This is a genomic window from Pseudomonas sp. TNT2022 ID642 (assembly GCF_028656995.1).
Taxonomy (GTDB): Bacteria; Pseudomonadota; Gammaproteobacteria; order Pseudomonadales; family Pseudomonadaceae; genus Aquipseudomonas.
Genome location: NZ_JAMDGW010000007.1, coordinates 742,712 through 845,990, shown reverse-complemented (window position 1 = coordinate 845,990; position 103,279 = coordinate 742,712). Strand labels below are relative to the sequence as shown.

Genomic DNA, 103,279 nt, shown 5'->3' with positions numbered 1-103,279 from the left:
CCATGGGGTGCTCTCCTTGCGGAATAATTTAAGGTGCCCGGGAGGCGAAATCGCCCGGTGGGTGCCTGACTGTTATCAAGGAGCGTGCCAACAATTGTGGCGACCATGCGGGCCGGGGTGTTTGTCTGATTTTTCAGGCGCTTGTGCGAAAAAAAACGCTCGCTCAAGGCAAAAGTGCGCAAGAAGTTGCGCAGTACTGCGCAACTTCTTGCGCACTTGGCTGCAGGCCTTGTGCGACGTGGCTCTCAGCGCTTTTATCAGGCTTTTTTGCAAAACAAGTGCGCAACTTCTTGCGCACAGTGGCTAGATGCCTTCATTTGGCTGAGGCGGCTGCCTCAAGGCTTTTAGATCAAAAGATCGCAGCCTTCGGCAGCTCCTACATTTGGAATGCATTTCCACTGTAGGAGCTGCCGAAGGCTGCGATCTTTTGATTTTTCAACGCGCAAATTGGGTCAGACACTCATCGATCGAACGCTGCTGCGTCGCCGCATACAACCCCAACTCATCAATGGTCGCGCGCCCCAGCGCCTGCTCGAAAGCCTGCCGATTGGAATGCTCGCCGTAATGCGCCTGCGCCGCATCGCCAAGGTTCGACTGAAAAATCCCCGCCGCACTCACCGGCAGGAAATCTTCGTACACCAACGGTTCCGCTTTCACATAACCATCGCGCAACAAGTCCTCCAGTGACGACTGTCCAAGCCCTACAGCAGCGAGACCTTTTTCCGTGGCGAAATAGCGAAAGTACGCCAACTCTTGTTCACGCATGCCTTCGACACTGTCAGGAAATTCGCCAAAGTGCTGAGCCATCAGCGCGTTGTAGCGTGCGGCGTTGGCTTCGTTGGGGAAGTCACCGAGTTCATCGCGCGCGGCATTTAGCAAGCGGTCGTACAGCGCCCGGCCTTTGGGCGTAAGTGCCGCGCCGCGTTGTTCGATCTCGCCGAAGCGCGCGCTGTGACTGCCACGAATTTGGTTTTGATCGGTGAAGGCGATCGGCTCGTCCAACGCCTTGAAACTGGTCTGGCGCAGCAGGATCGGGCATTGCCGGCGCGGCGGGCCTTCGATGACCGCTTTCGGGGTGATGCCATGGGCTGGCATTTGCTCCTGCACGCGGTCGATGTCCAGCGTACGCGGCGTCAGGTGATTGATGTGCGGACCTTTGAACGCCACCACGTCGGCGATCAAACGGTGTTGGGCGCTCAACGTCTGATATTGCGTAGCGGTAACCGTCGCGCTGTGATGCCAGCGAAAGGTTTCCAGTGCCTGTAGGACGAATGCCTCGGCCTCGCTTTCATTCAATCCGCCCGCGGTTTCAGCCTGCGCGATCAGGCGTAATGCTTCAGCGGTAAAGATCGAACGCTGGGCCAGCACGGATTCGGCAAAGGCGCGTAGCTGCGGATCTTCAATCAACTCCAGGCGCAACAACGACGTAAACACTCGAAACGGGCTGACTTGCAGCGCGTCCTCATGCACTGCGCGAAACGCTGTGGAGTGCACCGGCACGCCCGCCGGGGTCAGGTCGTAATAACCCACCGGTTGCATGCCCATCACCGCAAACAGGCGGGCGAGGGTGGCCAGTTCCGTCGCGGTGCCGACGCGAATGGCGCCATGGCGCTCCATGTCCAGCCGTTCGATTTCACCGGTGCTGTCGAGCTGCCGGGCGATGTCCGGCTGACGTGCAAGCACTTCGCGGTTGGTTTGTTCCACCAACTCCATCAGCGCGCCGTACAGCGGCACTTCTTCTCGGTACATGTCGGACATCGCTTTGGAGAAGCGTTGGCGGATCAGGTCGGGGCTGACGAACGGCTGCACGGTCATGAAAAAAATTCCTGCCACGGTCACGGAATGGATGAGGGAAAAGATCGCAGCCTTCTCGCACGCGGGCAAACGAAGAATCCTACGAACTTCATTCTGCCAACGACTGATCCACCAGTTCGATCCAGTGCATCACCCGCGTGCGTCCGGCGCTGGCCAGATGGCTCTGGCAGCCGACGTTGGAGGTGACGATCAGCTCAGGCCGGCCGCTCTCCAGCGCGTTGAGGCGGTTGTCGCGCAGTTGCCGGGCCAGCACTGGTTGTGTCAGCGAATACGTACCTGCCGAGCCGCAGCACAAATGGCCGTCGGGCACGGCGGTAAGATTGAAACCCAGGCGTGTCAGCACAGCTTCCACCGCGCCGCCCAGTTTCAACGCGTGCTGCAAAGTGCACGGGCAATGCACGGCAATCCGTCGCTCGCTCGCCGCGCAGACTTTTTCCAGCGGTTCCCGATCGAGTATCTGCACCAGATCCAGCGTTCGCTCGCTGATTTCCCGGGCCTTGGCCGCATACAGCGGATCGTTTTCCAGCAAATGCCCGTAATCCTTGATGAATGCGCCGCAACCGCTGGCGGTCTGCACAATCGCTTCGGCGCCGTTTTGCAGGTGCGGCCACCAGGCATCGATGTTTTGCCGGGCGCGTTCGAGGCCTTTGGCTTGCGCGTCGAGGTGATAGTCCAGCGCGCCGCAACAACCGGCCTCGGCCACCGGGGTGACACTGATACCCAGGCGATCCAGCACCCGCGCCGTGGCGTCATTGGTATTTGGCGATAACCCCGGTTGCACACAGCCCTCCAGCAACAACACGCGACTGGCATGCCGAGGGGCAGGGCGCGAGCCGTTAACCGGCAAGTGCTGCGGAAGTTTGCTTTCAAGCAAGCGCGGCAACAGCGGCCGAAACGTCGTGCCCACGCGTAGCAAGCCTTTGAACAACCCTGGATTCGGTGCCAATGCGCGCAAACCCTCGCGCAACAGACGTTGCGCCGCCGGACGTGGCACCGCTTGATCGACCACCGCGCGGCCGATGTCGAGCAGGTTGTGATAGTCGACGCCGGACGGGCAGGTGGTTTCGCAGTTGCGGCACGACAGGCAGCGATCCAGATGCAGTTGCGTCTGCGCCGTCGCGGGTGCGCCTTCGAGCACTTGCTTGATCAGGTAGATGCGCCCGCGCGGGCCATCGAGTTCATCACCGAGCAATTGATAGGTCGGACAGGTCGCGTTGCAAAAACCACAGTGCACGCAGGTGCGCAGAATCTTCTCCGCCTCGGCGGCGCGGGGCAGTTGTCGCGATTGTTCGCTGAGGGTGGTTTGCATGGCTAGAACTCCGCGTACATGCGCCCGGGGTTGAACAGCCCTTGCGGGTCGAGTTGCGCCTTGAGTTGTCGGTGATAGCGCAGCAGTGTCCAGGCCAGCGGCTGAAATGGCGAAGAGCAGGCGCCGTGGGTAAAGCAGGTGGCATGGCCGCCGAGTTCCTGAGCGAGAATATGAATGTGCTCAGCGTCGGATTTCAGCCAGCGTTGTGCCCCGGCCCAGTCGATCAGTTGCTCGCCGGGCAGATCCAGTGGCCCGAGATTGTTCGGCAACGACAAGCGCCACAGCGGCAGGCCTTCGTCGAAAAACCCTAGACGCTGCTCATTCAGATCCCGCCAGAACCCTGAATCCTGCGGCTCACCACCGAGGCGTTGATGCGCCGCCGTCACCGAACCTTCGCCACCCTCAAGCCGCAAATACAGGCTCTGGCCATCGTGGCAGGCGGCACTGATTGGCAGCGGTTGCTGACCCCATTCGGCAAGCTTGGCCAGTGCCCGCGCGCATTCCATATCGAGGCGAATGCTCAGGCATTGCCGTGGTTTCGGCAGGACTTTCAGCGACACTTCGGTGAGCACGCCGAGGCAGCCATAACTGCCGGCCATCAGCCGTGACAGATCATAACCGGCGACGTTCTTCATCACTTCGCCACCGAAGCGCAGATGCTGACCGAGGCCGGTAATCACCCGCGTGCCGAGAACGAAGTCGCGCACCGAGCCAGACCACGGTCGTCGTGGCCCGGACAAACCCGTGGCGATCATGCCGCCGACGGTGGCGCCTTCACCGAATGCCGGCGGTTCGCAAGGCAACATCTGTCCGGCAGCATCCAGCGCCGCCAGCAGCTCGGACAGAGGCGTGCCGGCGCGCGCCGTGATCACCAGTTCGGTCGGCTCGTAACGGACGATGCCGCAGTGGGCGCGGGTGTCGAGCACTTCGCCGGCGACCTCGCGGCCGAGGAACGCTTTGCTGTTGCCACCCTGAATTTTCAGCGGCGTGGCGTTGGCCCGGGCCTCGTTGACCTGATCGAGCAGGGCGCTGGCGGCGTCGACATCGGCCATCAGAAGCGCTCCAGTTCGGGGAAGGGCAATTGCCCGGCGTGAATGTGCATCGCGCCGAATTCGGCGCAGCGGTGCAGGGTCGGAATGTTCTTGCCGGGATTCAGCAGGCCTTGTGGGTCGAACGCGGCTTTAACTGCATGGAACAGGCTCAGTTCGTCGTTGTTGAACTGCGCGCACATTTGATTGATTTTTTCGCGGCCGACGCCGTGTTCACCGGTGATGCTACCGCCGACCTGCACGCACAGTTCGAGGATCTTGCCACCCAAGGCTTCGGCGCGGTGCAGTTCGCCGGGTTGATTGGCGTCGAACAGAATCAGCGGGTGCATATTGCCGTCGCCGGCATGGAACACGTTGGCCACGCGTAAACCGTATTCTTCACTGAGGCGGGCGATGCCTTGCAGGACGCCGGGTAATTCGCGGCGCGGGATGGTGCCGTCCATGCAGTAATAGTCCGGCGACAAACGGCCGATGGCCGGGAAAGCATTTTTGCGCCCGGCCCAGAAGCGCACGCGCTCGGCTTCGTCGCGGGCCTGACGCACTTCGGTGGCGCCGGCCTCGGTCATGACCTCGCGCACCCGTTGGCAGTCGTCGTGGACATCGGCCTCGACGCCATCGAGTTCGCACAACAGAATCGCCTCGGCATCGACCGGGTAACCGGCGTGAATGAAATCTTCGGCGGCGCGAATGGCGAGGTTGTCCATCATCTCCAGCCCGCCGGGAATGATCCCCGCCGCGATGATTTCGGCGACCGCGCGACCAGCCTTTTCCACGGAATCGAAACTGGCCAGCAGGACTTTCGCGACCTGCGGTTTGGGCAGCAGTTTGACCGTGACTTCGGTGATGATCCCCAGCAATCCTTCGGAGCCGGTGAACAACGCGAGCAAATCGAAACCCGCTGAGTCGAGGGCATCCGAACCCAGGGTCAGGCGTTCGCCTTCGATGGTCAGTACTTCGATTTTCAGCAGGTTGTGCACGGTCAATCCGTACTTGAGGCAATGCACGCCGCCAGCGTTTTCGGCGACGTTGCCGCCAATCGAACAGGCGATCTGCGACGATGGATCCGGCGCGTAATACAGGCCGAACGGCGCCGCTGCCTGAGAGATCGCCAGATTGCGCACCCCCGGCTGAACCCGCGCGGTGCGGGCGGCGGGGTCGATGTGCAGAATATTATTGAAGCGCGCCATTACCAGCAGCAGGCCCTGTTCCAGCGGCAAGGCGCCGCCGGACAACCCGGTGCCGGCACCACGGGCGACCACCGGGACGTTCTTCTGATGGCAAAGTTTGAGCAGGGTTTGCACTTGCTCGAGTCGACGGGGCAGGGCGACCAGCATCGGCGTGGTTCGGTAGGCGGAGAGGCCATCGCATTCGTAGGGTTTGAGTTCGTCCTCGCGCCATAAAATGTCGAGGTCAGGCAGTGCTTGCTGCAATGCCTTGAGGAATTCGGCCTTGTTCACCTGCGGCAGCGGGCCGTCGAGGCGTTCGTCATAAAGAATGTTCATCTCAGGCTTACCCCTTGCTGATCGTTCCCACGCTCTGCGTGGGAATGCAGCCCGTGACGCTCCGCGTCACTGGACGCGGAGCGTCCCTTGAGGCATTACCACGCAGAGCGTGGGAACGATCAGGGGCTGGGTGCATTGTCATCTTTGGCTTCCCAGAAACTCGCGATAAAGCTCTGCAGTATTCCCCGGCTGTTCAACCATCGGCATGTGCCCGACGTGATCCCAGACATCCACGCGCAAATTGGCGATGCCCTTGCTCCACACCGGCACGCTGCTGACATCGATCAGCCGATCCTTGCGGCCCCAGAGCAACAGCGCCGGGCATTTGATGTCGGGCAGTTTCGGCTCCATCGGCGGGCTGGCGCGAAAATCGCGGAAGATCTCTTCCAGTTCATCGCGTTGTTGCTCGTAGCGCTGGGCGATGGCGTCCAGCACTAGATTCGGTACCCACGGCGGCGATTCCATGGTCATTGCATAAAACTGGCGAAACTCTTCCCGCGAGTTGATTAGAAACGGGTTATGCCCGCGCGCCAGATGCCGCTCCATGTCGCTGACCTCCGGTGCAGTGACGCCTGCCGGGTCGATCAGCGCCACCGAGGCGATGCGGTCCGGGTAAGTCGCCGCCAGCCACGCGGCGATGTAGCCGCCCATCGAGTTGCCGATCACATGGACTTTCTCCACGCCGCAGACGTCGAGCAACTGGATCATGCGTTTGGCCTGCAACGGAATGTCGTAGCCGCCGCCCGCCTTGAAGCCGGTTTCTCCATGGCCGGCCAGGTCCGGGATGATCACTCGATACTCGCGCACGAAGTGCCGGGAAAAGCGCAGCCACAGGTTCTTCTCGGCGCTGTAGCCATGCAGCATCAGAATCGCGCTGGCCGCTTCGTACGGCCCGCCCTGCCAGGTCGAGACAGTCATCTCGGCGATCGGCACCTCGATCTTGTGCAATTTGTACAACTTGGCCTCGATGGCCATGTTCAAGTCGTACAGCCAATGGCCGACCGCCGGATAACTCAACCAGCTCCAGGCTACGAAAACCGCGAGGGCGACAAACAGCAAAAGCATCGACGTCTTCCTTTTACGTGTTCAGGACAGAATGTGGTCGGCCGGTTTCAGCGCCCGGGTCAAGCGGTGATAGCTGAAACTGAAGCCGGGAAACATCGCGATCACATGACCGCTCTTGCTTTGATACCAACTGTGGCAGCCGCCGGACTTCCAGACCGTGCGCTGCATTTCCCGATGAATCATCTCAGTGTAGGTACGTTCCGCTTCGGGGCGCACTTCGATGCTGCGCAGGCCTTTGGCCTGCACGGTGCGAATGCAGTCGAGGATGTAGTTCATCTGCGACTCGATGATGAACAGCGCCGAGGTGTGGCCGATGCCAGTGTTGGGCCCGGTGACGATAAACAGGTTGGGGAAGTCCGGCAGGCTGGTGCCCAGATACGCGCGCGGGTATTGCGCCCAGACCTCTCTGAGTTGCACGGCGTTTTTTCCGCTGACCGGGTAGGAAATCACCCCGTCGGTGGCGTCGTAACCGGTCGACCAGACGATCAGATCAACATCGATGTGTTGGCCGTCCTCAGTGTTGATGCCGCTTTCGTCGATGGAAGCGATGCCTTGTTCGCGGGTATGCAAGGTGACATTGGGACGGTTCAGCGCCGGGTAATAGGTGCTGGAAACCAGCACCCGTTTGCAGCCAATGGTGAAGTCCGGGGTGAGTTTTTCTCGCAGCACCGGGTCCGGCACCTGGCGTTTGAGAAAACGCAGGGCGTGCTGCTGCACCATGTGAATCGCCGCTTTCGAGTATTTGAACGCGATGACCCGGGTTTCGAATTGCCAGTAAATCAGCCAGCGCAACAGTTTGTAGGCGGGTTTGCGGCCAAGCAGCCAGCGTTGCAACGGCCCGAACTGGCGATCGGCGCGGGGCAGCACCCAATGGGGCGTGCGCTGGAACACGTGCAGTTGCTCGACCTGCGGCGCAATCGCCGGAATCACCTGCACCGCACTGGCGCCGCTGCCGACGATGGCCACACGTTTACCGCGGTAGTCGTAGCTGTGATCCCAATTGTTTGTATGAAACGTCTTGCCTTGAAAGCGCTCCTGGCCGGGAAAGTGCGGAATGACCGGTTGGCTCAATGGCCCGGTGGCATTGATCAGGAACTGCGCATAAAAGGTGCCTTTGCTGGCGGTGTGCACAGCCCAGCGTTTTTCCGTGTCGTCCCATTCGACGCGCTCGACATTGGCCTCCAGCTCCACGCGGTCACGCAAACCGAACTGCTCGATGACATGCTCGGTGTAGCGCTGCAGTTCGGCCTGTCCGGCGAACATCTTCGACCAGCGGTACGGCGCAAACGACAGCGAATACAGCGGCGATGGCACGTCCACCGCCGCGCCGGGGTAGGTGTTCTGGCACCAGGTGCCGCCAAAGAAGTCCCGTCGCTCCAGCAGGCGAAAATCGTCGATTCCAGCCTTGAGCAGGTTGACCGCAGCACATTGACCGCCAAAACCGCTGCCGATGATCAACACTTTATAGGTGTGCATGGGCCTCCTTCTTATAGTTGTTTTTCCATTTTGCTCCTTTCATGTATAGCCAAATATTTGCACTGTGCGCGACCCTGATGTCGCGCTATTCAGCCCGCTGGCCGGTGATGGCTATTTAACGTCGCCCTGTTAGACTTCCAGCACATCCGTCCTGCGGTGTGCGTGGTCGAGGTCCTTATGGGAAATACCGGAGGAAAGGGACTTTCATTGGCCAGGAGGCTTTATACATCGCGCATCCTCGGGTTGATTCTGGGGCTCGTGTGCGTGAGCGTGGCGATGTACTCGCTCGATCCGCCGCTGTGGGTCTGGGCACTGATGTTCTTCAACGGCCTGGTCTGGCCGCATCTGGCGTTTCAATGGGCGCGCCGCGCCCGGGTTCCCTACCACGCTGAACACCGCAATCTGTTGATCGACGCCTTTTTCGGCGGCTTTTGGCTTGCCGCCATGCATTTCAATCCGCTGCCCACGGCGACGACCATTTCGATGATGGCGATGAACAACGTCGCTATCGGTGGTTCACGCTTTCTATTGGCAGGCTCTGCGGCGCAGTTGCTCGGGGTCGGCGTCGGGCTGGTGGTGTTTGCTCCGGCATTCGTTCCGCAGACCACGCCTGCGCAAATGTACGCCTGTTTTCCGTTGCTGCTGCTGTACCCATTGGCGCTGGGCTGGATCTGTTTTCGCCAGGCCTACACCCTCGGTCGGCATAAACGCGAATTGCTTGCCCTGAGCCGCACCGACAGCCTGACCGGGTTGCTCAACCACGGCGCCTGGAAGGATCAACTGGAGATCGCTTTTCAGCGCTGCAAGCGGCAGAAGCAGGGCGCGGCGATTGCGCTGATCGACATCGATCACTTCAAGGCGATCAACGACACCTACGGCCATGTCGCGGGCGACATCGTATTGCGGCAGTTGAGCAAGTTGCTCAAGCAAAACCTGCGGGCGACAGACGTTGCCGGGCGCTATGGCGGTGATGAGTTCTGCGTGATTTTGCCGGATCTGCCATTGTTCAATGCCGCGCAGGCCATGGAGGCGTTGCGCGAGCGCTTCGCGATTCTGGGTTATGAGCAGAACCCGGCGTTGAAGGTCAGTTTGAGCATCGGCCTGGCGGCGTACGATCCGGCGCATGCTGACGCGACACGCTGGCTCAATGATGCCGATCAGGCGTTGTATGAAGCCAAGGCAGGCGGGCGTAATCGGGTGATCTGCAATTGTGATGGCAAGCCCCGGCGGACGTTGCTGGATTCGGTTTGATCCGCATCACCACACATCCCCGGTAGAAGCTGCCGAAGGCTGCGATCTTTTGACTTTGTTTTTTCTAAATCAAAATCAAAAGATCGCAGCCTTCGGCAGCTCCTACACGTGTTCGGTGGTGGTCAGGGAGAGGTCGCATTCGGTGTAGAGCCTCGCGCCGATGTCGGGTACGGTTAAATCCCCCCGACGCGAAACAAGGATCGCTTCATGACGTTCTCATTTTCTCGCTCCCTGCTTGCCGCCAGCCTCGGCCTGTCTCTCGCTTTCTCCGCTGCCCACGCCTTTGCCGAACCGCACAAACAAGTGCTCGCCGATGCCGAGCAGTACCAGCCAGAAGCACTGAAACTGCTGGAGCGGCTGGTCAATATCGACTCCGGTTCCGGCTATGAGCCCGGCCTCAAGCAAGTCAGCGACATCGCCATCGATGAGCTGAAAAAACTCGGCGCCACCATCGAGCTGGTGCCCAATACGCCGGAAAAATCCAACCATGTACTCGCGACGTTCAAAGGCACCGGCAAAGCAAAAATCCTGCTGATGGCGCACATGGACACGGTGTTCAAGGAAGGTTCGGCGGCCGAGCGGCCGTTCCACATCAAGGACGGCCGTGCTTACGGGCCGGGGGTGATGGATGACAAGGGCGGCATCGTCGCCGGGATCTATGCGTTGAAAGTCCTGAAAAACCTCGACTTCAAGGACTACGCGCAAATCACATTCCTGCTCGACGCCAGTGAAGAAACCGGCTCGGACGTCGCCACCGACCTGATCAAAAAAACCGCCAAACAGCACGACGTGACCCTCAATCTGGAGCCGGGCCGCCCGGCCGATGGTCTGGTAATGTGGCGCAAGGGCAGCGCGACGGCGCTGGTCGAGGTCAAGGGCAAAGCCGCGCACGCTGGCGTCGCTCCGGAACTGGGGCGCAATGCCGCGATGGAAGCGGCGCACCAGATTCTTCAGTTGGGCAAACTGGGTGATGAAGCGAAGAAAACCACCATCAACTTCACTGTGCTCAAGGCCGGTGACCGCACCAACGTGATTCCCGATCAAGCCACGGCCAAGGCTGACGTGCGCGCGGCGGTGCCGGAGGAGTTCGACCGGATCGAGAAGGATCTGGCGCGGGTGTCGCAGGACAAGTTGATTGCTGAGACTGATGTGAAGACTTCATTGCAGCGGGGCTTGCCACCGATGCCGCAGACGCCCGAGTCGGATCGCCTGATGGCCATGGCCCAGGGGATTTACGGCGAGATTGGCCGCAAGTTGACGGAGGAGGGCAGTGGCGGTGCGGCGGATGCGAGTTTGTCGGCCGGGGTTGGCACGCCGACGCTGGATGGCTTCGGGATTGTTGGCGGCAATATTCACACGCCGGAGGAGTACGCCGAAGTGGCGAGTGTGGCGCCGCGGATTTATTTGTTGTCGCGGATGATTATGGAGTTGGCGAAGCCGCGGTGAGTGGTTTTGTGGTGTGACTGATGCGGGTGGGGTGTCAGGTGCATTTGCCCTCACCCTAACCCTCTCCCGGAGGGAGAGGGGACTGACCGTGTTGTTTGTGGTCCATGTGGCAACCGGCAGATCAAGTTGAATTCAGATTTGCATTCAACGCGATCTCTCACGTCGGCGTAGATCCAGAGCATCCCCCAATCGGTTCCCTCTCCCTCAGGGAGAGGGCTAGGGTGAGGGGCTTTTGTGGGAAAAGTGGAAGGCGCGGGCGGCGTACAACTTTCCAAGACGTTTCCTACAACGTACCCTGTTGCCGCGTTTCTGTATCGACCCCTATAGTTCGGGTTCGCGGAAAAACACCGCGAACGACCTTGGCCGGTCGATACAGAGACGTACAGTCTGCCCAACATATTCAGTCGATGTTTGTCTGTGATGTTGTGTTATGGCGGCTGTGCGTGGGACACCTTCGGGTGTGCCGGTTCCTGTATCCGGTCGGCCAACCCGCGTACGGCTGCCACCTTCCTCGTTTGGCCGCGACTGGTGGTAGCTCTCTCAATACAGGAGTTATACCAATGTGTGACCAAGTAATGCCCCGCTTCCTCCCCATCGACACCTACGACGCCGAATCCCCCGTGCTCTTCCTCAATACCCACTCAGAACTCAGCGACATGGCCGCCTGTGCGATGCACCGGTTTGTGGTTGTGCGCGATCTGGCCGACACCTTTGCCAGCCTCAACCTCAAAGGCATTTCCGATTGTGATCTGACGCGGGTGACCAGTGCGGTGCATCTGTTGATGCGCGAGGGCTGTGCGATTCTGAATGTGATTCAGGCGCGGGCGGTGCAGCGGGAGGAGGCTTACAAGACGCCGGTTTAGCGGTGTAGCGGCAGGCCTCATCGCTGGCAAGCCAGCTCCCACAGGGTTTGGTGCTGAACCATCAATTGATGTCGAACCGCATAACCTGTGGGAGCCTGGCTTGCCAGCGATGGCGTCAGCCCGGCCAACCCATCACTCCTTGACGCTCATGTATTCCTTGGCCCAGAGAATGTATTCCTCCGGCTGGGTATAGGTGTGCGTCAACTCGGTCGCGCTCAGGTCGGACGCCTGAGTGAAGATCTGCCGCTGTTCGCGCAGGCTGTCATACGTCGCTTTGATCGCCGCAAAGTAAGCACCATGGCCATCAATGGTCACGCGCACACCGAGTTCGGCCAGACGTTTGTCGTCGCGCAGCGCCGGGTTGCCGTAGGTCACCAGCATCAGCGGTACGGTCAGGTGTTCGGCGATTTGCTCGAGCTGATCGAAATCCTGAATCCCGACCATGCAGATGCCGTCAGCCCCGGCCGCCTGGTACTGGCGAGTGCGGCTGATGATTTCCTGATTTGGCAGGATGCCGGCGTTGGTACGGGCGATGATCGCCATTTCCGTATCAACCCGGGCTTCCAATGCCGCGCGGATCTTGCCGACGCCTTCGGCAACGGTGATCAAGTCGGTGGATTTGCGGCCGAATTGTGCCGGCAGCAAGGTGTCTTCGATGGTCAGGGCGGCGACGCCGGCGCGTTCCAGTTCAACGATGGTGCGCATCACGTTGAGGGCGTTGCCGTAGCCGTGGTCGGCGTCGGCGATCACTGGCAATTGGGCGACGCGGCCGATGCGGGTGGCCTGTTCGGCGAACTCGCTGAGGGTGATCAGGGCAAAGTCGGGGGCACCGAGCACCTGCAACGAGGCCACGGAACCGCCGAGGATCCCCACTTCAAAACCCAGGTCAGCGGCAATGCGCGCGGACATCGGATCGAACACCGACGCCGTGTGGTAGCAGGTGTCGGAAGCCAGCAGTTGACGGAAGTTACGGCGCAAATCTTGATGGGAAAGCCTGGTCATACGAGTTCCACCAATACAAAGGAATGGAAAGGCTTGAACAAAGGTGTCAACGCCGAAGAATGAAAAGGCTATCACGCGAATGGGTCAATGATCATGACGAATTTGCAAGGGACAGGTTGTCGCGGACCCTTTTGCTGAAAGGATTTACCTTTTTGCGGTGGTGACCGTCAGGCCGCCACCGCCTGTTGCTGTTGATTGGGCAGCATCGCCGCACGCACCGAATTGCCCGGTTGCAGTTGCAGGCGCTTGGCGGTGAGGCGGTCGATCACCAGGCTGCTGCCGACCCGGCGGGCGCGGGCCACGGTGATGCGGCAGTTTTCCAGACGACGGTTGTGAATCAGCCACAGCGGCGCCTGTTCGTCGGGGCTGCCGAGGCTCAGGGTCAGCTCAACGCTTTCGCGTACGGTGCGGATATTGCGCACCGGCGCTTCGATCACCGGGCCGCCGTCGAAGATGTCGATGTAGCCTTTGTGGGTAAACCCTTCGGCCTGAAGGATTTTCAGCGCCGGCTCGGTATTCGGGTGTGCCTGGCCGATCGCCGCCTGTGCTTGTTCGGTGAGCATGCAGGTGTACAGCGGCTGGCGCGGCATCAGTTCGGCGATGAACGATTTGTTGCCAAGTCCTGACAAGTGATCGGCATGGCTGAAGTCCATTTGAAAGAAATGCCGGCCCAGACTGTCCCAGAACGGCGAGCAACCGTGTTCATCGGCACTGCCGCGCAGCTCGGCAATCATCTTCTCGCCGAACAGATGCGGGAACTCGGCAACGAACAGCAACCGCCCCAGCGACAGCAGGCGGCCATTGCTGCCGTGGCGCTGATCATGGCCAAGAAACAGCGAGCACAGCTCCGATTGGCCGGTGAGTTCGTTGTTGAGAAACAGTGTCGGTATCTGCCGTTGAATGCCCAGATCCGGCGCCGAACTCACGGTCAACCCGACCCGATAGTTGTACCAGGGCTCGCGCAGGCCGACCGCCCCGGCCAGTGCGCTGACGCCGACCACGCGCATGTCGTCGTCTTCGAGCACAAACAGATAGTCCGCGTCGGCCCGTTCCACCTGTTCGGCGAACGCCCGTTGCGCCCAGCGGACCCGGTGGGACAGGCGATCTTCGTTGGCCGGCAGGGTGGTGAACCCCGGGCCGGCCTGTTGCACCAGCGCCATCAAGGCTGGCAGGTCGCTGACTTTGACCGGGCGGACAATCATGCTGGAACTCCTTCTGCGCGCCTGTTCGGGCACTGTCGTTGGCTGCGCAACCGCGCGGGTTTCACAGGGCAATCAGCCGGATCGGGCTGCCATCGGTCACGTTCAGCGCCGCACACATGGCAGGGGTGAGGGACAGCGGTTGATCGGGTTGGAAATCGAGTTCGGCCATGATCGCGCGAAAGCCGTGCAGCGCGTCATTGCTCAGCAGGTAACGGCCACGGGCATCGATCTGTGGCCGTTGCTGCACCGTTGCGGTCTGGCTGCGAGCAATCGAACGGATATTCGAGGTACGCGCATACAGGGTCGGGCCGGCGTCGAACAGGTCGATGTAGCTGTTGGTTTCGAAGCCTTCACGCTCAAGGATGTCGAACGCTTCCTGACCGTCCGGGTGGATACGACCGATACAGTCTTGCGCCGCTTGCGGCAGCATCGGCACGTAAATCGGGTATTGCGGCATCAGTTCGGCGAGAAAGGTGCGGCTCTGCAGCCCGCACAGGCGTTCGGCTTCAACGTAGGGCAGGTCGAAGAAGTGTTTGCCCAGTGCATCCCAGAACGGCGAATGACCTTCCTCATCGCTGTAGCCGACGATTTCGGTAATCACCGCCTCGGCAAAGCGCGGCGCGTGGGCGGCGATGAACAACAGGCGCGCCCGTGACAGCAATTCGGAGAACGGCGTGCGCACCAGCGCGGCGTCGATATGAAAGCCGCGCAGCAGCGTGTGATCGTTGAGATCGTGGCACAGCGACAGCGCCGGCACGCCGTGTTCAATGTTCAGCTCGCGGGACGCACTGGTGAAATGGCGATTACGCAGGCTGTAGAACGGCTCGTCGAAACCCGCTGTGGCGAGAATTTCCGAGCAGCCAACCAGACGCTGTTCGTCGAGGTCTTCCAGCACGAAGAAGTAGTTCTCCGGACCGTTAGCCTCTGCCGCGCTGGCGAACGAAGCGCAGGAACCGGCGATTTTCTCGCGAAGGCGCTCGCTGTCGTCCGGCAGGGAGGTCACGCCCACCAGACTGTCGCGGGCCAATTGTTGGAGCTGGGGCAGATCAGTCTGTTCGACTGGGCGTAAGACCAGCATGGATGTACTCCTGTATCAAAAGGTTCGGCAAAGTCGCCGAACCTGACTATCACTGTCGGTTTCCACGCGATAAATCGGCGGTCGCCTGATTTGTTGTCAGACGCCGCTCTTTTTCTTGTCAGCCGTTGCTCGGGTCAGGCAGCGCGGTACTGGCGCCGAGCTTGTTGAGGAAGAACAGGTACACCAGACCCAGAGCAATCCAGATCAGCCCGAGTTTCTGCGCATCGACGCCCATGTTGTACATGATGGCCGCGACGATGATGAAGCCGATCACCGGGCAGATCAGGTGACGCACGACCTGACCGGACTTTTGCCGACGCCAGTAGTAGTTGACCACTGTCAGGTGCAGCAGCATGAAGCCGCTGAGCGCGCCGAAGTTGACCAGCGAGGTCAGGGTGTCGACCGAGTTGATGAACAGGTAGCAGATCACCAGCGACAGCACCGCCACCAGATAAATGCTCAGGTACGGCGTGTTGTGTTTTGGGTGCACCTTGGCCAGCACTTTCGGCAGTTTGCCGTCGCGGGCCATGCCGAACAGCAGACGCGAGACGGCGGCTTGCGAGGTGATGGCCACGGCCACGCCCCAGGCCAATGCCGTGGCGACAGCGGTCAGGGTCGCCAGCCAGCTGCCGGCGGCGATTTCGGCGATTTCATAGAACGCGGTGTCGGCGGATTTGAAGCCCATGCCTGCCGCCAGATCGGTGGCGATCCAGGTTTGCGCGACGAAAATCACGCCCATCACTACCAGCGTGATCAGCGCCGCTTTGCCGACGCTCTTGCCCGGATCGCCCTTGATTTCTTCAGCGAGGGTGGAGATCGCATCGAAGCCGAGGAACGACAGCACCGCAATCGACACCGCTTGCATCAGCAGGGCGAAGTTGAAGGTTTCCGCGTGATACAGCGGCGCCAGGGTCAGCTCGCCGTTACCGCCACCGTTGTGCAGGGCATTCCAGGCGTAGAACAGGAAGATGCCGAGTACCACCAGTTGCGCCAGCAGGAAGATGATGTTCATCCGTGCGGTGAAGGTGATGCCGCGCAGGTTGACGAAGGTCGCGCTGACCAGAAACGCCAGAATGAAGCCGACTTTCGGAATGTCCGGGTACAAATGGTTGAGCGCCATCGCCGCGTAGACATAGAGCAGCGGCGGGATCAGCAGGTAATCGAGCAGCATCAGCCAACCGGCGATGAAACCGACATGCTGATTGAGGCCGCGTTGTGCGTAGGAATACACCGAACCTGCGATCGGAAAAGCCTTGGCCATGCTGCCGTAACTCAGCGCGGTGAACAGCATCGCCACCATGCCGATGATGTACGCCAGCGGCACCATCCCCGGGGCCTCGGCGTTGACGTAGCCATACACACCGAACGGGGCGATGGGGATCATGAAGATCATCCCGTACACCACCAGGTCGGTCAGCGTCAGGCTACGTTTCAACTCTTGCTTGTAGCCGAATTCTTCAATTTCCATGAAGCGCAACTCCTTGTCAGCCAGTCGGTCGTTTTAGTTGTTATCGGTCCATCGTTTACAGCGTCAGCAGTCTTTCATTCATTACAGCAATGGCGCGAGGTATCCGGCCCAGCGCGATACGGCTTCGGGGCTGCGCAGCAAGTCATTGCGCACCTCGACCAGCACCGCGTCGAGGCCACGGGCATCGCCGTGCACCGGCACGGTCATGTCGCCCAGCGGATCGATCTTGTACGGCTGATTACCGGCCACTTTCAGCGGATGTTCGCCGAGGCCATCGAGCAAACGTTGCGCGTAAGCCTTGGCCTGACCGAACAGCACGCCGACTTCCAGCGGTCGCGGCTGGCCGTAATACACCGGAGTGAAACTGTGAATCCCCACCACACGAACTGTTTGGCCCTGAGCAACACGCTCGTCGATCAATGTTTGCAAGCGCGCGTGAAACGGTTTGAACAAGGTCTGGCGGCGGTATTCGCGGGTGGCTTCGTCCAGTTCGCGGTTGCCCGGCACTTGGTAAATCTCGCTTTGCGCCGGAATGCTGTCCGGGGCGTGGCGTGGCCGGTTCAGATCGATCAGCAGCCGCGAATAATTGGCACTCAACAGGGTTGCGCCGAGCCTCTCCGATAGCTGTTCAGCCAGTTGCAGCGCACCAATGTCCCAGGCGATGTGTTCAGCGGCGGCGGCAGCGTCCAGGCCCAGATTGTTCAGGGCTTCGGGGATGTAGCGGCTGGCGTGTTCGCACACCAGAATCACCGGGTGCGTCGAGTCGGCGCGGCTCAGGTTGTAGGCCGGTCGGGTGTACAACCCCAACTCGGTGGATTCAGTACAGGCGTGCATAGTGCTCACACAAGTCAGCGGGCGAGAGCTGTTCCGTCAGCGCCAGTTCCTCGGTTTTAAGGGCGTAGTAGGTGTCGAGCAGCGGCTTGGGCAGCCATGCAGTGAAGGCGCCACTGTTGCGCAGGCAATCCAGCGCCTGGGCCAGCGAGGCGGGCAGGGCAACGATGCCCCGCGCCTGGCGTTGCTCGTCGTTGAGTGAATCGGGAATTTCGTCGGTGATCGCGTTCAGTGCCAAGCGTTGTTCAATGCCCAGACGCCCGGCGATCAGCAGCGCCGCCATGGCCAGATGCGGCGAGGCGGTGGCGTCCATGGCGCGGAATTCGAGGTTGAACTGCTGGGCCACGGATTTGCCACCGAGGGTCACGGTCGGGCAGATGCGCAGCGCCGCCTCGCGGTTCTGTTGACCCAGACAGGCGTAGGAGGCGCTCCAGTGATGCGGCTGCAAGCGCTCGTACGACACCGGCGTCGGTGCGGTAAACGCACACAGAGCCGGCAAGTAATGCAGGATCCCCGCTGCCCAATGCTGGCCGAGACTCGACAGACCGTTGCTGGTGCCGGCGTCGTAAAGCATCGGCTGACCGCCCAGATCGAGCAGGCTGACGTGCAGATGGACGCCGTTGCACACTGCGTCGGCGGCGGTCTTAGGCGCGAAGCTCAGGTCGAGGCCCATTTGCCGGGCGATCTCGCGGGTGATCTCGCGCACGTTGACGGCACGATCGGCCGCCGCCACGCCGAGCGTCGGGCGGCAGGTGATTTCGTATTGGTGTTTGCCATATTCCGGCAGAAACATTTCCGGCTCGACACCGCCGGCGCGCAGAGCACTGAGCAGCCAGCCGCCGAACTCGGCGCCCTGACGCTGGGCTTCGAGGGAAAATGCCAGATGCTCGGCAAAACCGGCGTGCAGGTTGAATTCGTGTTCGAACGCGGCGTTGACCTGCAAGCCCAGTTCATCGCGATAACGTTCGATTTCATCACGCAGCAGCGTGCGCGGACAGGCGCCCCACGGCCGGCCATCAGTTTCGCGGATATCGCCGTGGATGAAATCCAGCGCCGGCGCGTTTGCGTCCGGGCCGTTGCCGACGGTGACGCGGCTGCCCAGATCGGGAATCAGCCGCAGATCGCCATACGCGCCCCACGGATTGGTCGAGGCAATGATGTCCTGCGGCGTCAATGCGCTGTTGGCCGGCACCCAGCCGCAACCGGCGGCCTGATAATGCTCCAGCTCATCGGTGGGAAACGAGCGGCCACGGGTGATGCCGATCAAGTCAGTGGTGACCAGCGTGGTCATCGGCAGTGGTGTCAGACGGGCGCTCATGGCCGCATCTCCTGCAAGCGGGCGAGCACGGTGTCGGTGTCGGTGATCCAGCAGTAACCCTTGATCGCATTCAGGCAGGCGTGATGGCGTTCGGCGCTGTAGGTGGCGCAGGCATCTTCGACCAGCGTGACCAGATAGCCGCGATCGGCGGCGTCGCGCACGGCCATGTCCACGCATTGGTCAGTGACGATGCCGGCGATGATCAGGTGACGGGTTTGCAGGTTGCGCAGCACGTAGTCGATGTTGGTCGAGTTGAAGACGCCCGATGACGTCTTCGGCAGGACGATCTCGTTTTCCACCGGGCTCAGGTCTTCAATGATCCTGGCCTGCACGCTGCCCTTGGGCAGGTGCATGTCCGAGAGCTTGTGATCGAGCGAGCGGTCACGGCCATCCGCGGTAAGGCTTTCGATAATGGTGTGCAGCACGTTCTGCCGCGCTTCGCGAAAAGCGCTGAGCAAGCGACGTTGATTGGGTACTACCTGCATGTGCGCGCGGGTCAGGAAATACTCGGCGTCAGGCCCATTGAGGTGCGCGTCGAACTGCGGTTCGAGCCAGGCACGCTGCATGTCCACCAGCAACAGCGCGGTGTGATCGGTGACAAACGGCAAGTCCCGCGGCGAGCGGTGGGGAAGGCTGAACATCCTTATTTATCCTCCAGCAGGTGGGTGTTGAAGTCATTGCGCAGGGCATCGATGCCTTCCAGGCGATCGGCGAGGTTTTCGGTGCGCAGGGTCAGGCAGGCGATCAGTGCTTCGACCTGAGCCAGCGCCGGGACCATGGTGTCGAACGGCGAGGCCGATTCCACCGGGGCGCTGATGATCAGGTCGGCCAGTTCGCGCAGCGGCGAGGCATAGATGTCGGTGAACAACACCACACGGGCGTTGTTGTTCTTCGCCGCACTGGCGACCCGCAGGGCCTGAGTCTGGTAGCGGCGGTAATCGAACAGCAGCACGACGTCCTGGCGTTGCAGATCGAACAGGCGATCGGGCAGTTGCGCGTTGTCTTCCAAAGCGAAGCAACCGGGGCGCAGCAGACGCAGGTGATTGAGCAGGTAAGTGGCCATCAGGCTGCTAAAGCGCCCGCCGAAGCAGTACACCTGATGCCGCGCGTCGAGCAGCCAGTCGGTGAGAATGCGCACGTCTTCGGGTTGGGTCAGTGATTGGGTTTCGACCAGCAGGCGATGGCTGTCGCCCAGATAGTGGCTCCAGGCGTCGTCCTTGTGCTGATGGGCGCGCGGTTGCAACAGCGTGCGCGGCGAGCGCAAGCGGTGGTCCATGTCGCTGAGCAGGGCATCCTGGAATTCGGCATAACCGCCGAAGCCGAGTTTTTTCACCAGCCGCACAATGGTCGGATCGCTGACGCCGGCATGTTCGGCCAGACGCGCCATCGGCCCCAGACCGTTGCGTGGGTACTGATCAAGCAAGGCGCGAACGACTTTGCGCTCCGACGGCGTAAGATCCAGGCCGGGATCGGTGATCAGGTCTCTGAGAGGGGGCATCCGGGCTCCTGCTGGATGAGGGTGTTGAATTCGCTTCATAATCCGTTAAAACAGTATTTATGTAACTGACGTTACATGTCTAGTGAATTTTTCAGCGTGTTGAAACGGCGCCAAAATGGGGCGCGGTGCCCGTGTAACAAGGGCTACACGGATTTCGACCGGCCTTGTAGTCCATTGCCCACAACGCTGTCAGATATTGCCGTTTTCCTGCCGTCGTCGGTTTTTACCGGTGGCTATCCAGCAGCCCTGCGACCCTCGGTTTGCGGCACAATTGCCCAAAGAGCGGCTTTGTGCCGTTGATTTTTATCAGGGCCTATCGGAGCGATGCCTGTGCAAACCACTCGTTTGACATTGATTTGCCATGCTCGAACCGTCGCACAGAAATTGGCGTGTTTTCCTACGAATGAACCCGTTGAAAATATCGACCTGGCGTCAGGTGCACTGGTCGAGCGTTTCGACGCCGCGCGACGCTTGATTTGCGCGCCGGAATTGCGCACGCGGCAGACGGCGGCGTGGTTTGGCGCGGATGCGCAGATCGACGAGGCGCTGCGCGATTGTGACTGGGGACACTGGCACGGGAGGTCGATCAAATCCCTGCAAAACTCTGAAGGCGCGGCGCTGCACGCCTGGCTCGAAGATCCCCATGCGACACCTCACGGCGGTGAGTCGGTGACGCAGTTGTGCGAGCGCGTGGCGATTTGGCTGAGCAGTCTGCAAGCCATGCCGGGACAGGTGGTGGCGGTGACGCACCCGTTTGTCATCCGCGCTGCGCTGAGCCACGCGATGAGCGGTGCGGCGTTTCATGACATTGATGTCGAACCGCTGTCGATGGTCGAACTACGCTTCACCGGGCGCTGGCGTCTGCGCCTGCCAAGCCTGGACGTTAAAGGAGCACTTTGATGAAACAACTGCTGGTGATCGGCATCGGTGCCGGTAACCCCGACTACATCACGATGCAGGCCGTGAAGGCGCTGAATCGGGTCGACGTGTTTTTTTTGCTGGACAAAGGCCAGAGCAAGGACAAGCTGATCGACCTGCGCCGTGAGATTTGTGAACGCTACATCAGCGACCCTGACTATCGCTTCGTCGAAGCCCACAGCCCGGAGCGCGAACGCGGCGATGTCGACTACACGGCCAGTGTCGATGACCTGAACCGTGCCAAGCAGCAGACCTTCGAACGCCTGATCAATGACGAATTGTCTGATGGTCAGTGCGGCGGTTTCCTCGTCTGGGGCGACCCGGCGTTGTACGACAGCACCGTGCGCATCCTTCAGGCGATTCTTGCTTCGGGCACGTGTGCCTTCGAGTTTGACGTGATCCCCGGGATTACCAGTGTTCAGGCGTTGGCGGCGCAGCACAAGGTGCCGCTGAACACGATCGGCCATTCCATTGAAATCACCACCGGGCGGCGTTTGGCAGCGGGGCAGGTGAGTGATACGGACAGTCTGGTGGTGATGCTTGATGCTGAAGATTCGTATCACCGGGTCGCCGATCAGCAGACCGAGATTTACTGGGGGGCTTACCTGGGCACACCGGACGAGATTTTGATCAGTGGCAGACTTGCCGATGTCGCCGATGAGATCGAGCGGGTGCGCAAGGCGGCGCGAGCGGAGCATGGGTGGATCATGGATACGTACTTGCTGCGCAAATCCTAGATTTTCGCTGGCCGGGCGGGCCTCTTCGCGAGCAGGTCGAATCGTCGCACCGCCGCTCCCACATTTTGAAATGCATTCCCTGTGGGAGTGAGCCTGCTCGCGAAGGCGGCGGAACATTCAACGCATATTTCGAACAGGCAAAAAAACACCCGGTGCAACGCAAGTCGCACCGGGTTTTTGTTGCCAGCAAGCGGCGGATGTCGTGGATCCGCCATTCACTGTTGAACTCTGGTTATGCGCGTTCCAGGGCCAGCGCTACACCCTGGCCGCCGCCGATGCACAGGGTCGCCAGACCCTTCTTCGCATCACGCTTGATCATTTCATGCAGCAAGGTCACCAGCACACGGCAACCCGATGCACCGATCGGGTGACCCAAGGCGATGGCACCGCCGTTGACGTTGACCTTGTCCAGATCCCACTGCAGATCCTTGGCCACCGCCAGCGATTGCGCGGCAAACGCTTCGTTGGCTTCGATCAGGTCGAGCTGGTCGATGTTCCAGCCCGCCTTGTCGAGGCAGCGGCGGGTTGCCGACACCGGTCCAATGCCCATGATTGCCGGATCAACGCCGGCGTTGGCGTAGGCGGCGATTTTCGCCAGAACCGGCAGGCCGAGGGCTTTGGCTTTCTCGGCGCTCATCAGGATGACCGCAGCGGCGCCGTCATTCAGCGACGAAGCATTACCGGCGGTGACGCTGCCGTCCTTTTTGAACGCCGGACGCAGTTTTGCCAGGGATTCGGCGGTGGTGTCGCCACGCGGTTGTTCGTCAACCTTGAACGCCACTGGATCGCCTTTGCGCTGTGGAATCAGGATCGGGGTGATTTCATCGACAAAACGGCCGGCCTCAATCGCTGCGGCGGCTTTCTGCTGCGAGGCTGCGGCGAAGGCGTCCTGCTGCTCGCGGCTGATTTCGTACTTGTCGACCAGATTCTCGGCGGTGATGCCCATGTGGTAATCGTTGAACGCATCCCACAGACCGTCACTGATCATGGTGTCGACGATTTGCGCGTGGCCCATGCGCAGACCAGTGCGTGCGCCCGGCATGACGTAGTTGGACAGGCTCATGTTTTCCTGGCCGCCGGCGATGATCACATCAGCGTCTCCGCAACGGATCGCCTGCGCGCCGAGGTGCAGGGCCTTGAGACCCGAACCGCAGACCTTGTTCAGGGTCAGCGCCGGTACCGCGTGCGGCAGGCCAGCCTTGATCGCGGCCTGGCGTGCCGGGTTCTGGCCGGCGCCGGCGGTCAACACCTGGCCCATGATCACTTCATCGACCTGCGCACCGTCCAGACCGGTTTGTTCGAGCAACTGACGGATCACCGCCGCGCCCAGATCCACCGCGGACACGCTGGCCAGCGAACCCTGGAAACTGCCGATCGCGGTACGCGTGGCGGCAACAATTACGACGTCTTGCATTTTCGAATTCCTCACTCGGCAGCGAACTGCATTTCCGGTACGTGATCCGGGACGATCAGTTTACCAGCGGTTTTGGCGACGATTTCCTCGACGCTGACGCCAGGTGCGCGTTCCTTGAGGACAAAAGCGCCATTTTCGATTTCCAGGTAGGCGAGGTCGGTCAGCACGCGTTTGATGCAACCGGCGCCGGTCAGCGGCAGGCTGCATTTGGCGAGCAGCTTGGACTCACCGTCCTTCGATGCGTGGGTCATGATTACGATGATGTTGTCGGCGCCGGCCACCAGATCCATCGCGCCGCCCATGCCCTTGACCAGTTTGCCGGGGATCATCCACGAAGCGATGTTGCCTTCGACGTCCACTTCGAACGCGCCGAGTACGGTCAGGTCGACGTGGCCACCACGGATCATCGCGAAGGATTCGGCCGAGTTGAAAATCGACGCGCCGATGCGCGCGGTCACGGTCTGTTTGCCGGCGTTGATCATGTCGGCATCGATGGTGTCTTCGGTCGGGAACGGACCCATGCCGAGCAGGCCGTTTTCCGATTGCAGCATGACTTCCATGCCTTCGGGAATGTAGTTGGCGACCAGGGTCGGAATGCCGATGCCGAGGTTCACATAAAAGCCGTCCTGCATTTCGCGGGCGACACGCTGAGCCATTTGTTCGCGGGTAAGTGCCATGTTTTTATTCTCCGTCAGCCTGAATTATTTGCGGATGGTGCGCTGTTCGATGCGTTTTTCGAACGTGCCGCAAATGACCCGATCGACGTAGATGCCCGGGGTGTGGATCTGCGATGGATCGAGTTCGCCGGGTTCGACGATTTCTTCGACTTCAACCACGGTGATCTTGCCGGCGGTGGCGGCCAGCGGGTTGAAGTTCTGCGCGGTGTGACGGTAGACGACGTTGCCGAAGTGGTCGGCTTTCCAGCCTTTGACGATGGCGAAGTCGCCGGTGATGGATTCTTCCATCAGGTACTTGCGACCCTTGAATTCGCGCACTTCCTTGCCTTCGGCGACCGGGGTGCCGACGCCGGTGGCGGTGAAGAAGGCCGGAATGCCGGCGCCGCCTGCGCGCATCTTCTCGGCGAGGGTGCCTTGCGGGGTCAGGATGACTTCGATGTCGCCCTTGAGCAGTTGCTCTTCGAACAGCTTGTTCTCGCCGACATAAGAGGCAATGACTTTGCTGATCTGACGGTCGGTGAGCAGCACGCCGAGGCCAAAACCGTCGACGCCGCAGTTGTTGGAGACGACGGTGAGGTCGCGGGTGCCTTTGCGCTTGATCTCGGCGATCAGGTTTTCCGGAATGCCGCACAGACCGAAGCCGCCGGCGATGACGGTCATGCCGTCCTCAAGCCCGGCCAGGGCTTCTTCGTAGGAACTCACGCGCTTGTCGAAACCTGCCATATGCACCTCTTTTATTATTTGCGGGCGGCTGGCTAGCCGAATGGTTGGAGTGTCTCGCTGGAAGATATATTTGTTAAGTTGATTTTTAAGGTCGATTGATTGATAAAGCTCAACAAATGCATCTGCCCCCTGTAGGAGCTGCCGAAGGCTGCGATCTTTTGATCTGATAAAACCAAGATCAAAAGATCGCAGCCTCCGGCAGCTCCTACCTGACCGAGTTTCATGTTCAGAGGTTTGAGTATGACCATCAAACAGATCCGCGCCTTCCTCGCCGTGGCCCAGAGCCTCAGCTTCGCCGTGGCCTGCGAGCGCCTGCACCTGTCGCAATCGGCGTTGAGCCTGACCATCAAAGCGCTGGAGGAAGGCCTCGGCGGGCGCCTGTTCAGCCGCAACACCCGCAACGTGGCGCTGACTGCCGAAGGTGAATCCTTGCTGCCACTGGCCCGACGTCTGATCGCCGACTGGGACAACGCCGAAGACGAGATGCGCCAACGCTTCAGCTTGCAGCGCGGGCGAGTGACGCTGGCGGCGATGCCGTCGTTTGCCGGTAATCTGCTGCCGCCGATCCTCAAGACCTTTCGCGCGCGCTATCCGAACGTCAACGTCACGGTCAACGACGTGATCAACGAGCAAGTGCTGGAGATGGTTCGTGATCGTCAGGTGGAACTGGGGGTGGCGTTCGAGCCGATGCAAAACACTTCGATGACGTTTACGCCGTTGTACATGGATCGCTTCGTCGCAGTGGTGCCGAAGGATTCGCCGCTGGCGCAGCGCAGCGAGATCGATTGGCAGACGTTATTGCAGGAGCCGTTCATCACCTTGCAACGACCCTCAACGGTGCGGGTGATGCTCGAAGAGCACCTGCAGGCGCGCGGCATGAAGTTGCCGGTGGAGTTTGAAAGTCATCAATTGGCCACGGTTGGGCGCATGGTCGCCAGCGGTCTGGGCGTCAGCGCCGTCCCGGCGTTGTGCGCCGAGCAGATGCAGGAGCTGGGCGCCCACTGTCTGACGCTGGATGATTCGGTGGAGCGGGCCATCGGCGTGCTGACCGAGCCGGGCAATGAACTGTCGGCAGCGGCGCAGGCGTTGTTCGATATTCTCAAGGCTGAAGATCTTGGGCGACTGTGAGATCTACCCCCTCACCCCAACCCTCTCCCCCAGGGGGGCGAGGGGGCAGGGAGCTGATCAGGGGCATTTCAGAAAATGGGTTCGACTTGAAATTTTCAGGTCGATGTTTCGCTTCACAACAACTCGGTCAGTCCCCTCTCCCTTGGGAGAGGCCTGGTGCTAGCGGGAAGGGAGCTGGTCGGGGGTTATTCAGCTTGTGAGCTCGACTCAGCATTTTCAGGTCGCAGTATTCAGCCCAGACAACTCGGTCAGTTCCCTCTCCCTTGGGAGAGGGCTAGGGTGAGGGGCTGGGGTCCTGAGTCGAGCACAAAGTGCAGCAACTCACCGATCCAGCACTTCCACCAACAACGGCAAAAGCTGTTCACACGACGCTTCAATTTTCAAATCCAGCAAATCATCCGCGCGGGTCTTGCCCAGATTGATCGCAATCAACGGCTTGCCACGATCGGCAATCACCCGGCACAACCGAAACGCCGAATACGCCATCAACGAAGACCCCACCACCAACATCCCCGAAGCATTTTCTGCCGCCATCATCGCCCGAGCCGCCGTGTGCTGCGCGACGTTCTCGCCGAAAAACACCACGTCCGGTTTCATCCGCTCGCCAGCGCAATGCGGACACTGCGGCACTTGAAAACGCGCCTCGAACGCCGGATCAAGCAGGGTGTCGCCATCCGGCGCCTGTACCGCATCGACCCCGGCCAGATACGGATTTTGCCGTTCCATCAATTGCTGAATCGAATCACGCTCACTGCGCTGGCCACAGTCCAGGCAGAGGACCCGATGCAGGCTGCCGTGCAGTTCGATGACATCGTGGCTGCCGGCCTGATCGTGCAGGGTGTCGACGTTCTGGGTGATCAAGTCGTGGATCAATCCACGGTGCTGCAAATCGGCCAATGCTTGGTGGGCCGCATTCGGCCGCGCCTGACGCACCCTCGGCCAACCCAGCATCGCACGTGCCCAATAGCGGCGGCGCGACTCGGGGGCGGCGAGGAATTCCTGGTACATCATCGGCTGCCGGCCACGGCGTACACCGTCGCTGTCGCGGTAATCCGGAATGCCCGACGGCGTGCTGATGCCGGCTCCGGTCAGGACGAGGAAGTCGCCATCGGCCATCACCTCTTGCAAGGTGTCGAGGTGTTCGCGGGTCGGGCTGTCGAGCATGGTCAGCGCTCCGAAATGGGCAGTGCCAGCAGGTTAGCACGCGACCCGCGCGGGTTACTTGCGTGCCTCCAGAATCAGGTTGAACGGTGTTTGCGTGGCCCGACGGAAGTGCTTGAACCCGGCCTCGGAAAACACTTTGCGCAAACGCATTTCCCCTGCTTGCGCGCCCAGGCCGAGGCCGACTTCCTGCGACAGCGAGTTCGGTGTGCAGATAAACGTCGAGGCCGCATAGAACAGCCGCCCGACCGGGTTGATGTTGTCGTCCAGGGTATCGTTGGCGAACGGCTCGACCAGCAACACCGTGCCGTCGTCCTTCAACGAGTCATAAGCGTGACGCGCGGCGCCGACCGGGTCGCCCATGTCATGCAGGCAGTCGAAATAGCAGATCAGGTCATAGTCATCGCCGGGGTAGCTCTTCGCCGAACCCTGGAAAAACTTCGCCCGGCTGCTGACCCCACCTTCCTCGGCGCGTTGGGTGGCGACAGTGATCGACGGTGCGTGATAGTCATAGCCGACGAAACGCGAGTTGGGAAAGGCCTGGGCCATGATCACTGTTGAGGCGCCATGGCCGCAGCCGATGTCGGCGACTTTGGCGCCTTCTTCAAGCTTGGCCACCACACCGTCCAGCGCTGGTAGCCATTCGGCGATCAGGTGGCCTTTATAACCCGGCCGGAAGAACCGCTCGGTGCCGGTGAACATGCACGGATGGTGATCGCCCCAGGGCAGGGCGCCGTTGCCGCGCATGGCTTTGACCAGTTTGTCCTTGTCATGGAAAAACGACGCCACCACCCCGAGGCCGCCGGCGACGTAGACCGCAGAGTCCTCGACGGCCAGGGCCAGCGCCTGTTCTTCCGGCAAGCGGAACTGCCCGTCGTGGTGCTCCATGTAGCCGGAGGCCGCATGGGCGCTAAGCCATTCGCGCACCAGACGCGGATTGCAGGTGGTTTTGGCGGCGAGGGCATCGGCACTGATCGGCTGGCTGTCGGCCATGGCCCGGTACAGGCCGAGTTCTTCGCCGACGATGACATTGGCCAGCATCGCCGCGCCGCCCATGTCGTTGACCAGTTTGCCCATGAATTGGTTGAGCTTCGCCTCGTCCATCATGTGTGCTCCTGAAACAGGATCACGGTCCGGCGGCGTCGAAGGTCGAGGCGTGCGCCACCGGGCGGTGGTCACGGAGTTGGGCAGGGCACGGCTGACGTCCTGCGTCCCCCTCGACTGGGTAATGAATGAGTCTAGCCCCGGTCCGGGGCTGGCGCTGTCTTTGTGAACACTGAAAACCTCGGTGGGAGCGAGCCTGCTCGCGAAGAGGCCAGCCCAGTCGTCATCGTTGTCGACTGTCCGGCAGCCTTCGCGAGCATCCCACAGGTTTTTCGGTGTGTATCACTGTGTATCGCGGTGGTTGGAGGATACACAGCGCTGCAAATGCCCGGTCATGTGTACACAGCCGTGATACAGCCAGCGGTTCAACTCGGCAAAACCCACTGCTGAGGTACATCCCATGCACATTCCTCCGTTATTAGCGCAACCCAGCGTCGGCCTCGGTCTGCGCCGTGGCCTGCTCAAAGACCTACAAGCTGCCCGCAGCGGCGATTTCGACTTTCTCGAAGTCGCTCCGGAAAACTGGATCGGCGTCGGCGGTGCCCATGGTGCGGCGTTGCGTGAACTGGCCGAACGCTATCCGTTGTCCTGCCACGGGTTGTCGCTGTCACTTGGCGGGTCGGCGCCGCTGGATGTCGGTTTCTTGCAGGAAGTGCGGATATTTCTCGACCATTACAACGTGCCGCTGTACAGCGAACACCTGAGTTACTGCAGTGATGACGGGCATCTTTATGATCTGCTGCCGTTGCCGTTCACCGAAGAAGCAGTGCACCACGTTGCCGCGCGGATCCGTCAGGCTCAGGACATGCTCGGCCGGCGTCTGGCCGTGGAAAACGTCTCTTACTATGCCGCCCCGCGTCAGGACATGGATGAGGTGACCTTCACCAATGCGGTGCTGCGCGAAGCCGATTGCGATCTGCTGCTGGACGTCAACAATGTCTACGTCAACGCGATCAACCACGGATTCGATGCGCAAACCTTTCTCGCCGGTATCGAGCCGGGCCGGGTGGTCGGCATGCACGTGGCCGGGCATTTCGATGAGTCCGACACGCTGAAAATCGACACCCATGGCGCCTCGGTAAAACCGCAGGTCTGGTCGCTGCTGGCTGTGGCCTATGCCCGATTTGGCGCACAGCCAACGCTGCTCGAACGGGATTTCAATTTCCCGACATTTTCTGAACTGGTCGCTGAGTTGCAAACCATTCGCCACTTGCAGGCGGGGGGAGACCATCGTGGATAACCTGATACTGCAACAACAAGCGCTGACCCGGTATTTGCGCGATCCCGACCATCAATTGCCGCCGGCCGACATGAACGCGGCGCGGGTCAACGTCTATCGTGATCTGGTGTTCAACAACGTATCGCAATTGCTAAGCGGCACGTTCCCGGTATTGATCCGGATCATCGGTGAGCAACGCTGGGGTTTGCTGGTACGCGGCTTTTTGCGGGACTGGCGAGCGCAGACACCAAAGTTCGGCGAGATTGCCGAAACCTTTCTCGACTATCTGGCCACGCAACCGCAGGTATTGCACGAAGGCAAGTGGCCGGCGTTTTTGCTGGAGCTGGCGCATTACGAGTGGGTCGAGATGGCCCTGCAACAGTCCGATGCTCAGGCGCTGCCGTCGACCGATCCGGCGCTGTTGCTGGAACGCCCGCTGCTGATCTCGGCGCTGGCCTGGCCGTTGGCGTATGTGTGGCCGGTGCATGAACTTGATCCGAACCATCAGCCCGTCACGCCACCGGCTCAACCGACGCTGTTGCTGGTGCGGCGTGCGGCGGACTGGAGTGTGAAGTTTTCCGAACTGAGTCCGCTGGCCTGGCGCTTGATGCAGCGCATTGAAGAGTTTCCTGACCTTGATGGTCGTCAGCAGTTGCAAGGTTTGGCAGGGGAAGCGGGTGTGCCCGCGAGCGTGGCATTCATGGACAGCGGATCAGTGTTGTTGCGGCAATTGCATGAAGATGCGGTGCTCGGCAGCGTCGTCTGAGTCAATCAACAGACAGCCATGACGGCGGGCCAGGGTGCTGACGGTAGAAGACTTGCAGTTGCGCCATATCGTGTGCGAACCCGTCGCTCAGCCATTGCCGATACTGCATCTGCGCCGGCACTTGCAAGGCCGGCCGGTGCAGACAATCTGCCAGCACTTGCGCGGCCTGCATGCCGCTCATCAATGCTTTGAGTACGCCGTGGGAAGACGCCGGGTCGAGCCGGTTAGCGGCATCACCCACCAGAAAATAGCCGGCACCGGCGGCGGCCGGGGTGATGCGCCAGGTCACATCGGCGCCGCGTAGCGGACCCAAGGCTGGCAGCGCTTGCAGTGCCTCGGGAAGCGTCGTTGCCCGAGACATTGGCGCGTTTTGTTCGAACGTCAGGCGCGTCCAATGCAACAAACGCTCCTCTACCTGGGCGATCCATGTCCACCCGCCAGGATCGGCCTGCAAGTGCGCGGCCCTGGCAAAGGTCGCGCTACGACCCCGCAAGTAGCCGTAACGCACCAGCAGCGGCGGTGAACAGTGGCGGATCGGCAGCTCGAGTTGGTGACTCAACCAGCCGCGAGCGCCGCTGGCATCAATTACATAGGGCGCGTACACGCATCCACTGTCGGTGTCCACGCCGATGACGCGATTGGCCTTAGTGAGCACCCGCCGTGCCCCGCAGGGCTGTTGTACCTTTACGCCCAAAGCGGCGGCTCGTGACAGTAATGTCGCGTCCAATTGTGCCCGTTCCAGATGAAAACCCTGCCAGATGCCACGTTCATCGGCGCCGAAACCATTGAAACGGGGCGGGCCGTCCCAGTGCACCCATTGGCCGTCGAAACGCCGGGCCGCGCGACCACACAGCTGCTCGGCGACACCCAGTTGCTGCAGCAGCGGTTCGATGCCCGGATGCAGGCTTTCGCCGGGGCGAAACCGTGGGAACGTTTGCCGTTCGATCAGGGCCACGCGCAGGCCAAGCCGGGCACCGCTGATTGCCGTTGCGCAGCCCGCAGGCCCGGCGCCGACGACTACGACATCAAAATGCCTCATGGGCGACCTGCCACGGCAACGTGTCGGTTTTGATCAGGATCGCATCAGCGCTGAGCAACAGAATCACCAGCGCTTCGACTTCGACGTGGCGCAACCTGAAATCGCTTTCAGCGATCTGCACGGCGCCGCGCTTGTACAGCAAAAAGCGCTGCACCCAGCCGTCAAGGATCTGACCGGACTCCTCCTGCGCAATATCCAGCTCGGCATTCGGCCGCAGTACTTCAACGAACGACAACAGCGGCCAGGCATTGCGCAGCGGTTTGTCGCTGGCGGCGCCGAGCACGCGGTACACGCGATACATCGACCGCACGCGATGCTGATACTCGGTTTGCGAGGTGCGACCGGTCATGCCCAGGGAAAACCGGCCATCAAGGGCGACTTGTGTGTAGTCGGCATGGGCGTACGCGTGGTACTGAACGATCAGCCGATCGTCTTGAGTGATCAGTTGCGGGCCGCGCTGATCATCCCAGGCCACATCGCCGCCCATGCCGATTTCCTCATCGGTCAGGGGAATGATGCTGTGCAGTGTCGAGCGCGGCTCGAAGACCCGCGCCGAATCAGGGGATACGCCGGGCCAGAAAGAACCTAGCGCCGCGCAAATCTTCGCATCCTCGGGAAACGGGCTGGCCATCTGATAGCCGGCGAGGACGTTGATCCACTCAGCATCCGGAGTCCGCTGGCGCACCCAGCCGACCTCCCAGCCGGGCCCGAACACCCCGGCGGCGCCGTCGGGCAGCGCGGTCGGGCGCGATGGCGACGTTAGTGTGGTGGAGGTTTGCAGCATACCGGTTTGATCGGCGAGACCGACGATGGCGCTCACCCCTCGATCGGCGGGGGAGAACAACTGATCCTGCAAGTCCAGGTTGGCGCAGTAGCGGACATTGGAAAGCGCCTCCAGTCGTGCATGCCAGAGATCGGCGCCGGGTAACGTCGGCTCGTCGCTGATCCAGTGCAACAGCTTGCGTTGACTGCACAGCGGGTAGAAATCCGGAGGGCCGATCACCGAATAGGTCGCCACCGTCGGCAAACTGTTTTGCAGCACCGGGCAGCGTGGCCGCACCCAGCCATCGGCGGTACCGTCCTGATAATGCAAGGCGCGATAACCGCCCTGACGCACCAATTCCTCGACATCTTCGTGGTCGTTCAAGTCCTCGATGCTGCCATCGGCCTCGACCCGGTGACGTCCGTGAACCATGCCGCCGGTGTTGGCCGGCATCACAAAGGACAGCGGCTGCCCCTGATACTCGGCCGGCGCGACCAGCCGTGTTGTGGCCTCGGGCAACAGCACACCAGGGCCGAAATCCGCGACAGAGGCCCAATGCGCCAGATTGTCGGTAACGACGAAGGGCGGCTGGTTGATCTGCGGTTCCTGCCAACCGGTGCCGCTGTGGCGTAAATGGATATGTCGCAGCTTTTCGTTGATCTGGTGATTGTCCAGCGACACCGTCAGGTTCATGCCTTGCAGGCATTGCGAGCCATTGAACAACTTGTGCAGCGGCACCCAGAAATCCAGTTCGGCATCGATGTCCGCCTGGAAATCCATCGGCCCGAAGCGTTCGGCATCGCCCTTCAGTTGCACGGCAATGTAGGCGCTGTAGCGCACTGGCATCACCCGGATGCCGTGCGGGTCATCGTCGACGAAGGGCAGGAAACTGCGCAGCGTGGCGTCATAACGCGCGGAGGCGGTGCCGACGCGGGCAATGCCGGTGCGCGAGAAACACAAGTCGGCATGCCGGCCATGCACGGTGTCGGCGGCGCAGCGATATTCACTGGCAAACGCGACCATTGCCAACGGTGCGCCCAACACTTTGCTGCGCAGACTGTCGAGCGTGGGCGGGCTGACGCTGTAGACATAGTCGAGCACTGTCTCGATCTCAGCGGCGGTGGGAAACAGCTGCAATGTTTGCCCGTTCTCATCGCAGAGCACGTTGGGCGAGGCCAGTGCGTGGTAGAGCAGGCTGCGCGCCGGTGCGCCGGCTTCAATCGCGCGGCTCCCGGCCAGGGCGAAATCGGCAAACCCGGGCAATGAACGATCAATGTTCAGTGGCTTTTGCAATTCCGCCGCCAGCGGTTCGCCGAGCAGGTCCAGGCCATGGGCGAGCATCAGCGAATGCCAGCCGCCTGGCGCCAGTCGCCTGCACACGTGGGTGACCGATTCGAGCAGATTCATGTTGCGCCTCGACAGGTTGGGCCAATCGTCATGGAACCGCAGCCCGGCGCCGGCTCGCCACTGTCAGATCTGACAGTGGCGACCAATGGTGAACAGTGCGAAACGGGCAACACAACCATAAGCGCATCAGCCAAGGCGCACAGTCAGTGGATTCTGATGAAGTTGTAGGCATTGGCGCGGCGGTGTGCAGGCTACCGACCGGTACTGGTCGGTAGCGTTTAAACAGGCGCCGTTAAAGCGTTTATGGATGCAGCGGCAACTTCAACTCAGCGCACAATCCGCCACCCTCGCGGTTGCTCAAGGTCAGCGAACCACCCAGCGCCATGGCCAGTTGCTGGGCAATAGCCAGTCCCAGCCCTGTACCGCCGGTATCGCGATTTCGCGAGTTTTCTACGCGATAAAACGGTTGCAGCACCTGCGCCAGCTCGGCATCGGCGATGCCCGGGCCGCGGTCCATGACGGTGATTGCCAGGCTGCCCTTGTTGGCTTCGACCCAGACTTCGGCAGCGCCGGCGAACTTCAGTGCATTGTCGGTGAGGTTCACCAGCACTCGGCGCAACGCATGAGGACGGGTGTCGATGACCGCCGCACTCTTGCCGACCAGTTGCACCTGCTTGCCCATGTCTTGATAGTCGAACACCAGGCTTTCGAGGAAGGAATCCATGTTGGTGCGGCGGCTTTCCTCGGTCGAGCCATGGATGCTGCGCGCATAGGCCACGCCTTCGCGCACCAGATGTTCCATCTCGCTGAGGTCATTCCACAGTTTGTCTTTCTCGGTGCAATCGTCCATGAGCTCGGCGCGCAGTTTCATCCGCGTGATCGGCGTTTGCAGGTCATGGGAAATCGCCGCCAGCAGTTGCATGCGTTCCTTGAGGTAGGCGGCGATGCGCGCCTGCATGGTGTTGAATGCCCGTGCCGCGTAAACCACTTCGTTCGGGCCGCTTTCGTCGAGGTTGATCGGGTGGGCGTTGGGGTCGAGGGTTTCTACGGCGTCGGCCAGCCGGGTCAGGGGGCGGACCGCAATGCGCACCGCCAGCCAGGTGCAGGCGATCATCAGCGCCAGTTGGCCGAGCAAAACCACTGGCAACCAAGGCGATAACGGGACCATGGCGGGGCGCACGTCGATAGTCACCGGGCTACCGTCGCTCAGGCGCAGATGGCCCTGAAAGTGTTTCTTCGGCCCGGGAATGTCGGTGAAGGTCAGCGGATAGCGCTCACCAATGGCTTCGGTGATCGAGGTAACGGCCACCGGCACATCCCCGGCCTCGATCGGCGTGCCCGGTTCGCCTTCGCTCAACAGGTAGCCATAATTTTTTCGCGCCAGACGCTCGAGCCAGACAGGGCGCTCTTCGGCAGGCAGGCGATCAAGGATCGCAATCGAGGTCGAGACGTCGGTTTGCAGATTGCCGAGCATGGTGTTCTTGGCGCTTTGGTAACGTTCGTAATACTGCGCGCCGAACGACAGCGCCTGGGCGAGCAGCAAGCCGATCAGGAAAATCAGCGACAGGCGTGAGGCGAGGGTGCGTGGCCAGTGCAGATTGACGCTCATGCCGGGGCACCGAGGATTTCGACCGGCAGCGAGAACACATAACCCTCGCTGCGCACGGTCTTGATGTAGGCCGGTTCGCGCGCATCATCGAGCAGACGCTGGCGCAAACGGCTGACCAGCAAATCGATCGAGCGGTCGAACAGATCCGCGTCGCGTCCTTGGGTGAGATTGAGCAGTTGATCGCGGCTGAGTACCCGTTGCGGGTGATCGAGGAACACTCGCAATAAACGGTATTCGGCGCCGCTGAGGGCGACCATGGTGCCGTCCTTGTCCAGCAAGTGACGGGCCGAGGTGTCCAGTTGCCAACGGCCGAAAGCCAGCAATCGACCGGCCTCGGTGACCACCAGATTCGGCGGCAGCATCCGCGTGCGGCGCAGCACGGCGTTGATCCGCGCGAGCAGTTCGCGGGCGGCGAACGGCTTGGTCAGGTAATCGTCGGCGCCCATTTCCAGACCGATGATGCGGTCGGTTTCATCGTTGCGCGCGGTCAGCATCAACACCGGTGTGGCCTTGTGTTTGCCCACACGCAGTTCGCGGCACAACTGCAGACCATCGTCACCGGGCATCATGATATCGAGCACGATCAGGTCGACGGTGTTGGCCTCGAGAAAGCTGCGCATCTGCCGGCCGTCGGCGACCACGGTGGTGCGCAGACCGTTTTTCTTCAGGTAGTTGCCCACCAGTTCACGGATCTCGCGGTCGTCGTCGACGATGAGAATGTGATCGACATGATCCATCGGTTCAAGCCTCAGTCAGAAGGGGAATGCCCTGCAGTCTATAGAGCCTTCAATGGCTCGCCTGCGTGCCTTTGTATTGCAGTGTATCTGCCGTGTCGGCGGATACACGGGGACGCAAAAACACGATTTTTTCAGGGTTTTGTATCGCTGTGTATCCCTCGATGGCAGGGATACACAGCGATTGAAACGCGCCTGTTCCTGACACAGACGCGATACCTCGCGAGCCTCAAATAGGCTCCATCGAGGCCCACACAGATCGCCTCGGCTCAAACCCACTGAAGCCTTGAGGAAAACGCCATGAACAACAAATCCGTAATCGCCGCCTGCCTGTTCGCCGCGCTGAACATCTGCACGCTGTCGGCCCGCGCCGAAGCCGCTGTCACCCCGCAAACCTACACCTACGGCACCCACCTGGATATCCAGAAAGTGCTCTCGCTGAAACAGGACAACTCGGTGAATTGCGGGATTGTCGAGGCGCGCATGACCTACCTCGATTCGGCCGGTCAGACCCGCGTGCTCGATTACAGCAAATTTGCCGACGGCTGCAACAACGACAACTAAGTCATCACTCTTTATAGAAGGAAACAGCCATGAACAACGTATCGCGCTTTTTGACTGCCATCGGTTTCTCTCTCGCCGGCGTTACCGCCCATGCCAATGCTGCGGTTGAACAGCATAGCTGCCACAGCAGCACCTGCTTCCAACTGACGCCAGTAGCCAAGCAGGGCAGCGATGGCTTGATTGCCGCAGACGGCTCCAGCCGCACGCCACAGGGCCAGATGGTTGCCGCAGACGGCTCCAGCCGCACGCCACAGGGCCAGATGTTTGCAGCGGACGGTTCCAGCCGCACACCGCAGGGCCAGATGTTTGCCGAGAACGGCGCCAGCCGTACGCCGCAGAGCCATTGGCTGGACAGCCAGAACGGCTGAATGGCTCGTCACATTCATTGATCAAGGGTGACTCACTATGTACCTCATCGCATTCCTCGGCGGTCTGCTGACCGTGCTCAGCCCCTGCATCCTGCCGGTGGTGCCGTTTCTGTTTGCCGGCGCCCAACGCAGCCGCACTTCGATTCTGCTCACCCTCGGTGGCATGGCCCTGACCTTCGCGCTGATCTCAAGCCTCGCTGTGGTCAGCAGCGAGTGGGTGATCCAGGCCAGCAACAGCGGACGTTACGTCGCGTTGATCGTGATGAGCGTGTTCGCGCTGTCGCTGATATCGGCGCGCATCGGTGACTGGCTGACACGTCCCTTTGTGATGCTGGGCAATCGCCTTGACCCGGATATTCGGAACAAGACCGGGCCGATGGGTTCGGTCATGCTCGGCGTGGCCACGGGACTGCTTTGGGCACCGTGCGCGGGACCGATTCTCGGGGTGATTCTCACCGGTGCCATGCTGCAAGGCGCCAACGCGCAGACCAGCCTGTTGCTGCTGGCCTACGGCGCCGGCAGTGCATTGTCGCTGGGTACGTTGATTTTCACCGGACGCGGCTTGGTCAATCGCCTGAAGCTGTCGATTCCGTTCACCGGTTGGTTGCGCCGTTGTGCCGGGGTTGCGGTACTGGCAACGGCAGCGGTGATTGCTACCGGCTTCGATAAAACCTTGTTGGCGAAGACCTCCTCTGAAAGCGTCGCCAGCGTCGAAAAAAGCGTGTTGGAGAACGTGCCGAAAGTGGTCGACTACTTCATCAGCAAAGTCCGCGCAGACTCGCCGATGGAGGAGGGCAAAGGCGCGATGCCGTCACTGGGCGGCGCAGTGCAATGGCTGAACTCGCCCGAGCTGAGCGCCGAGTCCCTGCGCGGCAAAGTTGTACTGGTGGACTTCTGGACCTACGACTGCATCAACTGCCAGCACACCCTGCCGTACGTCAAAGACTGGGCGAAGAAATACGAAAAAGACGGGCTCGTGGTGATCGGCGTCCACACCCCGGAGTACGGTTACGAGCGGATCATCGACAACGTCAAGGATCAGGTGAAAAAACTCGGCATCACTTACCCGGTGGCCATCGACAACAACTATGCAATCTGGCGCAACTTCGACAATCAGTACTGGCCGGCGCATTACCTGATCGACGCCAAAGGGCAGGTGCGTTATAGCCACTTCGGCGAAGGTCGCTACGAAGCGCAGGAGCAGATGATCCAGCAGTTGCTGGAGGAGGCGAAGGCGCCGGCGGCCTGATCAGCAACACCAATGGCTCAGAGGTCGCGGACCATGAGCCATTGTTCGTTGTCCCAGGCGCGAAAACGCTCCAGGACCTGCCAGCCGCGCTTGGCGTAGTAGTCCTGCTTGCTCTGCGTATGCAGATACAAACGCGCAAAGCCGCAGTCTTTTGCCTCCCGGCAAATACCCTCGATCAAGCGCTCCGCCAGCCCTTGCCCGCGTGCTTCAGGGCTGACGAACACGCAGGCCAGCCATGGGCCGAGGTCGGGACGCAGGTCGAGGTCATCGCGTGCCAGCGCGGCGCCGCCGAGCAGATGTTCACCGTCCATGGCGATCAGGCAGGACCAGTCGTCATTGCTTTGGCCCTCGGCAAATTCACGCTGCCACTCGGCCAGCGGATGGTCGACGTATTCGTAGGGGAATTGTTGGTGGATCCATTGAGCATAACGGTCGCTGTGGTGCATGTGATGCGCGAGCCAATCGAGTTTCACTGACATCAGTCGAGTCCTTTCCAGAAGCGAGGGAGCATCAGAAACCAATCCCCCAACCTTGGCAATCCTCAAGGTGTTCCAGACGCTTTACAGAATTCCACCGCTCATCGGCAAACCCCCGGTTTTACCGGGTTGCCAGACGATTGGCAGGGACGCCGAGCGGTCTCGGCGCGATAGTGCGTGAGCAGGGTCACTGCCGGCCTTGCCCCATAACAAGAGCGCGAGGTAGCCATGCCTAAATTCGTGATTGAACGCGAGATTCCAGGGGCAGGGAAGCTGTCGGAAGCAGAACTCAAAGCCGTGTCGCACAAGTCCTGTGACGTGTTGCGCGAACTCGGCCCACAGGTGCAATGGCTGCAAAGCTACGTCACCGCGGACAAAATCTATTGCGTGTACATCGCGCCTGACGAAGAGCAGGTGCGCGAACACGCCAGGCTTGGAGGATTTCCTGCCAACAGTGTGGCGCGTGTGATGACGGTCATTGACCCGACGACGGCCGAATAATCACTGATCCAATTTGTAGCGGAGCTCACTGTCATGAGTACCCCGATTGATCTGACTGCCTTGAAAGAACGCCAGAAAGTCGCCTGGGCCAGTGGCGACTACGCCGTGATCGGCACGACGTTGCAAATCGTCGGCGAAAACCTCGCCGAAGCCTGCGACCTGCGTTGCGACGAGGAGGTGCTGGATGTCGCTGCCGGCAACGGTAATGCGACGCTGGCGGCGGCGCGGCGCGGTTGTCTGGTCACCTCGACCGATTACGTCGCGGCACTGCTGGAGCGCGGACAGGACCGTGCCCGTGCGGAGCATCTGGACGTGACCTTTCAGGTGGCCGATGCCGAAGCGCTGCCGTTTGCCGACGAGAGCTATGACGCCGTGCTGTCGACCTTTGGGGTGATGTTCGCACCGGATCAGGACAAGGCTGCTGCCGAGCTCGGCCGGGTTTGTCGCCGTGGCGGGCGGATCGGTCTGGCCAACTGGACGCCGGAAGGTTTTGTTGGGCAGATGTTCAAGACCCTCGGCCGGCATCTGCCACCGCCTGCCGGTGCTCAGCCGCCGTCGAATTGGGGCTCTGATGCCTGGCTGCACAAACATTTCGATGACCGCGACTTTCTGCTGCGCGTGACACGGCGCGAGTTCAACTTTCGCTATCGCTCGGCCGCGCACTTCATCGACATCTTCCGCCATTGGTACGGGCCGGTGCACAAGGCCTTCGGGGCGTTGCCGCCGGAGAGCGGGCAGGCGCTGGAAAGTGATCTGGCCGATCTGCTCAATCGTTTGAACCGGGCGGGGGAGGCGTCGCTGGTGGTGCCGAGTGAATATCTGGAGGTGGTGATCACCAAGCGCTGATTCACCCCCGGTTTTCATGACGATGGATAACCCTGTGGGAGTGAGCCTGCTCGCGAAAGGGCTGTGTCATTCAACAAAGTTGTTGTCTGAGACTCCGTCTTCGCGAGCAGGCTCGCTCCCACAAGGGAAATGTAGTTGGGGCGGAAGACCTATTTCACCTGCGGCCGATCAAACCACTCCAGCGCCGTGCGCCAGATACAAATTCCCAGAAAGTAAGCCGACATCAGTAACCACAAGCCCATCACCAACGGGTTGATCACCGGGTGATTAAGCACCAGCGACAGACTGCAAAGCAGCCAGATCGCCGTCACCGCAATGTTGATCGGCATGAACCGGCGTACCCGGAACGGGTGCAGGAACTTCATTCGCGTCACGGTCAGCAGCGCCAGACCAATCACCGTCAGAAAAGTGATCCACGGCCCTGGCCCGATGATGTACAGGCACAGCGCGACCACATTCCACGCCGCCGGAAACCCGACAAAGTAGTTGTCCTTGCTCTTCATGTTGACGTTGCAGAAGCAGAACAGCGACGACACCAGGATCAGCGACACGGTCAGCAGCAAGGTGTAGTCGGGCAACGGAATGTAGCGATAGATGAACAGTGCCGGAATGAAGACATACGTCAGGTAATCGATCACCAGATCAAGGATCGAACCATCGAAGCTGGGCAGCACCGATTGCACGTTGACCTTGCGCGCCAGCGCGCCGTCGAGGCCGTCGACAATCAGCGCCACCCCCAGCCACATCAGGCAGTGGGTCGGCTGGTTTTCCAACAGTGCAAGGGTCGCCAGAAAAGCGGTGACCACGCCAGTCGCGGTAAAACCATGGGCGCCCCATGCTTTGAGCCTGGCGATGTGTACGGTCGATATCACGGGGGCGTTCTCCAGAAAGTGAAGCAAGCCGGGTATCACCCTTGCGTGCAAGGGCGCCGGCAAACCGGGTCGGGGTTGCTGCTATCGACCGGTCTGGCCGGGATAAGGTTCACCACTGATCAATCTTAGCTGGCCGGCGAAAAAATACGCGGGCGAAATCCGCCAAGGCTTCGAGCATCAGCCAAACGGTGCTGGCGCTAAGGCCGCACGGGTCTATCGTTGCCAGACGCAGTTACTGCCAATGCTTGAGGATGACGTCATGAACACCAGCGATTTGCTCGAACAACTGCTGCGAGGCCAGGCCTCGGCGGGACAACAATCTTCAGCGTCTGCCGGCGATGGTTTGGGTAGTTTAGGCGGCTTGCTGGGTGGACTGCTCGGTGGTGGCTCGGGCGCGGCCAGCGGCGGCGGATCTGCCGGTGGACTTGGCGGCTTGGGCGGCTTGCTCGGTGGTTTGCTCGGCGGCGGTGCCGGTGGGGGGCTGGGCGGCGCCTTGGGTGGCGCACTGGGCGGCGGGGGCGGTACGCAAAGTCGTTCCGGCGGGACCAATTATGCGGCGCTGGCGTCGCTAGGGATGATGGCGTTCCAGGCGTATCAGGCCTGGCAACGCAGCCAGGCCAGGGCGGCCCCGCAACAGATCCCGCAGACGGCGAATCTCCTTGCCGGCCCGGAAGTCGAGGAGCACAGCCATGCTGTGTTGCGCGCGTTGATTGCGGCGGCCAAGGCTGACGGTGAGATCGACACCCGTGAACAACAGATGATCAGTGGGGAAATCAGCAAACACACCGACGACCCACAATTGCAGCAATGGTTTGACGAAGAAGTCTCGAAACCGCTGGACGCCAACGAAGTCGCGCAGGCGGCCAAAGGCGATCCGGCTATGGCCGCTGAGATGTATCTGGTCAGCGTGATCCTCGTGGATGACCAGCGGGACGCGGAGCGCAGTTATCTGGACGAGCTGGCAGCAGCCTTGCAGATCGACCCGGATTTGCAGGTGCATCTGGAACAGCAGGCCAAGGGCCAGGCCTGAAGTAACGTCAAATAATCATCGCCATCAGCAGCTCCGTCACGGAGCTGCTTCGCCGTCCGTCCGGGCAATTTTCACGTCGATTGAATTTTTCGCAGGCGCCGCCTCTCTGCTGCTGTAGAGGCGTGTGGAACAGCGTCCTGCCAACCGACCGAGAACTTTGCCATGACTGTCCTGACACACCTGCAGGCTGCGCCTGCCCAACCGCATCTGATGAACGCCGCCGGGAACATCCGCCGGGTCTATGAAGCGTTGTTGCGCGATGACAATCCACAGGACCTTGCGCAGGCGTTTTTGCAGGAGCAACTGCAACACGCCGCGCCACTCACCGATGCTCTGCCTGAAGACCCGACGACGTGGCACTCATGGGTCGCCGAACATTGCGCCGATGTCGCCCGGCAATACGCCGACTATCTGCAACAGCGCAAGGACGGCGGGCCTCGGCAATTCTTTCGTGGCAAGGCGCAGGCGCTGTATTTCCTGCAAGCGGTGGCACCGACCAAACTGGTCGACGGTGCCTGGCTTTATGGTCTATTGCCGCGCTGGCAGGACCCGCGTTTCCAGGGCCTGCTGCGGACCTTTCTGGAAGAATTGGGCGAAGGCAATCCGGCGCAGAACCACGTGGTGATCTACCGCAAACTGCTCGCCGAACACGACTTGCAGGACAGCAGCGCCATCGACGATGAGCGCTACCTGCAAGGCGCGATACAACTGGCCCTCGGTGTCTGTGGTGCTGATTATCTGCCTGAGGTGATCGGCTACAACCTCGGCTATGAACAACTGCCCTTGCACTTGTTGATCAGCAGTTACGAACTCAGTGAACTGGGCATCGATCCGTACTATTTCACCCTGCACGTGACCATCGACAACGCCAGCACCGGCCATGCGCAAAAAGCCGTGCTGGCGGCGCTTGACCTACTGCCGCTCGAGGCCGATCGCGCCGAGTTTCTGCGTCGGATCGCGCTGGGCTATCGGCTCAACGATCTAGGGCAGGGCAGTCGCGCGATCATCGAAAGTTTCGACCTTGAACACGAGTTGCTGGCGATGCTCGAGCGCAAGTGCCCATTCGCACAACACATGCACTCCGATTACTGCCGCTTCGAAGGGCAGACCGTCAATCAGTGGCTGGTTGCACCGGAGCAATTGCCCGGTTTTCTTCAAGCCTTGCAGAACAAGGGCTGGATCAAACGCCACGAAGACCCACAGGCCAGTCGCTTTTGGCAACTGATCGCGGGCGACGGTGCGGCGATGTTCGGTGTGTTCAATGCCTACGAAAAACAACTGGTGCACGACTGGATTGCCGGCGACTGGACGCCGTCGGGTAAAGCGAAACCTGTTCGACGGCACAGTCAAACCGCAGCGGCCATTGCGGGGCTTGAACAGGATCCCGATGTTCAGGCGCTCAACGCCGCGCTGCAAGGTCAGGATGCCTTGGCGCAAATGGCGATTCTGATCCCCTGGCTCGCCCCGGCCCGCCATGCACATCCGGCCGGGCTGCTCGCTACCCGGCGTTTTATCGAACTCAAATCCCGTTTGCCTTAAGGACCTTGCCGATGAATCAGGAAGAACAACTCTGCCCCAACGACCTCGTGCTGCTGCATCTCGGACGGCGCTTGTTGGCAGATGGATATCGGTTCACCACCCCGACGCCGTTGACCCATCAACGGGTCAACCAGCGTGATGAAGGCCAGATGGCCGACTCTTTGCGCGATGTGTTCGGTTGGTCGCGTCCGTTCGCGCCGGGGTTGTTGTCGGCCGATGAACAGCGGCAACTGCAAGACGCGCAGGTCATTGATGCCTACGAAGGTCAGTTGAAAAGTCGCGTGCGCTGGTCAAGCCTGGATGATTTGCTGTTCGTGCATTCGGCATTCCCCACCGACGCGGCGGATGCGGTGTTTTTCGGCCCCGACACCTACCGTTTTGCGCAACTGATCCACGCCCACCTGCAGCAAAACTTCGCGCCGATCCATCGCGCGGTAGATATCGGCTGTGGGGCTGGTGTCGGTGCAATCGTGATCGGTCGTGCCCGTCGCGAGGCGCAAGTATTGGCGCTGGATATCAACCCCGCAGCGCTGCGCCTGACCGCGATCAATGCGGCACTGGCGGAAGTCGCCAATGTTGAAGTGCGCGCCAGTGATCTGTTGCAGGGTGTCGACGGCGAGTTCGACCTGATCGTCGCCAATCCACCGTACATGGCCGATCCAGCGGAGCGCGCCTATCGCCATGGTGGTGGCACGCTGGGGGCAGGGTTGTCGCTGCGCATCGTCGAACAGGCGCTGAATCGGCTGTCACCCGGCGGTTCTTTGTTGCTCTACACCGGCGTGGCGATGGTTGATGGTCGCGATCCGTTCCTCGACACCGTGTTACCGCGACTCGATGAAAAACGCTTCGGCTGGACTTACCGTGAACTCGATCCGGATGTCTTCGGCGAAGAACTGCTCAACCCCGGTTATCAACGGGTCGACCGGATCGCCGTGGTGGCGTTGACCGTGACCCGAATTGGCTGAAGCAAGGCAGGTGCGCAATGAGCAGAAACCTTGACGACTACAACCGCATGCGCGACTTCTCGGCGACGTCTGAACCGGCCGCCGTCAAGCGCTCGGGGCGTAAAACCGCCACGGATCACGCGTTGCAGTTCTGCATCCAGAAGCACGATGCTTCGCACCTGCATTACGACTTTCGTCTGGAACTCGACGGCGCACTGAAGAGCTGGGCGGTGCCGAAAGGGCCGTCGCTCGACCCCAAGGTCAAACGTCTGGCGGTGCACGTCGAGGATCATCCGCTGGATTACGCGACGTTCGAGGGCAGCATCCCCGAAGGACATTACGGTGCCGGTGACGTGATCGTCTGGGATCGTGGCGTTTGGATTCCGCTGGAAGATCCGCACAAGGCCTACGAAAAGGGCAAGCTCAAGTTCGAACTGCAAGGCGAAAAGCTCGGTGGCATCTGGAACCTGGTGCGCACGCACATGCCGGGCAAGAAGGAGAACTGGTTTCTGATCAAGCATCAGGACAGCGCCGCACGGCCGCAGGATGATTACGATGTGTTGGCGGCCGAGCCGGACAGTGTGTTGAGCGAACGCACGCTGATTACCAAGCCGAAGTTGGCCGCCGAGCAAAGCAAACCGCCGAAAAAGGCCCCGGCCAAGGCACGCAAGCAAGCGACTGGCAAGCTCACCGGCGCGCACAAGGCCAGACTGCCGGCGCAGCTCAAGCCGGAACTGGCCACGCTGGTCGACAGCGCGCCCGAAGGGCAGTGGAGCTATGAGATCAAGTTCGACGGCTACCGGATCATGGCGCGGATTGATCATGATCAGGTGCAACTGTTCACCCGCAACGATCACGACTGGACGCACAAGTTGCCGCAACAGGCCGCAGCCTTGGCGGCGCTGGGATTGGAATCGGCGTGGCTGGACGGCGAAATGGTTGTCGCCAACGAACAGGGCGTGCCGGACTTTCAGGCCCTGCAAAATGCCTTTGAAGCCGGGCGCAGCGGCAACATTCTCTACTACTTGTTTGATCTGCCGTATCTCAACGGCGTCGACTTGCGTGAAGTGCCGGTCGAAGAGCGCCGCGCCGCGTTGGCCACGGTGCTCGGCAATCATGAACAACCTTTGCTGCGCTTCTCCGAAGCCTTCGATGAAACCCCGGACGCCCTGCTCAACAGCGCCTGCCAGATGCAGATGGAAGGCCTCATCGGCAAACGCCTTGGCTCGCCGTATGTATCGCGGCGCAGTGGCGACTGGATCAAGCTTAAGTGCAAACACCGCCAGGAATTTGTGGTCGTCGGTTACACCGATCCGAAAGGTTCACGCAGTGCCTTCGGCGCATTGCTGTTGGGCCTGCACGACCGCGACAGCGGTGAATTGCGCTATGCCGGCAAGGTCGGCACCGGTTTCAACGAGTCGACGTTGAAAAGCATTCTGGCCCAACTCAAACCCTTGCAGGTGAAGAAGCCGGCGGTGGTCAATCCACCCAGCGGGTTCGATGTCAAAGGTGTGCATTGGCTCAAGCCGAAACTGCTGGCAGAAGTCGCATTTGCCGAAATGACCAAGGACGGTTCGGTACGCCACGCCGTGTTCCATGGCTTGCGCGATGACAAACCGGCCAAGGGCATTACAGTGGAGCGAGCGAAACCGGTGAAGACCACAGAGAAGAAAACGCCTACCAAAAAACCAGCGAAAAAGGCCCCGGCGAGCAACGCCGAAACCGCGCCGTCTCAGCTCGGACTGGCCAACGGCAAGGTGCGCATCACGCACCCGGATCGGGTCATCGACGCGGTCAGCGGCACCACCAAGATGCAATTGGCCGAGTATTACGCCAGTGTTGCCGAATGGATCCTGCCGCAACTCAAGGATCGGCCGGTGGCGCTGGTACGCGCCCCGGACGGCATCGCCGGTGAGTTGTTCTTCCAGAAAAACGCCGAACGCCTGGCGATCCCCGGCATCACCACGCTGGACAAGGACCTCACCGGGCAACCGGTGATGCTGATCAACAATGCCGAAGCGCTGATTGGTGCGGTGCAGATGAGCACCGTCGAACTGCACACTTGGAACGCGACCACGGTCGATCTGGACAAGCCCGATCGCTTCGTCCTCGACCTTGACCCGGATCCGGCGCTGCCGTGGAAAAGCATGGTCGAAGCGACGTCGCTGACGTTGACTGTGCTCGATGAGTTGGGCCTTAAGGCGTTCCTTAAAACCAGCGGCGGCAAGGGCATTCACCTGGTGGTGCCGCTGACCCGCAAACTCGGCTGGGATGAAGTCAAGGATTTCAGCCACGCCATCGTCAGTCATATCGCCAAGCTGTTGCCGGACCGCTTTTCTGCGGTGTCCGGGCCGAAAAACCGCGTCGGGCGGATCTTTATCGATTACCTGCGCAACGGTCTGGGCGCCACCACCATTTGCGCCTATGCGGCGCGCACCCGCGAAGGTTTGCCGGTGTCGGTGCCGCTGTTTCGCGAAGAGGTCGCCGAGATCAAGGGCGGCAATCAGTGGAACGTGCACAACGTTCATGAGCGGCTGGCTGAAGTGGGCGACGAACCATGGGCCGACATGAAGAAAACCCGCCAGAGCATCACGGCCGAGATGCGCAAACGGGTCGGTCTGAAAAAGTGATCAGGTGTCGCGCAGCAAGTCGTGGGCGTTGAGCAGTTCGAAGGCGATTTCCGGGTGGTTTTCCAGTCCACGGCGGATCGCGGCCGGGATGGCTGCACGGGTCTTGCGGCACAGACCGGGTAACTCGTCGATCTGAATCGCTATACCGCGCATGGTGCGCACTTCGTTGAACCCGGGAGCGACATCGACGCGAATCCCCAGTTGCTCGAACATGCGCTGTTGCAGATGTTTGAGGTCGTTCAGGTCTTTGAGCATTTCGAGGCGTGCGAGCAGGCGTTTCTCTTCCTCACGGGTCAGGCGAAGGATGCGCAAATCCGCGCCGGGCGTCTCCAGCAACGGATCGCGCCCGCAAATGCAGGCGCCGGGCGGGCAGGGGGAGCGCAAAGGCGCAGAAGTCGTCATGGCCTCCATCATAGAGGCCGTCGGACAGTTTTGCCTATGCGCCTTCAGCGGCCATCCATCGGCTGCTTTTTCCGTGACGGCTACTGATTCAGGCCTTCGTAATGCACCAGAATCGCGTTGGCCAGATCTTCATCACTGGCGTTGAGGCCAGGGTTGTTCTGGCGCACCTGTTGCAATACCGACTCAAGATAAACCCCACGAATGGCCCCGCCGCTGGCGACGAATGCAGACAAGTCGTCACGGGCCGGAATCACCATTTTGTGATCCTTGAAGGTCGAGTACAGCGACGCGGAGACACCGGCCGAGGTGGCGACATCTCCGGCATCGACTTTGGCCAGAGCGGAACCCACGGGCAGGCATAAGAGTAAAGAAGAAATGAGCACTAACTTGCGCATGACGGTGTTCCTCCACAAGCGCGAAGCAAAAAGGGAAGGATTACATAATGTGAGAGGGGCGCGCGCGGCGGGAGTTCCGTGGAGCGGGAAAGTCTGCGTTATTGCGAGACAGACGCGGGCAACGCCATGGCGGGCTGCCCGGTTTTATGTCATGGGTTTCAGATCACCCCGCACGCCATGCGATCACCTCCGCCGCCCAGCGGTTTGGGCATGTCGGCGTGATTGTCGCCGCCGGCGTGAATCATCAGCGCGTGACCCTTCACCTCGGAGATCTTTTTCAGGCGCGGCGCCAGTACCGGGTAATTGGCGACGCCATCTGCCGTCACGTAGACCGCCGGCAGGTCACCCAAATGGCCGTCAGCGTACGGGCCGAGGTGTTTGCCGGTTTTCTGCGGGTCGAAATGCCCGCCCGCGGCCAGTGCGGCGCCTTTGACGCCATCCTTCATGCCCGCTTCGCAACTGGCATTTTCATGCACATGGAAGCCATGCACGCCGGCCGGCAGGGATTTCAGATCGGGTGTGAACAACAGGCCATACGCGGTTTCACTGATGGTGACCGAGCCGATCGCCTGCGGCGCGCCGTCAGCGCTGACCAGATTGATGGCGACTTTTTCCGTCGCCGCGTGCGCGGTACCGATGGCGAAGGTGCCGAGCAAACCCAACCACAATGCGCGTTTCATAGCGTTTCCTTTTGCTGCATGAGAATTCAGAACGACGGACTCAATAGCCTGCCGGTATTAACCGGCGATGAAGGCGTTGGCCGTGCGCGTTGAAAAGTGAGACTTGCTGCGCAATCCGAAAGTTTTGCTGCCTTTGGCCATTACGCCGACACCTGCTGACACGCTCTAGCGCGGCAGACCTGCGCAAATAGGCTTAACTGAAGGCTGACAAGCGCTTACGGGCGTAACGAGAGAGGAAAATCCGGTGTCGATCAAACTGCGTTTAGTGTTGCTGATTGTGACAAGTCTGCTGACGGCGTTGATCGTGAGTCTGGTCAGTTACGTCGGCAACCAGCGGATGGCCTCGGCGGTCAGCGATAACGCGGTCAGCATGAGCGCGCTGCGCAACCACATGGAAGCCGACATGATGCACGATGCCCTGCGCGCCGATGTCTATTCGGCAATGCTGGTGGGGCTAGGCAAAAGCACCAGTACGGCGACCGAGGTGCGCGATTCGATCAACGAGCATGCGGGGCATTTTCGTGAGGTGCTTGAAGACAACCTCAAGTTGCCGATCAACCCGGCATTGCGCACAGCGCTGGAGCAGATCAAGCCGAGCCTCGATACCTACATCAATACCGGCGAGCGGATCGTCGGGTTGGCGCTGGACAATCCCGATGCCGCTCAGCAGGAACTGGGCACCTTCAACACGGCATTCAGTCAGCTCGAAGAGCAAATGGCCGCTTTGAGCGAGTTGATCGAGTCCAATACCCGGCAGACCAGCGAAGGTACCGAATCAGCCATCCGCAGCGCCAACGTCGCGCTCGGCGTGGTGTTGATCGCCAGTCTTGTGTTGCTCCTGATTCAGGGGCGCTGGGTCATTCTCAGCATCATGGGGCCGTTGAAGGCCGCCAGCCGTATCGCCGAAAGCATCGCCCACGGCAACCTCAGCGAGCCGATCGCCGAGCCGTCCGGCAAGGATGAAGCCAGTGTCCTGATCCGCACATTGGCGACCATGCAGCGCGACTTGCGCAACATGATCGACGTGGTACGGCGCAATGCTCATGGCGTCAGTGGCATGAGCGCGCAACTCAGCCACGGCTGCCATCAGGTCGCCGACAGCAGTCAGCAACAAAGTGTCGCCGCCGGCACCATGGCCGCAGCCGCCAGCCAGATGACCGCGAGCATCGAGGAAATCACCCGCCACGCCGAACGCGCCCTGAGCATGGCCAGTCAAGCCGAAACCCTGGCCAAGGAGGGCGGCGGGGTCATTCATCAAGTGGTCAGCGATATGGACGATATCGCCCGATCAGCACAACAGTCGGCCCAGGTGATCCGCACGCTGGACCAGGAATCCGAAGCCATTTTCAACATCATTCAGGTGATCAAGAGCATCGCCGACCAGACCAATCTGCTGGCGCTCAATGCTGCCATTGAAGCGGCCCGGGCCGGAGAACAGGGCAGGGGGTTTGCAGTGGTGGCTGACGAAGTGCGCAGTCTGGCGGCACGCACCAGCGCCTCGACCCAGGAAATCGCCGCAATGGTCGCGCGCATTCAGCACAGCACCCGCGAGGCGGTCAGCAGCATGGAGGCGGGCGTCGCGCAGGTCGACAAGGGCATGGCGGTGACGGCGGATGTCGAACGCGCTATCCGCGAAATCCTTGAGGCGACGTTGAGCACGACACAACTGGTCAATGACATCACCCGCACGATTGGCGAGCAGAGTCAGGCCAGTAACGAAATTGCCCATCAGGTGGAAATGATTGCCGGGATGTCCGAGGGCAACAGCCGGGTGATCGGGCAAACGGCCAATACCACCGATGAGTTGTCGAGCCTGGCGGGGCAGTTGGCGCAATCGGTGGATCGGTTTCGGTTGTGATAGCGATTGGAACAATTGCACTTGTGGTGTCTGAATTGGCCTCATCGCTGGCAAGCCAGCTCCCACAATGGGCGGTGGTGTAAACACAATTGCATTTACAACATCGAACCCTGTGGGAGCGGGCTTGCCCGCGATGAGGCCAGCCCGGTCAATATTCATTCAGGCTAGATAGCTCCCCTCAAAACTTGAACGCCTGCCGCCCCACCAACAACCATTTGCCGTCCTGCTTCTGCCAGATCTGAAAGTTCTCGATCTCCGTCGGCACCACCTCGGTCCCCTTCAACGCCTGCGCGGAAAAGTGGTGGCGCACCAGCGCGGTGTCGCCGGACAGGGTGATGGTCTGGTTCTGCATTTCCAGGGTCTTGAAGGCGCTCTTGCCGGTTTCAATGTCGGCGATGAATTCTTTCTTGTCCTGAATCTTGCCGCTGGAATGGCCGTAAGTCAGGTTGGGCGCGGTGAGCGCGTTCAGTTCGGCGATGTCCTTGTGCAGCATCGCCTGGGTCAGATGCTCCACCGCTTGGGCGACATCTTTTTCCGCCGGGGCCGATGCGGCCATGGCGTAACCGTTGAAGGCACAGAGAAAACCGATCAGCAGTCGGGTCTTGGTCATTGCGGTTGTTTCCTTGTTGTTATGGGATTGACGACTTATTTGTCAGTCGTCGTACAACCTAGCAGATAATTCCTGAGTAAGGCACTGCCGAAAAGCGCTTGATCGCTGGGCAACTACACTTGAATGCTGGATGGTTTGAGTCGGCGCACTGATTGGAGGGTCATGTTCGGCGACTGGCGGCCGATAAGTCCCTGAGCGGAAAAAGACTCTCAAGTCGGGAACAGACGCGCGGGTTTGCCCTGACGTGATATTCTTCGCGCCAACTTGGTTTGACCTTATTCAGTTTGCTTGCCTTTGGGCGAGCCGACGGAATCCCTGTCGCTCAAGTAGCTGAGCCAATAATGATAAGAAGTCAGTTCAGAAGGGACATTAACTGAGGTCGATGCAGCATGTCGGCCTTGTGTGCCCACCCGTCAAAATTGAAGTGTGCCGGAATCTGCGACGCTAGCCTGAGCGTCATCAAAGCGGATCGCATACAGATAACAGCGGCGGGCGGAAGGCGTTTTATCATAGGTGCAACAGATGTTTAAAAAAGTGAACACAGCCCTGTTGGGTCTGGCTTTGGCGATGGGGATGACATCCGCCAATGCTGACGAAGCAAAGAAAGTCGACGTCCTGCTGATCGGCGGCGGCATCATGAGCACCACCTTGGGTGTGTGGATCAATGAGCTGGAGCCAAGCTGGTCGATGGAAATGGTCGAGCGCCTCGACGGCGTCGCCCTGGAAAGCTCCAACGGCTGGAACAACGCCGGTACCGGTCACTCGGCGCTCGCCGAGCTGAACTACACCCCGGAAGACGACAAAGGCAACGTGACGATCCCGAAAGCCGTCGAGATCAACGAAGCGTTCCAGGTCTCCCGTCAGTTCTGGGCCTGGCAGGTTCAGCAAGGCGTTCTGAAGAACCCTCGCTCGTTCATCAACACCACTCCGCACATGAGCTTCGTGTGGGGCGATGACAACATCAAGTTCCTGAAAAAGCGCTACGAAGCCCTGCAAGCGAGCCCGCTGTTCGCCGGCATGCAGTACTCCGAAGACCCGGCTGTGATCAAGAAGTGGGTCCCGCTGATGATGGAAGGGCGTGACCCGAACCAGAAAATCGCGGCCACCTGGAGCCCGCTGGGTACCGACATGAACTTCGGCGAAATCACCCGCCAGTTCGCCACGTACCTGCAGACCAAGCCTAACTTCGATCTGAAACTGTCGAGCGAAGTCCAGGACATCACCAAGAATGCCGATGGCACTTGGCGCGTCAGCTACAAAAACCTGAAAGACGGCACTAAAACCGAAACCGACGCCAAGTTCGTCTTCATCGGCGCGGGCGGCGGTGCACTGCACTTGCTGCAGAAGTCGGGCATTCCTGAAGCCAAGGAATACGCTGGCTTCCCGGTAGGCGGCTCGTTCCTGGTGACCGATAACCCGGCCATCGCTGAACAGCACCTGGCCAAGGCCTACGGTAAAGCGTCGGTTGGCGCACCACCGATGTCCGTTCCGCACCTGGACACCCGTGTTCTGGACGGTAAGCGCGTCATCCTGTTTGGCCCATTCGCGACCTTCAGCACCAAGTTCCTCAAGGAAGGTTCGTACCTGGACCTGCTGACCAGCACCACTACCCACAACATCTGGCCTATGACCAAGGTCGGCATCAAGGAATACCCGCTGGTCGAGTACCTGGCTGGCCAACTGATGCTGTCGGATGAAGACCGTCTGAACGCGCTGAAGGAATACTTCCCGAACGCCAAAGCCGAAGACTGGCGCCTGTGGCAAGCCGGCCAACGCGTGCAAATCATCAAGCGTGATGAAGCCGCTGGCGGCGTGCTGAAACTGGGCACCGAAATCGTTGCTGCACAAGACGGCTCCATCGCCGGCCTGCTGGGCGCATCGCCAGGCGCGTCGACCGCTGCTCCGATCATGCTGAGCGTGCTGCAGAAAGTCTTCAAAGACAAAGTCGCGACCCCTGAGTGGCAAACCAAGCTGCACCAGATCGTTCCAAGCTACGGCACTCAGCTGAACAGCGATCCAGCCAAAGTGGCTGCAGAGTGGGCCTACACCGCCAAAATCCTCGAACTGCCGACGCCTCCAGTGATCGGTCAGGTGGCTGCTCCGGCGGCACCTGCAGCTGAAAAAGCTGAAGCACCGAAGGAAAACGCTGCACGTGACATGGCGCTGTAACTAGCTGCCAGAGACACAAAGCCCACTGAACCGGCGACGGTCAGTGGGTTTTTTTGTGGATTGGTGATAGCCATCTGCATCCGGTTGATACTTGAACTGATTGTCGATCAGGAGGAGACAATGGAGTAGATGATTACATACCGACTCTTCTCTGCCACTCAAGGCCGAAGGTCGGCTGTCGGTACATGCTTTTACAGAATCCATCCAGGCCAGGGTAAATATTGGCGGAGTTTATATTCATTTTGTTTAGTTTTCGTAGCCCCTCGAATCGCAACTCTTTCGGAACTATTATTTTTTGTACTTGGTTGCTGTTGTGTTTTTTTAATATCTCACCATGACTTTCGGCTAGCGTGTTTGATGCGACGAATAATCCTTGTTGTGCAAGTAATCTTTGGTTCGAGAATGTCGGTTCAAAGGCGAGAAGGTATGAGTGTTCTTGAGCTTTTTGTGGTGTCAGTATGTTTGAGTAAGATTCAAGGCGATCTATGCCAGATAGCGTGTCATCATCGTTTTTTATGGAGTCGTGATTGATTAAGTATATTGCCGCTTCAGACTTTCCCGTCTCCAGTGCAAAAAAAAGAGCTACATATGGAGAAAATGTAAAGTCTAATAATCTGGTGGGCGCTCCATAGTGTTGCATCAGAGAGAGCCAGCTTAAAGTATCATCCTTGGTTGGAAGGTTATTAAGGTACAAGTGCGCGTTGCATTTGAAGCGATCAATCATCACTTGTTCGTGGGAGATTTTGTCAAGTTTTTTTGTCTTGCCTTTGCCGTTTGTATGTATTTCCTGTGCTTCTTCAAATGCACGATGAAGAGAACTTTTTAATTCCCAATTGGCATCTGATTCGCCTCGAAAGATCCATTTTCGATAATGTTTCTTTTCAATGATCTGGTCAAATTCGCTCCAGTTTTTCAATTCTATTTCTTTCATGTTTGCTTTCTTCTGTTCTATTTTCATTTTTGGCTATTTAACATTTTCCCACCCTTCGGACATTCGGCCAAAATAAGCGATGTGTGGAACCTCTTTCCTCCTGATTGCTTCTCTAGTCGCAAATTGAAGGAGGTTTGAATAAAAATAAAATAGCCCAATTTTTCTATTTTCTGTATCTGCCGCAACCTTCTTGTCTGAGGGGTTTATTATTCCTTTTCCAAGTATGTAGATGCGGTCTATTATTTTTTCATCGATTCCGGCTTCTTCTGCACATTGTTTGTATCTTTTGTATTCGTCTTTCAACGAGCCCTTGATGTTGCTGCTGTATGCAAAAATGGAAATGAAATATCTGCATTCTTCAGAGGAAGGATCTCTCCCTCTTTCATACATTTGTAAAGGTTTGCCAAACGGTTTGAGTTCAAATAGTTTTTTTGCTTTGATTAGACAATCTTTATATGCTTCTGTGTTTATCACGGATTTTACTTCTGTGACGCACATGACTGACTCGGACTGTAGGATCGTGGGCTGCTGATTTAAAACCGGGATACCGTCTATAGTTCGATAAATTATCAAATCGCTTTGCGGGCTAATATTTCCTTTCGAGTCAAAAATTTCTCCGGACGTCACGGAGAAACGACGGGGAAGGAGTTCTTCAAAAAAATCTTTAATTGGATTTTCTCTCTGCTCCCCCTTTGAGAGCGAGTGATTTATGGCTTTGGTTTCGGTGAAACCCGCTAAAAACCGATGATAAGATCCTTCCATTCTATTGGTGATTTGACCAGCAGGATCTTCTGTGCGGCTTTTATAATAGTCCTTCATATTCACTCCATGCTTTTGCGTTGAATTCAGGGCTTCGGCGAGATAGCGATGTTTGAATTTAGGTCTTCCTCTGTCGCCCGTTTCGAATACTTCAATTCATTCACCCGCTTCAATTGTCACTCAATGAGTTTTGCCAATTAAGGCCTACTGATACATCAGTCTCTTACTTTGGCCAGATAATCCCCAAGCCGCCTACCCATCTCTTCCCCCAACGCCTGCAACCCACTCAACGGGCGAACCATCACCTCAAACTCGACAATCTTCCCGTTCTCATCAAAGCGAATCATGTCGATGCCTTTCAGCTCCTTCGAACCCACCTTCGCACTGAACTCCAGAATCACATTCAAGCCATCGGCAGTCGCCAGCTCACGGTGATAGGTGAAGTCTTCAAACACGTCGAACACGGTATTGAGAATCATCGACACCACCGGTGCGCCCGGATAGGGCGTGTGGGCCATTGGCGAGCGGAACACGGCTTGTGGATCAAGCAAACCGGGCAGGGCGCTGAGGTTGCCGGTGCGGATCATTTGGTGCCATTGCTTCAGCGATTCAGCGACGTTGGGTTGCAGGTTCAGGTCGGTCATGTTCACTCCAGGGTTGTTCTTGTTGTTCTCGCGACGGCAATGACTCTAGATCAACCACAGCGAAATTGAACACTTGTGCAACGATTTGAATATCGGTCCATGACCCATACGGATCAGATGTGCATCTGATCCGTATTTTTTCGCTGGATCTGCCTCTGTTACCGGTTCAGTCATCCGCTCAAAATAGCCCCACAGTTCGGTCACTCGCGACGAGCCTTCATCCCGAAGCATCCGGTGCACCGCAAGCTGAGCATTGAGGAGAGCAACATGAACAAGATGGCGATTTTCCTGGGTGGTTTTCTGGCTCTCACTATTTTGATCGGCTTGCTGGCAACGATTTCTCCGGTCTGAGCCTTCAACAGTTCAATATGGGGAAATAGCGCTCTTCACGTTTCTTGAAGTGGATCGGCGCTGTGTTGATTTTTTCACCGTTCAGGAACAGCTCGGGCAAGGTCAGGATGAAGTCATCCAGTTCACCTTTGCCCAGCGGTGTGCCGGAATGATAGATGTCGCGTACTTCACGCGCGCGCGGGTTGAAGCCGGTTTTCAGTGGTTCGATGCTGACCTGGTAGGTTTCACCGTTAACCAGTTGTACGGTCGCCATTGGCGATTGGCCGCTGATCCAGAGCGGAAATTCAGGCAACGGTATCCACCGTTCCTTGGTACTGATGCCGCGCTGGCTGGAAGGCTCCATGTACAGCTGAGTGGAGAGTCGCACTTCGGTATCGACCACCGGCGTCCGTGCAGGCATGGTCAGGTCTCCCGGCAGTGACACGTGGACAAGCAGAAAAACCCAGTCCAGATCTTTCGATGTTGTCGTGAACAGCATCGCCGTTTTCGGTCCGGGGCAGGTCGGCGTGAGGTTTGCCTGCCGTCCCGCTTTCGAATCGGGGTACAGGAGCGGGCCAGCGCTACAGGCTGCGAGCATCGGAAACAAAAGCCAGACCATACGCTTCAAGTAATGGACTCCATGATTGTTGTTTTATCGGTGTGTGGAGCAGATGACGTTGAAATGTTTGTTGAAAACGTTTCATCCGCCCGCATCAGCCGAAGGCCAGCCACTGACCCGCGCCGCCGGGCCGCCCGCAGGATCTGCCGGGTAAACAATCAATGAATGACCGGTGCTGGTTTCGGCGATCAGCTTGATCGCCGGGCCGAATATCGCGTCGCGCTCTTGGGGCGTGCAGGTCGGCAGGTACACGCGCAGGACTCTGGGGTCGTAGAAGCGGAACACCAGCAGGTTGCCATCCGGGTCGGTGACGCGCAGCAAGGTTCTAAAGTGACCGCGTAATTCGTCCAGGGAAACCTGCGCAGGGGCGGTGACGAAAATGCCCCAACTCTGTCCCCAACTGTCTTCGAGCAGTCGCCAAGTGTGCGCCTGCTGCGGATCAAGGTGCAGCAGATAGGGCGCTGCCGCCGACAGGCTCGGCGCGAGTTCGCCGGCGCACAGGCAGGAAAATTCAGCGCCGCTGGTGCGAACCAGCGATTCGATGCGTGGGTCGCGAGCGCCCTCGAGCAAGGCGTAGACCTTAGGCGCGTCCGGGCGCCAACCTTGCGGCCAGAGTTCGGCGGTCAACCATTCGTTGAGGCTGGGTCGAAACTGGCTCATCGGTTGCATATCTCGCAGAAAGGCACGCCGGTTTTTGCGGCGGCCACCAATGTCTGCGCCTGCATGTTTTGCTGGATGAGCCGGGTTTCTGCGGCGCTCGGCGCGGCGGTTGCAGACGACGGTGTTGTGAGCGATGCCGCGGCTGTCGGTGTGTTGATTGGCGCTGCTCTGAGGGTTTTACCGGCGTAATCTGCATCAGCAGGTGTCAATGCTATCGGCAGCTTGATCGCAATGCCGGTACCGGACCCCGGAGATCCGCCGGAGTTGGTTTTCACCTGCGCACCGCTGATGGTCACGCCACCGGCATCGACTTTGACGAAACTGCCGCCGGCCTTGGCGGTGAGCTCCATGCCTCCCTCAACTACAACCTTGTCGCCGGCGTGATAGTGGATTTCGTTTCCGACCTCGACAAACTGCGCAGTACCCACTTTCAGGTGCTGCGTGACACCGACGGTCAGGTGATCATCCGCACGCATCTCGCTGATTCGATCCAGATGCGTAATCCGGTGTTCTTCAACCTTGAACTCGCTCAGCGTGTTGGCTTCAACGGTGTCATGTCGTTCGTTGCCGACGCGGATCTTCTGATCGTGCTCAATGTTCTCATCCCAATCGCGTTGAGCGTGGATGTAGATCTGCTCTACACCTTTTTTGTCTTCGATGCGGAACTCGTTGTAGCCCTTGCCGCCCGGTGAACTCAGGGTTTTGAAGGTGCTGCGGGTCTTGTTTGCCGGCAGGTCGTAGGGGACGACGTTTTCCTTGTGGTACAGGCAACCGGTGACCAGTGGCTGGTCGGGATCGCCTTCGAGGAAGGTGACGAGGACTTCCATGCCGATGCGCGGGATGGCGATGCCGCCGTACGCGGCGCCGGCCCAGCCACTGGCGACGCGCATCCAGCAGGTGGTTTTGTCGTTGGACTGACCGTCGCGGTCCCAGTGGAATTGCACCTTGATGCGGCCGTATTGGTCGCAATGGATTTCTTCGCCTGCGGGGCCGGTGACGACGGCGGTCTGGCTGCCGAGGACTTTTGGTTTCGGGTGTTCAAGGGCAGGGCGGTAGTGCGCGTCCCACGGGGTGGCGATGAAGCTGTTGCGGTAGCCCTGGTGGAAATCGCTTTTGTGGTCGGTGACGTCGCTGGTGACGTTTTCGCCGAGGACTTGCGGTTGTTTGCCTTCGTGGAAGACTTCCAGCAGCAGCCACAGATCGTTCCACTCGGCGCGCGGGTGTTCGGCGAGCGTGAGGAAATGGCCGCTGGTGAGAGTCGGCTCGTCACCTTTGCCTTCGGCGAGTTTGTAGTCGCTGCGATGGCGTTCGAGGGCTCGGGTGGAGAGGAACTTGCCGCGCTCGCGGGTGGTGAAGCGGCCGGGGTAGTCGTAGTCCTCGAGGTCCGGGGCGAACTCGGTTTTGACCGCGCCTTCGGGGAGGATCTTTGGTTTTTCGAAGTCGTAATCGCGGCGGCTGACGCGGGTGGTGCGGGTTTCCAGACGCAGGTTGAAGCGTTTGATCACCGGTTTGTCGGCGGCCATGCCGGAGTCTTGCTGGTAGCTCACCGGTTTCAGCTTGCGGAAAACGGTCTGGTCGTCGCCGAACACCAGTTTGTGGCCGCTGCTGCTGTGCTGGAAGTGAAAGTGAATACCTTCTTCTTCGCACAAGCGCTGGATGAAATGCAGGTCGGATTCGTCGTACTGCACGCAGTAGTCGCGTTCCGGGTATTCGGCGCCGAGCTGAAAGCTGTAGGCGTCGGCGAGAATGCCGCGATCTTCCAGGACCTGGGCGATGATCTTCGGCACGGTCAGTTGCTGGAAAATCTGCTGATCGTGGTTGTGCCGCAGGTAGGCCAGTTGTGGCAACAGGCTGAGGCTGTAACGGGTCAGGGTCTTGCCGGAGTCGCCTTGCTCGATGCGGTAGACCAGACCGTGGATCTTGCCTTCGCCGGTCGTGCCAAACGTCAGGACGCCGGGCTTGTGCAATAGCTCTTCGAGTTTGAGGTCGGGGCGCGCGCTGACGAGTTCGAGGTCGAAACGGAACGGTTGGTTGAGGGCTTCACGACCAACAAAGCTCGACACCTGCAGGTCGGTGGAACTGCCTTCAAGGGAAAAGGTAATGTGGGTAGCGTTTGCGTCCAGCATGCCTGACTCCTTCCGTGGAACAGCTTTGCCGATGGTGCAGGAATACCAAAGTGCTATCAAGGGATTTTAAACGCGCTTAAACGCCTGCATTACACTCGATCTCAACGCCCTGCACCGAGGTGCCCGTGAGGATGAATTCACCATGGACTCGCTGATTACCGCCGCTGGTCGGGCGCTGAGCGCTGGTGATCCGCTGGGTGCGTTGAACTACGTTGCCTTGCGTGAAGACCCGCCCGCGCTGGCGTTGCGTGGCATTGCCATGGCTCAGCTCGGCGATCTGCTTCGCGCCAAGACGTTGTTGCAGCGCGCGGTGAAAGCCTTTGGCGCCAATGAACCGCTGGCGCGGGCGCGCTGTGTGGTGGCCGAGGCGGAAGTGGCGCTGGCGACGCGTGACTTGGGCTGGCCGGTGAAGGCACTGGAGACCGCCCGGCAATTGCTGCTCAGCCACGGTGACCGGTTGAACGCAGCGCACGCGCGATACTTGCAGATTCGCCGTTTGCTGCTGCTTGGTGAACTGGATGCGGCCCAAGCGCTGCTTGTAGAGGTGGATCCCGCACCATTGCCTCCAGTGCTGCGTGCGGCCCATGAACTGATGGTTGCCGGAATTGCCCTGCGCCGGGTACAGGCGCACAAAGCAAGCGTCGCGCTAGTCCGGGCGCGGCTTGCCGCACAACAGGCGGGCATCGCGACGCTGCTGGCAGAGATCGAACACGCCAGGCAAATACTCGCCGCACCCGCCGCGAGATTGATCATGGCGGGTCAGTCGCAACCCGTGAACCTGGAGCAGGTCGAGGCGTTGTTCGCGTCATCGAGCCTGGTTATCGATGCCTGTCGTTACAGCGTGCGCGGAGCCGGGATGACCGTGGCACTGGCAACCCGACCGGTGCTGTTCAGCCTTGTCCGCTTGCTCGCGCAAGCCTGGCCGGGCGATATCTCCCGGGAGCAACTGTTTGCGGCGGCGTTTCGATTGCCGCTCAGTGACGAATCCCACCGCGCGCGGTTGCGCGTCGAAATCGGTCGGCTGCGGGCAGCGCTGGAACCGTTGGCGAAAATTACTGCAACGGCACGCGGCTTCGCTCTGGTGGCAGCCGAGGTGGTGCTGCTCACGCTGCCGTTCGAAGACAGGCATGCGCCGTTGCTGGCCTTGCTGGCCGATGGTGAGGCCTGGGCGAGTTCCGCATTGGCGCTGGCGTTGGGTCGCAGCCAGCGACAAGTGCAGCGGGCACTGGAAGCGCTGGCAGCGGAGGAAAAGGTGCAGGCCTTCGGGGTCGGCCGGGCGCGACGCTGGATGACGCCGCCGCTGCCGGGTTTCGCGACGATCTTGTTACTCCCGGTGTCGCTGGGCAATGGCTAGGCTGGACCCACACATCCACGAGGAAGCCGACATGAAACACGCAAACGCAGAAATCCTTCGCGAGTACGGTCCTTTTGACGGCATCAAAGGTATTCACGGCGTGACATTCGATGGCCAGCAGGTCTGGTTCGCCAGCGACGGCCAGCTCAATGCACTCGATCCGGTCAGCGGCGAGACCGTACGGACGATCAAGGTTGGCGCTGATGGTGGCACCGCGTTCGACGGCCAACATCTGTATCAGATCGCCGATCGCCACATCCACAAGATCGACCCAGCCACCGGTCGCGTACTCCACACCATCCCGGCACCGGGCAATGGCGGTGATTCGGGCATGGCCTGGGCGGAGGGCTCGTTATGGGTCGGGCAGTATCGCGAGCGCAAGATTCATCAGATTGATCCGCAGACCGGCAAGATCCTGCGCACGCTGGAGTCGAACCGTTTTGTCACCGGGGTGACCTGGGTGGATGGCGGGTTGTGGCATGGCACTTGGGAGGGGGATGAGAGTGAGCTGCGGCATATCGATGCGCAGAACGGTGAAGTCATCGCGGCGTTGAAGATGCCCGAGGGCTCGGGTGTTTCGGGGCTGGAAGCCGACGGTGCCGATCGTTTCTATTGCGGTGGTGGCGACAGTGGCCGGGTGAGGGCGATGCGTCGGCCTCAATGATCAAGGTGTCTGCGGCCGGCCTCTTCGCGAGCAGGCTCGCTCCCACAGGATTGCAGGTGAACACAAGTTTTCTGACCAACCTCAATCAGGGTGGGAGCGAGCCCGCTCGCGAAAGCGCAGTGTCAGTCACCGCTGTTTCGACGACGTTCAATACCCTCCGGGCCGCCGATGTCCAGCAACCTTCTTTCCACCAGAACATTCTCAAGTGCCTGGCGCTCGACCGGCGCCATTTGGTGCTCACGCTTTTTCAGCTCCAACAGAATCGGGCTGGACCAGGTGCGATAGGTCTGTTCGATGTTGCGTCGCGACGTCATCAGTCTCTCCTTGATCAAGAGCCCGGTGTTGCGGGCAGGGGCTCTGTCCGATGAGGTATTAACGTTAGTCGAGAAAGCCGGAAGTCGCGAATGCACCAGTTTTGTGGGGGGCTGGTTTGCTTCAGGTGGACTATATGAAGCACCTATGCAGAAGGGGTAAACAATCAACTTTCTTGTTCATTAAAGGGGTAAATCTAAAGACTCGACCGTAGGAGAGCTCTTATCTCTGCCTTTGATCTAAAAAGCAGTTTCAAAATCCATCCTTGTCGGTGAGTATGGCCTCTGTTTTTAAGAATTCAGTAGTTGTTTCGTCGAATTTCCCATGGAGAAAATGGTTCATGACCATCAAGATCGAGGGAGTGATCGCCAGCAAGATTGGCTTTGCTTCTCACCAAAATTCTGTCCCGGTCCTCAGAGAACTGACCGTACACAACGATGGTGAAGCTGATTACAGCGATCTTGAACTGGAGCTTGTCGCGGATCCTCCCTTCCTTGAAGGCAAGACTTGGCGTCTGGATCGATTAAATAAAGAATCGACGTTGCATATTCCTGAACGAAATTTGACGCTGAATGCTGCTTATCTAGCCGATCTGACGGAGAGTCTCAGCGCGACCCTTGTGCTGCGCCTACGTTGCAACGGGGAAGTTCTCAACAGTCAAATCTTTCCGGTTGAGCTTTTGGCAAGAAATGAGTGGGGGGGCGTTAACTCGATGCCAGAGTTGCTGCCGGCGTTTGCAATGCCAAATGACCCTGCGGTAGATCGGATACTCAAATCTGCCTCTGATGTTCTGCGCCGCGCTGGTAAAGCGGATGGCATCAATGGTTACGAAAGTAAGTCCAGAACCAGAACCTGGGAGCTCACTTCCGCAATATGGTCTGCAGTCTGCGGGCTTAAATTGAGCTATGCGCTGCCTCCGGCAAGCTTTGAGACTTACGGCCAGAAAGTCAGAACTCCAAGCCTCATATTGGAGGGCGGTGTTGCAACATGCCTGGATACGGCATTGCTTTTCGCTGCGGCATTGGAGCAAGCCGGACTGAATGCTCTTCTGCTGCTGACGAAAGGTCATGCTTTTGCAGGCGTTTGGTTGCAGCCTCAGGAGTTTTCTCAACTGATTACGGATGAGGCTTCCGCAGTACGAAAGCGTATTGATCTGAAGGAAGCTCTCGTTTTTGAAACCACTCTAGCAACGCAATTTCCTGTACCAGGTTTCAGTCAGGCGATTAGTACTGCTGAAAGGCAGGTCAACGACGATGATTTCATCATGGCCATTGATATGCATCGAGCACGCATGCAGCGTATCCGTCCTTTGGCAACGTCGATTCCAGCGTCGAAATCAGATGTGATTCATGAGTCGGAGATGCCACTTGAGGCGTTGGAGAACGCGCCACCTTTACCGGTCTTTGACGTAGAGATTCTTTCCGAGTCAGAAACACCCGCCGGTAAGCTGACCCTGTGGCAACGCAAGCTTCTCGACCTGACTACTCGAAATCGGCTTTTACATCTGCCGGATAGTGCTAAAGGCGTTCGCTTGATCTGTCCTGAGCCCGCTGAACTGGAAGATCAACTGGCCAGCGGCAAGCGCATCAGGATCGTATCTATACCGGATCTGGAGGCTGGAGGTAGAGATTCGGCGCTTTATGAACAACAAAATCGAGAGTCGCTCAGAGATGAATATGCTCGCAGTGCATTGTCTCGTGGTGAGGTACTGGCCACCCTTGAGAAAACGAAGCTCGAAGTAGCGCTGATTGACCTGTACCGAAAAGCTCGAAGTGATCTTGATGAAGGCGGAGCAAATACTCTCTTTCTTGCACTCGGGTTTTTAAAGTGGAAAAAGTCGGCAGACGATCCAAAAAACTATTCCGCTCCCTTAATTTTGCTTCCCGTAAAACTTGATCGTAAAAGTGCGTTGTCCGGCGTGACGATGACTTTGCTTGAGGATGAGCCACGCTTCAATTTGACCCTGCTCGAACTGTTACGACATGACTTCGAACTCGTTATTCCAGGGCTTGAAGGTGAACTTCCCACCGACGACAGTGGCATTGATGTCACTGGGATCTGGAATACTGTGCGCCGTGCCATCAGGGACGTGCCGGGTTTCGAGGTCACCACGGAGCTGGTGCTGGGAACGTTTTCCTTCGCGAAATATTTGATGTGGCAGGATCTGGCTGCTCGCTCTGAGCAGCTTCTGAAAAGCCCGATGGTTAAGCATTTGTTGGAGCGAAGTGTCGGCGGCGAAGGCTTTGCTACGTCGGGGGAGTTTCCGCAGCCTCACGAGTTGGATAGAAAAGTCAGTCCGGCAGATCTGTTCACACCGTTGCCGGCAGACTCCTCCCAGTTGGCTGCAGTTGTTGCCTCCGCTAGCGGTTGTGATTTCGTTCTTGATGGACCTCCCGGCACCGGTAAGTCCCAAACCATCGCCAACATGATCGCCCACAATCTGGCTCTAGGCCGAAGGGTCTTGTTCGTAGCAGAAAAAATGGCCGCTTTGGATGTTGTCTATCGTCGGCTTGAAGAAAAGGGGCTAGGCGAATTCTGTCTTGAGCTGCACTCCAGCAAAACATCCAAAGTGGAAGTACTCAAACAACTGGAGCGTGCTTGGGATGTTCGCGATGCGTTGACAGCTGAAGAGTGGTCGGTAGAAACGGCAAAACTGCATAAGCTACGAAATCGATTGAACGAAGTCGTGGGAACCTTGCATCGTCGGCAACCTAATGGATTAACAGTCCATCAGGCTATAGGTCGTGTTGTACGGGATGGGCACGCCGAGTTGCCGCGTGTTTCATGGCCTGAGGGAACGTCTCACGACGCGGAAGACTACGCGCGGCTGCGTGATCTCGCCCGGCGTCTCGACTTGAATAGTCAGGCTGCCCGCGATCTGTCAGCGGACTTTTCGCTCATCGCTCCTACCGAATGGTCAAACGGCTGGCAAGAGTCGATCGCTGCAGTATCCAGGGAGCTGCCGGGAGTCATTGAGCGGCTGAAAATTGCCTGTGACAGCTTGTTGAGAGCCACCGATCTGCCCCTGGCCGTTACGAGCGGGGAGGATATCGAGCGGTTTTGCCAGTTTGTTGCACTATTGGTAGATACGCATGGTATCGATCTCTCTTTTGCATTCACGTTGAATGCAAGTGCCAAGATCGTTGCAGCCAAGAAAGCTGTTCAGGTCCTCACAAGTTACCGAGAAATTGAACAGTCGCTGTCGGTGCGTTACACCTCAGAGGCCTGCCGCACTATCCACCTCGAACAACTCAAAAACGACTGGGATATTGGTAAAACAAAGTTTTGGTTTCTCGCGACTCTGGCCAAGAAAAAGGTGGGTAAAAACCTTGCGGGTCAGGGCGGAGCGGTTGGATTCCCGAACGTTGAGCAGGATCTTGCCAAACTCTTCGAAATGCGCGATCTACTCATCTCGCTGGACGGTTTGTCTACAGATATAAACGCTGTGCCTGGATGGAGCGGGGCTTCTAGTGATCAATCCGCCATGGCAGTTGCTTGGGAACTCGCTGAACGCCTGCGGACGTTGATTAGCTCGAACGCCGAATCCCCCGAAGATCTTATTGCACTGCGGGGAGCCACACAAAAGCTCGTCGTTGAAGCCAATGAGTTATTGGGCGGGGGAGGCTTTATCGCAGCAGCGCTTCATCAATTAAAAGATGCATTGGAAGAGTTCAGTAGAACGAGTAAACGATTCAATGAGTTGAGTAAGCGCCCGGTAGAGGGAAAATTAACAATTGAGTCGTTGCTTGATGCGTCCAGCGCTATCTCGCGACAGGAGTCGAAGCTGAAAGCCTGGTGCGATTGGTGTCGGGTGCGCGAAGAGGCAATAGCATCGGGGCTTCAACCGTTGAGTGATGCATTGGCAATTAAAGGGTTGCCAGAGGGCGGGACTGTAAACGCATTCGAAACATCTTATGCACGCTGGTTTGCAAGGGTGATCATCGACGCTGAACCGCTGCTGCGTAATTTCGTACCAGCAGAGCACACTAGCGATATTGAGGCGTTTGTACGTCTGGATGAGGATCTTTCCAAGCTCACTGTTCGATACATTCGAGCGAAGCTGTGTGGATTGATCCCGTCGAAAAACGAGATCGGCAAGCAAGGTGGTTTCGGGGTTCTGAAGCACGAGTTGCAAAAATCACGTCGGCATAAACCTGTGCGACAGCTTGCTGTTGAGATGGGCGATGCCATGTCGAAACTCGCTCCTTGCATGCTGATGAGCCCTCTTTCGATTGCGCAATATCTTCCAACGGACCTCGCACTTTTTGACTTGGTGATATTCGATGAGGCTTCGCAAATTGCACCTTGGGATGCCATCGGATCAATCGCGAGGGGTAAGCAGGTGGTCATTGCGGGTGATCCCCGTCAGATGCCTCCAACCAACTTTTTCAATCGCGCCGCGTCTGCCGCAGAAGATGATACTGCTGAGGACATGGAGAGCATTTTGGATGAGTGTCTGGGCGCAGGGATCCCGAGTCATAGCCTCAGTTGGCACTACCGGAGTCGCCACGAAAGCTTGATCGCTTTCTCGAACCATCGCTACTACGACAGTAATCTCATCACTTTCCCTGCGGCTGAAACGCGTGCCAGCGCTGTGGAGTGGCGACGTGTTGATGGCGTCTACGCGAAAGGCAAGGGCAGGCATAATCAGGCCGAGGCCGAGGCCATCGTTACCGAGACTGTGAAGCGTCTGATGGATCCGGCGTTTGTCGCGAGCGGTCATACTATTGGGATCATTACACTCAATAGCGATCAGCAAAGATTGATCAACGATCTGTTGGATAGGGCGCGGCAACAATTCCCTCAGATCGAACCGTTCTTCCAGCATGACATTGCCGAACCCGTCGTCGTTAAGAATCTGGAGACAGTTCAAGGCGATGAACGCGATTTGATCATGCTAGGTATCGGGTATGGTCCAACCGAACCAGGCGCGCAGGTTATGTCAATGAACTTCGGTCCATTAAACAAAGAAGGCGGATGGCGTCGTTTGAATGTGGCGATAACCCGTGCCCGCAGGGAGATGATGGTTTTCTCATCTTTTGATTCTTCGATGATTGATTTGAATCGCACCAACGCCCGCGCTGTACGTGATCTGAAGCACTTCATTGAATTTGCCCAGAGAGGGCCAAGAGCGCTTGCTGAGGCAGTACAGGGCTCAGTGGGGGGTTATGACTCGCCTTTTGAGGAAGCTGTTGCTCAAGAGCTGAGACGAAAAGGCTGGCAAGTCGTACCGCAAATTGGGGTATCTCGTTTCCGCATTGATCTAGGCATCGTCCATCCAGACAGACCTGGCGATTATCTGGTTGGTGTTGAATGTGACGGTGCGACGTATCACAGTGCGGCTACCGCTCGAGATCGCGACAAGGTTCGTAGCGCAATCCTGCAAGGGTTGGGCTGGAAGCTTGTTCGGCTCTGGTCTACGGAGTGGTGGATTGATAAGTCTGGCGCGCTGGATCGGTTGCATGCATCGCTTGAAGCTCTTTTGGAAGAGTCGCGTGCATCCTCTCTTGTTAGCAAAACAGTTGAGCAAGAATCTTCAATACCTCATTTGTCATTGGTGCATAGCGCTCCATTGGCAAATGACGTAGCGAAAGAGGAAGCCCCTGCTGTATCAGAGGGCGATGCTTCTGACGAACTACCTCCCGAACTAAAAATCGCGAAGTCGTTTGCACTGCAGGTCTCACCTGCAATCAAAGATGAATACCGTGTCACCGACTTCACAAGCGTGGGCGACAGAATCAATGCGGAGGCGTTTTACTCGCCTGAATATGATGCAGTCCTTGCTGAATTGATTGCCCATGTGTTGTTGCAGGAGGCTCCTATCCTCGATTCAGTGTTGGTACAGCGCGTAGCCCGGGCACATGGCTTTCAACGCTCTGGGCGTCTCATTCGAGAGCGAGTTCTTGATCTGACCGAGCAAAATCATTATCTGAAAAGTGATCCAGTTGATGGCCAATTTGTTTGGCATTCCGAAAGTGATATTGCTGGTTGGAACAAATATCGGATACCAGCGACATTGGATGACGGCAGGTCGGTGGAGGAGATCGCCGCTGAGGAACTATTGATGGTTGCGTCTTTGATTTCCGCCGGCGACATGCCTTTGGAAATTGCCAAAACTTTCGGCGTTAAGCGTTTGACTGGAGCTGCACGTGAAAGGATAGAGCTGGCAATCAAGTCGATGTCAGACCTGTAATTTTTTGAAGTGGTACAACGAAAAAGGAGAGCATGGTGGTTGCCAGCTCTCCTTTTTATTGCCTGTTTACTCGGTCGACTGAAAGTTTGCCTTCGCTGGCAAGCCAGCTCCCAAAGGATTTTCATTTGTTGCGGAATCAGTCGTCGACGTTCATCAGTTGCTGCACACCTTCCCACGCTTCGGCGCGCATGCGTTCGATGTCCAGCCCCGGAATCACACCGTTATCGACGACCACACGGCCACCGACCAAGCTGTATTTCACCGTGATCGGCTCACCCGCCACCACTGGCGCGACGGCGCTGTCGTGGAAACCATAGAACCGTGGATGGTCGAGGCTGTAGATCACCAGATCCGCAGCCTGACCGACTTCAAGTGTGCCAACGGCACCGAGGCCCAGCACTTGCGCGCCGCCCGCCGTGCCCCAGTGAATGACGTCTTCAGCGGTGGTCGCCGAGGCGCCTTGTTCGGCGCGGTGGATCAGCCACGCGGTGTTGGCTTCGCCGACCATGCTCCCGGACTCATTGGAGGCCACACCATCCACGCCCAGGGAAATCGGCACGCCAGCCTCGTACATCTGCGGCACCGGTGCGACGCCGCTGCCCAGGCGGGCGTTGCTCACCGGGCAGTGCGAGATGCCGGTGCCGGTTTGCGCGAGCATGCGGATTTCACCCGGTTGCAGGTGCACGGCGTGGGCGAACCAGACGTCCGGGCCGAGCCATTCATGTTCGGCGACGAACTCCACCGGCAGGCAGTTGTATTTCTCGCGGCAGAAATTCACGTAGTTCTGCGTTTCCGACAGGTGCGTGTGCAGGCGTAAGCCGAGGCCGCGCGCGGTGTGTGCCAGTTCGCGCAGCAGGGTTGGCGGCAGCGAGAAGGTCGGCGTAGTTGGCGCGACGACGACGCGGCGCATCGCGTCCGGGGCGTCCTGGTGATACCGCGATTTCAGCCGTTCGATATCACCGACCATTTGCTCGAGGCTTTCCGGCTGCAGCGCGGTTTTCGAGAAGCCCGGGTGGGCGCTGGCCGACTCCAGTGCGCCGCCACGGCACAGCACGAAACGCAGGCCGAATTCATCGGCCATGTCGAACAACAGGTCGCCGGTCTCGGTGCTGCCGTGGGCGTGATAGAGATAGTGGTGATCGGCGCAGGTGGTGACGCCGGATAGCAGCAACTCGACCATGCCCAAACGCGCAGCGATCCGCGCCAGTTTCGGAGTAAAGCGGTTGAGGCGCGGATAGGGCACGCTCGCCAGCCAGCCTTGCAGATCCTGATTCAGTCCTTCGGGCACGGCTTTGAGCAGGTTCTGGAACAGATGGTGGTGAGTGTTGATCCAGCCCGGATAGACCACGCAATTGCGTGCGTCGATCACCCGTTCGCCGGGTTGCGCTTGCAGGTCGGCGGCCATTTCGGCGATGCGACCGTTGACCACGCGGATGTCCACGGCGCCGGCCCGCGCGCGAGGGCCGCGCAGGCCGGTCATCACCGCGACCGGGTTCTTGATCAGGATGTTCTGAAGTTGAGTCATGGGCAGCTCCAAACTAAAGGATGTGCGAGGCGGATTTGCTGGCGGTGGTTTCCGGCACGCTGACGCCATTCAGCGCGGCGTTGAGCAGCACCGACACCAGGCAAGCGATAACCACGCTGCTGTGCAGGAACGGCTGCGACCACTCGGGGAGTTGTTTGAACAGGGTGGGTGCGAGCACCGGCACCAGCGCGGCGGCGATGGTGAAACCGACGATCAGCACGTTGTAGCGATTGCGCTCGTAGTCGACTTTGGCGAGGGTTTGAATGCCCGCCGCCGCGACCACGCCGAACATGGCGATGCCGGCACCACCGAGGGCGGCAGTCGGCATCGAAGCGATGATCGCGCCGGCTTTCGGCACCAGGGCAATCGAGCACATCAGCAAGCCGCTGACCGCGACGACCCAACGGCTGCGTACGCCGGTGAGGATCACCAGGCCGACGTTCTCCATGAAGGCGATAAAGGGAAACGCGGCAAACATCCCGGCGATGGTGCTGGCCAGACCATTGGCGCGCAGACCGTTGATGACCTGTTTGTCTTCCACTGGTTTTTCGACGATGTCGCCAATGGCCACGAACAGCCCCATCGACTCGACCATCTGCACGATCATCACCACCACCATGGTCGCGATGGGGATCAGGCTGAAGGTCGGCAAGCCGAAATAAAACGGGTAGGGCACGGTCAGCCATGGCGCTTCTTCGACGCTGTGAAAACTGCCCATGCCCAGACCGTAGGCCAGACCGGCGCCGATCAGCATGCCGATCAACACAGCCATGTTGCGCAGCAAAGGGCTGCCATAACGGTTGACCAGCAAAATGGTCAGCAACACCACCACCGCCACGCCGAGAAACGCCGGCGCGCCAAAGTTGCTCGCATTGCGTCCGCCGCCAACCCATTCATAGGCAATCGGGAACAGCTGCAAGCCGATCACGGTGACGATGCACCCGGTCACCACCGGCGGGAAGAATCGCCGCAATCGGCCCACGAACGGCGCGATCAACATGGTGAAAATCCCCGCGCCGATCACCGCCCCGCAAACCCCGGCGAATCCCACCTCCGGGTTGCTGCCGATGGCGATTACCGGGCCAACGCTGCTGAACGCCACGCCTTGCAGAATCGGCAGGCGCACGCCGAACTTCCAGAAGCCGACGGTTTGCAAAAGGGTGGCGATGCCCGAGCAGAACAACGTGGTGCTGATCAACACCACCGTGTCGGCGTGGGACATTTTCAGGGCACTGGCGACAATCAACGGCACGGCGATGGCGCCGATGTACGAGACGGCCATGTGTTGCAGGCCGAGGGTGAGCATCTGTCGCACCGGCAAAACGCGGTCGACGGGATGCACGGTGGATGCGCTTTTCGATGGGGATGTGGCTGACGACATGGGGAAACACCTCTGGCTGTTTTATGCGGTAGAGAGGGGTATTCGTCTGATGCCGCTTATCTCAAGAACACAGTGGAACCCTGTGGGAGCTGGCTTGCCAGCGATGGCGATTTAGCAGTCACCATTTTTATAAACTGACAGTCCGCTATCGCTGGCAAGTCAGCTCCCACAGGTGTTGTGTTGTTCACAAGAATTGGCATCAGTCATTCGTGCTGCGAAGCCGCCATCCACCGGCTCCGATGCCTTGTTTCAGCCTGCCAGGCAGGCGGCGAAGCCTTGGTTCAGCGCCGCGCGATCCAGGTCGCGGCCGATGAACACGATCTTGCTTGAGCGGGGCTCCGTGCCCCACGCGGTCGAGGCGCGGAATTCCACCAGGCTGTGCACGCCTTGCAGCACGTAGCGCTGGTCTTCGTTGGCCACCGCGAGCACGCCTTTCATGCGGTACAGGTTGTCGGCCTGAGAGAAACGCAGCTCGCTGATCCAGCGATGGAAGGCCATAAGGTTGACCTCGCCGTCCACGGCGATGCCCACCGATGACACGCTTGGGTCGTGCTCGTGATCCGGCTCTTCATGATGGTGTTCGTGATGGTTGTGATGCTCGGGTTCCGCGCCGATCTCCATCAGCTTCTGCGTGCATTCAAATGCGCCGATGCCGAGGATTTTTGTCAGGTCGATTTGCGCATGGGTCGAGGTCACCAGATCCGCTGTGGCATTCAAGCCACGGATCTTTCCGCGCAGGATTTCTACCTCGTCGCTGCTGACCAGATCGACCTTGTTGATGACGATCCGGTCGGCGCAAACAATCTGATCCACCGCCTGATTGTCGACGCCGTCGAGTTGCAAATCCTCCAGGTGCTGTGCGATGTGCTTGGCGTCGACCATGGTCACGATCGCGTCGAGTTCGACTTCATCGGCGATCGGGTCATTGATGAAAAAGCTCTGCGCCACCGGGTACGGGTCAGCGAGGCCACTGGTCTCGATAAGGATGTGATCGAGGCGCACCGGGCGCGCCACCAGTTCGCGGACGATGCGCACCAGATCCTCGCGAACCTCGGCGGTGCAGCATACGCAGCCGTTGACCATTTCGTAGATTTCTTCGGTTTCCGAGCTGAGGACGAGGTCGCCGTCGATGCCGACTTCACCGAATTCGTTTTCGATCACGGCGATTTTGCGGCCGTGGTTTTCCTTGAGGATGTAATTGAGCAGGGTGGTTTTACCGGCACCGAGGAAGCCGGTGAGGATGGTCACGGGGATTTTGGTGTTGCGGGTCGGGGCGTTGAAGGGGGTGTTCATCTGAAGCTCCTTAACTGTGTTTTTGTCGGAGTGCGATCAACTGTGGGAGCTAGCCTGCTAGCGAATGCGGTGTGTCATCCAGCGGTGATGGCGACTGATCCACCGCTTTCGTCGGAACGCCGCCCGGACCAGGCTCGCTCCCACAGGGATTTGGGTGTTCACGCCAGCGGGTGGCAACACCGGCATCGAGGCCAAACAGATCGAGCACGCGACCAAGGCTGTGGTCGACCATTTGCGCCAGATTCTCCGGGCGGGCGTAGAAGGCTGGCACCGGCGGCGCGATGATCCCGCCCATCTCGGTGACGGCGGTCATGTTGCGCAGGTGCGCGAGGGTCAGCGGGGTTTCGCGGGCCATCAGCACCAGCGTGCGCCGCTCCTTGAGCGTGACGTCGGCAGCACGGCCGATCAGCCCCGAGGACGTGCCGGTGGCAATCTCCGCCAACGTGCGCATAGAACACGGCGCGACAACCATGCCGAGGCAGCGAAACGAACCGCTGGCAATCCCGGCGGCGACGTCATCGGCGCGGTGGTAATGACTGGCCAGCGCAGTGACGTCGGCCAGTTTGTAGTCGGTTTCGTGGGCCATGGTCAGGAGTGCGGCGCGGCTGATGATCAGGTGGCTTTCGATGTTCAGCTCGGCGAGCAATTGCAGGAGTCGCACGCCATAGATGAAGCCGGACGCGCCGCTGATGCCTACCACCATCCGCTGGCGGTTCATGATTGAAGTCCTTTGAGCAGAACCCGCGCGCGCTTCAGAACTTCTTGATCGAGCTGCGCCTTGATCCCGTCAAAGCCCGAACCTCGTGTGGCATCCAGGCCCATCCGCGAAGTGGTGCCGTTGACCGACGACGAAGGGTCGAGCGGACTGCCCGGTAAACCATCAATGGTGAACATATCCAGGTGCGGCTGAAAGTGTGTGGCCAGCGCCCACAGCACCTGACTGTCATCACTGATGTCGATATCGCTGTCCACCGCGATCACGGTTTTCAGGTACGGATCCCAGCCGAGCAGGGCCAGCATGATCTGCCGCGCCTCGCCGTCGCGACTTTGATCCAGCGCCACGTAACAGTGGAAGTGTGTGCCGGAATTGGGGTAATGCACGGCGGTGATGGCGGGGAAACGTGCTTTCAGTTTCTCGCTCATTTCCGCTTCGCGGGGCAGGCGGGCGAGGGTCAGATGCTCGGCGTAGCGCCCGCCCATGACGTCGACCAGCCAGGCATTTTTGCGCTTCAACAGGGTGTCCACGCGCAGTACGTTGTTGGTCGAACGATCCGAAGAATAACCGCTGAATTCACCGAACGGACCTTCCTCGGCATACGCCGCCGGGTCAATCGCGCCTTCCAGAACAAACTCGGCATACGCCGGCACACCGATGCCGTAGCGTGGGGTTTTCACCAGTTCCAGTGGTGCGCCGAACAGCCCGCCAGCGACGGCACGTTCATCGGCGCCATAAGGCAAGCGCGCAGCAGCGGCGAGCATGAACAACGGATGCGCACCGACGACCATTGCTACGCGCAACTCTTCGCCACGCTCGCGGGCGGTTTGCAGCATTCGCCACAGATGACCGCGTGAATGCAGGCTGGTGGCAAGTGCCTGGCGGGCGTGGCGCATCGAGCGGTGGTAGCTCATGTTGGCGATGCCGGTCAGCGGGTCTTCGGCGATGATGATGGCGTTAGTGATGTACGGCCCGCGATCACTGTCGAAATGCTTGAGCATCGGCAGCAGTGCGAGATCCAGCGCTTCGCCTTCGAAGACTTCATCGAGGATCGGGCCGCTTTCTACATAACGCGGTGCGATGGGTCGGTTGGCGCGGGTTTGAAAGGTTTCGTGTAACTGCGCAGGCATTACGCCGAACAGCCGGGCGATGCGGGTTCGGGACGCAAACAGATTGGTCGCCACCGGCACGCCGAGATGGCCGACGTGTTCGCAGATCAGCAGTGGATCGCGGCCTTGGGCGGCGAGGGCATCGACCAGGGCGGTGACGTCCTGATCGGCGGAAATCGCTTGGGTGACAGTCAGCATATCGTCCGGGTACTCACGGCGATAGGCGTCGATGAACACGTGAAAGTCCTGGGAATCGCCGAGCGTCGAACGGGTCATGGTGTCACCTCGTAAAAAGCAGGCACGCAGGGGTGAGAGGGCGATCGTGCGGCCAGCCGTTGGCCTGCCGGTCGAGCGAACGCCGGATCATCTTCGTGCCTGTAAAGTCGCTGTGTGTCGGTCGTAACATTGGCCCCTGTGGGAGCGAGCCTGCTCGCGAATGCGGTAGGTCATTCAAAGTTGATGGCGACTGACTCACCGCTTTTGCGAGCGGGCTCGCTCCCACATTGGGTTTTGTGTGTGGCTACAGGTACGTTGTGGTCAGGCGAATGTCAGCCTCGACCAGATCCTTGGGCGGTGGCGTCGGTTCGATCCCGCACAACCGGGCGATGTTGTTGCCCAGGTAGTCCTCGAGATGATCCTCATCGATGGCCAACCCCTGCGGTGCCGGTGAGCACAACACCTCCAGTTCTCGCAGCCACATGCCCGGTTCGTTCGGCGGTGAGTCAGTGCCGAATACGATCTTGTTGCGCGGCAGCTCCTTGGCGAATTCGACGATCCGCGACTGGAAGCACCAGCCCGATTCGCAGTACACGTTCGGCGTGTCCATGGCCATCCAGAACGCCTCGAACGAGTAGTTGCCGCCGGTCTGGATGCCGAAGTGACCGATGATGAAATTGACCATCGGGAATTCGCGGATGATCGGGTAGAACATCGTCGGAATCGTGTACGGGCCGTCGCCGGTGTGGATCAGCACAACGATGTTGTACTTGGCGCAGACTTTCATCGCCGGGCGCAGCCAGTCGAGTGCGCGATCAGGGCGATAGCCGTGCATGTTGGCGTGCAGCTTGAGCATCTTGAAGCCGTATTCCTTGATGTGGAATTCCAGCTCCGCCGCACCGTTTTCCGGTCCCCAGCGCGGGTTGAAGTTGAAGTTGCCGATGAAGCGATCCGGGTACTTCACACAGAGTTCGGCGACGTAGGACATGTAATCACGCACGCCCTCGCGACCCCGGCGGTTGCCGTCGCGATAACCGGTGTTGCCCGGTGGCGGCTGGATGAAACCCATGTCGATGCGGCGTGGTTTGCCGTTGATCATGTACGGGCCGTCCATCAACTTGAGCATGCGCTCGCCGGTGAACGGTTCGCCGGTGTGGCGCCAGGCCTCGTCGACCAGGTTGGTGGGATGCAGATGGGTGTCGATGATCATCGGTTCAGCTCCTGGCCAGTTGAGTGGTGACGGGGCGCTTGAGTTGCGCCTCTGCTTCGGAAACGGAACGCGGTGGCGGGGTTGGCTCGAGGCCGATCATCCGCGCGGTGTTGTTGCCCAGGTACTCTTCGAGAGTGTCCTCGTCGAGATTCAGGCCTTGTGGCGGCTCATGGCAGAGCACTTCGAGCAGGCGCAGCCACATGCCCGGTTCGTTCGGTGGGGTGTCGGTGCCAAAGAGGATCTTGTGCGTCGGCAGGACCTTGGCGAATTCGACGATTCGCGATTGCAGGCACCAGCCGGATTCGCAATAAACGTTGGGTAACTCCATCGCCCATTGCATCGGTTCGAAGACGTAGACGCCGCCGGTCTGCACACCGAAGTGGGCCATGATGAAATCGACGTTGGGAAATTCCTTGATCATCGGCACCCATTCCGACGGGATGCTGTAAGGCCCGTCGCCGGTGTGCAGCTTGACCGGAATGCCCAGCTCAGCGCATTTCTCGAAGCATGGGCGCACCCAGTCAAGGGCACGGTCAGGACGGTAGGCGTGCATGTTGGCCTGCATTTGCACCATCTTGAAGCCGTGTTCCTTGACGTAGCGCTCGATCGCCTCGACGCCGTTTTCCACGCCGCAGCGCGGGTTGTAGACGAAGCAACCGATGAAGCGATCCGGGTAGGTCTGGACCATTTTCAGGGTGTACGCCATGTAGGCGTCGATGGATTCACGGCCTGACAGTTCGCCGTCGGTCCAGGTGTAAATCGTGTTGCCCTGCGGCGGCTGGATGAAGGCTTTGTCAATGCGGCGCGGCTTGCCGTTGACCATGTACGGGCCATCCATCATCTCCAGCAGACGCTCGCCGGTGAACGGGTCACCGTCATGCCTCCAGGCGAGGTCCACGAGATCCGTGGGATAGCAGCTGATATCGATGATCATTGAAGTCGATCTCCTGATAGCGGGGAAGGGAGCCTTGCGGCTCTCGGCATCCACGTCCCGGGCAATCGGCCGTTTCTATGCGCAAGACACGCGCATTCCCTCGCCTGTTCGCATCCGGCCCGGGTGGGTGGCTGCTGAGGGCGAGTATTGGAAAGGGGGGTTGGGTTCGTACAATATTAATTGGGCGCGGTGGTGATACTTGGGCGATATGGGCAGATCAAGAGCTACCCTCACCCCAGCCCTCCCGAAACGTCGGACCGCCCAGAGGGAGAGGGAGCCGACCGAGGTGTCTTGCCTTGTACATCGACCTGAAAGAACCAGTCGATTATGGATTCACAGCAGGAGGTGCACGTCGGTGTCATTCGCCAATATTCCCCGATCGGTCCCCTCTACCTCTGGGAGAGGGCTAGGGTGAGGGCAGGGTTCTCAAGCGTACACAGGACTAACTGCCTAACCGCATCAACCACCGGCGCCACACGTTCGGCCTGCCCCTGCGGCCACACCGCATAAAGGTTGTAATGCGCCGCAATCTGCGCCTCGTTCAACGCCACCAATCGCCCATTGCGCAACGCATCAGCCGCCAATAATCCGCGCACCAGTCCTGCACCGACACCGGCCTCAGCGGCAGCTATCAAATTCGCCGCATTATCAAAAATCACCCGCGCCGGCGGTTCAGTCGGCGTCATCCCGGCGGCATCCAGCCACGGAATCCACGATCGTCGCGAATACCCCAACAACGGCAATTCGAGTATTTGCGCCGGGCTCAACGGCGCCTGCAAACCATGCCGTTCCAGCAACTCCGGAGAAGCCACCGCCAACACCCGATCGCCACAGATCTGGGTCATCTCGCAGTCGTCCCAATCGCCATAGCCATAACGCAACGCCAGATCGACCCGCTCAAACGTGCTGCGATCACTGCGCGGCATCGACAGCAGCGTCACCTCGTAATCCGGCAAGCCATCAAGCAATTGCGGCAGGCGCGGATTGAGCCAGCTTTGCGCCAGTTCACTGTCGACATCCAGGGTCAAACGTTGCGCCACGCTGCGGTTCTTCACCGAGGAAATCGCCCGGTCGATTTGCGCCAGACCATCCGACAACACACTGGCAAACAACTGCCCGGCATCAGTCAAATTGCTGCCGCCACCTTCACGGACGAACAGCGGCTGGCCGATGAAATCTTCCAGCGCACGGATCTGCTGGCTGATCGCACTGTGCGTCAGATCAAGTTTGCGCGCCGCACTGGAGAAACTGCCGCTGCGCGCCGCGTGAATAAACGCACTCATGGACTGCACCGACGGGTATCGCTTGTACATGTTGTTAGTCCTGCTTACAGCGGTTGGCAGAAATCGTCGCTGGCCGCGTGTTGCTCAGGGTTCCAATAATCGGTGACCAGGCCCGCATAAAGACGGGCCGCTCTTCTGGAGCCTGACAATGATTGCATTCACGGTTAACGGCGAACGACGCGAGCTGGATGAAGCGTCCTCCTCCATGCCCTTGTTATGGGTACTGCGTGATCAACTGAAACTCACCGGCACCAAATTCGGTTGCGGCATGGGCCTGTGCGGTGCCTGCACCGTGCACCTGGATGGCGTCGCGGTGCGTTCCTGCCAGTTGCCGGCGGCCGCCGTCGCGGGCCACAGCATCACTACCATCGAAGGCCTGTCGCTGACGGAAACTCATCCTCTGCAACTGGCCTGGATCGCCGAAGATGTGCCGCAATGCGGTTACTGTCAATCCGGGCAGATCATGTCCGCCGCCGCGTTGCTCAACACCGGTGCGGCGGTGACCGACGATTCGATCCGCAATGCGATGTCCGGGAATATCTGCCGCTGCGGCACCTATGGGCGCATCAACAAGGCGATCAAACGTGCGGCGAATGCGCCGAAGGAGGCCTGATGAGCCTCGTCGACGACACCCGCATCGAACTGCCGCGCCGGGTTTTTCTCAAGCAAGCGGCAACAGTCGCTTCCGGTTTGGCGATTGCTCTCTATCTGCCGAGCGGCATCGCTGCGACTGACCCGAAAGCCCCGGCACCGGCCAGCGAGTTCGAACCGAATGCCTGGGTGCGCATCTTTCCTGACGGCAAGGTGAAACTGGTGGTGCACAAGCACGATTCCGGCACCGGCACACAAACGGTGCTGGCCGCGTGCGTGGCTGAAGAGCTGGACGTCAACCCGATGACCGTGCAGGTGATCACCCCGGAAGATCCGTTTTTCGAAACCTACATTCATCCGGTCTGGAAGGTCTTTTCAACGGGCGGCAGCACCAGCGTTTCCCTTGAATACGACCGCTTGCGTATGGCCGGAGCTACGGCGCGGGCGCTGTTGATTACGGCGGCAGCCAAGCAGTGGAAAGTCAGCCCCGACAGTTGCGTCACCGAAGAAGGGCGGGTCGTTCACACCGCGAGCCAGCGCAGGCTCGGTTATGGTGAACTGGTCGCAGTGGCGGCGAATCTGCCGGCGCCGACCAACGTTACGCTGAAGGATCCGACGCAATTCAAGTACATCGGCAAACTGCGTCACAAACGTGATGCGGCGGCCAAGGTCTGCGGGCGTTTCAAATACAGCATCGACGTGCAATTGCCGGACATGCTGGTGGCGGTGATTCAGCGTGCGCCAGTGGTCGGGGCGAAAGTGCTCAGCGTCGATTCTGCTGCGGCTCTAAAAGTGCCGGGCGTGCGCAAAGTGCTGGCGATTGCGGGGCGGCCCGATGTGCTCGGCGGCAATCTGGAAGGTGTCGCCGTTTTGGCGGATACGTTCTGGGCGGCGCAGCAGGGCCGCCAAGTGTTGGAGATCAAGTGGAGCGATTCGCCGCTGGCCGGGTTTGACAGCGAGCAACTGGCCAGCGCTCAGGCCCGAGCCATCGGTGATCCTGAAGCTCAAACCGTCAAAGCGATGACCCAAGGTGATGTCGCCGGGCAATGGGCGGGCGCGGCGCAGCTGATCGAAGCCGATTACACCATGCCCTACAAGGTGCAAAACCCGCTGGAACCGATCTGTATCACCGCGCAGGTCAAGGACAAGGCAATCACGTATTGGGGTGGTGTGCAGGTGCCGTCCTCGGCACTCGAGGCGGCGCAAACCGTGTGCGGGATCGACAAGGCCAACGTGACCATTCATGAATTGGTCTCCGGCGGCAGCTTCGGTGCGCGGGAGGCCAAGTACTGGTTGTTTGAAGTCGCGTATCTGGCGCAGAAAACCGGTGTGCCGGTGAAATTGCTCAATAGCCGCGAAGATGAAATGCACGCGCTGTTCAATCATCCGGCCACTTTGCATCGGGTCAAAGGTGCGCTCGACGCTCAGGGCAAACTCAGCGCGCTGCAACTGCACGCGGTGTCGCCAGCCTCGCCGGAACAGTGGGAGCCGGGTTATTTCGAACGTCCAGACAAAATGGATTACAGCACCACCGAGGCGATCACTGCGTGGGACTTCGCCTACCGTCCGCCGCATCTGGAATTGAACTGGGTCAAGCACGAAAGCAACGTGCCCAGTGGTTGGTATCGCTCGGTGAGTTTCATCCCCAATGTGTTCGCCGTGGAAAGTTTCATGGATGAACTGGCTCATGCTGCCGGTGAAGATCCATTGGCGTTCAGGCTGGCCAATATGCAGGAGCGGCCACGGCACGTGGCAGTGCTCAAGCAAGCTGCCGTGCGCGCCGGTTGGGGTAAACCGCTGCCACCTGGCACGGCACTGGGGATCGCGACCAATCAGGGTTACACCAGTTTTATTGCGGTGGTCGCGCGGGTGACAACGGTCGACGGCAAGCCGAAAGTCGAGAAACTCACCTGCGTGGTCGATTGCGGTTTGGCGGTCTCGCCGGGCGGTGTCGAAGAGCAGGTTTACGGCGGCTTGATGTGGGGGTTCGGCCATGCGTTGTTCGACCGGCTCGACATCAAACAGGGCAGGGTGGTGCAGAGCAACTTCCACGACTACCGCGTCACGCGCATGTCGGACATGCCGACCACCGACATCCTCGTACTGGACGGTGAACCGAGCAAACCTGGTGGCGTCGGTGAGTTGGGCAGTCCATCGGTGGTGCCGGCCATCGCCAATGCCCTGTTCGCGCTGACCGGCGTGCGCCAACGTTCGACGCCATTGAACCTGGGGTAAGTCGCCATGGATTTGCGTCTGCTGCGGTATTTCATGGCGTTGGCCGATGAGTTGCACTTCGGTCGCGCTGCCGAACGCCTGCACATCTGCCAGCCGCCGCTGAGCCAGCAGATTCGCCTGCTGGAGGAGGAACTGGGCACGCCGCTGTTCGAGCGCAGCCATCATCGGGTCGAGCTGACGGCGGCGGGGCAGATGCTCAAGGAGCAGGCGCCGCTGGTATTTGAACAGCTAGAGCGGGCGCTGGACCTGACGCGGCAGACCGGACGGGGACAGTTGGGCGAGCTGGAAATCGGCATGATCAGTTCGGTAATGGTCGGCGTGCTGCCCAAGGCCCTGCATCTGTTTCGTGAGCGCTATCCGCAGGTCAACTGGCGTCTGCATGAAATGACCCCGGCGGCACAGGTCAAGGCGTTGAAGGAAAAACGCATTGATGCCTGTGTGTTTCGTGTCGGTTACGACGATCCGCTGTTGCGCAATGAACTGCTGATCTACGAGCCTATCCATGTGGTGATGCCGGCGGATCATCCGCTGGCCAGCCGTGAGTTTCTGGCGCCGGCGGATCTGGCCCGCGAGCCGTTTGTGGCGTTGGAATTGAAGCAGTCGCGGTTTGCCAATTTCCTTTATCAGTGCTGTATTCAGGCCGGGTTCACCCCGCAGATTCGCCAGCAGGTGATCGAGGTGCAAACCTTGCTCAGCCTGGTGCGCGCCGGGTTTGGGGTGGCGCTGTTGCCGGCGTCCATCGAGCAATTGGCCCCGGCGGGGTTGGTGTTTCGGCGCTTGACCCCGGCGTTGCCGGAGGTGCCTTTGTATGCCACTTATCGGGCGGACGATGCTTCGCCAGTGCTGAAGCTGTTTCTCGACACGTTGCGTGAGCTGGTAGTTGACTCAAGCCAGCACTGAACCAGGTAGGAGCTGCCGAAGGCTGCGATCTTTTGACTTTGATTTTTAAAGATCAAGATCAAAAGATCGCAGCCTTCGGCAGCTCCTACAGGGAGAATTGTGGTGGTTTTTAGATGGTCGGCACGATCACGGGCCGCCGCGGTCGTACTCTTCACATGGGCGTATCACTTGTGGAGATCCAATGAGCCAGGAAGTCCTGACCACCGAAACCAACCGCCGCCAGTTGCAGCAGATCATCGCCGGGCTGTCCGACGGGGTGATTCTGCTGGAGCTGGATCAGAGCATTCTCTGGGCCAACGAAGCCGCGCTGGCCATGCACGGTGTCAAACGGATCACCGATCTGGGCCACAATGCCGACGAGTACGCCAAGAAGTTCCACCTGCGCTATCGCAACAATCACTCGATCACCGCCGAAAACTATCCGATCAGCCGGGTGGCGCGCTGTGAGAGTTTCAATGACGTGCTGATTGAAGTGTCACCGGCCGACGACCCGGAGCGCATTTGGGTGCACAGCGTGCGCAGCATGATTCTCACGGATCGCGAAGGGCAGCCCGAGTCGTTGGTGTTGATCATGAGTGACGTCACTGACTGGGCCAACGCTGAGCAGCGCTTCGAAAAGACCTTCAACGCCAATCCTGCGCCGGCGGTGATCTGTCGCCTCAGCGATTTGCGGTACATCAAGGTCAATCCCGGGTTTCTCGAGATGACCGGCTACACCCGTGAGCAGGTGATCGGCACCTCGGCTTATGAAATCGACATCTTCGAGCAGGCCGAGAAAAAGGATCTGGCGATTCAGCGTCTGCGTGATGTCGCGACCATTCCGCAGATGCAAGCCGAGCTGCGCCTGCCCGATGGCGGTAGCAAGCAAGTGATCGTTGCCGGCCAGCCGCTAACGCTAAACGACGAGGATTGCATGCTGTTTTCGTTTGTCGATATGGAGCTGCGGCACAAGGCCGAGGTGGCGTTGCGTCAGAGTGAGGAGCGTTTTGCCAAAGCATTTCGCTTGACGCCGGTGCCGATCCTTATCTGTAGTGCCGACGAGCAGCAGGTGATCGACGTCAATCAGGCGTTCCTCGATACCCTGGCCTACGACAGCGAGGACATGCTCGGCAAAACCGTGACGCAGCTGGATTTCATCGATGACAGCGGCGCGCGTACGCGGTTGCTGGCGGCGCTGGCGAAAAGCGGTCGGGTGGATCGGGTGGATGTGCGGGTGCGCAAGAAGGATGCGGACCTGCTCGAATGTGCGCTGTCCGCCGACACCGTGAATATTCAGGACATGCCGTGTTATTTGCTGGTGTTGATGGACATCACCGAGCGCAAGCGCACCGAACTTGAGTTGGTGGCGGCGATTGAAGAGGTGATGAAGGACGCTTCCTGGTTCAGCCGTACGTTGATCGAGAAGCTGGCCAATGTGAAGAAGGTTAACTCGCCGCAATTGCCTAGCGTGTCGTTCACTGATCTGACGGCGCGCGAGCGTGATGTGCTGGGGTTGATCTGTGAAGGGCTGGCGGACAAGGAGATCGCAGCGCGGCTGAAACTGGCGCCCAACACGGTGCGAAATCATGTGGCGACGGTGTATTCCAAGCTGGATGTGCACAGCCGCAGTGAGGCGATTGTCTGGGCGCGGGAGCGTGGGCTGTTTGCCGGGGAATCGAGCGCCAAGGGTCAACGATAGGGTGCAAATGCACTAGTTCGAATGGTGCAAATTGAGGTGTTGGCGGGTGAGGTCTGTTCTTAGTCTGGTGGGGTGCGATACGAGCCTTTTTGGCTCGGGATCGCGGCCCTTCGCAGTCGTTATAGGAACAGTCTGATGATGAATCTTGCGCAGTTGCGCTCGCAGCTTGAACGCAGTTTTTCGCCGCTGGCGTGTGAATGTCTGGTGGATGGTGATCATTCGCTGACTGTGAAGCTTTATCACCCGGTGTCGGGGCAGGTGGATCTGGTGATCAGTGGGTTGAAGCTTGATGCGCTGCGTACGCCTGAGTCGGTTGATGCTTTGATTGAAGAGTTGCGGTATGAGCTGGAGAGCAACTCTTTGCGTTCTTCTCTTGATCCTGATTTGGCTTAGGTTTTTGGGTTTGGGTTTGGGTTTGGGCTTGGCGGCCTTTGGGCCGACCAGGTTCTTGGGGTTTGGGGTGAATATCCGTTTTTGTGGGTGCTGCGGCTGGCGGTTTCGCCCTTACGGCGAGTCACCTTTTCCAAACGCCGAAAAGGTAACCCAAAAGGCTTTGCCCTGACGTTCGGCCCCTCGCTGGGGCTTGGGGTTCCTTCGCTCCGGGATCGATCCGGGCGCATCGCCTACGGTTTGCTTCGCTGCACCTCCTCTCGATGTGTTCGACTTCGTCGAACGGTCGCTGCGCTCCCTCCCCCGGATCAATCCCTCCACTCAGCCTGCCGACGGGCTTCCAGATCAAGATCAAGAGCCGCAGCCGAGCTAACGCTCATCCTGTTGAGTGGTGAGAAGCAGGGGCGGTCGCGATTTGCTCTTGCTCTTCTGTGGGAGTGAGCCTGCTCGCGAAGGCGGCCTGACAGCCGGCCTGTTTTTTGCGGGAGTACTCCATCCAACTGTGGGAGCGAGCCTGCTCGCGATGGCGGCCTGTCTGGCAAAGCGAATCCCAGCCTGCCAACCTCGCTGATTCCAACGCAAAATCGACAGCCATACCCCTCCGATACGGCCCGTTCACTGGCGCTTGCGGGTGTCTCGGCTATAAAGAATGAGTGGTCAGGTCTTCCGTGGTCGGTTGGGTCGCGGAAGTTGCTCTTCCATTCATCGCGGGTCGTCCTATGAACCATCTTGGGAAACGCGTGTTGCCGTTGGCTTTTTTTGCAGTGCTGTTGGCTGGCTGTGCCAGTCCTCCACCCCCTCCGCCAGTGACGCCACCGCCACCGCCGGAACGCACTTGTCAGGTTCTCGAAAACACTGAGGTCGCTGGCGACATGTACGCCGACGGGCAGGTCACACGACACATCACCACCACCCGTTGCGTCACGCAGTAGCGCCGGCGGGGCGCAAGTCCCGGGTTGAGCGGATTGTGCTGGTGGCCGATCTGGCCGGTACGGCGGTGTTTGCCGTGGAAGGTGCGATTGCGGCGATGCGCAGTCAGCTCGACTTGCTCGGGGTGATGGTGATTGCGTTTATCGTCGCCCTCGGTGGCGGGGTTACCCGAGACTTGCTGATTGGTGCGACGCCACCCAATGCAGTGGCCGACTGGCGCTATCCGGCGCTGGCGTTTTTCATGGGGGGGCTGGCGTTTGTCTTTCATGAGCAAGTGCTGGGTTGGTCCGGTTCGACGCTGATCGTGCTGGATGCGGCGGGGTTGGCGTTGTTTGCCGTGGCCGGTGCGCAGAAGGCGTTGAATTTCGGGATCACGCCGTTTGTGGCGATGCTGATGGGCACGATCACGGGCGTTGGTGGTGGGGTGATTCGCGACATTGTGCTGGCGCGGATACCGGTGGTGTTGCAGGCGGACCTTTACGCGAGTTCGGCGTTTGTCGGTGCGGCGGTGTTGGTCATTGGGCGCAGGCTGGGCGTTTCACCGGTGGCGGCGGCGTTGCTGGCGGGGGCGGCGTGTTTGCTGTTGCGTTTGTTGTCGGTGCATTTCGGCTGGCAATTACCGAAAGTCATTGCCTGATACACAAATCCCTGTAGGAGCTGCCGAAGGCTGCGATCTTTTGATTTTGATTTTTTACAAACAACATCAAAAGATCGCAGCCTTCGGCAGCTCCTACAGGGACAAGATCAGTTCAAGTCCCGAGTGGGATCAGGACAGAAACCCACCATCCACATTCAGCGCAACACCCGTGGTGTAGCTCGACGCATCACTCGCCAGGTACAACACCGCACCGGCCATTTCACTCGGATCGGCCACACGCTTGAGCGGGATCTGCGTCAGCGCCTGCTTGAGAATCGCATCGTTCTTCACCAGCGCCGAGGCGAACTTGGTGTCGGTCAGGCCCGGCAGCAGGGCGTTGCAGCGGATGCCGAATTGCGCGCATTCCTTGGCAAAGACTTTGGTCATGTTGATCACCGCAGCCTTGGTCACCGAGTAGATGCCCTGAAAGATCCCCGGCGAAATGCCGTTGATCGACGCCACGTTGATGATGCTGCCACCGCCGTTCTCGCGCATCAGCTTGCCGGCTTCCACGGACATGAAGAAGTAGCCGCGAATGTTGACGTCGACGGTCTTCTGGAACGCGCTCAGATCGGTGTCGAGCACGTTGCAGAACTGCGGGTTGGTCGCGGCGTTGTTGACCAGAATGTCGAGGCGGCCGAACTGTTCCTTGATCCCGGCGAACACTTGGCTGATCTGCTCCATCTCACCGATGTGGCAGGCCACCGCAGTGGCTTTGCCGCCAGCAGCGATGATCGCGTCGGCGACGTGCTGGCAGCCGTCGAGTTTGCGGCTAGAGACGATCACGTGGGCGCCTTGCTGGGCCAACAGTTTAGCGATGGCTTCGCCGATGCCACGGCTGGCGCCGGACACGAAAGCGATCTTGCCGTCTAGGTCGAACAACTGAGTCTTGGACATAGGGGTTCCTTGGTGTGGGCCGTCAGAGGCTCGATTTCGCAATGACCTGCAAGCTCATCTGCTCCAGCAGTTTGTTCATGTGAATGAACTGCGCGAAGCGTTTGTCCTGGGTCTGGCCATGGTAGAAGCGGTAGTAGATCTGCTGCACGATGCCGGCCAGACGGAACAGGCCATAGGTGTAGTAGAAGTCGAAATTGTCGATCTGGATGCCCGAGCGTTCGGCGTAGTAATCAACGAACTCACGGCGGGTGAGCATGCCCGACGCGTGGCTCGGCTGGCGGCGCATCAGTTGCACCGGCGCCGGATCGTCCGCCTGAATCCAGTAGGCGAGGGTGTTGCCCAGATCCATCAGCGGATCGCCGAGGGTGGTCAGTTCCCAGTCGAGCACGCCGATGATCTGCATCGGGTTGTGCGGGTCGAGAATGACGTTGTCGAAGCGATAGTCGTTGTGGACGATGCTCGAGGTCGGGTGGTCGGCCGGCATCTTGTCGTTGAGCCAGGCTTTGACCTTTTCCCAGTGTGGCGCGTCGGGCGTCAGGGCTTTTTCGTAGCGTTCGCTCCAGCCTTTGATCTGGCGGGCAACGTAGCCTTCCGGTTTGCCCAGATCACCGAGGCCGCAGGCGTTGTAATCGACACGGTGCAGTTCGACGAAACGGTCGATGAAGCTCTTGCATAGCGCTTCGGTTTTCGCTGAATCGAGGCCCAGTTCCGGCGGCAGCTCCGAGCGCAGGATGATGCCGTTGACGCGTTCCATCACATAGAACTCGGCGCCGATCACTGATTCGTCGGTGCAGTGCACGTAGGCTTTCGGGCAGTACGGGAAACCGTCACGCAATTGATTGAGGATGCGGAATTCGCGGCCCATGTCGTGGGCGGATTTGGCCTTGTGGCCGAACGGCGGACGGCGCAGGACGAACTCCTGTTCCGGGTATTCCAGCAGGTACGTCAGGTTCGACGCGCCGCCGGGAAACTGGCTGATCGCAGGTGTGCCGCTCAGGCCCGGAATGTGCGCTTTGAGGTACGGATCGATCAGGCTGGCATCGAGTTCTTCGCCAGAGCGGATACGGGTGGACTGGTCAGTAAGCGCCATGCTTATCCCTTCTGCTTATTTTGGAGGCCAGACATCATTGGCTAATCTAATGGCGCGCTCAGGTCGCCACAAGCGCGGGCCGGTCTTATAGGTTAGCGTGTTGCCGGATAATCACCTTTGAGAATGTGCGCGACGGGCCGCGGCAGACTAAGGTTTAGCGGGTATGCCATGGGCAAGAAGGAGCTTGGAATATGGGCTGTCCGCAAGTCTGTGCCACGGCCACGTTGCAATGCAGCTTTGGCGCTGCGCCGTCGATGCTCAATGTGCTGCCAGTGAACCGCACGCTCACCGGCGGGATGCCGGCGGCGAACATCATGGATCACATTCCGTTGGTGAATATCCTGCCGTTTGGTGTGTGCATGAGCATGGCCAACCCGATGGTCGCCGCTGCAACTGCTGCCGCGCTGGGGGTGTTGACGCCGATGCCGTGTATTCCGGCGACGGCCACACCGTGGATTCCCGGCGGGGCGCCAACGTTGTTGCTGGGCGGGATGCCGGCGATCGATGCCAACAGCACGTTGATGTGCAACTGGGCGGGGGTGATCAAGATTGTGGTGCCGGGACAGATGCAGATGCTCATTCCCTGAGGTTTGGCGTTTATCCGAATCCCGTTGCCCCTCACCCCAGCCCTCTCCCGGAGGGAGAGGGAGCCGACCGAGTTGTCTGCCGAGATACATCGACCTGAACGACCGAGTCGATTATTAGCCCTGCGCATTGAATCGAGTCGATTATGGATTCACAGCAAGTCTTCCATGTCGGCGTAACTCGCCAATATCCCCCAATCAGTTCCCTCTCCCTTTGGGAGAGGGCTAGGGTGAGGGGCTCTTCAGGGGGCTCAAGCCTGCTGCGGATCCGCCCACTGCCGATACCACCAGCGCACCCGCGAAATCGGCTTGCCATCCGCACCCAGCGGCCGCCCATCCTCGGCAAATCCTTGCTCTGGCTCCAGCAATTGCCCGTTCACATAGCGCGCTTCCAGCGCCGGTTTGCCATTCGGATGAAAGCGCTGATAACGGCCCTCACGCACGCCATCGCGATAAAACTCCGCCTCCGCCACTTGCCCATTCGGGAAGTAATTGAACGCCTCCCCATGCAACAACCCGCGCCGATAGTTCGCCTTACGCTGCAGAAAACCTTCTGGCGCATAAAAACTCGCCACCCCCTGCAACTTGTCGCGCACAAACGGCATCTGCGCCGAGACCTTGCCGTTGGGGTGATAGAGCAGCGACGTGCCTTGCAGCTCGCCCTGGCTGTAATGCAGATCGGCTTGTTTGCGCCCGTCATCCTTGATGTTCAACGGGCCATCGAGTTGACCGTCCTGCAAACGCCCCTTGAGTTGCTTGTCATCCTGCTGCAGATCCAGCGGTGTGATCGCCATGGCTGCTCCTTGTCAGTTGACCTGCACCAGGCCGCCCTTGATGGTCAGCATGCCGCCGCCATCCACGGTCTGCGAGGCTGCGCCTTTGTTGGTCAGGCTGATCCCGGCATCGTTGGTCAGCGTCGTTCCGGCCTTGTTGTCCAGTGAGGTACCGGCCTGATTGGTCAAGGCAGTGCCGGCCTTGTGCGTGATCGAGGTGCTGGCCGAGGTCGCCAGATCAGCGCCGCTCTTGATCGTGAAGCTGCCGCCACTTTGCAGGGTGAGGGTGCCGCTGACTTTGATCGTCAGGTTGCCATCGACTGTCAGGCTGTAATCGCCGCTGACCTTGTCGGTGTAATTGCCGCCGGTGCTGTGATTCTGGTCGGCGCCGACTTTCACCGTGCGGCTGTCTTTGACATCGAGGCTGTCGCTGCCGGTCTGAATCGTGACGCTGCGTTTGCCTTTTTCCAGCGTCACGGTCTCATCGCCATCCTTGACCGTGCGGGTGCGGGCGTTCTGCACAGTAAGGGTTTCGTCGTGGCCGACAGTCGCGGTGGTGTCGTTGAGCACATTGATGTTGAGATCTTTCTGCGCTTGCAAAAACACCTCCTCAGCGTCCTTCTTGTCCTCGAAGCGCAACTCGTTGAAGCCACCGCCGCCCTTGGACGACTGAGTCTTGATACCCGATTGTGTCTGGTTGGCCGGCAACGCGTAGGGCAGGGCGTTGTCGCCGTTGAAGACGCAACCGGTCACCAGCGGTCGATCCGGATCACCGTCAATAAACGTGACGATGACCTCCTGACCGATGCGCGGAATGAACTGCATGCCAAAGCCTTTGCCGCTCCACGGTAGTACCACGCGCACCCAGCAGGAACTGGTTTCGTCGTTCTTGCCGTCGCGATCCCACGGGAACTGCAACTTGATCCGGCCGTACTCGTCAGTCCAGATTTCCTCTCCGGACTTGCCCACGACAATCGCCGTTTGCGGATGCATGCGCGGTTTTGGCGTGAGACGTTGTGGACGGAACGGCGTGGCTTTGGGAATGGCTTCAAAGCGGTTGCGATAGATTTCATGGCTGACGTCGTGGGTCACCCGGGTCACCACCCAATCGATGTTCAGACTCGCATCTTCATGTCCGTCGAGAGTGAACCAGTGCCCCGGAACCAGCCAACGGCAGTCGCTTTCGCCGACAAAACGTTTTTCCTCGCTGCGCAAGCCATCGACTCGCTGTTTGGTCAACCCATCACCGCGTGCCTTGGCGTTGTAACCGCCCGGGTGCTCATAGATCGAAAGCGGCCCGGCCACGGCTTCGGCCTGGCCGTAGAGTGAAGTCGTCGGCGTGGTGAACTCATAATCCGTCGCCCGATAGACCCCGACTACCGCTTGCAGACACACCTGTCCGGAACGAATGCCATGCAGTTCACGCCCGCCCAATCCCTGTCCCAGGTACTTGACCGTCGGCCCGTTGGGGATTTGTACGAAGGCGTCGTTGCTGTCGCCAAGCACCAGCGTGTGCTTGCCTTCATCGTGGGTAAAGAACCAGAAGATGCCTTCTTCCTCCAGCAGCCGTGAGACGAAGGCGAAATCGGTTTCGCCGTACTGAACGCAGTAATCACGCGGGGTGTAACTGCCGGTCAGCGACAGCTTGAAATCGCTGAAGCCATGGGCCTTGAAAATCGTCGTGACGATGTCCGAGGTGGCGAGGTTCTGGAACACGCGGTTATTACTCGCCAGCGTCAGCCACCAGAGCCAGGGCCTTAGTACCAGTTGATAGCGCTCGGCCGTGGCGTCGGCAGGCAACTGGCGGATCTCCGCGACCAGCGCATCGAACGGGCGCAGTTGCGCGTCGTTGTGAAACGTCGTGGTGACGTGTGTGGCGACGGCGCTGGTCAGGGTCAGAGACGCGCCGTCATTGAGGCCGCCGAGGGTTTGCGAACCGAGTGCATTGAGCGCTTCTTCACCGGATAGCGATTCAGGATAAAGCGCCGACAATGAAGTAGCGGTGAGTGACAGGCTGGTGTTGCTGTCGGTTGAGCGGGGCATGGAGTGGTCTCAATGGCTAAGACATTGAACTATCGTCAATGGGGGTTGAGCCGAGTGACGTTGATACCGAGGCGCCAGTCGCTATTGTTGCCGTTACTGGTGGGGAGCCAGAGGATGTCGAAGGTGAGGGTGGGACCACGCCATAGGTAAACAGTACCGGGAAATGATCACTTCTTATGGGCATGCCCAAACAGATTTTCTGGATGACCGTAGTGCGATGCCTGACAGACTCTCCCGATGTAACGCTGTTTGCGCTGCCTTCGCACACGGCGCTCCATTTCTCCAATTCATGGACGTATGCATAGTCCAGCAAACTCAGCCGGGTCGTCGGATGTCGTGGTGTCCCATCAATGGCATGGTTCCATTTGTATTCTTCTTCAAAATATTCTTTTGGCGTGTGTTCAAGAAAGTGTCCGAGCTCCTGCATGTCCCGTAGTTCTCGGCGGGAGGAACTCACGTCGTCACTCAGGATGTTGACATGTGTATAGCCCGGATAGGCTGGCGTCAATTTGTGCATTTTCATTATGAGGTCAGGATTTCCGTCAGTCGGTACGTTCAAATCGCCACCAAAAAATACCAGCTTGACCTTGAGACCTTGAATGTAAGCTATTGCGTTGATGATATTGCCCAGTGCCCGCTTTGAAGCATTAGCATGGTAGAAGCCGTAACATAAATCGGTAGTTCTATGGCGGATGAGCAGTACCCCGCGTTGCTCTTTGTCATCCAAAGGTACGTGTGCTGAAATGTCGGTGAACTCTCTGGCGATTGCGTTTTTTACAAAAACGATTGAGCCCAGCGTAGTGACTTTGGTTTTTGCACTCTCAGGCTGAAGAACGCTTATCGGGCTGTATTCAGCGCTCAGATCCCTTATTAACTGGGTGTTTGCGGCGCCTGATTTACCCGTTTCGAATAAGGCAAAAATGTCGGGACTTCTTTGTTTCAGGTAATAAACCAGGAAGGCAAGTTTTTCCCTGTAAGCCTCGGACAGCGTCGCGTTTTGCTCATCGAAGTGTTGGGCATTCCAGGTCATTATGGTGAGCGGCATTTTCGGGTCTCACTTTTTAGAAGTAATTTGCTTAATCAGATGTTCAGAAAATGCCGCCAGAAAGTCTTCATGAATGCCGATGCAATCCGATTCATTTTGTTTCTTGATGAACGCGTGTGACGAGGTGCTCTGATGCTCCCCGCTGACTTCTACTGCCAGACCCATCAGCTCTTCTATTGCTTTTCCCTGAAGCTCTATTGTCAATACCCCACCATGGGTTACACCGGGGCTTCCTTTCTTGAAGTAAAACCACTTGTGCCTTTCGAATGAATGCTCTCCTTGCGATACCACCTGCGTTTCCATGGCATAAGCTTTCTCCTTGTCACTGACGTTGCGCTTGAGTACCTCTTTGGTTGTTCCTTTGGGCCAGGCAAGGATACGGTCCAGATGAGCTTGCCTGGCACGGGTGGCGGGAACCTCCTTGATCCAGAAGTCAGCACACTCGTTGATTTTCTTCCAATAAGTACTGTCAGGCGTTACAGCGTCTCCAGCGTTCAATGCCGATCGCGCCTCTTCCAGTTTCAACGCTTGCAGATGAGAACGGTTGTACTTGTTCGCGGGCGTTTCAACCAAGTGGGTCGCGGCCAACGTACCTAGAAATCCAGCGTAGAGCTGCAAGTGAACTCGGGTGATTTTGAAGTCATGCAACGAGGCTTGTGCAACTCCGTGTTTGGCGTATTCATCAAGCGCAGGGCATTGCCCCAAACCATTGAAGTAAGCATCCGTCGCGGTGTGTTCGCTTTGCAGTTTGATTAGGCCTTGGGGTTTGATCGTGCCTGTCCACAGGGTGTCGATACTGGTCGCCAATGCCGTTATCAAAGGTTGACCGCCGATTGCGGGGGGGCGTCCAGTCCATAACGTGTCGATTGAAATGGCGAGCTGCTGTGGATGAGCACGCTCATAGGCTTGAAAATAGGCAACGTGTTTGCCATGAGTAAAAAAAGCGACGATGGCTTCTTTTACACTGGCAAGTGATACATCACTGGCATCCAGCCAATTGTTCTGGTTATTGAATAACGTAAAGTTCATGGCTGAGTCATCCCTGCAATTTTCGTCCGGTTCACCTCTAAGGTGATTTATGAAATGGGGACGGATTTATGTGTTTGTTCATCCATTTATTCCTCAAACGGCAAAAACAAATCCGTCCCCGTTCATTCACTTCTGAGCATTTTTGGCTTCGGCTGCCTTGGCCTGTTGCCACATCGGAATCGCCTTGAACGCGGTCACCATGTCGTAATCCAGCGCCACCGGTTTCGCACCTGCTGAGGTGTCGGGGCCCATCGGGGTCTTGCCGTCGCGGCTCTGGAACCAGCTCATCCAGAGTTTCGATCCGGGTTCGGCCATGACCAGTGCCGCGTCAGGGTCACTGCCCGAAAGTGGTGGATCGATGGTTTGCGGTGGCTGGCTGGAGGTGGGCAGCAAGAACGAGGTCATCGGATATTGGGCGCTGCTGTGGCAACCCAGGCATCCGGCACTGGCCAGACCGGCCGGGTAGTAGTGCGAGGCGGCCCAGGCAGGCGTCACGACGGCGCCGTCGTTCGGGCCTGACAGTCGGCCGTCCCAGCCCAGTGTCGAGACCGCGTAAACCGGTGACTTGGGGTTGACCCAGTTTTCGCTGAGTTTCGGATTGACCGTAACGGGCGGAGTCAGCGCCGTGGGTGCTGTGTTGATGACGTCCGGGTTGCCGCCCCAGGTGGCCCCCAGCGGAATCATCTTGTCCCAGGCGTCTTTGCCCGGCGCGTTCTTGTCGTACACCAGGGTGGAGAAAACCCAGCCGGTTTGCGGGGAAGCGACGCTGTCTTTGACGATGATGTCGAACTGCATCAACGATACATTGGTCATGGCCGGTTGAGTGGTGGTGCCATTGAAGTCTTTACCGACGCATTGGGTTTTATTCAATGCACTGCCATTGCTGGTGTTCACCGGTGCGTAGATCTCCCACTGGGCGGCGCCTTCCATGGGCGCCCAATCGCTGCCACAGGCACTGACCATGGCGAATTTGATGATGACGCTGCCTTCGGCAAACTGCGTAGTGGTCGTCTCCAGCACCGGATTCATCGCGCGCTCTGGGGTTTTGCCCCAGATATCGCCGAGGGTTTTCGCCGCGCGGGTGTCGTACAGCGTCAGCACATAAGTGGTCACCGGCAGGGTTTGATCCGTCAGTGTGCCAGCTGGGAAGCCTGACCCGACATACACGCCACGAATGGGCTCACGTTCAATGCCCAGCCAGATCGAGTCGTACCAGCCACTGTTCTGGTAATTCCAGTTGGCATAGTCATAGACAATTTTGCGCATGTCGGGAGAAACGTAGTCCTTCAGCGCCTGAACGTAGGCACCGGCATTCGCCTGGGTGATTTTGCCGTTGCCGGTGGCCTTGCTCCACGCAAAGGAGGTGCCGGCCGGTAGTTGCGTCGGATAATCATGGCTGAGCGTGAACAGCGGCCCTTTGTAATTCGGTGGCGGGGAAATGGCCGAGGTCAGGAACGGGTCGATCTGTAAATTCGCGTCACTGAGTTTTTCGACCGTGGAGGTCAGGAAGGACACCTTGCCCACCAGTTCGTTTTCGGAATGCCGAGTGTCGGCCTGCGCAGGCAGCGGTATCGCGATACAGGCTCCCAGTAGGCTCAACGGGTATTTCAGGCTGTTTTTCATGACATTATCCTTGTCAGTTGTGGCAGAGCGCCTTTCTTTCATCACGGTTTTAGTGCACTTGTTGCGGACCCTGGGCCTTACTCCAATACCCACTCCGCCAATTTTCCGGTCACTTGCGTCATCAACACATTCTCGATATCCCTTGCTCCTGCCGCGCTGCACTTGGCGAGCACCGCTTTGACAATTCCCGAATCAAACTCGAACTGTTTGCCCGTCGCTGCCTTGTAGCGGCCACGCAATTTCTCCAGCTTCGCCAGCACAATCCCTTCCAGCGTCGCCTCATCCAGCGGCCGATACGCGACCACGGTCATCCGCGCCAGAAACGCCGGGCGGAAGGCTTGCAGCAGGACTGAGTGCAGGGCTTCGTTAAAGGCTTCCGAGCCGAGTTGTGCAACCGGTGTGTCGAGCAAAAGCTCAGCGCCGACATTGCTGGTGGCGAGCATCACGGTGTTCTTGAAATCGACTACCAATCCGGTTCCGTCCTCCATCAAGCCTTTGTCGAACACGTTGTAAAACGCCTCGAGCACATCCGGGTGTGCCTTCTCGATTTCATCCAGTAGCACCACCGAATACGGTTTGCGCCGCACCGCTTCGGTCAGGACGCCACCGCTGCCATAACCGACATAACCCGGCGGTGCGCCTTTGAGTTGGCTGACGGTGTGGGCTTCCTGATATTCCGAAAGGTTGATGCTGATCAGGTTGCGTTCGCCGCCGTATAACGCATCGGCCAGGGCATAAGCGGTTTCGGTTTTGCCGACGCCGGTTGGGCCGACCAGCAGGAACACACCCACCGGTTTTTGCGGATCGGTCAGTCCGGCGCGGTAGGCCTGCAAGCGCTGGGCGATGGTGTTGAGCGCGGTGCTCTGGCCCATCACCCGTTGGCCCATACGCTGACCAAGGGTGCGCACGGCGTGGGCTTCGTCGGCGAGCATTTTGCCGACGGGGATACCGGTCCAGCCGGCAATCACGGCGGCGACGGTTTTTGTGTCGACCTGCTCGGGTACCAGTGGATCGTCCTGGCGGATCGCATCGAGCCCAGCCTCAAGGCGCAGCAGTTCGGCGGCGAGATGATCGATACGGCTGTCGATGGCTTCATCGGGTTTGTCGCTGTCGGCACGTTCGCTCAAGGCCAGCAGCTCGCGCCGGGTATCGAGCAGTTCGCGCACGGCCACGCGCTCTTCGCCCCAGCGGGTTTGCAGTTCGCGAATCGCCTGCACGTTGCTCTTCGACTCGCTTTCCAGCAGCGTGATGCGTTCGCGGTGGTCCAGCCCGGTGGCCTGTTCACGGCGCAGGCGTTCGACTTCTTCTTGCAGACTTTGCTGGCGGTGACGCAGGCTTTCCAGCGGCGGCGGGACGTCGTGCTGGCCGAGGGCGACCCGGGCGCATGCAGTATCGAGCACGCTGATGGCTTTATCCGGTAATTGGCGGCCGGAAATGTAGCGGTGCGAGAGCTTCACCGCTTCATGAATAGCCGCATCGAGCACCTGCACGCCGTGATGCTGTTCGAGTTTGGCAGCCACGCCACGGAGCATTTCCACGGCAGTGATTTCGTCCGGCTCTTCAACCTGCACCAGTTGAAAGCGGCGGGCGAGGGCGGGGTCTTTCTCGAAGTATTTTTTGTATTCCAGCCATGTCGTGGCGGCGAGGGTGCGCAACTCGCCACGGGCCAGCGCCGGTTTCAGCAGGTTGGCCGCATCGCTGCCACCCTCGGCACCACCCGCGCCGATCAACGTGTGGGCTTCGTCGATAAACAGGATGATCGGTTTTTCGGCACTGCGCACCGCATCGATCACGCCTTTCAAACGCTGTTCGAATTCACCTTTGACCCCCGCACCGGCCTGCAGCAGACCCAGATCCAGCACGCGCAAACTGACGTCCTGCAACGATGGCGGCACGTCCCCGGCGGCAATGCGCAGGGCCAGGCCTTCGACCACGGCGGTTTTGCCCACCCCCGGCGCGCCGACCAGAATCGGATTGTTTTGCCGGCGGCGCAGCAGAATGTCGATGCATTGACGAATTTCGCCGTCGCGGCCAACGATCGGATCAATGCGTCCGGCATGTGCGTCGGCGGTGAGATCCTGGGTGTATTGATCGAGTACCGAGTCCTGGCGCGGTGCTGAATTGGCCGATGAGCCCGTGCGCGCACCGACGTGTTCACGAGAGTTCTCCGTCCACTCCAGCAGGTTCGCGCGCAGTGCTTCTTTGGGAATGCGCAGCAACGACGAAGCACTGTTAAGCAACAGACTGCGGCGCTCATCGCGATCGACCAACGCCAACAACAGCAACCCGGAACGAATGCTGTCGAGCCCCAAGACACTGGCCTGCACCACCGCGTCTTCGAGCAAACCCAAGGTGTGCGACGACAGTGCTGGCGTGCGCGTGCTGCCGGCCTTGAACAGATCCAGCGCCTTGTTGATCTCCGCCGTCAGCGCGTCACGTTCGAGGCCGAAGCGCGGCAACAGAAAAGCCAGATCGCCGCCCTCGATGTCGAGCAGTTCCAGCAACAGATGTTCGATCTCGACAAAGTGATGTCCGCGCTGCAAACAGCGCTGGGCCGCGCGTTCGAGGGCGCGACGATTGTCCGGGTTGAGGCGTCCGATCAGGCTGGCCAGTTCCATGTTCAGGTGATCTCCAGCTGACGAAGGCGGGTTTCGATCATTTGCACATTGAGGCTGGCCTGACGCTGCAAACCGCCGTTCCAGCTGACCAGGGCCGGCGCCTGTCGACTGAGTTTCATCGGCACGGCACCGCGGACCCGCAGCACCAGTCTGACCTCCAGGTCCGGGCCGAAATACAGTGCCGCGAGACTGGCCAGTGCCGGGTGCGCTTCGCCATCCGGCAAGAAGCGTGCAGCCTGCGCCGACGGCAACGGTCCGAGGATCAGGCGAATGCCGGCATGTTCATCCCAGACCCGTGTGCCGGCCACGGCACTGCGACCCAGTTGCAGATTGCGCCCGCCGGGTTTCATCACACTGCGGCTGGCGGTTGGAATAAGGCGCCAGGCACCTTCATAAGCGCTCAACTCGACGGGCACGGCGAACTGCTCGCGGACAATCGCGGCGAACCCGGCCAGCGACCGGCGGCCGTCGGCAAAAAGCGCGGTGCACGCCAATACCGCGCAATCGGGCACCGCCTGACGTTCCTGCAAAGCCTTGGGCAGCAAACCGGTCAGCGCGCGCAATTGCGCCTGCACCGGTGAAGCCCCCGGTGTGACGAAACCCAGCGCCACCCGGTGCTTGCGCATCACTTTGTAGAGCAGGCTGAGCAAGCGATGCTGGAACAGATCGAGAAACGCCGCCGGCGCATGATCCTTGGCCCGCGCCCGTTGTTGCAGCCAGTCCTGATAAGCGTAGGGGAGTGGGCCGTCAGGACCGCCGAGGCCGAATATCGGCGTGTCGATCGTCAGCGGCTCGCCCGGTTCTTCGCGCAAGGCTTCGAGCTGGCTGATGGCAAACATCGGCGTCAGTGGTCCACGCAGTTTCACCGCTTCGGCCTGAGGCGAGGTGCCGCTGCCGAGGGGTTCGGCCTGAGGTTGCTCGCGTTCCAGCAGCAGCAACGCCTGCAACAACTCGAACGCCTGCGGATCGCGGCGCAGACGTTGGCTCAGCGTCAGAGCGACAGCGGCATGCCGGCTTGGGGTTGCCATGCCTTGACCTCCTTGTCGGACTGCATCAGCACCGTGCGCACAAAGCGATTGGCCGTGGCGTACAGGGAAAAGAACTGCGCCAGCACCGCCGAAAACAGCACCGCGCTGCTGCCGACAAAGTGCTGCGGATCAAGCTGCAATTGCACTTCAAGACCATTGCGCCAACCGCGCCAGGCATCGGCACCGACATGGCCGATCACGCGTTCGCAATTGAGCCCCAGCAAGCCTTCGATCTGGCGTAAAGCGCTGGCCTCCTCACGCAGGTTATGCAGATGCAGAATCTCTTTCAGCGCGTCCAGCGCCTGCGGGCCTTCCACCAGCGACAGGTGATTGAGGGTCAGTTGCGACACCAGGCGCCAGCGCGAATCACCGTCCAGGCGCGGCAGACTTTGCGCGCTCGGCGGATTGCGCAGGCGTGCCCAGGCGACGGGACCAGGGCGCTCGAAACCCAGCGGCGTACCGGCCGGCAGACTTTGCGCCAGATGACGATTGGTGCAGAGCAACTCTGCGGTGAGGCTGTAATCAGGCAGATCGGTCTGTGGCTCGAAACGGGTGTCGACCACGCTCACCAGCAAATCACTGCCAAGCCGGTTCGGTGTCAGGCCGTTGACGCGCCGCGCATGCCAGTAACGCTGTTGCTCGCCGCCGCTGTGCTGGCTGCCGTAATACGCCGGCAGACGCTGCACGCCGGCACTGGAACTGGCACGCATGCCGCGAATGCTGTGGATCTCGACACTGTTTTCGCGGTGGCTGTCGGCGATCAACCGATACTCGCTGCGCGTGCCATCGGGGCGCAGCGGCTCGGAAGTACGCGGGAACAGGTTGATCACCGGTGCGCAGCCCAAGGCAATGTCGCTGGCTTGCAAGTGCACGCGGCTGCCGGGGGCACGGTCGAAAACGATGTACAGATAGAGTGTCTGACTGTCGCTGGAGACACCGCCCAGTGGCAGATCGAAGAAGTGGAATTTGTCCGGGAACGCAAAGTATTCGGCGAGCAAACGCATGCCCGGATGGACGCCGTCTTCATCCGGCAGCAGCGCTTCGTCATCAGCGAAACCGACGATGTTCGGCAAGCCTTTCAGCGCTGTCGGAACGCTGCCCGGCGACCCCGCCAGTACCTGCACTGCATGGGCGCCGAGCAGGTCATACAGGCAGGCATTGACCACCGGTGACGCCGCCAGATGAATGCGCAATTGCTCGATGCCCAGCGCCGACCATTGGCTTTCCCCGCGGCAGCGCAGACTCAGGCGCAATGCCGAACGCGACTGCGCCACACCGGTCAATGCCTGGGCTTCGTCGCTGCCGAGCAACAACGCCTCGGTGACTTCGATCGGCCACAAATGCACGGCGGCCGACGTACGAAAGTGAATGCTTTCGCCCTTGCTGGTGGTCACGAACAGCGGCGTGTCACGGGGCAGGGGATAGCCGTCGTCGAGATTGCCTTTGCTCGGGTCAGGCTCGAACTGCACGATGGCGCAGGACGGCAGCGGCCGCATCGCCAACGGATAAAGTTGCTCGAGCAGCGCATCGCTGAACTCGGCGTAGTCGTCATCCAGACGCCGTTGCAAGCGGGCGGCGAGCAGGGCGAAACCTTCCAGCAAACGCTCGACGTGCGGATCGGGACATTCGCCCGGCGACAACTCCAGACGCCGCGCGACTTTCGGATAGCGCTCGGCAAACTGACTGCCGGCGTGGCGCAGCCAAGTGAGTTCGCGTTGGTAGTAGTCGAGCAGTTGCGGGTCAATCGAGTCGCTCATGGCGCACCTCCAGCCCTTGGCCGCCGGGCTCGATGACGAATGCCACCGGCCACTGCTGGCGACCGCTGCGCAACTCACCGAGCAGGCGAATGCTCATTTGCTGCGGATGCTCGGGCAACGGATTGACCTGAACGTCGCCCAGCAGCAGGCGCGGTTCAAAATGCGTGATGGCTTCGCGGATGTCCCGTGCCAGCCGCCGACGGTCGTCGCTGCGCTGCTGTTGCAGTGCGCTCCAGTCGGCGATGCCATAGTCGATCACACTGGGTGGTGTGGTCAGCGTGCGCGGGCCACGCCGCGTATTGAACAGGCGCCCGAGCTCGGCGTGCACCGAGTCGAGCAAGTCCTGCCGATCGAACTCGCGCGCACCCTCGGCCTCGCTGGACGCGAGGCGTTCGAACAGCGGTGCGCGCATGCCGGTGCCTGCCATGGCCAGAGCGCCGGGTTAGCTGACAAGCTTGTTGGCGGCCATGTCCCAGGTCGACGCGGCGGTGCCTTCCTTGGTGCCATCGTCTTTCTGTGCGGTGAGTTCCCATTTGATCTTGGTGAAGTTCAGCGACACGGTTTCCACCGGTTTACCGCCGGTGCCGCCGCTGACACTGACGTTGGACAGCACCACGTTGGTGAGGGTGTAGACGATAAAGGGCATCAACTGCCCGCTGCCTTCGGCGGCGTTGCGGCCGATGGTGATGATGGCTTCGGGGATCGGTTTGCCCGCGCAGCAGTATTCGTTGAGTGACGGCGTCGAGCTGTCGATAAACTTGGTCACGGTGAACTCGCCGACATGGGGTTTGCCGGAGGTGCGCTCCGAGTTGCTGACGTCGTTGGTGACTTGCATCGCCACGTTGTGGCTGTAGGACATGACTTCGATCTTGTCCGCAAAACCTTCGAGCAGGCTGTCGCCTTTGATGTCGCCGCCGAGGTCGAGAATGATTGCATCCATCGCTTGAAACTCCTGAAGGGTGTCGCGCTAGATAGAGAAAGCCCCCACCGCAGCAGCGGCGGGGGCAAAGCAGGTCAGGCAGCAACCGGTGGCGGCAAAGTCGCCACCAGGCGGATCGACGCGGTCAACTCTTCGAGCTGGAAGTGCGGGCGCAGAAACACCGTCGCGCGATAGGCACCGGGTTTGCCAGCCACTTCGGTGACGTCCACCCGCGCCTCACGCAACGGGTACTGCGCCTTGATTTCCTGCGGCGCGTTGTCGTTGATCAGCACGTAATCGGCGATCCAGTTATTGAGGTAGGTCTGCACGTTGTCGCGGGTCATGAAACTGCCGACCTTGTCGCGCATGATCACCTTCAGGTAATGGGCGAAACGCGAGGCCGCGAGCACGTACGGCAACATCGCCGAGATCCGCGCGTTGGCGTTGGCCTCATTGGTGTTGTAGACCTTGGACTTGTTGGTGGTCTGGCCGCCGAAGAACACCGCGACGTCGCTGTTTTTCTTGTGGCACAGGGCGATGAAGCCGAGGTCGTTGAGTTCCTTCTCGCGGCGGTCGGTGATCGCCACTTCGGTCGGGCATTTCAGCGACAGGTCGCCGGAGCTGGTGCGGAAGGTGTGCGCCGGCAGGCCTTCGACCGCGCCGCCGCCTTCAGCGCCACGAATCGCCGCGCACCAGCCGTACTTGGCGAAGGCTTCGGTGATGCGTTGCGACAGCGCCCACGCGGCATTGCCCCACAGGTATTTGCTGTGGTCGGTGCCGTTGACGTCTTCGACGTAGTTGATGCCTTCCACCGGCGAGGTGTCGGGGCCGTAGGGCAGACGCAGGAGGAAATGCGGCAGCACCAGAGAGACGTAGCGCGAATCTTCGCTCTCGCGGAACGAGCGCCACTTGATCAGCTCCTGGCTCTCGAAGACCTTGGACAGATCACGCGGCACCGCCAGTTCGGTGAAGCTGTTCATGTCGAACAGGCGCGGGCTTGCGGCGGCAATGAATGGCGCGTGAGCCGCGGCGGCGACGTTCGACAGTTTCTCCAGCAGGCCGATGTCCTGCGGGTGCCGGCCAAAGGTGTAGTCACCGACCAACAGGCTGAACGGGTGGCCACCGAAGGTGCCGTATTCCTCTTCGTAGATCTTTTTGAACAGCGCGCTCTGGTCGAATTCGACGGCTTTCTCCAGGTCGTTCTGCAACTCTTTCTGCGTCACGTTGAGCAGGCGCAGTTTCAGCCGCGTGCTGGTTTCGGTGTTCTGCACCAGCAGGTGCAGACCGCGCCACGAGGCTTCGAGTTTTTGCAGGTCGGGGTGGTGCAGGACCTCGTTGAGCTGGGCGCTGATCAGCTCGTCGATCTGGCTGATGCGGTCGTTGATCATCGCCACGGTGTCCTTGTCGATGGCCATGCCTTCGTCGAGGACCTGGGTGGCGAACTCCGCGAGCATGTCGCGAGCGTAATCCTGCTGACTGTCATCGTGGGCCATGCGGCCGTCGAGAATGATCTGGTCGAGCAGGGAAAGTGTCTCGGTCGTACTGTCGCTGGCTTGTTTCTGAGCTGAAGCGGGCATGGCGAATTCTCCCCTCGATTAGGTGGACGATCAGGCTTGCGGTTCGGCCGGGGCCTCGGCGTCAGCGGCCGGGGTAGCGGTGTCCGGGCGGGCCGATTTGATTTCCTGCAGGCCTTCGGTGTTGGCGATGACATCGCGCAACAGCTTGTCCAGGTCATCGTTGCCATCGAGTTTGGTCAGCAGATCGCGCAGGCGCTGGCGGGCTTCGAACAGGCGCCGCAGCGGGGTGACTTGTTCCACCACTTTGACCGGATCGAAGTCGTCGATGTGTTTGAAATTGAGTTCGATATTGAGCTTGCTGTCGTCGCCGCTGAGGGTGTTGTTGACCTGCAGCGTGGCGCGTGGGCCGATCGAGGCGAGCACTTCATTGAAGTTGTCGCGGTCGATTTCGGTAAAACGCCGTTCAGTCAGTTTTGCCAATGGTTCGAGCGGCTTGCCCGAGAGGTCAGCGAGGATGCCGACCACCAGTGGCAATTCCTTTTTCTCGATGGCGTTGCCGATTTCGACGTCGTAAGTGATTTGCACTCGGGGCGGGCGCACCCGGTCGAGCTTGTGCTGAGTACTTTCTGCCATGACGGCGGACTCCGATGCGATGAGCGGGCGCAATGCATCGGGGAGGCCCGTTCATCGCTTTCCCTTGCTGGACCGTAGGTTAGAAAGGGAGGCAGATGACCTGTCGTTCCTTTGACAAACCTTCTTGATTCGGCTGTAGGAACCGAACTACCCAAGACGCTAGAACAGGTCTATAAAAAAGCAAGCAAAAACATTTTTGGACAGGTTCGTGAAAAGGAAAATTCATTTTGCGTACACGACTTTTTCTAACGCTGGTGTTGGTGACTCTGGCCGGTTGCTCGTTCTTCGGGCCGAAAGTTGACCTCGACAGCCTGACCCTCGACGTCGCCCCGAAAGCCAACGACGACACGCCGATTGCCGTGGATTTCATCGCGGTCGCCGACCCTGATCTGCTCAAGCAATTGTCGGGCATCAGTGCCAGCCAGTGGTTCGCCGGACGCGAGCAGTACCAGCGCGACTATCGTCAGTTGATGAGCGTGTGGGGACTGGAGCTGGTGCCGGGGCAATTCATCGACCGCCAACCCTTCCCGTTGGGGGGCAAGAAGGCTGCTGGACTTTTGGTCTTCGCCAGCTATAACACACCCGGAGCACACCGCTTGCGGCTCGACGATCAGAGTGAGGCGTGGCTGAAATTCGACAGTCGCGAGATGAGCCTGGTCAACGCCACCGAACACTGAAACACCACCGCTGCCGCCGGATCGCGGCCTTGTCGAAGGGAGTCGTATGAGTCTGCTACCTGACGCGGTTTGCTGGCACGAAGGCATGCAATTGCTGCCGCAGCATTTTCAGTTGCAAGGGCTGCGGGCCGAAGCGCTCGGTGCGCATCTGGCGCAAGCCTGCAACCCGTGGTTCTGGGGTGTCAGCCACATGGAATTCGACCCTTCGGCGCTGAGTGCCGGGGTGGTACGGGTGGTGTCGCTGCAAGGGACGATGCCCGACGGCTTGCCCGTGGATTTGCAGGCCGGGATCGGGCCGACGCTGGAACTGGATGTCGGCGCGGCGATCGATGCCACCGACGACGCCACCGTTACCGTTTACCTGGCGATCAGCCCGATGTGGCGGGCTGGGCAATTGCTGCCACTCATGGGCCGCTTGCAGTCGGTGGTGGGCGACGCACTACCGGATCTCACCAGCGGCGAGTTCCCTGAGTCGATCACCGTGTGGCGCCCCAATCCACGCCTGTGCACGCAACTGAACAAGGCCGATTCGATCTGCCTGCCGCTGCTGAAAATCCGCAAGGAGGGCGGCGGTTTCCTGGCGCTGTCTTATACCGCGCCGACGCCGACCCTGTTACCGGAATCGGCGCTCGGTCGACGCATCGCCGGCCTCTGTGCGCGGGCACGGGAAAAGTGCCTGTTTCTCGGTGGCCGTTTGCGTCAGGCGCAGCAGGCCGGCAATCAGGACGACGCGCTGGAAATCCGTCGGCAGTTGACCGCGTTGTGGGTTCGCCTGCCGGAAG

General features: G+C 59.6%; 89 protein-coding genes and 1 pseudogene (1 of these 90 only partly in view). 32 read left to right on the top strand and 58 right to left on the bottom strand.

What is annotated here, in order from left to right; genetic code table 11:
* Nucleotides 1–435: 435 nt before the first annotated feature.
* The 6 genes from hglS to M5G26_RS09675 form a co-directional block, all read right to left on the bottom strand.
* Nucleotides 436–1,815, bottom strand: a complete 1,380-nt coding sequence (hglS, locus tag M5G26_RS09700; RefSeq protein WP_273915156.1) for a 2-oxoadipate dioxygenase/decarboxylase HglS — start codon at nt 1,813–1,815, stop codon at nt 436–438.
* 88 nt (nt 1,816–1,903) lie between these two features.
* Entirely contained in the window at nt 1,904–3,124 is a 1,221-nt protein-coding gene (gene glcF / locus M5G26_RS09695) for a glycolate oxidase subunit GlcF (protein ID WP_273915155.1), read from the bottom strand.
* A 2-nt stretch (nt 3,125–3,126) separates the two neighbouring features.
* Complete coding sequence (gene glcE / locus M5G26_RS09690; RefSeq protein ID WP_273915154.1) at nt 3,127–4,176, bottom strand: glycolate oxidase subunit GlcE; 1,050 nt, start codon at nt 4,174–4,176, stop codon at nt 3,127–3,129.
* Nucleotides 4,176–5,675: a glycolate oxidase subunit GlcD gene (gene glcD, locus M5G26_RS09685; protein ID WP_273915153.1), complete on the bottom strand. Its 1,500-nt coding sequence runs from the start codon at nt 5,673–5,675 to the stop codon at nt 4,176–4,178. Before glcD ends, glcE begins: the two co-directional genes overlap by 1 nt.
* 138 nt (nt 5,676–5,813) lie before the next feature.
* Entirely contained in the window at nt 5,814–6,740 is a 927-nt protein-coding gene (locus M5G26_RS09680) for an alpha/beta fold hydrolase (protein ID WP_102902773.1), read from the bottom strand.
* Nucleotides 6,741–6,761: 21 nt separating this feature from the next.
* A complete protein-coding gene (locus tag M5G26_RS09675) occupies nt 6,762–8,216 on the bottom strand; it encodes a flavin-containing monooxygenase (protein ID WP_273915152.1) in 1,455 nt (484 codons plus the stop codon).
* A gap of 177 nt (nt 8,217–8,393) precedes the next feature.
* Between M5G26_RS09675 and M5G26_RS09670 the strand changes: the two genes are divergently transcribed.
* The 3 genes from M5G26_RS09670 (at nt 8,394) to M5G26_RS09660 (ending at nt 11,776) form a co-directional block, all read left to right on the top strand.
* Nucleotides 8,394–9,467 (top strand): diguanylate cyclase, encoded by a 1,074-nt coding sequence (locus M5G26_RS09670; protein ID WP_123593960.1) that lies wholly within the window; start codon nt 8,394–8,396, stop codon nt 9,465–9,467.
* A 207-nt stretch (nt 9,468–9,674) separates the two neighbouring features.
* Nucleotides 9,675–10,913, top strand: a complete 1,239-nt coding sequence (locus M5G26_RS09665; RefSeq protein WP_273915151.1) for a M20/M25/M40 family metallo-hydrolase — start codon at nt 9,675–9,677, stop codon at nt 10,911–10,913.
* 560 nt (nt 10,914–11,473) lie between these two features.
* Nucleotides 11,474–11,776 carry a hypothetical protein gene (locus M5G26_RS09660; RefSeq protein WP_038369113.1) on the top strand — a complete coding sequence of 101 codons (303 nt, stop codon included), beginning with the start codon at nt 11,474–11,476 and terminating at the stop codon, nt 11,774–11,776.
* 132 nt (nt 11,777–11,908) lie between these two features.
* On the opposite strand, the gene M5G26_RS09655 is transcribed toward M5G26_RS09660, so the two are convergent.
* The 8 genes from M5G26_RS09655 to M5G26_RS09620 form a co-directional block, all read right to left on the bottom strand.
* Nucleotides 11,909–12,778: an isocitrate lyase/PEP mutase family protein gene (locus tag M5G26_RS09655; protein WP_007919546.1), complete on the bottom strand. Its 870-nt coding sequence runs from the start codon at nt 12,776–12,778 to the stop codon at nt 11,909–11,911.
* A 167-nt stretch (nt 12,779–12,945) separates the two neighbouring features.
* Nucleotides 12,946–13,980, bottom strand: coding sequence for an arginine N-succinyltransferase (gene astA / locus M5G26_RS09650; RefSeq protein ID WP_016983246.1), 1,035 nt, complete (start codon nt 13,978–13,980; stop codon nt 12,946–12,948).
* Nucleotides 13,981–14,041: 61 nt separating this feature from the next.
* A complete protein-coding gene (locus tag M5G26_RS09645) occupies nt 14,042–15,058 on the bottom strand; it encodes an arginine N-succinyltransferase (protein WP_273915150.1) in 1,017 nt (338 codons plus the stop codon).
* A gap of 118 nt (nt 15,059–15,176) precedes the next feature.
* Nucleotides 15,177–16,526, bottom strand: a complete 1,350-nt coding sequence (locus tag M5G26_RS09640; protein WP_273915149.1) for an APC family permease — start codon at nt 16,524–16,526, stop codon at nt 15,177–15,179.
* 81 nt (nt 16,527–16,607) lie between these two features.
* The gene (locus M5G26_RS09635; protein WP_273915148.1) at nt 16,608–17,360 is read right to left on the bottom strand and encodes an N-formylglutamate amidohydrolase; all 753 of its coding nucleotides are present in this window, start codon (nt 17,358–17,360) and stop codon (nt 16,608–16,610) included.
* Nucleotides 17,344–18,675 (bottom strand): glutamine synthetase, encoded by a 1,332-nt coding sequence (locus M5G26_RS09630; RefSeq protein WP_134174056.1) that lies wholly within the window; start codon nt 18,673–18,675, stop codon nt 17,344–17,346. The genes M5G26_RS09635 and M5G26_RS09630 overlap by 17 nt, the downstream gene beginning before the upstream one ends.
* Nucleotides 18,672–19,316 carry an isochorismatase family cysteine hydrolase gene (locus M5G26_RS09625; RefSeq protein WP_102902766.1) on the bottom strand — a complete coding sequence of 215 codons (645 nt, stop codon included), beginning with the start codon at nt 19,314–19,316 and terminating at the stop codon, nt 18,672–18,674. The genes M5G26_RS09630 and M5G26_RS09625 overlap by 4 nt, the downstream gene beginning before the upstream one ends.
* Nucleotides 19,317–19,318: 2 nt before the next feature.
* Nucleotides 19,319–20,173, bottom strand: a complete 855-nt coding sequence (locus M5G26_RS09620; protein WP_034152527.1) for a MurR/RpiR family transcriptional regulator — start codon at nt 20,171–20,173, stop codon at nt 19,319–19,321.
* A 330-nt stretch (nt 20,174–20,503) separates the two neighbouring features.
* Here M5G26_RS09620 and M5G26_RS09615 point away from each other — a divergent pair, with 330 nt between their 5' ends.
* The gene (locus M5G26_RS09615; RefSeq protein WP_273915146.1) at nt 20,504–21,073 is read left to right on the top strand and encodes a histidine phosphatase family protein; all 570 of its coding nucleotides are present in this window, start codon (nt 20,504–20,506) and stop codon (nt 21,071–21,073) included.
* Nucleotides 21,073–21,828 carry a precorrin-6A synthase (deacetylating) gene (cobF, locus tag M5G26_RS09610; protein ID WP_273915145.1) on the top strand — a complete coding sequence of 252 codons (756 nt, stop codon included), beginning with the start codon at nt 21,073–21,075 and terminating at the stop codon, nt 21,826–21,828. The genes M5G26_RS09615 and cobF overlap by 1 nt, the downstream gene beginning before the upstream one ends.
* 232 nt (nt 21,829–22,060) lie before the next feature.
* Here the strand turns inward: cobF and M5G26_RS09605 are convergent, their stop codons facing one another.
* Genes M5G26_RS09605 through M5G26_RS09595 form a run of 3 tightly spaced genes read right to left on the bottom strand, consistent with a single transcriptional unit; the run spans nt 22,061 to nt 24,642 of the window.
* The gene (locus tag M5G26_RS09605) at nt 22,061–23,242 is read right to left on the bottom strand and encodes an acetyl-CoA C-acetyltransferase (RefSeq protein ID WP_134174050.1); all 1,182 of its coding nucleotides are present in this window, start codon (nt 23,240–23,242) and stop codon (nt 22,061–22,063) included.
* A gap of 11 nt (nt 23,243–23,253) precedes the next feature.
* Nucleotides 23,254–23,919 (bottom strand): CoA transferase subunit B, encoded by a 666-nt coding sequence (locus M5G26_RS09600; RefSeq protein WP_134174048.1) that lies wholly within the window; start codon nt 23,917–23,919, stop codon nt 23,254–23,256.
* Nucleotides 23,920–23,943: 24 nt separating this feature from the next.
* Nucleotides 23,944–24,642: a CoA transferase subunit A gene (locus M5G26_RS09595; protein ID WP_007919568.1), complete on the bottom strand. Its 699-nt coding sequence runs from the start codon at nt 24,640–24,642 to the stop codon at nt 23,944–23,946.
* 240 nt (nt 24,643–24,882) lie between these two features.
* Here M5G26_RS09595 and M5G26_RS09590 point away from each other — a divergent pair, with 240 nt between their 5' ends.
* Nucleotides 24,883–25,770 (top strand): LysR family transcriptional regulator, encoded by an 888-nt coding sequence (locus M5G26_RS09590; protein WP_273915144.1) that lies wholly within the window; start codon nt 24,883–24,885, stop codon nt 25,768–25,770.
* Between the two features lie 321 nt (nt 25,771–26,091).
* Here M5G26_RS09590 and M5G26_RS09585 read toward each other — a convergent pair whose 3' ends face one another.
* Nucleotides 26,092–26,934 carry an NAD-dependent protein deacetylase gene (locus tag M5G26_RS09585; protein WP_273915143.1) on the bottom strand — a complete coding sequence of 281 codons (843 nt, stop codon included), beginning with the start codon at nt 26,932–26,934 and terminating at the stop codon, nt 26,092–26,094.
* A gap of 54 nt (nt 26,935–26,988) precedes the next feature.
* Entirely contained in the window at nt 26,989–28,035 is a 1,047-nt protein-coding gene (locus M5G26_RS09580; protein ID WP_273915174.1) for a class I SAM-dependent methyltransferase, read from the bottom strand.
* A gap of 400 nt (nt 28,036–28,435) precedes the next feature.
* Between M5G26_RS09580 and M5G26_RS09575 the strand changes: the two genes are divergently transcribed.
* Nucleotides 28,436–29,275, top strand: a complete 840-nt coding sequence (locus tag M5G26_RS09575; RefSeq protein WP_273915142.1) for an HvfB family MNIO-type RiPP peptide maturase — start codon at nt 28,436–28,438, stop codon at nt 29,273–29,275.
* The gene (locus M5G26_RS09570) at nt 29,268–30,020 is read left to right on the top strand and encodes an HvfC family RiPP maturation protein (protein ID WP_273915141.1); all 753 of its coding nucleotides are present in this window, start codon (nt 29,268–29,270) and stop codon (nt 30,018–30,020) included. Before M5G26_RS09575 ends, M5G26_RS09570 begins: the two co-directional genes overlap by 8 nt.
* A gap of 1 nt (nt 30,021) precedes the next feature.
* On the opposite strand, the gene M5G26_RS09565 is transcribed toward M5G26_RS09570, so the two are convergent.
* From M5G26_RS09565 to M5G26_RS09550, 4 genes are all read right to left on the bottom strand, one after another.
* Nucleotides 30,022–31,059, bottom strand: a complete 1,038-nt coding sequence (locus tag M5G26_RS09565) for an NAD(P)/FAD-dependent oxidoreductase (protein ID WP_273915140.1) — start codon at nt 31,057–31,059, stop codon at nt 30,022–30,024.
* On the bottom strand, nt 31,046–33,229 hold the full coding sequence (locus tag M5G26_RS09560) for a hypothetical protein (protein WP_273915139.1): 2,184 nt from the start codon (nt 33,227–33,229) through the stop codon (nt 31,046–31,048). The genes M5G26_RS09565 and M5G26_RS09560 overlap by 14 nt, the downstream gene beginning before the upstream one ends.
* A gap of 241 nt (nt 33,230–33,470) precedes the next feature.
* Nucleotides 33,471–34,778: an ATP-binding protein gene (locus tag M5G26_RS09555; protein WP_273915138.1), complete on the bottom strand. Its 1,308-nt coding sequence runs from the start codon at nt 34,776–34,778 to the stop codon at nt 33,471–33,473.
* Entirely contained in the window at nt 34,775–35,515 is a 741-nt protein-coding gene (locus M5G26_RS09550; protein WP_007919579.1) for a response regulator, read from the bottom strand. The genes M5G26_RS09555 and M5G26_RS09550 overlap by 4 nt, the downstream gene beginning before the upstream one ends.
* A 297-nt stretch (nt 35,516–35,812) precedes the next feature.
* Here M5G26_RS09550 and M5G26_RS09545 point away from each other — a divergent pair, with 297 nt between their 5' ends.
* Genes M5G26_RS09545 through M5G26_RS09535 form a run of 3 tightly spaced genes read left to right on the top strand, consistent with a single transcriptional unit; the run spans nt 35,813 to nt 37,693 of the window.
* On the top strand, nt 35,813–36,076 hold the full coding sequence (locus M5G26_RS09545) for a DUF2790 domain-containing protein (RefSeq protein WP_102902755.1): 264 nt from the start codon (nt 35,813–35,815) through the stop codon (nt 36,074–36,076).
* Between the two features lie 29 nt (nt 36,077–36,105).
* Complete coding sequence (locus M5G26_RS09540; RefSeq protein ID WP_273915137.1) at nt 36,106–36,444, top strand: hypothetical protein; 339 nt, start codon at nt 36,106–36,108, stop codon at nt 36,442–36,444.
* Nucleotides 36,445–36,481: 37 nt separating this feature from the next.
* On the top strand, nt 36,482–37,693 hold the full coding sequence (locus M5G26_RS09535) for a cytochrome c biogenesis protein DipZ (protein ID WP_273915136.1): 1,212 nt from the start codon (nt 36,482–36,484) through the stop codon (nt 37,691–37,693).
* 17 nt (nt 37,694–37,710) lie between these two features.
* Here M5G26_RS09535 and M5G26_RS09530 read toward each other — a convergent pair whose 3' ends face one another.
* Nucleotides 37,711–38,172, bottom strand: a complete 462-nt coding sequence (locus M5G26_RS09530) for a GNAT family N-acetyltransferase (protein WP_273915135.1) — start codon at nt 38,170–38,172, stop codon at nt 37,711–37,713.
* A gap of 225 nt (nt 38,173–38,397) precedes the next feature.
* On the opposite strand from M5G26_RS09530, the gene M5G26_RS09525 reads away from it, so the two are divergent.
* Both M5G26_RS09525 and M5G26_RS09520 read left to right on the top strand, forming a co-directional pair.
* Nucleotides 38,398–38,670, top strand: a complete 273-nt coding sequence (locus M5G26_RS09525) for a DUF4242 domain-containing protein (RefSeq protein WP_095120244.1) — start codon at nt 38,398–38,400, stop codon at nt 38,668–38,670.
* A gap of 33 nt (nt 38,671–38,703) precedes the next feature.
* Entirely contained in the window at nt 38,704–39,516 is an 813-nt protein-coding gene (locus M5G26_RS09520) for a class I SAM-dependent methyltransferase (RefSeq protein ID WP_038369342.1), read from the top strand.
* A gap of 149 nt (nt 39,517–39,665) precedes the next feature.
* On the opposite strand, the gene pcsA is transcribed toward M5G26_RS09520, so the two are convergent.
* Entirely contained in the window at nt 39,666–40,388 is a 723-nt protein-coding gene (gene pcsA, locus M5G26_RS09515; protein ID WP_007919592.1) for a phosphatidylcholine synthase, read from the bottom strand.
* 259 nt (nt 40,389–40,647) lie between these two features.
* Between pcsA and M5G26_RS09510 the strand changes: the two genes are divergently transcribed.
* The 4 genes from M5G26_RS09510 (at nt 40,648) to ligD (ending at nt 46,531) form a co-directional block, all read left to right on the top strand.
* Complete coding sequence (locus tag M5G26_RS09510) at nt 40,648–41,418, top strand: tellurite resistance TerB family protein (protein WP_273915134.1); 771 nt, start codon at nt 40,648–40,650, stop codon at nt 41,416–41,418.
* 162 nt (nt 41,419–41,580) lie between these two features.
* Nucleotides 41,581–42,957 (top strand): iron-containing redox enzyme family protein, encoded by a 1,377-nt coding sequence (locus M5G26_RS09505; protein ID WP_273915133.1) that lies wholly within the window; start codon nt 41,581–41,583, stop codon nt 42,955–42,957.
* Between the two features lie 11 nt (nt 42,958–42,968).
* Nucleotides 42,969–43,922, top strand: coding sequence for a class I SAM-dependent methyltransferase (locus tag M5G26_RS09500; protein ID WP_273915132.1), 954 nt, complete (start codon nt 42,969–42,971; stop codon nt 43,920–43,922).
* 17 nt (nt 43,923–43,939) lie between these two features.
* Nucleotides 43,940–46,531, top strand: coding sequence for a DNA ligase D (ligD, locus tag M5G26_RS09495; protein WP_273915131.1), 2,592 nt, complete (start codon nt 43,940–43,942; stop codon nt 46,529–46,531).
* On the opposite strand, the gene M5G26_RS09490 is transcribed toward ligD, so the two are convergent.
* The 3 genes from M5G26_RS09490 to sodC form a co-directional block, all read right to left on the bottom strand.
* A complete protein-coding gene (locus tag M5G26_RS09490) occupies nt 46,532–46,933 on the bottom strand; it encodes a hypothetical protein (RefSeq protein WP_185036722.1) in 402 nt (133 codons plus the stop codon).
* A gap of 80 nt (nt 46,934–47,013) precedes the next feature.
* Nucleotides 47,014–47,328, bottom strand: coding sequence for a DUF2388 domain-containing protein (locus M5G26_RS09485; RefSeq protein ID WP_102902741.1), 315 nt, complete (start codon nt 47,326–47,328; stop codon nt 47,014–47,016).
* A gap of 158 nt (nt 47,329–47,486) precedes the next feature.
* On the bottom strand, nt 47,487–48,008 hold the full coding sequence (gene sodC / locus M5G26_RS09480) for a superoxide dismutase family protein (protein ID WP_150693470.1): 522 nt from the start codon (nt 48,006–48,008) through the stop codon (nt 47,487–47,489).
* A gap of 244 nt (nt 48,009–48,252) precedes the next feature.
* On the opposite strand from sodC, the pseudogene M5G26_RS29505 reads away from it, so the two are divergent.
* Together M5G26_RS29505 and M5G26_RS29500 are read left to right on the top strand one after the other, a co-directional pair.
* Nucleotides 48,253–49,008, top strand: a pseudogene (locus M5G26_RS29505) (MCP four helix bundle domain-containing protein); the annotation flags it as partial.
* Nucleotides 49,003–49,866, top strand: coding sequence for a methyl-accepting chemotaxis protein (locus tag M5G26_RS29500; RefSeq protein ID WP_432213860.1), 864 nt, complete (start codon nt 49,003–49,005; stop codon nt 49,864–49,866). The pseudogene M5G26_RS29505 and the gene M5G26_RS29500, both read left to right, overlap by 6 nt.
* 178 nt (nt 49,867–50,044) lie before the next feature.
* Here the strand turns inward: M5G26_RS29500 and M5G26_RS09470 are convergent, their stop codons facing one another.
* Nucleotides 50,045–50,476 carry a nuclear transport factor 2 family protein gene (locus M5G26_RS09470; protein WP_273915129.1) on the bottom strand — a complete coding sequence of 144 codons (432 nt, stop codon included), beginning with the start codon at nt 50,474–50,476 and terminating at the stop codon, nt 50,045–50,047.
* 522 nt (nt 50,477–50,998) lie between these two features.
* Between M5G26_RS09470 and mqo the strand changes: the two genes are divergently transcribed.
* On the top strand, nt 50,999–52,645 hold the full coding sequence (gene mqo / locus M5G26_RS09465; protein WP_038369330.1) for a malate dehydrogenase (quinone): 1,647 nt from the start codon (nt 50,999–51,001) through the stop codon (nt 52,643–52,645).
* A gap of 133 nt (nt 52,646–52,778) precedes the next feature.
* Here the strand turns inward: mqo and M5G26_RS09460 are convergent, their stop codons facing one another.
* From M5G26_RS09460 to M5G26_RS09435, 6 genes are all read right to left on the bottom strand, one after another.
* Nucleotides 52,779–53,576 carry an FRG domain-containing protein gene (locus M5G26_RS09460; protein ID WP_273915128.1) on the bottom strand — a complete coding sequence of 266 codons (798 nt, stop codon included), beginning with the start codon at nt 53,574–53,576 and terminating at the stop codon, nt 52,779–52,781.
* 33 nt (nt 53,577–53,609) lie between these two features.
* Nucleotides 53,610–54,395 (bottom strand): DUF6602 domain-containing protein, encoded by a 786-nt coding sequence (locus M5G26_RS09455; RefSeq protein WP_273915127.1) that lies wholly within the window; start codon nt 54,393–54,395, stop codon nt 53,610–53,612.
* A 155-nt stretch (nt 54,396–54,550) separates the two neighbouring features.
* A complete protein-coding gene (locus M5G26_RS09450) occupies nt 54,551–54,979 on the bottom strand; it encodes a nuclear transport factor 2 family protein (protein WP_273915126.1) in 429 nt (142 codons plus the stop codon).
* A gap of 355 nt (nt 54,980–55,334) precedes the next feature.
* Nucleotides 55,335–55,928, bottom strand: coding sequence for a hypothetical protein (locus tag M5G26_RS09445; protein WP_273915173.1), 594 nt, complete (start codon nt 55,926–55,928; stop codon nt 55,335–55,337).
* An 81-nt stretch (nt 55,929–56,009) separates the two neighbouring features.
* On the bottom strand, nt 56,010–56,588 hold the full coding sequence (locus tag M5G26_RS09440; protein ID WP_273915125.1) for a DUF4123 domain-containing protein: 579 nt from the start codon (nt 56,586–56,588) through the stop codon (nt 56,010–56,012).
* A complete protein-coding gene (locus M5G26_RS09435) occupies nt 56,585–58,714 on the bottom strand; it encodes a type VI secretion system Vgr family protein (protein WP_273915124.1) in 2,130 nt (709 codons plus the stop codon). Before M5G26_RS09435 ends, M5G26_RS09440 begins: the two co-directional genes overlap by 4 nt.
* A 142-nt stretch (nt 58,715–58,856) precedes the next feature.
* Between M5G26_RS09435 and M5G26_RS09430 the strand changes: the two genes are divergently transcribed.
* Together M5G26_RS09430 and M5G26_RS09425 are read left to right on the top strand one after the other, a co-directional pair.
* Nucleotides 58,857–60,068 carry a helix-turn-helix domain-containing protein gene (locus M5G26_RS09430; protein ID WP_273915123.1) on the top strand — a complete coding sequence of 404 codons (1,212 nt, stop codon included), beginning with the start codon at nt 58,857–58,859 and terminating at the stop codon, nt 60,066–60,068.
* 31 nt (nt 60,069–60,099) lie between these two features.
* Nucleotides 60,100–60,732, top strand: coding sequence for a Vgb family protein (locus M5G26_RS09425; protein ID WP_273915122.1), 633 nt, complete (start codon nt 60,100–60,102; stop codon nt 60,730–60,732).
* 122 nt (nt 60,733–60,854) lie between these two features.
* Here M5G26_RS09425 and M5G26_RS09420 read toward each other — a convergent pair whose 3' ends face one another.
* Nucleotides 60,855–61,046, bottom strand: a complete 192-nt coding sequence (locus tag M5G26_RS09420) for a hypothetical protein (RefSeq protein WP_273915121.1) — start codon at nt 61,044–61,046, stop codon at nt 60,855–60,857.
* A gap of 338 nt (nt 61,047–61,384) precedes the next feature.
* Here M5G26_RS09420 and M5G26_RS09415 point away from each other — a divergent pair, with 338 nt between their 5' ends.
* A complete protein-coding gene (locus M5G26_RS09415) occupies nt 61,385–67,237 on the top strand; it encodes a DUF3320 domain-containing protein (RefSeq protein ID WP_273915120.1) in 5,853 nt (1,950 codons plus the stop codon).
* Nucleotides 67,238–67,373: 136 nt separating this feature from the next.
* On the opposite strand, the gene M5G26_RS09410 is transcribed toward M5G26_RS09415, so the two are convergent.
* From M5G26_RS09410 to M5G26_RS09375, 8 genes are all read right to left on the bottom strand, one after another.
* Nucleotides 67,374–68,762: an amidohydrolase family protein gene (locus M5G26_RS09410; RefSeq protein ID WP_273915119.1), complete on the bottom strand. Its 1,389-nt coding sequence runs from the start codon at nt 68,760–68,762 to the stop codon at nt 67,374–67,376.
* Nucleotides 68,763–68,775: 13 nt separating this feature from the next.
* Nucleotides 68,776–70,143 carry a nucleobase:cation symporter-2 family protein gene (locus M5G26_RS09405; RefSeq protein ID WP_134173995.1) on the bottom strand — a complete coding sequence of 456 codons (1,368 nt, stop codon included), beginning with the start codon at nt 70,141–70,143 and terminating at the stop codon, nt 68,776–68,778.
* Nucleotides 70,144–70,392: 249 nt separating this feature from the next.
* A complete protein-coding gene (locus M5G26_RS09400; RefSeq protein WP_273915118.1) occupies nt 70,393–71,436 on the bottom strand; it encodes a CobW family GTP-binding protein in 1,044 nt (347 codons plus the stop codon).
* A gap of 49 nt (nt 71,437–71,485) precedes the next feature.
* Nucleotides 71,486–72,154: a UbiX family flavin prenyltransferase gene (locus tag M5G26_RS09395; RefSeq protein ID WP_273915117.1), complete on the bottom strand. Its 669-nt coding sequence runs from the start codon at nt 72,152–72,154 to the stop codon at nt 71,486–71,488.
* On the bottom strand, nt 72,151–73,536 hold the full coding sequence (locus M5G26_RS09390; protein WP_273915116.1) for a UbiD family decarboxylase: 1,386 nt from the start codon (nt 73,534–73,536) through the stop codon (nt 72,151–72,153). Before M5G26_RS09390 ends, M5G26_RS09395 begins: the two co-directional genes overlap by 4 nt.
* Nucleotides 73,537–73,780: 244 nt before the next feature.
* The gene (locus M5G26_RS09385) at nt 73,781–74,686 is read right to left on the bottom strand and encodes an amidohydrolase family protein (RefSeq protein WP_273915115.1); all 906 of its coding nucleotides are present in this window, start codon (nt 74,684–74,686) and stop codon (nt 73,781–73,783) included.
* A gap of 4 nt (nt 74,687–74,690) precedes the next feature.
* On the bottom strand, nt 74,691–75,620 hold the full coding sequence (locus M5G26_RS09380) for an amidohydrolase family protein (RefSeq protein WP_095047475.1): 930 nt from the start codon (nt 75,618–75,620) through the stop codon (nt 74,691–74,693).
* Between the two features lie 389 nt (nt 75,621–76,009).
* Nucleotides 76,010–76,933, bottom strand: a complete 924-nt coding sequence (locus tag M5G26_RS09375) for a LysR substrate-binding domain-containing protein (RefSeq protein WP_273915114.1) — start codon at nt 76,931–76,933, stop codon at nt 76,010–76,012.
* A 118-nt stretch (nt 76,934–77,051) separates the two neighbouring features.
* On the opposite strand from M5G26_RS09375, the gene M5G26_RS09370 reads away from it, so the two are divergent.
* The 6 genes from M5G26_RS09370 (at nt 77,052) to M5G26_RS09345 (ending at nt 84,264) form a co-directional block, all read left to right on the top strand.
* Nucleotides 77,052–77,516: a (2Fe-2S)-binding protein gene (locus M5G26_RS09370; RefSeq protein WP_134173986.1), complete on the top strand. Its 465-nt coding sequence runs from the start codon at nt 77,052–77,054 to the stop codon at nt 77,514–77,516.
* Nucleotides 77,516–79,729: a xanthine dehydrogenase family protein molybdopterin-binding subunit gene (locus M5G26_RS09365; protein ID WP_273915113.1), complete on the top strand. Its 2,214-nt coding sequence runs from the start codon at nt 77,516–77,518 to the stop codon at nt 79,727–79,729. Before M5G26_RS09370 ends, M5G26_RS09365 begins: the two co-directional genes overlap by 1 nt.
* Before the next feature lie 6 nt (nt 79,730–79,735).
* The gene (locus tag M5G26_RS09360) at nt 79,736–80,629 is read left to right on the top strand and encodes a LysR substrate-binding domain-containing protein (RefSeq protein WP_273915112.1); all 894 of its coding nucleotides are present in this window, start codon (nt 79,736–79,738) and stop codon (nt 80,627–80,629) included.
* A 181-nt stretch (nt 80,630–80,810) separates the two neighbouring features.
* On the top strand, nt 80,811–82,307 hold the full coding sequence (locus M5G26_RS09355) for a helix-turn-helix transcriptional regulator (protein ID WP_134173979.1): 1,497 nt from the start codon (nt 80,811–80,813) through the stop codon (nt 82,305–82,307).
* Between the two features lie 135 nt (nt 82,308–82,442).
* Nucleotides 82,443–82,700, top strand: coding sequence for a DUF1652 domain-containing protein (locus tag M5G26_RS09350; RefSeq protein ID WP_016983290.1), 258 nt, complete (start codon nt 82,443–82,445; stop codon nt 82,698–82,700).
* A 913-nt stretch (nt 82,701–83,613) separates the two neighbouring features.
* Nucleotides 83,614–84,264, top strand: a complete 651-nt coding sequence (locus tag M5G26_RS09345; RefSeq protein WP_224789349.1) for a trimeric intracellular cation channel family protein — start codon at nt 83,614–83,616, stop codon at nt 84,262–84,264.
* Nucleotides 84,265–84,393: 129 nt separating this feature from the next.
* Here M5G26_RS09345 and M5G26_RS09340 read toward each other — a convergent pair whose 3' ends face one another.
* Together M5G26_RS09340 and M5G26_RS09335 are read right to left on the bottom strand one after the other, a co-directional pair.
* Nucleotides 84,394–85,161 (bottom strand): SDR family oxidoreductase, encoded by a 768-nt coding sequence (locus M5G26_RS09340; protein WP_034152479.1) that lies wholly within the window; start codon nt 85,159–85,161, stop codon nt 84,394–84,396.
* 22 nt (nt 85,162–85,183) lie between these two features.
* Nucleotides 85,184–86,251 (bottom strand): phosphotransferase family protein, encoded by a 1,068-nt coding sequence (locus tag M5G26_RS09335; RefSeq protein WP_273915111.1) that lies wholly within the window; start codon nt 86,249–86,251, stop codon nt 85,184–85,186.
* A gap of 191 nt (nt 86,252–86,442) precedes the next feature.
* Here M5G26_RS09335 and M5G26_RS09330 point away from each other — a divergent pair, with 191 nt between their 5' ends.
* Complete coding sequence (locus tag M5G26_RS09330) at nt 86,443–86,838, top strand: DUF4280 domain-containing protein (protein ID WP_007911072.1); 396 nt, start codon at nt 86,443–86,445, stop codon at nt 86,836–86,838.
* A gap of 248 nt (nt 86,839–87,086) precedes the next feature.
* Here the strand turns inward: M5G26_RS09330 and M5G26_RS09325 are convergent, their stop codons facing one another.
* The 12 genes from M5G26_RS09325 to tssB form a co-directional block, all read right to left on the bottom strand.
* Nucleotides 87,087–87,629 carry a toxin-antitoxin system YwqK family antitoxin gene (locus M5G26_RS09325; protein ID WP_134173977.1) on the bottom strand — a complete coding sequence of 181 codons (543 nt, stop codon included), beginning with the start codon at nt 87,627–87,629 and terminating at the stop codon, nt 87,087–87,089.
* A gap of 12 nt (nt 87,630–87,641) precedes the next feature.
* Nucleotides 87,642–89,651, bottom strand: coding sequence for a type VI secretion system Vgr family protein (gene tssI, locus M5G26_RS09320; protein ID WP_273915110.1), 2,010 nt, complete (start codon nt 89,649–89,651; stop codon nt 87,642–87,644).
* A 16-nt stretch (nt 89,652–89,667) separates the two neighbouring features.
* Nucleotides 89,668–90,696, bottom strand: a complete 1,029-nt coding sequence (locus tag M5G26_RS09315) for an endonuclease/exonuclease/phosphatase family protein (protein WP_134173973.1) — start codon at nt 90,694–90,696, stop codon at nt 89,668–89,670.
* Between the two features lie 9 nt (nt 90,697–90,705).
* Complete coding sequence (locus M5G26_RS09310; RefSeq protein ID WP_134173971.1) at nt 90,706–91,725, bottom strand: hypothetical protein; 1,020 nt, start codon at nt 91,723–91,725, stop codon at nt 90,706–90,708.
* Nucleotides 91,726–91,851: 126 nt separating this feature from the next.
* The gene (locus M5G26_RS09305) at nt 91,852–93,348 is read right to left on the bottom strand and encodes a hypothetical protein (protein WP_273915109.1); all 1,497 of its coding nucleotides are present in this window, start codon (nt 93,346–93,348) and stop codon (nt 91,852–91,854) included.
* A gap of 77 nt (nt 93,349–93,425) precedes the next feature.
* A complete protein-coding gene (gene tssH / locus M5G26_RS09300; RefSeq protein WP_273915108.1) occupies nt 93,426–95,966 on the bottom strand; it encodes a type VI secretion system ATPase TssH in 2,541 nt (846 codons plus the stop codon).
* 2 nt (nt 95,967–95,968) lie between these two features.
* On the bottom strand, nt 95,969–96,994 hold the full coding sequence (gene tssG / locus M5G26_RS09295; protein ID WP_273915107.1) for a type VI secretion system baseplate subunit TssG: 1,026 nt from the start codon (nt 96,992–96,994) through the stop codon (nt 95,969–95,971).
* A complete protein-coding gene (tssF, locus tag M5G26_RS09290; protein ID WP_273915106.1) occupies nt 96,958–98,751 on the bottom strand; it encodes a type VI secretion system baseplate subunit TssF in 1,794 nt (597 codons plus the stop codon). The genes tssG and tssF overlap by 37 nt, the downstream gene beginning before the upstream one ends.
* Nucleotides 98,735–99,178, bottom strand: coding sequence for a type VI secretion system baseplate subunit TssE (tssE, locus tag M5G26_RS09285; protein WP_273915105.1), 444 nt, complete (start codon nt 99,176–99,178; stop codon nt 98,735–98,737). Before tssE ends, tssF begins: the two co-directional genes overlap by 17 nt.
* Nucleotides 99,179–99,193: 15 nt before the next feature.
* On the bottom strand, nt 99,194–99,691 hold the full coding sequence (locus M5G26_RS09280; RefSeq protein WP_007911046.1) for an Hcp family type VI secretion system effector: 498 nt from the start codon (nt 99,689–99,691) through the stop codon (nt 99,194–99,196).
* A gap of 74 nt (nt 99,692–99,765) precedes the next feature.
* The gene (gene tssC, locus M5G26_RS09275; RefSeq protein WP_007911038.1) at nt 99,766–101,247 is read right to left on the bottom strand and encodes a type VI secretion system contractile sheath large subunit; all 1,482 of its coding nucleotides are present in this window, start codon (nt 101,245–101,247) and stop codon (nt 99,766–99,768) included.
* Between the two features lie 30 nt (nt 101,248–101,277).
* Nucleotides 101,278–101,820 carry a type VI secretion system contractile sheath small subunit gene (gene tssB / locus M5G26_RS09270; RefSeq protein ID WP_064117633.1) on the bottom strand — a complete coding sequence of 181 codons (543 nt, stop codon included), beginning with the start codon at nt 101,818–101,820 and terminating at the stop codon, nt 101,278–101,280.
* Nucleotides 101,821–102,047: 227 nt separating this feature from the next.
* Here tssB and M5G26_RS09265 point away from each other — a divergent pair, with 227 nt between their 5' ends.
* Nucleotides 102,048–102,497 (top strand): type VI secretion protein, encoded by a 450-nt coding sequence (locus M5G26_RS09265; protein ID WP_134173952.1) that lies wholly within the window; start codon nt 102,048–102,050, stop codon nt 102,495–102,497.
* 46 nt (nt 102,498–102,543) lie between these two features.
* A protein-coding gene (gene tssK, locus M5G26_RS09260) for a type VI secretion system baseplate subunit TssK (protein ID WP_273915104.1) crosses the window boundary here: on the top strand, nt 102,544–103,279 show its 5' portion. It continues 596 nt past the right edge of the window; only the first 736 of its 1,332 coding nucleotides appear in the window; the start codon lies at nt 102,544–102,546; the stop codon falls past the right edge of the window.

Bases quoted from the DNA above. Each gene is read 5' to 3' on its own strand.
- hglS (WP_273915156.1), bottom strand. From the start codon at position 1,815: ATGACCGTGCAGCCGTTCGTCAGCCCCGACCTGATCCGCCAACGCTTC.
- glcF (WP_273915155.1), bottom strand. From the start codon at position 3,124: ATGCAAACCACCCTCAGCGAACAATCGCGACAACTGCCCCGCGCCGCC.
- glcE (WP_273915154.1), bottom strand. From the start codon at position 4,176: ATGGCCGATGTCGACGCCGCCAGCGCCCTGCTCGATCAGGTCAACGAG.
- glcD (WP_273915153.1), bottom strand. From the start codon at position 5,675: ATGAACATTCTTTATGACGAACGCCTCGACGGCCCGCTGCCGCAGGTG.
- M5G26_RS09680 (WP_102902773.1), bottom strand. From the start codon at position 6,740: ATGCTTTTGCTGTTTGTCGCCCTCGCGGTTTTCGTAGCCTGGAGCTGG.
- M5G26_RS09675 (WP_273915152.1), bottom strand. From the start codon at position 8,216: ATGCACACCTATAAAGTGTTGATCATCGGCAGCGGTTTTGGCGGTCAA.
- M5G26_RS09670 (WP_123593960.1), top strand. From the start codon at position 8,394: ATGGGAAATACCGGAGGAAAGGGACTTTCATTGGCCAGGAGGCTTTAT.
- M5G26_RS09665 (WP_273915151.1), top strand. From the start codon at position 9,675: ATGACGTTCTCATTTTCTCGCTCCCTGCTTGCCGCCAGCCTCGGCCTG.
- M5G26_RS09660 (WP_038369113.1), top strand. From the start codon at position 11,474: ATGTGTGACCAAGTAATGCCCCGCTTCCTCCCCATCGACACCTACGAC.
- M5G26_RS09655 (WP_007919546.1), bottom strand. From the start codon at position 12,778: ATGACCAGGCTTTCCCATCAAGATTTGCGCCGTAACTTCCGTCAACTG.
- astA (WP_016983246.1), bottom strand. From the start codon at position 13,980: ATGATTGTCCGCCCGGTCAAAGTCAGCGACCTGCCAGCCTTGATGGCG.
- M5G26_RS09645 (WP_273915150.1), bottom strand. From the start codon at position 15,058: ATGCTGGTCTTACGCCCAGTCGAACAGACTGATCTGCCCCAGCTCCAA.
- M5G26_RS09640 (WP_273915149.1), bottom strand. From the start codon at position 16,526: ATGGAAATTGAAGAATTCGGCTACAAGCAAGAGTTGAAACGTAGCCTG.
- M5G26_RS09635 (WP_273915148.1), bottom strand. From the start codon at position 17,360: ATGCACGCCTGTACTGAATCCACCGAGTTGGGGTTGTACACCCGACCG.
- M5G26_RS09630 (WP_134174056.1), bottom strand. From the start codon at position 18,675: ATGAGCGCCCGTCTGACACCACTGCCGATGACCACGCTGGTCACCACT.
- M5G26_RS09625 (WP_102902766.1), bottom strand. From the start codon at position 19,316: ATGTTCAGCCTTCCCCACCGCTCGCCGCGGGACTTGCCGTTTGTCACC.
- M5G26_RS09620 (WP_034152527.1), bottom strand. From the start codon at position 20,173: ATGCCCCCTCTCAGAGACCTGATCACCGATCCCGGCCTGGATCTTACG.
- cobF (WP_273915145.1), top strand. From the start codon at position 21,073: ATGAAACAACTGCTGGTGATCGGCATCGGTGCCGGTAACCCCGACTAC.
- M5G26_RS09605 (WP_134174050.1), bottom strand. From the start codon at position 23,242: ATGCAAGACGTCGTAATTGTTGCCGCCACGCGTACCGCGATCGGCAGT.
- M5G26_RS09600 (WP_134174048.1), bottom strand. From the start codon at position 23,919: ATGGCACTTACCCGCGAACAAATGGCTCAGCGTGTCGCCCGCGAAATG.
- M5G26_RS09595 (WP_007919568.1), bottom strand. From the start codon at position 24,642: ATGGCAGGTTTCGACAAGCGCGTGAGTTCCTACGAAGAAGCCCTGGCC.
- M5G26_RS09590 (WP_273915144.1), top strand. From the start codon at position 24,883: ATGACCATCAAACAGATCCGCGCCTTCCTCGCCGTGGCCCAGAGCCTC.
- M5G26_RS09585 (WP_273915143.1), bottom strand. From the start codon at position 26,934: ATGCTCGACAGCCCGACCCGCGAACACCTCGACACCTTGCAAGAGGTG.
- M5G26_RS09580 (WP_273915174.1), bottom strand. From the start codon at position 28,035: ATGGACGAGGCGAAGCTCAACCAATTCATGGGCAAACTGGTCAACGAC.
- M5G26_RS09575 (WP_273915142.1), top strand. From the start codon at position 28,436: ATGCACATTCCTCCGTTATTAGCGCAACCCAGCGTCGGCCTCGGTCTG.
- M5G26_RS09565 (WP_273915140.1), bottom strand. From the start codon at position 31,059: ATGAGGCATTTTGATGTCGTAGTCGTCGGCGCCGGGCCTGCGGGCTGC.
- M5G26_RS09560 (WP_273915139.1), bottom strand. From the start codon at position 33,229: ATGAATCTGCTCGAATCGGTCACCCACGTGTGCAGGCGACTGGCGCCA.
- M5G26_RS09555 (WP_273915138.1), bottom strand. From the start codon at position 34,778: ATGAGCGTCAATCTGCACTGGCCACGCACCCTCGCCTCACGCCTGTCG.
- M5G26_RS09550 (WP_007919579.1), bottom strand. From the start codon at position 35,515: ATGGATCATGTCGATCACATTCTCATCGTCGACGACGACCGCGAGATC.
- M5G26_RS09545 (WP_102902755.1), top strand. From the start codon at position 35,813: ATGAACAACAAATCCGTAATCGCCGCCTGCCTGTTCGCCGCGCTGAAC.
- M5G26_RS09540 (WP_273915137.1), top strand. From the start codon at position 36,106: ATGAACAACGTATCGCGCTTTTTGACTGCCATCGGTTTCTCTCTCGCC.
- M5G26_RS09535 (WP_273915136.1), top strand. From the start codon at position 36,482: ATGTACCTCATCGCATTCCTCGGCGGTCTGCTGACCGTGCTCAGCCCC.
- M5G26_RS09530 (WP_273915135.1), bottom strand. From the start codon at position 38,172: ATGTCAGTGAAACTCGATTGGCTCGCGCATCACATGCACCACAGCGAC.
- M5G26_RS09525 (WP_095120244.1), top strand. From the start codon at position 38,398: ATGCCTAAATTCGTGATTGAACGCGAGATTCCAGGGGCAGGGAAGCTG.
- M5G26_RS09520 (WP_038369342.1), top strand. From the start codon at position 38,704: ATGAGTACCCCGATTGATCTGACTGCCTTGAAAGAACGCCAGAAAGTC.
- M5G26_RS09510 (WP_273915134.1), top strand. From the start codon at position 40,648: ATGAACACCAGCGATTTGCTCGAACAACTGCTGCGAGGCCAGGCCTCG.
- M5G26_RS09505 (WP_273915133.1), top strand. From the start codon at position 41,581: ATGACTGTCCTGACACACCTGCAGGCTGCGCCTGCCCAACCGCATCTG.
- M5G26_RS09500 (WP_273915132.1), top strand. From the start codon at position 42,969: ATGAATCAGGAAGAACAACTCTGCCCCAACGACCTCGTGCTGCTGCAT.
- ligD (WP_273915131.1), top strand. From the start codon at position 43,940: ATGAGCAGAAACCTTGACGACTACAACCGCATGCGCGACTTCTCGGCG.
- M5G26_RS09490 (WP_185036722.1), bottom strand. From the start codon at position 46,933: ATGACGACTTCTGCGCCTTTGCGCTCCCCCTGCCCGCCCGGCGCCTGC.
- M5G26_RS09485 (WP_102902741.1), bottom strand. From the start codon at position 47,328: ATGCGCAAGTTAGTGCTCATTTCTTCTTTACTCTTATGCCTGCCCGTG.
- sodC (WP_150693470.1), bottom strand. From the start codon at position 48,008: ATGAAACGCGCATTGTGGTTGGGTTTGCTCGGCACCTTCGCCATCGGT.
- M5G26_RS29500 (WP_432213860.1), top strand. From the start codon at position 49,003: ATGCAGCGCGACTTGCGCAACATGATCGACGTGGTACGGCGCAATGCT.
- M5G26_RS09470 (WP_273915129.1), bottom strand. From the start codon at position 50,476: ATGACCAAGACCCGACTGCTGATCGGTTTTCTCTGTGCCTTCAACGGT.
- mqo (WP_038369330.1), top strand. From the start codon at position 50,999: ATGTTTAAAAAAGTGAACACAGCCCTGTTGGGTCTGGCTTTGGCGATG.
- M5G26_RS09460 (WP_273915128.1), bottom strand. From the start codon at position 53,576: ATGAAAGAAATAGAATTGAAAAACTGGAGCGAATTTGACCAGATCATT.
- M5G26_RS09455 (WP_273915127.1), bottom strand. From the start codon at position 54,395: ATGAAGGACTATTATAAAAGCCGCACAGAAGATCCTGCTGGTCAAATC.
- M5G26_RS09450 (WP_273915126.1), bottom strand. From the start codon at position 54,979: ATGACCGACCTGAACCTGCAACCCAACGTCGCTGAATCGCTGAAGCAA.
- M5G26_RS09445 (WP_273915173.1), bottom strand. From the start codon at position 55,928: ATGGTCTGGCTTTTGTTTCCGATGCTCGCAGCCTGTAGCGCTGGCCCG.
- M5G26_RS09440 (WP_273915125.1), bottom strand. From the start codon at position 56,588: ATGAGCCAGTTTCGACCCAGCCTCAACGAATGGTTGACCGCCGAACTC.
- M5G26_RS09435 (WP_273915124.1), bottom strand. From the start codon at position 58,714: ATGCTGGACGCAAACGCTACCCACATTACCTTTTCCCTTGAAGGCAGT.
- M5G26_RS09430 (WP_273915123.1), top strand. From the start codon at position 58,857: ATGGACTCGCTGATTACCGCCGCTGGTCGGGCGCTGAGCGCTGGTGAT.
- M5G26_RS09425 (WP_273915122.1), top strand. From the start codon at position 60,100: ATGAAACACGCAAACGCAGAAATCCTTCGCGAGTACGGTCCTTTTGAC.
- M5G26_RS09420 (WP_273915121.1), bottom strand. From the start codon at position 61,046: ATGACGTCGCGACGCAACATCGAACAGACCTATCGCACCTGGTCCAGC.
- M5G26_RS09415 (WP_273915120.1), top strand. From the start codon at position 61,385: ATGACCATCAAGATCGAGGGAGTGATCGCCAGCAAGATTGGCTTTGCT.
- M5G26_RS09410 (WP_273915119.1), bottom strand. From the start codon at position 68,762: ATGACTCAACTTCAGAACATCCTGATCAAGAACCCGGTCGCGGTGATG.
- M5G26_RS09405 (WP_134173995.1), bottom strand. From the start codon at position 70,143: ATGTCGTCAGCCACATCCCCATCGAAAAGCGCATCCACCGTGCATCCC.
- M5G26_RS09400 (WP_273915118.1), bottom strand. From the start codon at position 71,436: ATGAACACCCCCTTCAACGCCCCGACCCGCAACACCAAAATCCCCGTG.
- M5G26_RS09395 (WP_273915117.1), bottom strand. From the start codon at position 72,154: ATGAACCGCCAGCGGATGGTGGTAGGCATCAGCGGCGCGTCCGGCTTC.
- M5G26_RS09390 (WP_273915116.1), bottom strand. From the start codon at position 73,536: ATGACCCGTTCGACGCTCGGCGATTCCCAGGACTTTCACGTGTTCATC.
- M5G26_RS09385 (WP_273915115.1), bottom strand. From the start codon at position 74,686: ATGATCATCGACACCCATCTGCATCCCACCAACCTGGTCGACGAGGCC.
- M5G26_RS09380 (WP_095047475.1), bottom strand. From the start codon at position 75,620: ATGATCATCGATATCAGCTGCTATCCCACGGATCTCGTGGACCTCGCC.
- M5G26_RS09375 (WP_273915114.1), bottom strand. From the start codon at position 76,933: ATGTACAAGCGATACCCGTCGGTGCAGTCCATGAGTGCGTTTATTCAC.
- M5G26_RS09370 (WP_134173986.1), top strand. From the start codon at position 77,052: ATGATTGCATTCACGGTTAACGGCGAACGACGCGAGCTGGATGAAGCG.
- M5G26_RS09365 (WP_273915113.1), top strand. From the start codon at position 77,516: ATGAGCCTCGTCGACGACACCCGCATCGAACTGCCGCGCCGGGTTTTT.
- M5G26_RS09360 (WP_273915112.1), top strand. From the start codon at position 79,736: ATGGATTTGCGTCTGCTGCGGTATTTCATGGCGTTGGCCGATGAGTTG.
- M5G26_RS09355 (WP_134173979.1), top strand. From the start codon at position 80,811: ATGAGCCAGGAAGTCCTGACCACCGAAACCAACCGCCGCCAGTTGCAG.
- M5G26_RS09350 (WP_016983290.1), top strand. From the start codon at position 82,443: ATGATGAATCTTGCGCAGTTGCGCTCGCAGCTTGAACGCAGTTTTTCG.
- M5G26_RS09340 (WP_034152479.1), bottom strand. From the start codon at position 85,161: ATGTCCAAGACTCAGTTGTTCGACCTAGACGGCAAGATCGCTTTCGTG.
- M5G26_RS09335 (WP_273915111.1), bottom strand. From the start codon at position 86,251: ATGGCGCTTACTGACCAGTCCACCCGTATCCGCTCTGGCGAAGAACTC.
- M5G26_RS09330 (WP_007911072.1), top strand. From the start codon at position 86,443: ATGGGCTGTCCGCAAGTCTGTGCCACGGCCACGTTGCAATGCAGCTTT.
- M5G26_RS09325 (WP_134173977.1), bottom strand. From the start codon at position 87,629: ATGGCGATCACACCGCTGGATCTGCAGCAGGATGACAAGCAACTCAAG.
- tssI (WP_273915110.1), bottom strand. From the start codon at position 89,651: ATGCCCCGCTCAACCGACAGCAACACCAGCCTGTCACTCACCGCTACT.
- M5G26_RS09315 (WP_134173973.1), bottom strand. From the start codon at position 90,696: ATGCCGCTCACCATAATGACCTGGAATGCCCAACACTTCGATGAGCAA.
- M5G26_RS09310 (WP_134173971.1), bottom strand. From the start codon at position 91,725: ATGAACTTTACGTTATTCAATAACCAGAACAATTGGCTGGATGCCAGT.
- M5G26_RS09305 (WP_273915109.1), bottom strand. From the start codon at position 93,348: ATGAAAAACAGCCTGAAATACCCGTTGAGCCTACTGGGAGCCTGTATC.
- tssH (WP_273915108.1), bottom strand. From the start codon at position 95,966: ATGGAACTGGCCAGCCTGATCGGACGCCTCAACCCGGACAATCGTCGC.
- tssG (WP_273915107.1), bottom strand. From the start codon at position 96,994: ATGGCAACCCCAAGCCGGCATGCCGCTGTCGCTCTGACGCTGAGCCAA.
- tssF (WP_273915106.1), bottom strand. From the start codon at position 98,751: ATGAGCGACTCGATTGACCCGCAACTGCTCGACTACTACCAACGCGAA.
- tssE (WP_273915105.1), bottom strand. From the start codon at position 99,178: ATGGCAGGCACCGGCATGCGCGCACCGCTGTTCGAACGCCTCGCGTCC.
- M5G26_RS09280 (WP_007911046.1), bottom strand. From the start codon at position 99,691: ATGGATGCAATCATTCTCGACCTCGGCGGCGACATCAAAGGCGACAGC.
- tssC (WP_007911038.1), bottom strand. From the start codon at position 101,247: ATGCCCGCTTCAGCTCAGAAACAAGCCAGCGACAGTACGACCGAGACA.
- tssB (WP_064117633.1), bottom strand. From the start codon at position 101,820: ATGGCAGAAAGTACTCAGCACAAGCTCGACCGGGTGCGCCCGCCCCGA.